This window comes from Mycobacterium palustre, assembly GCF_002101785.1.
Classification (GTDB): domain Bacteria; phylum Actinomycetota; class Actinomycetes; order Mycobacteriales; family Mycobacteriaceae; genus Mycobacterium; species Mycobacterium palustre.
This window is the reverse complement of record NZ_LQPJ01000101.1, coordinates 1-95896: the sequence shown is the minus strand read 5'-3', so window position 1 is coordinate 95896 and position 95896 is coordinate 1. Positions and strand designations below refer to the sequence as shown.

The 95896-nt window shown below is 68.8% G+C and carries 101 protein-coding genes, 5 tRNA genes and 8 pseudogenes; 61 read left to right on the top strand and 53 right to left on the bottom strand.

Features of this window, described 5'->3' with window-relative positions:
- The 4 genes and pseudogenes from AWC19_RS13755 to AWC19_RS13740 form a co-directional block, all read left to right on the top strand.
- Window positions 1-514: pseudogene (locus AWC19_RS13755) on the top strand (hypothetical protein); the annotation flags it as partial.
- A complete protein-coding gene (locus tag AWC19_RS13750) occupies window positions 511-879 on the top strand; it encodes a hypothetical protein (protein WP_085078612.1) in 369 nt (122 codons plus the stop codon). The pseudogene AWC19_RS13755 and the gene AWC19_RS13750, both read left to right, overlap by 4 nt.
- Before the next feature lie 6 nt (window positions 880-885).
- Window positions 886-1122: a helix-turn-helix transcriptional regulator gene (locus tag AWC19_RS13745; RefSeq protein WP_085078611.1), complete on the top strand. Its 237-nt coding sequence runs from the start codon at window positions 886-888 to the stop codon at window positions 1120-1122.
- Window positions 1122-2282 (top strand): annotated as a pseudogene (locus AWC19_RS13740) (site-specific integrase); the annotation flags it as partial. The gene AWC19_RS13745 and the pseudogene AWC19_RS13740, both read left to right, overlap by 1 nt.
- Before the next feature lie 38 nt (window positions 2283-2320).
- On the opposite strand, the gene AWC19_RS13735 reads toward AWC19_RS13740, so the two are convergent.
- From AWC19_RS13735 to AWC19_RS13725, 3 genes are all read right to left on the bottom strand, one after another.
- Window positions 2321-2394, bottom strand: a tRNA-Phe gene (locus AWC19_RS13735).
- A 25-nt stretch (window positions 2395-2419) separates the two neighbouring features.
- A tRNA-Asp gene (locus AWC19_RS13730) sits at window positions 2420-2496 on the bottom strand.
- 33 nt (window positions 2497-2529) lie between these two features.
- Window positions 2530-2602: transfer RNA gene (locus tag AWC19_RS13725), tRNA-Glu, on the bottom strand.
- 156 nt (window positions 2603-2758) lie between these two features.
- Here AWC19_RS13725 and AWC19_RS13720 point away from each other — a divergent pair.
- Window positions 2759-2831 (top strand) — tRNA-Lys (locus AWC19_RS13720).
- Between the two features lie 61 nt (window positions 2832-2892).
- Window positions 2893-3693 (top strand): TIGR04255 family protein, encoded by an 801-nt coding sequence (locus tag AWC19_RS13715; protein WP_142281159.1) that lies wholly within the window; start codon window positions 2893-2895, stop codon window positions 3691-3693.
- On the opposite strand, the gene AWC19_RS13710 is transcribed toward AWC19_RS13715, so the two are convergent.
- Window positions 3683-4591 (bottom strand): class I SAM-dependent methyltransferase, encoded by a 909-nt coding sequence (locus AWC19_RS13710; protein WP_085078609.1) that lies wholly within the window; start codon window positions 4589-4591, stop codon window positions 3683-3685. The two genes, AWC19_RS13715 and AWC19_RS13710, sit on opposite strands and share 11 nt — an antisense overlap.
- An 89-nt stretch (window positions 4592-4680) precedes the next feature.
- On the opposite strand from AWC19_RS13710, the pseudogene AWC19_RS13705 reads away from it, so the two are divergent.
- The 3 genes and pseudogenes from AWC19_RS13705 (at window position 4681) to AWC19_RS13695 (ending at window position 5810) form a co-directional block, all read left to right on the top strand.
- Window positions 4681-5153 (top strand): annotated as a pseudogene (locus AWC19_RS13705) (nucleoside deaminase).
- 46 nt (window positions 5154-5199) lie between these two features.
- Window positions 5200-5568, top strand: a complete 369-nt coding sequence (locus AWC19_RS13700) for an ArsR/SmtB family transcription factor (RefSeq protein WP_085078608.1) — start codon at window positions 5200-5202, stop codon at window positions 5566-5568.
- Window positions 5569-5606: 38 nt separating this feature from the next.
- Complete coding sequence (locus tag AWC19_RS13695) at window positions 5607-5810, top strand: zinc transporter Slc39a7 (protein WP_085078607.1); 204 nt, start codon at window positions 5607-5609, stop codon at window positions 5808-5810.
- 22 nt (window positions 5811-5832) lie between these two features.
- Here AWC19_RS13695 and AWC19_RS13690 read toward each other — a convergent pair whose 3' ends face one another.
- Entirely contained in the window at window positions 5833-6873 is a 1041-nt protein-coding gene (locus AWC19_RS13690; RefSeq protein ID WP_085078606.1) for an oxygenase MpaB family protein, read from the bottom strand.
- A 67-nt stretch (window positions 6874-6940) separates the two neighbouring features.
- Between AWC19_RS13690 and AWC19_RS13685 the strand changes: the two genes are divergently transcribed.
- The 5 genes from AWC19_RS13685 (at window position 6941) to phoU (ending at window position 12905) form a co-directional block, all read left to right on the top strand.
- A complete protein-coding gene (locus AWC19_RS13685) occupies window positions 6941-7552 on the top strand; it encodes a TetR/AcrR family transcriptional regulator (protein WP_085078605.1) in 612 nt (203 codons plus the stop codon).
- A gap of 163 nt (window positions 7553-7715) precedes the next feature.
- Window positions 7716-8732 (top strand): acyl-ACP desaturase, encoded by a 1017-nt coding sequence (locus tag AWC19_RS13680; protein WP_085078604.1) that lies wholly within the window; start codon window positions 7716-7718, stop codon window positions 8730-8732.
- Between the two features lie 9 nt (window positions 8733-8741).
- Window positions 8742-9875 (top strand): tRNA dihydrouridine synthase DusB, encoded by a 1134-nt coding sequence (gene dusB, locus AWC19_RS13675; protein ID WP_085078603.1) that lies wholly within the window; start codon window positions 8742-8744, stop codon window positions 9873-9875.
- Window positions 9876-10103: 228 nt separating this feature from the next.
- The gene (locus AWC19_RS13670) at window positions 10104-12179 is read left to right on the top strand and encodes an LCP family protein (RefSeq protein WP_085078602.1); all 2076 of its coding nucleotides are present in this window, start codon (window positions 10104-10106) and stop codon (window positions 12177-12179) included.
- Window positions 12180-12236: 57 nt separating this feature from the next.
- Window positions 12237-12905 (top strand): phosphate signaling complex protein PhoU, encoded by a 669-nt coding sequence (phoU, locus tag AWC19_RS13665; RefSeq protein ID WP_085078601.1) that lies wholly within the window; start codon window positions 12237-12239, stop codon window positions 12903-12905.
- Window positions 12906-12974: 69 nt separating this feature from the next.
- Here the strand turns inward: phoU and pstB are convergent.
- The 6 genes and pseudogenes from pstB to AWC19_RS29150 all read right to left on the bottom strand — a co-directional run bounded on the left by pstB (window position 12975) and on the right by AWC19_RS29150 (window position 18766).
- Window positions 12975-13753, bottom strand: a pseudogene (gene pstB, locus AWC19_RS13660) (phosphate ABC transporter ATP-binding protein PstB).
- A gap of 12 nt (window positions 13754-13765) precedes the next feature.
- A complete protein-coding gene (gene pstA / locus AWC19_RS13655; RefSeq protein WP_085078600.1) occupies window positions 13766-14680 on the bottom strand; it encodes a phosphate ABC transporter permease PstA in 915 nt (304 codons plus the stop codon).
- A complete protein-coding gene (gene pstC / locus AWC19_RS13650; protein WP_211284922.1) occupies window positions 14677-15723 on the bottom strand; it encodes a phosphate ABC transporter permease subunit PstC in 1047 nt (348 codons plus the stop codon). The genes pstA and pstC overlap by 4 nt, the downstream gene beginning before the upstream one ends.
- A 44-nt stretch (window positions 15724-15767) precedes the next feature.
- A complete protein-coding gene (gene pstS, locus AWC19_RS13645; protein ID WP_085078598.1) occupies window positions 15768-16892 on the bottom strand; it encodes a phosphate ABC transporter substrate-binding protein PstS in 1125 nt (374 codons plus the stop codon).
- A 144-nt stretch (window positions 16893-17036) separates the two neighbouring features.
- Window positions 17037-17966 carry a mycothiol synthase gene (gene mshD, locus AWC19_RS29155; RefSeq protein ID WP_142281158.1) on the bottom strand — a complete coding sequence of 310 codons (930 nt, stop codon included), beginning with the start codon at window positions 17964-17966 and terminating at the stop codon, window positions 17037-17039.
- Window positions 17963-18766, bottom strand: a complete 804-nt coding sequence (locus AWC19_RS29150) for a winged helix-turn-helix transcriptional regulator (protein WP_142281157.1) — start codon at window positions 18764-18766, stop codon at window positions 17963-17965. Before AWC19_RS29150 ends, mshD begins: the two co-directional genes overlap by 4 nt.
- Before the next feature lie 166 nt (window positions 18767-18932).
- Here AWC19_RS29150 and lmeA point away from each other — a divergent pair, with 166 nt between their 5' ends.
- The 9 genes from lmeA (at window position 18933) to AWC19_RS13600 (ending at window position 27002) form a co-directional block, all read left to right on the top strand.
- The gene (lmeA, locus tag AWC19_RS13635; RefSeq protein ID WP_085078619.1) at window positions 18933-19742 is read left to right on the top strand and encodes a mannan chain length control protein LmeA; all 810 of its coding nucleotides are present in this window, start codon (window positions 18933-18935) and stop codon (window positions 19740-19742) included.
- 109 nt (window positions 19743-19851) lie between these two features.
- Window positions 19852-20283: a thioredoxin family protein gene (locus AWC19_RS13630; RefSeq protein ID WP_085078618.1), complete on the top strand. Its 432-nt coding sequence runs from the start codon at window positions 19852-19854 to the stop codon at window positions 20281-20283.
- A 29-nt stretch (window positions 20284-20312) separates the two neighbouring features.
- Window positions 20313-20402: an Ms5788A family Cys-rich leader peptide gene (locus tag AWC19_RS31605; RefSeq protein WP_369807262.1), complete on the top strand. Its 90-nt coding sequence runs from the start codon at window positions 20313-20315 to the stop codon at window positions 20400-20402.
- A 102-nt stretch (window positions 20403-20504) separates the two neighbouring features.
- The gene (locus AWC19_RS13625; RefSeq protein WP_085078597.1) at window positions 20505-20969 is read left to right on the top strand and encodes a DUF4395 domain-containing protein; all 465 of its coding nucleotides are present in this window, start codon (window positions 20505-20507) and stop codon (window positions 20967-20969) included.
- A gap of 36 nt (window positions 20970-21005) precedes the next feature.
- On the top strand, window positions 21006-21839 hold the full coding sequence (locus tag AWC19_RS13620; RefSeq protein ID WP_085078596.1) for a sulfurtransferase: 834 nt from the start codon (window positions 21006-21008) through the stop codon (window positions 21837-21839).
- A gap of 1 nt (window position 21840) precedes the next feature.
- Window positions 21841-22143, top strand: a complete 303-nt coding sequence (locus tag AWC19_RS13615) for a DUF1416 domain-containing protein (protein WP_085078595.1) — start codon at window positions 21841-21843, stop codon at window positions 22141-22143.
- 155 nt (window positions 22144-22298) lie between these two features.
- Window positions 22299-22964 carry a heme-binding beta-barrel domain-containing protein gene (locus AWC19_RS13610; protein WP_085078594.1) on the top strand — a complete coding sequence of 222 codons (666 nt, stop codon included), beginning with the start codon at window positions 22299-22301 and terminating at the stop codon, window positions 22962-22964.
- A gap of 87 nt (window positions 22965-23051) precedes the next feature.
- Window positions 23052-25385, top strand: coding sequence for a RyR domain-containing protein (locus AWC19_RS13605; RefSeq protein ID WP_085078593.1), 2334 nt, complete (start codon window positions 23052-23054; stop codon window positions 25383-25385).
- 117 nt (window positions 25386-25502) lie between these two features.
- Complete coding sequence (locus AWC19_RS13600; RefSeq protein ID WP_085078592.1) at window positions 25503-27002, top strand: sensor domain-containing protein; 1500 nt, start codon at window positions 25503-25505, stop codon at window positions 27000-27002.
- 238 nt (window positions 27003-27240) lie between these two features.
- Here AWC19_RS13600 and AWC19_RS13595 read toward each other — a convergent pair whose 3' ends face one another.
- Window positions 27241-28113, bottom strand: a complete 873-nt coding sequence (locus AWC19_RS13595; RefSeq protein ID WP_142281161.1) for an aminodeoxychorismate lyase — start codon at window positions 28111-28113, stop codon at window positions 27241-27243.
- A gap of 84 nt (window positions 28114-28197) precedes the next feature.
- On the opposite strand from AWC19_RS13595, the gene ygfZ reads away from it, so the two are divergent.
- Together ygfZ and AWC19_RS13585 are read left to right on the top strand one after the other, a co-directional pair.
- Window positions 28198-29289 carry a CAF17-like 4Fe-4S cluster assembly/insertion protein YgfZ gene (gene ygfZ / locus AWC19_RS13590; RefSeq protein ID WP_085078590.1) on the top strand — a complete coding sequence of 364 codons (1092 nt, stop codon included), beginning with the start codon at window positions 28198-28200 and terminating at the stop codon, window positions 29287-29289.
- Window positions 29290-29436: 147 nt separating this feature from the next.
- Complete coding sequence (locus AWC19_RS13585; protein WP_085078589.1) at window positions 29437-29622, top strand: DUF3073 domain-containing protein; 186 nt, start codon at window positions 29437-29439, stop codon at window positions 29620-29622.
- 64 nt (window positions 29623-29686) lie between these two features.
- Here AWC19_RS13585 and purM read toward each other — a convergent pair whose 3' ends face one another.
- The 6 genes from purM to AWC19_RS13555 form a co-directional block, all read right to left on the bottom strand.
- The gene (purM, locus tag AWC19_RS13580; RefSeq protein ID WP_085078588.1) at window positions 29687-30781 is read right to left on the bottom strand and encodes a phosphoribosylformylglycinamidine cyclo-ligase; all 1095 of its coding nucleotides are present in this window, start codon (window positions 30779-30781) and stop codon (window positions 29687-29689) included.
- Window positions 30782-30852: 71 nt separating this feature from the next.
- Window positions 30853-32388 carry an amidophosphoribosyltransferase gene (purF, locus tag AWC19_RS13575; protein ID WP_085078587.1) on the bottom strand — a complete coding sequence of 512 codons (1536 nt, stop codon included), beginning with the start codon at window positions 32386-32388 and terminating at the stop codon, window positions 30853-30855.
- A 133-nt stretch (window positions 32389-32521) separates the two neighbouring features.
- Window positions 32522-32917 (bottom strand): sterol carrier family protein, encoded by a 396-nt coding sequence (locus AWC19_RS13570; RefSeq protein WP_085078586.1) that lies wholly within the window; start codon window positions 32915-32917, stop codon window positions 32522-32524.
- Between the two features lie 9 nt (window positions 32918-32926).
- Window positions 32927-33514, bottom strand: a complete 588-nt coding sequence (locus tag AWC19_RS13565; protein WP_085078585.1) for an Rv0804 family intramembrane glutamic endopeptidase — start codon at window positions 33512-33514, stop codon at window positions 32927-32929.
- Window positions 33515-33546: 32 nt separating this feature from the next.
- A complete protein-coding gene (purL, locus tag AWC19_RS13560; protein ID WP_085078584.1) occupies window positions 33547-35832 on the bottom strand; it encodes a phosphoribosylformylglycinamidine synthase subunit PurL in 2286 nt (761 codons plus the stop codon).
- A 17-nt stretch (window positions 35833-35849) separates the two neighbouring features.
- Complete coding sequence (locus AWC19_RS13555) at window positions 35850-36638, bottom strand: helix-turn-helix domain-containing protein (RefSeq protein ID WP_085078583.1); 789 nt, start codon at window positions 36636-36638, stop codon at window positions 35850-35852.
- A gap of 125 nt (window positions 36639-36763) precedes the next feature.
- Here AWC19_RS13555 and AWC19_RS13550 point away from each other — a divergent pair, with 125 nt between their 5' ends.
- Complete coding sequence (locus AWC19_RS13550; RefSeq protein WP_085078582.1) at window positions 36764-37159, top strand: nuclear transport factor 2 family protein; 396 nt, start codon at window positions 36764-36766, stop codon at window positions 37157-37159.
- Between the two features lie 8 nt (window positions 37160-37167).
- On the opposite strand, the gene AWC19_RS13545 is transcribed toward AWC19_RS13550, so the two are convergent.
- Both AWC19_RS13545 and AWC19_RS13540 read right to left on the bottom strand, forming a co-directional pair.
- Window positions 37168-37515, bottom strand: a complete 348-nt coding sequence (locus tag AWC19_RS13545) for a VOC family protein (protein ID WP_085078581.1) — start codon at window positions 37513-37515, stop codon at window positions 37168-37170.
- A gap of 14 nt (window positions 37516-37529) precedes the next feature.
- Window positions 37530-38786, bottom strand: a complete 1257-nt coding sequence (locus AWC19_RS13540; protein ID WP_142281155.1) for a M18 family aminopeptidase — start codon at window positions 38784-38786, stop codon at window positions 37530-37532.
- A 109-nt stretch (window positions 38787-38895) separates the two neighbouring features.
- Between AWC19_RS13540 and AWC19_RS13535 the strand changes: the two genes are divergently transcribed.
- The 3 genes and pseudogenes from AWC19_RS13535 to AWC19_RS13525 form a co-directional block, all read left to right on the top strand.
- Window positions 38896-39915 carry a Dyp-type peroxidase gene (locus AWC19_RS13535; protein ID WP_085078579.1) on the top strand — a complete coding sequence of 340 codons (1020 nt, stop codon included), beginning with the start codon at window positions 38896-38898 and terminating at the stop codon, window positions 39913-39915.
- Window positions 39912-40709 (top strand): family 1 encapsulin nanocompartment shell protein, encoded by a 798-nt coding sequence (locus AWC19_RS13530; RefSeq protein WP_085078578.1) that lies wholly within the window; start codon window positions 39912-39914, stop codon window positions 40707-40709. Before AWC19_RS13535 ends, AWC19_RS13530 begins: the two co-directional genes overlap by 4 nt.
- Before the next feature lie 13 nt (window positions 40710-40722).
- Window positions 40723-41235 (top strand): annotated as a pseudogene (locus tag AWC19_RS13525) (SDR family NAD(P)-dependent oxidoreductase); the annotation flags it as partial.
- Here AWC19_RS13525 and AWC19_RS13520 read toward each other — a convergent pair.
- On the bottom strand, window positions 41189-42880 hold the full coding sequence (locus AWC19_RS13520) for an MOSC and FAD-binding oxidoreductase domain-containing protein (RefSeq protein WP_085078576.1): 1692 nt from the start codon (window positions 42878-42880) through the stop codon (window positions 41189-41191). The pseudogene AWC19_RS13525 and the gene AWC19_RS13520 overlap by 47 nt on opposite strands.
- 149 nt (window positions 42881-43029) lie before the next feature.
- Here AWC19_RS13520 and AWC19_RS13515 point away from each other — a divergent pair, with 149 nt between their 5' ends.
- The 9 genes and pseudogenes from AWC19_RS13515 to AWC19_RS13475 all read left to right on the top strand — a co-directional run bounded on the left by AWC19_RS13515 (window position 43030) and on the right by AWC19_RS13475 (window position 49399).
- Window positions 43030-43902 (top strand): alpha/beta fold hydrolase, encoded by an 873-nt coding sequence (locus AWC19_RS13515; protein WP_085078575.1) that lies wholly within the window; start codon window positions 43030-43032, stop codon window positions 43900-43902.
- Window positions 43903-43979: 77 nt separating this feature from the next.
- Window positions 43980-44663 (top strand): TetR/AcrR family transcriptional regulator, encoded by a 684-nt coding sequence (locus AWC19_RS30605; RefSeq protein ID WP_245848956.1) that lies wholly within the window; start codon window positions 43980-43982, stop codon window positions 44661-44663.
- Window positions 44664-44696: 33 nt separating this feature from the next.
- Window positions 44697-45350 carry a TetR/AcrR family transcriptional regulator gene (locus AWC19_RS30600; protein WP_245848954.1) on the top strand — a complete coding sequence of 218 codons (654 nt, stop codon included), beginning with the start codon at window positions 44697-44699 and terminating at the stop codon, window positions 45348-45350.
- A gap of 198 nt (window positions 45351-45548) precedes the next feature.
- A pseudogene (locus AWC19_RS13505) lies at window positions 45549-46126 on the top strand (zinc-binding dehydrogenase); the annotation flags it as partial.
- Between the two features lie 55 nt (window positions 46127-46181).
- Window positions 46182-47063 (top strand): DUF427 domain-containing protein, encoded by an 882-nt coding sequence (locus AWC19_RS13500; protein ID WP_085078574.1) that lies wholly within the window; start codon window positions 46182-46184, stop codon window positions 47061-47063.
- Window positions 47060-47542 carry a VOC family protein gene (locus AWC19_RS13495; RefSeq protein WP_142281154.1) on the top strand — a complete coding sequence of 161 codons (483 nt, stop codon included), beginning with the start codon at window positions 47060-47062 and terminating at the stop codon, window positions 47540-47542. The genes AWC19_RS13500 and AWC19_RS13495 overlap by 4 nt, the downstream gene beginning before the upstream one ends.
- Window positions 47543-47575: 33 nt before the next feature.
- Entirely contained in the window at window positions 47576-48268 is a 693-nt protein-coding gene (locus AWC19_RS13485; RefSeq protein WP_085078573.1) for a haloacid dehalogenase type II, read from the top strand.
- A gap of 83 nt (window positions 48269-48351) precedes the next feature.
- A pseudogene (locus AWC19_RS31395) lies at window positions 48352-48929 on the top strand (FAD-dependent oxidoreductase).
- Between the two features lie 14 nt (window positions 48930-48943).
- Complete coding sequence (locus AWC19_RS13475; protein ID WP_085078572.1) at window positions 48944-49399, top strand: cupin domain-containing protein; 456 nt, start codon at window positions 48944-48946, stop codon at window positions 49397-49399.
- Between the two features lie 6 nt (window positions 49400-49405).
- Here AWC19_RS13475 and AWC19_RS13470 read toward each other — a convergent pair whose 3' ends face one another.
- Both AWC19_RS13470 and AWC19_RS13465 read right to left on the bottom strand, forming a co-directional pair.
- Window positions 49406-49810, bottom strand: a complete 405-nt coding sequence (locus AWC19_RS13470; protein ID WP_211284921.1) for a VOC family protein — start codon at window positions 49808-49810, stop codon at window positions 49406-49408.
- Window positions 49807-50403, bottom strand: coding sequence for a TetR/AcrR family transcriptional regulator (locus tag AWC19_RS13465; protein WP_211284920.1), 597 nt, complete (start codon window positions 50401-50403; stop codon window positions 49807-49809). The genes AWC19_RS13470 and AWC19_RS13465 overlap by 4 nt, the downstream gene beginning before the upstream one ends.
- Before the next feature lie 58 nt (window positions 50404-50461).
- Between AWC19_RS13465 and AWC19_RS13460 the strand changes: the two genes are divergently transcribed.
- From AWC19_RS13460 to AWC19_RS30595, 3 genes and pseudogenes are all read left to right on the top strand, one after another.
- A complete protein-coding gene (locus AWC19_RS13460) occupies window positions 50462-50863 on the top strand; it encodes a nitroreductase/quinone reductase family protein (RefSeq protein WP_085078569.1) in 402 nt (133 codons plus the stop codon).
- 95 nt (window positions 50864-50958) lie between these two features.
- Window positions 50959-51429 carry a YbjN domain-containing protein gene (locus AWC19_RS13455; RefSeq protein ID WP_085078568.1) on the top strand — a complete coding sequence of 157 codons (471 nt, stop codon included), beginning with the start codon at window positions 50959-50961 and terminating at the stop codon, window positions 51427-51429.
- A gap of 171 nt (window positions 51430-51600) precedes the next feature.
- Window positions 51601-51717: pseudogene (locus AWC19_RS30595) on the top strand (glycerol acyltransferase); the annotation flags it as partial.
- Window positions 51718-51815: 98 nt separating this feature from the next.
- Here AWC19_RS30595 and purQ read toward each other — a convergent pair.
- From purQ to AWC19_RS13435, 3 genes are read right to left on the bottom strand one after another with little or no spacing between them, the layout of a single operon-like run.
- Complete coding sequence (gene purQ, locus AWC19_RS13445; protein ID WP_085078566.1) at window positions 51816-52490, bottom strand: phosphoribosylformylglycinamidine synthase subunit PurQ; 675 nt, start codon at window positions 52488-52490, stop codon at window positions 51816-51818.
- The gene (gene purS, locus AWC19_RS13440) at window positions 52487-52726 is read right to left on the bottom strand and encodes a phosphoribosylformylglycinamidine synthase subunit PurS (RefSeq protein ID WP_085078565.1); all 240 of its coding nucleotides are present in this window, start codon (window positions 52724-52726) and stop codon (window positions 52487-52489) included. Before purS ends, purQ begins: the two co-directional genes overlap by 4 nt.
- A gap of 57 nt (window positions 52727-52783) precedes the next feature.
- Window positions 52784-53512 carry an ATPase gene (locus tag AWC19_RS13435; protein WP_211284918.1) on the bottom strand — a complete coding sequence of 243 codons (729 nt, stop codon included), beginning with the start codon at window positions 53510-53512 and terminating at the stop codon, window positions 52784-52786.
- Here AWC19_RS13435 and AWC19_RS13430 point away from each other — a divergent pair.
- The gene (locus AWC19_RS13430) at window positions 53489-54127 is read left to right on the top strand and encodes an MBL fold metallo-hydrolase (RefSeq protein WP_085078564.1); all 639 of its coding nucleotides are present in this window, start codon (window positions 53489-53491) and stop codon (window positions 54125-54127) included. The genes AWC19_RS13435 and AWC19_RS13430 overlap by 24 nt on opposite strands.
- 15 nt (window positions 54128-54142) lie before the next feature.
- On the opposite strand, the gene AWC19_RS13425 is transcribed toward AWC19_RS13430, so the two are convergent.
- Together AWC19_RS13425 and AWC19_RS13420 are read right to left on the bottom strand one after the other, a co-directional pair.
- A complete protein-coding gene (locus AWC19_RS13425; RefSeq protein WP_085078563.1) occupies window positions 54143-55810 on the bottom strand; it encodes an FAD-binding dehydrogenase in 1668 nt (555 codons plus the stop codon).
- Window positions 55811-55859: 49 nt separating this feature from the next.
- Window positions 55860-56564, bottom strand: coding sequence for a DUF2334 domain-containing protein (locus AWC19_RS13420; RefSeq protein WP_085078562.1), 705 nt, complete (start codon window positions 56562-56564; stop codon window positions 55860-55862).
- A 182-nt stretch (window positions 56565-56746) separates the two neighbouring features.
- On the opposite strand from AWC19_RS13420, the gene AWC19_RS13415 reads away from it, so the two are divergent.
- Window positions 56747-58363: a DHA2 family efflux MFS transporter permease subunit gene (locus AWC19_RS13415; RefSeq protein ID WP_245848950.1), complete on the top strand. Its 1617-nt coding sequence runs from the start codon at window positions 56747-56749 to the stop codon at window positions 58361-58363.
- Here AWC19_RS13415 and AWC19_RS13410 read toward each other — a convergent pair.
- A complete protein-coding gene (locus AWC19_RS13410) occupies window positions 58360-58923 on the bottom strand; it encodes a TetR/AcrR family transcriptional regulator (RefSeq protein ID WP_085078616.1) in 564 nt (187 codons plus the stop codon). The two genes, AWC19_RS13415 and AWC19_RS13410, sit on opposite strands and share 4 nt — an antisense overlap.
- A 95-nt stretch (window positions 58924-59018) precedes the next feature.
- Here AWC19_RS13410 and AWC19_RS13405 point away from each other — a divergent pair, with 95 nt between their 5' ends.
- Window positions 59019-59465: a DoxX family protein gene (locus tag AWC19_RS13405; RefSeq protein WP_085078615.1), complete on the top strand. Its 447-nt coding sequence runs from the start codon at window positions 59019-59021 to the stop codon at window positions 59463-59465.
- On the opposite strand, the gene AWC19_RS13400 is transcribed toward AWC19_RS13405, so the two are convergent.
- Entirely contained in the window at window positions 59394-61544 is a 2151-nt protein-coding gene (locus tag AWC19_RS13400) for a S9 family peptidase (RefSeq protein WP_085078560.1), read from the bottom strand. The two genes, AWC19_RS13405 and AWC19_RS13400, sit on opposite strands and share 72 nt — an antisense overlap.
- Entirely contained in the window at window positions 61541-62434 is an 894-nt protein-coding gene (locus AWC19_RS13395) for a phosphoribosylaminoimidazolesuccinocarboxamide synthase (RefSeq protein WP_085078559.1), read from the bottom strand. Before AWC19_RS13395 ends, AWC19_RS13400 begins: the two co-directional genes overlap by 4 nt.
- A 63-nt stretch (window positions 62435-62497) precedes the next feature.
- On the opposite strand from AWC19_RS13395, the gene AWC19_RS13390 reads away from it, so the two are divergent.
- On the top strand, window positions 62498-63127 hold the full coding sequence (locus AWC19_RS13390; RefSeq protein WP_085078558.1) for a hypothetical protein: 630 nt from the start codon (window positions 62498-62500) through the stop codon (window positions 63125-63127).
- Here the strand turns inward: AWC19_RS13390 and AWC19_RS13385 are convergent.
- Genes AWC19_RS13385 through purB form a run of 3 tightly spaced genes read right to left on the bottom strand, consistent with a single transcriptional unit; the run spans window position 63092 to window position 66755 of the window.
- Entirely contained in the window at window positions 63092-64096 is a 1005-nt protein-coding gene (locus AWC19_RS13385) for a tellurite resistance/C4-dicarboxylate transporter family protein (RefSeq protein WP_085078557.1), read from the bottom strand. The genes AWC19_RS13390 and AWC19_RS13385 overlap by 36 nt on opposite strands.
- Window positions 64093-65340, bottom strand: a complete 1248-nt coding sequence (locus AWC19_RS13380) for a cytochrome P450 (RefSeq protein WP_085078556.1) — start codon at window positions 65338-65340, stop codon at window positions 64093-64095. The genes AWC19_RS13385 and AWC19_RS13380 overlap by 4 nt, the downstream gene beginning before the upstream one ends.
- Window positions 65337-66755, bottom strand: a complete 1419-nt coding sequence (gene purB / locus AWC19_RS13375) for an adenylosuccinate lyase (RefSeq protein WP_085078614.1) — start codon at window positions 66753-66755, stop codon at window positions 65337-65339. Before purB ends, AWC19_RS13380 begins: the two co-directional genes overlap by 4 nt.
- Before the next feature lie 68 nt (window positions 66756-66823).
- Between purB and AWC19_RS13370 the strand changes: the two genes are divergently transcribed.
- Window positions 66824-67567 carry a DUF429 domain-containing protein gene (locus AWC19_RS13370; protein WP_085078555.1) on the top strand — a complete coding sequence of 248 codons (744 nt, stop codon included), beginning with the start codon at window positions 66824-66826 and terminating at the stop codon, window positions 67565-67567.
- Between the two features lie 4 nt (window positions 67568-67571).
- Here AWC19_RS13370 and AWC19_RS13365 read toward each other — a convergent pair whose 3' ends face one another.
- On the bottom strand, window positions 67572-68189 hold the full coding sequence (locus AWC19_RS13365; RefSeq protein ID WP_085078554.1) for a TetR/AcrR family transcriptional regulator: 618 nt from the start codon (window positions 68187-68189) through the stop codon (window positions 67572-67574).
- A 73-nt stretch (window positions 68190-68262) separates the two neighbouring features.
- On the opposite strand from AWC19_RS13365, the gene AWC19_RS13360 reads away from it, so the two are divergent.
- Together AWC19_RS13360 and AWC19_RS13355 are read left to right on the top strand one after the other, a co-directional pair.
- Window positions 68263-69180 carry an alpha/beta hydrolase gene (locus AWC19_RS13360; RefSeq protein ID WP_085078553.1) on the top strand — a complete coding sequence of 306 codons (918 nt, stop codon included), beginning with the start codon at window positions 68263-68265 and terminating at the stop codon, window positions 69178-69180.
- Between the two features lie 70 nt (window positions 69181-69250).
- Window positions 69251-70834, top strand: coding sequence for a gamma-glutamyltransferase family protein (locus AWC19_RS13355; RefSeq protein WP_085078552.1), 1584 nt, complete (start codon window positions 69251-69253; stop codon window positions 70832-70834).
- Here AWC19_RS13355 and purD read toward each other — a convergent pair.
- The 7 genes from purD to AWC19_RS13325 form a co-directional block, all read right to left on the bottom strand.
- On the bottom strand, window positions 70831-72099 hold the full coding sequence (gene purD, locus AWC19_RS13350; protein ID WP_085078551.1) for a phosphoribosylamine--glycine ligase: 1269 nt from the start codon (window positions 72097-72099) through the stop codon (window positions 70831-70833). The two genes, AWC19_RS13355 and purD, sit on opposite strands and share 4 nt — an antisense overlap.
- Before the next feature lie 24 nt (window positions 72100-72123).
- On the bottom strand, window positions 72124-72297 hold the full coding sequence (locus AWC19_RS29650) for a hypothetical protein (protein WP_158090866.1): 174 nt from the start codon (window positions 72295-72297) through the stop codon (window positions 72124-72126).
- 128 nt (window positions 72298-72425) lie between these two features.
- Complete coding sequence (locus AWC19_RS13345; protein ID WP_085078550.1) at window positions 72426-72959, bottom strand: forkhead-associated protein; 534 nt, start codon at window positions 72957-72959, stop codon at window positions 72426-72428.
- A gap of 119 nt (window positions 72960-73078) precedes the next feature.
- Complete coding sequence (locus tag AWC19_RS13340) at window positions 73079-73516, bottom strand: carboxymuconolactone decarboxylase family protein (RefSeq protein WP_085078549.1); 438 nt, start codon at window positions 73514-73516, stop codon at window positions 73079-73081.
- Window positions 73516-74373 (bottom strand): NAD(P)-dependent oxidoreductase, encoded by an 858-nt coding sequence (locus tag AWC19_RS13335; protein WP_085078548.1) that lies wholly within the window; start codon window positions 74371-74373, stop codon window positions 73516-73518. The genes AWC19_RS13340 and AWC19_RS13335 overlap by 1 nt, the downstream gene beginning before the upstream one ends.
- On the bottom strand, window positions 74370-75119 hold the full coding sequence (locus AWC19_RS13330) for an SDR family oxidoreductase (protein ID WP_085078547.1): 750 nt from the start codon (window positions 75117-75119) through the stop codon (window positions 74370-74372). Before AWC19_RS13330 ends, AWC19_RS13335 begins: the two co-directional genes overlap by 4 nt.
- Window positions 75120-75136: 17 nt before the next feature.
- The gene (locus AWC19_RS13325) at window positions 75137-76618 is read right to left on the bottom strand and encodes an aldehyde dehydrogenase (RefSeq protein ID WP_085078546.1); all 1482 of its coding nucleotides are present in this window, start codon (window positions 76616-76618) and stop codon (window positions 75137-75139) included.
- 204 nt (window positions 76619-76822) lie between these two features.
- Here AWC19_RS13325 and AWC19_RS13320 point away from each other — a divergent pair, with 204 nt between their 5' ends.
- From AWC19_RS13320 to AWC19_RS13275, 9 genes are all read left to right on the top strand, one after another.
- Window positions 76823-77452 carry a TetR/AcrR family transcriptional regulator gene (locus tag AWC19_RS13320; protein WP_085078545.1) on the top strand — a complete coding sequence of 210 codons (630 nt, stop codon included), beginning with the start codon at window positions 76823-76825 and terminating at the stop codon, window positions 77450-77452.
- Window positions 77449-78675, top strand: coding sequence for a cytochrome P450 (locus tag AWC19_RS13315; protein ID WP_085078544.1), 1227 nt, complete (start codon window positions 77449-77451; stop codon window positions 78673-78675). Before AWC19_RS13320 ends, AWC19_RS13315 begins: the two co-directional genes overlap by 4 nt.
- Window positions 78676-79503, top strand: a complete 828-nt coding sequence (locus tag AWC19_RS13310; RefSeq protein ID WP_085078543.1) for an SDR family oxidoreductase — start codon at window positions 78676-78678, stop codon at window positions 79501-79503.
- On the top strand, window positions 79500-80855 hold the full coding sequence (locus tag AWC19_RS13305; RefSeq protein ID WP_085078542.1) for a cytochrome P450: 1356 nt from the start codon (window positions 79500-79502) through the stop codon (window positions 80853-80855). Before AWC19_RS13310 ends, AWC19_RS13305 begins: the two co-directional genes overlap by 4 nt.
- A gap of 8 nt (window positions 80856-80863) precedes the next feature.
- Window positions 80864-81073, top strand: coding sequence for a ferredoxin (locus tag AWC19_RS13300; protein WP_085078541.1), 210 nt, complete (start codon window positions 80864-80866; stop codon window positions 81071-81073).
- On the top strand, window positions 81073-81618 hold the full coding sequence (locus AWC19_RS13295) for a nuclear transport factor 2-like protein (protein WP_085078540.1): 546 nt from the start codon (window positions 81073-81075) through the stop codon (window positions 81616-81618). The genes AWC19_RS13300 and AWC19_RS13295 overlap by 1 nt, the downstream gene beginning before the upstream one ends.
- 160 nt (window positions 81619-81778) lie before the next feature.
- Window positions 81779-82906 carry an NDMA-dependent alcohol dehydrogenase gene (locus tag AWC19_RS13290; protein WP_085078539.1) on the top strand — a complete coding sequence of 376 codons (1128 nt, stop codon included), beginning with the start codon at window positions 81779-81781 and terminating at the stop codon, window positions 82904-82906.
- 384 nt (window positions 82907-83290) lie between these two features.
- Window positions 83291-83719 carry a ketosteroid isomerase family protein gene (locus AWC19_RS13280; RefSeq protein ID WP_085078537.1) on the top strand — a complete coding sequence of 143 codons (429 nt, stop codon included), beginning with the start codon at window positions 83291-83293 and terminating at the stop codon, window positions 83717-83719.
- Between the two features lie 109 nt (window positions 83720-83828).
- A complete protein-coding gene (locus AWC19_RS13275; protein WP_085078536.1) occupies window positions 83829-84236 on the top strand; it encodes an HIT family protein in 408 nt (135 codons plus the stop codon).
- Here the strand turns inward: AWC19_RS13275 and AWC19_RS13270 are convergent.
- Window positions 84233-85660, bottom strand: a complete 1428-nt coding sequence (locus tag AWC19_RS13270) for a sensor histidine kinase (RefSeq protein ID WP_085078535.1) — start codon at window positions 85658-85660, stop codon at window positions 84233-84235. The two genes, AWC19_RS13275 and AWC19_RS13270, sit on opposite strands and share 4 nt — an antisense overlap.
- 26 nt (window positions 85661-85686) lie before the next feature.
- Window positions 85687-86406, bottom strand: coding sequence for a two-component system response regulator PhoP (phoP, locus tag AWC19_RS13265; RefSeq protein ID WP_085078534.1), 720 nt, complete (start codon window positions 86404-86406; stop codon window positions 85687-85689).
- A gap of 161 nt (window positions 86407-86567) precedes the next feature.
- On the opposite strand from phoP, the gene AWC19_RS13260 reads away from it, so the two are divergent.
- Window positions 86568-87296, top strand: a complete 729-nt coding sequence (locus AWC19_RS13260) for a hypothetical protein (protein ID WP_085078533.1) — start codon at window positions 86568-86570, stop codon at window positions 87294-87296.
- A 241-nt stretch (window positions 87297-87537) separates the two neighbouring features.
- Here AWC19_RS13260 and AWC19_RS13255 read toward each other — a convergent pair.
- Window positions 87538-87613, bottom strand: a tRNA-Thr gene (locus AWC19_RS13255).
- 589 nt (window positions 87614-88202) lie between these two features.
- On the bottom strand, window positions 88203-88433 hold the full coding sequence (locus tag AWC19_RS13250; RefSeq protein ID WP_085078532.1) for a deoxyribodipyrimidine photolyase: 231 nt from the start codon (window positions 88431-88433) through the stop codon (window positions 88203-88205).
- Window positions 88434-88595: 162 nt separating this feature from the next.
- Between AWC19_RS13250 and AWC19_RS13245 the strand changes: the two genes are divergently transcribed.
- Window positions 88596-89354: a DUF4383 domain-containing protein gene (locus tag AWC19_RS13245; protein ID WP_085078531.1), complete on the top strand. Its 759-nt coding sequence runs from the start codon at window positions 88596-88598 to the stop codon at window positions 89352-89354.
- A 2-nt stretch (window positions 89355-89356) separates the two neighbouring features.
- Here AWC19_RS13245 and AWC19_RS13240 read toward each other — a convergent pair whose 3' ends face one another.
- From AWC19_RS13240 to AWC19_RS31190, 5 genes are all read right to left on the bottom strand, one after another.
- A complete protein-coding gene (locus AWC19_RS13240; protein ID WP_085078530.1) occupies window positions 89357-90100 on the bottom strand; it encodes a DUF732 domain-containing protein in 744 nt (247 codons plus the stop codon).
- 66 nt (window positions 90101-90166) lie between these two features.
- A complete protein-coding gene (locus AWC19_RS13235; protein WP_085078529.1) occupies window positions 90167-91504 on the bottom strand; it encodes a PE domain-containing protein in 1338 nt (445 codons plus the stop codon).
- A gap of 32 nt (window positions 91505-91536) precedes the next feature.
- Entirely contained in the window at window positions 91537-91776 is a 240-nt protein-coding gene (locus tag AWC19_RS13230; RefSeq protein ID WP_211284917.1) for a hypothetical protein, read from the bottom strand.
- A 32-nt stretch (window positions 91777-91808) separates the two neighbouring features.
- Window positions 91809-92195: a DUF4267 domain-containing protein gene (locus AWC19_RS13225; protein WP_085078528.1), complete on the bottom strand. Its 387-nt coding sequence runs from the start codon at window positions 92193-92195 to the stop codon at window positions 91809-91811.
- Window positions 92192-92323 (bottom strand): hypothetical protein, encoded by a 132-nt coding sequence (locus tag AWC19_RS31190; protein WP_264072626.1) that lies wholly within the window; start codon window positions 92321-92323, stop codon window positions 92192-92194. Before AWC19_RS31190 ends, AWC19_RS13225 begins: the two co-directional genes overlap by 4 nt.
- 102 nt (window positions 92324-92425) lie before the next feature.
- On the opposite strand from AWC19_RS31190, the gene AWC19_RS13220 reads away from it, so the two are divergent.
- Both AWC19_RS13220 and AWC19_RS13215 read left to right on the top strand, forming a co-directional pair.
- Window positions 92426-93016, top strand: a complete 591-nt coding sequence (locus tag AWC19_RS13220) for a TetR/AcrR family transcriptional regulator (protein WP_085078527.1) — start codon at window positions 92426-92428, stop codon at window positions 93014-93016.
- A 73-nt stretch (window positions 93017-93089) separates the two neighbouring features.
- The gene (locus AWC19_RS13215) at window positions 93090-94022 is read left to right on the top strand and encodes a lytic transglycosylase domain-containing protein (RefSeq protein ID WP_085078526.1); all 933 of its coding nucleotides are present in this window, start codon (window positions 93090-93092) and stop codon (window positions 94020-94022) included.
- A gap of 5 nt (window positions 94023-94027) precedes the next feature.
- Here the strand turns inward: AWC19_RS13215 and AWC19_RS13210 are convergent, their stop codons facing one another.
- Window positions 94028-94801: an enoyl-CoA hydratase gene (locus AWC19_RS13210; protein ID WP_085078525.1), complete on the bottom strand. Its 774-nt coding sequence runs from the start codon at window positions 94799-94801 to the stop codon at window positions 94028-94030.
- Between the two features lie 70 nt (window positions 94802-94871).
- Window positions 94872-95780: an MAP_0585 family protein gene (locus AWC19_RS29125; RefSeq protein ID WP_211284916.1), complete on the bottom strand. Its 909-nt coding sequence runs from the start codon at window positions 95778-95780 to the stop codon at window positions 94872-94874.
- Between the last annotated feature and the right edge of the window lie 116 nt (window positions 95781-95896).

Genomic DNA, 95896 nt, shown 5'->3' with positions numbered 1-95896 from the left:
CAGAAAATCCCAACGCACCGCGAAGGGGGGGCCAAAACTAGCCGTCACACTGGGGCCACTTCAAGTTGACATTGCCATGGTGGTGCTGCTCGTCGACGAACTGGCCGGCGTGACCGCCTACATGAGCGATCCCGCCCTTCGTAAGCAAGCCGGGGCCTCGCTGTCGCGGATCTTGACCAAGGGCCGCGCCCTCGGAGTGGTGGTTGCGGCGTTCCTGCAAGACCCGCGCAAAGAAGTCCTGCCGATGCGGGGTTTGTTCACCCAAACCATCGCGCTGCGGCTGCGCTCACGCGAGGAAGTCGCCATGGTCCTCGGCGACGGCCTGGCCGACGCGGCACCAGCGCACCGCATCAGCCCTGATGCCCCTGGCACTGGGTACGTGATCGCCGAGGACGGCTCGGTAATGAGGGTACGGGCCGACTTCTGGAGCGACGCCCAAATCCGCGCTGTTGCAGCCCGATACCAGCCGGCGAAGCGAAACACTCAGAGCGGTGAAGGGTTTCACAAGCGATGACCAACGGCGAATCAGTTTTTGCAGACGTATTTGGCCCGCTCGAAGATGTGCAGCTGCGCCGCCGCAGGCAGGACTTACTGCGGCGTGCGGCCCTGATTGTCGAGTTCGGCTGGAATCCGTTCCGCTATCAGTGGTCCGTCGGCGAGGTCTTGGGCACCGCCCTGGTGCTGGACGACTGTGACGAACTGCTGCGCTTCGACGAAACCGTGCACTCGGCACTGTCTCGGTGGGCGTTCGACCTGTGGGGAATCGGCGGCGGACAGGCAGACGTGGATACCGGATGCCTGCGGACTCGCGCTTGGTTCGAGTGCATCCACGCCGAACTGGCCGACAAGCCATCCTCACCCACAACCAGGAAGGAGTGACCGTCGATGGTTATTCACGGCGTCCGGGAAACGCTCGTGGCATCTGGCCAATTCCCGGAACTGCTGACGGCCGAACAAGTTTCGGCGCTGCTGGGGGTATCCGTGGCGACGCTGAACCGGTGGGCGGCAGTCCGTGAACAAACCGGGCGGCAGATCGGCCCACCCTGCTACTCGCTGTCCGAACGGGTGCGCCGCTGGGATTCCGCCGAGGTCCGCAAATGGCTCAAGCAGGTTCGACGCTGATGGCTGGTAACACTCCGCGCGGCATCCGCAAACGGCTCAACACTGCCGGAGCCGCCCGCTACCAAGTCCGCTACCTGGTCCGCGACTCCGCCTCAGCATCCGGGTGGATCGAAACCTCCGCCACCTTCGCCACCCTGCGAGAAGCCAAGGCGTTCAAGGCAGAACGCGACAACGAAGCCGCACTCGGCGCTCGCCGATTCGACCCACGGCTCGGCCGCGTACCTCTCGCCAGGATTTGGGAACAATACAGCGCCTCGAAAAAACCGGCAGTATCGGCGAAAACATGGAGCGGCTACCGCCAACATTGGCACCTGCGCATCGCACCGCGGTTCGGCCACATCCCCGTTGACGAGATCACTCGCGCCCACGTGCAACAGTTCGCAGCCACCCTCACCGTGGGCCCGTGGGCCAAGGTTTCCACGCTGCGGCTGCTGCGCTCCATCCTCGAAGTAGCCCGCAACGACGGCCGCATTCATACCAACCCCGCTCACGGCGTCTCAGCAGGGCGTATCCCCGAACGGGAACGCCACCGCTACCTGACCGCTCCCGAAGTCGCCGCCCTGGCCGCAGCCTGCAAAGACCAGGGCGATGTCGTGATCATCCTGGCTTACACCGGCCTGCGCTGGTCCGAGCTCGTCGGCCTGCGCGTCGGTGATATCGACCTGGCCGCACGCCGGCTCCACGTACGCCGAGCCGCGCCGGAAGTCGAAGGCCGCATCATCATCGGCCCACCCAAGACCCGCGCCGCCAAGCGCACCGTTCCCCTCCCCCAGGTCGTCATTGACGTACTTGCGCCGCGCATCGCCGACCGCCAACCCTGGGAGCCGGCCATCACGTCACCCAACGGCGCAATGCTCAGGTCCAACAACTGGCGCCGGCACGCCCACTGGTCCGAAGCCCTGCGCAAGACCAGGCTCGCACCGCTGACGATTCACGACCTACGACACACCTACGCCAGCCTGGCCCGCAAATCCGGCGCCGACCTGCGCTACGTGCAGAAAACAATGGGCCACTCCACACCCACCGTCACCGCCAACATTTACAGCGACCTCTACGCAGACGAACTCGACCACGTCGCAACCAACCTCGACCGACTTACAGCCGAAACGAGCGATTCAACGCACGAGACCGGACGAGAACCGGACACACCCAACCAACCACCGAGTGCAGGCACGGTGTCCACGCAGGTCAAAGGCTGTGGCCAGGGCCGGGATCGAACCGGCGACCTTCCGCTTTTCAGGCGGACGCTCATACCGACTGAGCTACCTGGCCGGAAGGCATGGCTGCCTCGCCGTGCTGGCGACCCTGACGGGACTCGAACCCGCGACCTCCGCCGTGACAGGGCGGCGCGCTAACCAACTGCGCCACAGGGCCTCGCTACTGCTCCGCGACACCCGCGTCGCAGAGTACCCCCTACGGGATTCGAACCCGCGCTACCGCCTTGAAAGGGCGGCGTCCTAGGCCGCTAGACGAAGGGGGCCAGATCCGAATCTCTTCGGGGGACTCGCAACGTGGGTACCGTTGGGAGCCACGTCAGCTTAGGTTACCGCGGCCCAAATCCTCAAACGAGCGCCAAACGAGTGACGTTCGAGCGACGTTCGGGCGACGATTGGGACGCAGTATTCTGAGTCTTCGCGCCCCTATAGCTCAGTTGGTAGAGCTACGGACTTTTAATCCGCAGGTCCTAGGTTCGAGTCCTAGTGGGGGCACCGGCAGCGGCGTGGGGATGGCCCTGTTTCGCCGCACGGCGGCTTGGCTATGCTTCGCAAGATGACTGTCGAAGCGGCCTCCTCCCCGAACGCTCCCGTCGCCCTGGTGACCATGGAAATCCGTCACCCGGCAACGGATTCCCTCGCCGATTCCTCGAGCGCAGAGCTCAGGCGCGCGCTTGCCGACCTCCTGCCGATCGAGCGCCAGGCGCAGGACGTCGCCTGGGCCATGGGCGCCGGCGGCAGCCCGGCGCCGGCCGCCGAGCGGTTCGTCCGGTACGTCAACCGCGACAACACCATCGCCGCCTCGATGAAGACCCAAGCGGTCGTCCTGGAAACGACCGCCTACTCGAGTTTCGAGACCCTGCTCGAGGTTGTGATGCGGGTCATAGAGGCGCGTTCCCGGGTCTCCGAGATCGTCGGCGTGGAGCGCCTCGGCCTGCGCTATGTCCTCGAGGTCCGGGTCCCCGTCGGCGTCGACGGCCGTATCGAGTGGGGCAACTGGATCGCCGAACCCCTTCTCGGGCCCCAGCGCATCGCGCCGGCCGGCCTGACCCTGACGGAGTGGCAGGGCGCCGCGGTCTACCGCGAAGCGCAACCCGGCAAGTCGATGATCGTGCGCTACGGTCCGGGCATGGGCCAGGCGCTCGACGCGAGCTACCACCTGCGCCGCACGCTGCCGGCACAGCAGGGACCGTTCTTCCTGCTCGATATCGACAGCTTCTGGACGCCGACCGGGGCGATCCCCGAGTTCGACCGCAACGAGGTCGCGGCGACCTTCCAGGACCTGTACGAGCCCGCCCGCACGGTGTTCCAGGAGATGCTCACCAGCCGCCTGAAGGACGACCTGCTCAGCCGGTAGGCGTCCCGAGCACGGCGCTGCTGTACGTCACGTCGGCGAACGCCTGGGCGACGTCGTCGTCGGGGTAGACGAAGCCGTTGGCGGCGTGCAGCTCCTTGACAGTCTGCGACGAGGTCCGCCAGCCGCGCTGGGTCAGATAGTCGAGGATGTGGCTGCGCTGACCGTGGTAGACGAGGTCGTTGAAATCGATCTCGAATCCCAGTTCGCTCATCCGGTCATGGTGGGCGCGCCACCGCTCGTCGGCGAAAACCGCGGTGTCGGGCACGAATTCGAACGCCAGCCGGCTGCCCGGGGCGCTCAGGGCGGTGAGGTTGTCGAACAGCGCGTCCTGGGCGGCGTCGGGCAAATACACCAGCAGGCCTTCGGCGCTCCACGCCGCCGGCGCGTGCGGATCGAACCCCGCGTCGCGCAGCGCGGCGGCCCAGTCGTCGCGCAGGTCGACGGCGACGGTGCGCCGCTCGGCGGTCGGTTCGGCACCGAGGTCGCGCAGCGTCAGCGTCTTGAACTCGATCACCTCCGGCATGTCCACCTCGTAGACGACGGTGCCCGCCGGCCACGGGAGGCGGTACGCGCGCGCGTCGAGTCCCGACGCGAGGATGACCGCCTGGCCGACGCCGCTGCGGGTCGCCTCCACGAAGAACTGGTCGTAGAACCGGGTGCGGCAACCCATCCCCCGGGCCATGCGCTGGGGATCGAACTCGGAATTCCCGCCGACCGGGATCTCGCCGTTCACCAACCGCACGTAGACGTCGATGCCTACGGCGCGCACCAACGGCGCAGCGTAGGGGTCGTCGATCAGCCTCTCCTCGGTGGCCAGCGCCCGTTGGGCGGCGACCATCGTCGCCGTCGCCCCGACGCTCGTCGCCAGATCCCAACGATCATTATCGGTGCGCGCCATGATGCTTCCATTCCCGAGCGGCGAAAATATAGACAATCTAGTTACTATCACAGGTCCCGTGAGCGCCGGTCCGGACTACCCTGTGACCCGTGACCGACTTCGCCCAGCGCACGATAGACCTGGCCCGACAGAACGTCGTCGAAGGCGGCCGGCCCTTGGCGGCGGTGATCGTTTAGGACGGCCAGGTCGTCGCCGAAAGCGCCAACAAGGTGGCCCAGACCAACGACCCGACCGCCCACGCGGAGATCCTGGCCATCCGGGACGCCTGCACGAAGCTGGGCGCCGAGCACCTGGTCGACGCCACCATCTACGTCCTGGCCCACCCCTGCCCGATGTGCCTGGGCTCGCTGTACTACTGCTCGCCCCGCGAGGTCGCCTTCCTCACCACGCGCGAGTCCTACGAGCAGTACTACCTCGACGACCGCAGGTACTTCGAGGTCTCGACCTTCTACGACGAATTCGGCAAGCGGTGGGACCAGCGCCGGCTGCCGATGGGCTACCACCCCGAGAGGCCGAGCGCAACGGCGGCCGGCGCAGGTCGACGGAGGTCGCGCCGGCCTGACCGGACCGGCATTGCGGCACGGCCGCCACTTCACTACTATCTGCGTATGCATGCAGATAGTAGTGCAGGGCGGTTGCCGGACGACCAGGCCAGCCTGGTGGTCGAGGTGTTTCGGATGCTGGCCGACGCGACCCGCGTGCAGGTGCTCTGGTCGCTGACACATCGCGAGATGTCGGTCAACGAGCTCGCCGAGCATGTCGGCAAGCCCGCGCCGTCGGTTTCGCAGCACCTCGCGAAGCTGCGGATGGCGCGCCTGGTCCGTACCCGCCGGGAGGGAACCACCATCTTCTACAGCCTGGAGAACGACCACGTGCGCCAGCTCGTCATCGACGCGGTCTGCAACGCCGAGCACGCCGGGCCCGGGGTGCCACGCCATCACCGCGACCGGGGCGCCCTGCGCGCGGTCGACGGATAGTCAGGCCGCACAAGGTATTTCGCAATAGGAGAGGAACCATGACCGAACAACACGCCCATGAGGAACCGCACGCCCACGAGCACCAGCACGCCGCGGTGACCCACACACATGCGCACACCGCCCACGAGCACGACCACGTCACCCACGAGCACCCACACACCCACGACGACGGCACCCAGCACACCCATCAGCACGTGCACCAGTCCGAGCTGCAGGATCAGCACAGCCACGCGCACGCATAACGGCCGGTAGTCGGCCGGCGAGCTAGGACACGTTGGGGCAGTAGTGCTTTGGGTTGTCGCGCTCGTCCAAGGGGGGCAGGTTCCGGGCCGGGGTGTGCACCAGCGGCGTGTCGGCCGGGATTCGGCCGGTGGCCCGGTCCCAGCCGGCGCGCGCCCGCGGGTGTTTGCGGAAACGCGGTGGCACGAAGGCGAAAACGAGCCGGACGAGGTCGCCGAATCGCCGGTGCAGCCATTCGTCGCGCCGCGACCACCCGTAGCCCATCAGCTCGCGCACCGGCGGATCGTAGAGTCCGACGGTCACCCACACGAAGAACGGGGCCAGCAACTTGCGCTGCGCGGCCCATAGCCAGTCCGGAAGCCATTGGGCGAACGGCGGTTTGGCGAGCTCGGTCAGGTCAAGCACCGCGCGCGCGGCGTAATTGTCTTCTAATACGTTGCGGCACATGTGGTCCCAGTAGACCTGAAATTCCTCCCAGGACGCCGGCACCGGCCGCATGCTCATGCCGTACATGCGGTACCACTCGACGTGTTCGTCGAAGAGCTGGCGCTTCTGCGCTTCGGTCAGCCCGCCGCAAAACCGCTCGGCCACATGGATGGTCCCGACGAAGAAGGTGGCGTGCGCCCAGTAGAAAACGTCCGGATTGAGCGCGTGGTAGCGGCGGCCCTGATCGTCGACGCCCTTGATGGCGGTGTGATAGTCGCGCACCTCGGCGCCGGTGACCGGGGCGCGGTCGCCGTCGAAAACGACGCCGCCGATGGGGTACAGCGAGCGCAGCAGACGGGGCCAGCGCTCCCGGAAGAACGTCGAATGGTCGATGACCGCCGCGCCCAGTTGCGGATGCATGTTCTGCATGGATCCCGCCCACGGCCCCTGCAACATGCCGCGCCAGTCCCCGAAGTACCGCCACGTCAGCGAATCGGGGCCGAGCGGTGCGGGCGGCGCCTCGTAGCCCAGCGGCGACACGGGGCAACCGCTGGCGACCCCGTCGCGGGACGCGGCCGTCGACTCGGCGACGGTGCCGCCGCTGGTCCGGGGGCGGGACTCAGACGTATGTTGGGTCACTATTAGATCCTGTTAGATATCGGCAAATCTGACTACATGCGTTGTCACTTTCCAGCTTAGGAGCCACGTGCAGACCGGTCAACGACGGGGACGTTGGACCGGCGTGCCCCTAGAGAGCCGCCTCGCCCTGCGCCGCGACAACCTCATCACCGCCGGGGTGCAGCTGCTGGGCAGCGACGCCGGTCCGGCGCTGACCGTCCGGGCGGTGTGCCGCAAGGCCGCCCTCACGGAACGCTACTTCTACGAAAGCTTCTCCGACCGTGACGAATTCGTGCGGGCCGTCTACGACGATGTCTGCACACGGGCGATGGATACCCTGACGTCGGCGAAAACCCCACGCGAAGCCGTCGAGCAATTCGTCGAGCTGATGGTCGACGACCCCGTCCGCGGGCGCGTACTGCTTTTGGCGCCGGCGGTGGAACCGGCCCTGACCCAATCGGGCGCGGAGTGGATGCCCAACTTCATCGACCTGCTGCAACGGAAGCTGTCGAGGATCGGCGACCCCGCCCTGCAGAAGATGATCGCGACCAGCCTGGTCGGCGCGCTGAGCAGCCTATTCACCGCCTACCTCAACGGCCGGCTCGGGGCGACCCGCAAGCAGTTCATCGACTATTGCGTCAACATGCTGTTCACGACCGCGGCGCCGTACGTCCCCGGTGACCAGGCGAAATCCGGCTAACGGTTTTCCGCGGCGGCACATCGGTTAGCCCCAGGGGTGGGGTTTCCCCACCGCTCGATGGCTTGTCAAACCGGGACATACCGGGCGGCGGGCGAAACTTGATGCTACCGAGGGACACAGATATATTGAGTGCTACCCGCAGACACAGATAACTGGAGGGCCTATGTCAGCCCAGCTGACCGACCTACAGCTGTTGCACGAACTCGAGCCGGTCGTCGAGAAGTACCTGAACCGGCACATCAGCATGCACAAGAATTGGAATCCGCACGACTACATCCCGTGGTCGGACGGCAAAAACTTCTATGCGCTCGGCGGGCAGGACTGGGACCCCGAGCAGAGCAAGCTGTCCGACGTCGCGCAGGTCGCGATGGTGCAGAACCTGGTCACCGAGGACAACCTGCCGTCCTACCACCGCGAGATCGCGATGAACTTCGGCATGGACGGCGCCTGGGGTCAGTGGGTCAACCGCTGGACCGCCGAGGAAAACCGGCACGGCATGGCGCTGCGCGACTACCTGGTGGTGACGCGGGCCGTCGACCCGGTGGAGCTGGAGTTGCTTCGCCTCGAGGTGGTCAACCGCGGCTTCAGCCCGGGACAGAACCACCAGGGCGAGTACTTCGCCGAGCGCCTCACCGACTCCGTCATCTACGTGACGTTCCAGGAGCTGGCGACCCGCGTGTCGCACCGCAACACCGGCAAGGCGTGCAACGAGCCGGTCGCCGATCAGCTGATGGCCAAGATCTCGGCCGACGAGAACCTGCACATGATCTTCTACCGGGACGTCAGCGAGGCCGCGTTCGAGATCGCGCCCGACCAGGCGATGAAGTCGCTGCACCTGGTGCTGCGCCACTTCAAGATGCCCGGCTTTTTGGTTCCCGAATTCCGCCGCAAGGCCGTGGTCATCGCCGTCGGCGGTGTCTACGACATCCGCATCCACCTCGAAGAGGTCGTCAAGCCGGTGCTGAAGAAGTGGCGGATCCTCGAGCGCACCGACTTCACCGGCGAGGCCGCCTGGATGCAGGAGGACCTGGGCAACCTGATGGTCGAGCTCGAGGCCGAGTGCGACCGGTTCGACGCCTCCAAGCAGCGCTACCTCGAGCGCGAAGCCCGCACGGGCAAGAAGGTCACCGCCCTGGAGTTGCACAAGACCGCGGGCAAGCTGGCCATGAGCCGTCGGTAGGCGCGCCTTTTGCGTATCGGTCCGATCGAGCTCGCCAGCCCGGTGGTGCTGGCCCCGATGGCCGGCGTGACCAACGTGGCCTTCCGGACGCTGTGCCGCGAGCTGGAGCGGTCGAAGGTCGGCACCGTCAGCGGGCTCTACGTCTGCGAGATGGTCACCGCGCGTGCGCTCGTCGAGCGGCACCCGGTCACCATGCACATGACGACGTTCGCCCCCGACGAGTCGCCGCGCTCGCTGCAGCTCTACACCGTCGACCCGGACACCACCTATGCGGCGGCGCGGATGATCGCGGACGAGGGCTTGGCCGACCACATCGACATGAATTTCGGCTGCCCGGTGCCCAAGGTCACCCGGCGCGGTGGCGGCGCGGCGCTGCCGTTCAAGCGGCGGCTGTTCGGCCGGATCGTCGCCGCGGCGGTGCGGGCCACCGAGCGGGCCGGCATCCCGGTGACCGTCAAGTTCCGCATCGGCATCGACGACGAGCACCACACGCACCTCGACGCGGGCCGCATCGCCGAAGCCGAGGGCGCCGCGGCCGTGGCGCTGCACGCCCGCACGGCGGCGCAACGCTACTCCGGCACCGCCGACTGGGAACAGATCGCGCGGCTCAAGCAGCAGGTGCGCACCATCCCGGTGCTCGGCAACGGCGACATCTACGACGCCAGCGACGCGCTGGCGATGATGGCCAGCACCGGCTGCGACGGCGTCGTCATCGGGCGTGGCTGCCTGGGCCGGCCGTGGCTGTTCGCCGAGCTCTCGGCCGCGTTCACCGGCACCCCGGCGCCGACGCCGCCCACACTCGGTGAGGTCGCCGGCATCGTCCGGCGGCACGGCCGGTTGCTGGCCGCGCATTTCGGCGAGGACAAGGGCATGCGCGACATCCGCAAGCACATCGCCTGGTACCTGCACGGCTTTCCCGCCGGATCCGAGTTGCGGCGGGCGCTGGCCCTGGTGAAAACCCTCGACGAGCTGGACGCCCTGCTCGACAGGCTGGACGGCGCGGTCCCCTTCCCGGAGGCGGCGACCGGCCCGCGGGGCCGGCAGGGCTCGCCGGCGCGCGTGGCCCTGCCCGAGGGCTGGCTGACCGACCCCGACGACTGCACGGTGCCGGCCGGGGCCGACATCATGCATTCGGGTGGCTGAACCTCGACTCGCGCGAAATCGCGTCGGCGCCCAGAACTCAGTACGATGTGGGCCTTGCTGCATTGCGCTTTCGTGGGGGTAGGTTCGATCCCGCTGCGAGGGCGCGACGACACCGCACGACCCGCGGCTAGCCGCGGGCTGCAGCGCTGATACCCCGCGGCGCTGCACTGACCTGTACGCACGGACGTCCCTTTCGTCCGCGTCAGAAGCTTCGGAGGCCGGTAGGACATGAGTGACGGCGGCCCAGACGCCACTCTCGACCATCGGCGCACCCCACAGCAGGGGCTGGGCGCCGCCCCGTGGGAGCGGTTCTCGCAACCGCCGGGCGCGGTGCACCGCTGGCAGTCCGAGCAGCCGCTGCTCGAGCCGGCCGAACCGGTCGCGCACGCCGAGCCCCACGACGGCGGAAACGAAGGCGGCGGCTGTCACACCGACGGCGGGCTGACCGTCGCGGAGCTGCTCGCCAAGGTCGGAGCCCCGATCCCCGACCGGCCCAGCCACCGTCGGGCCGCACCCGACCCGGAGCCGGACGACGTGCCCGCCGATCTGCAAGAGACGCAGGTCATCGACACCCCGGCGTACTCGTTCGACGTCGCGCCCGAGCTTCCCGACCTCAACGCCGACAACTATCCCGCCGGCGACGACGCCGAGCCGGACGACGCCGAGCCGGACGCCGCGGCTCCTCGGCAGCCCAAGCCCCGCGACCCCGAAGCCAAACACCGCCGGCGCCCGATTCTGCTGGCCGCGCGCTCGGCGGCCGCGCTGGTTGCCGTGCTCGCCCTGGTCCTGACCGGTGGGGCGTGGCAATGGAGCACCTCGAAAAACAACCGCCTCAACATGATCAGCGCGCTCGACCCGCAGTCGGGCGACATCCGCGACCCCAATGGGCAGTACGGCGACGAGGACTTCTTGATCGTCGGCATCGACTCGCGCGCCGGCGACAACGCCAACATGGGCGCCGGCGACACCGATGACGCCGACGGCGCGCGGTCGGACACCGTGATGCTGGTCAACATCCCGGCGAACCGCAAACGCGTTGTGGCCGTGTCATTCCCGCGCGACCTGGCGATCACCCCGATGCAGTGCGAGGCCTGGAACCCGAGCACCGGCAAGTACGGGCCCATCTACGACGAGAAGAAGGGGACGATGGGCCCCAAGATGGTCTACACCGAGACCAAGCTGAATTCGGCCTTCGCCTTCGGTGGCCCCAAGTGTCTGGTGAAGGTGATCCAGAAGCTGTCGGGGTTGAGCATCAACCGGTTCATCGCCGTCGACTTCGCCGGGTTCGCACGGATGGTCGACGCCCTGGGCGGCGTCGAGGTGTGCAGCAGCACCCCGCTGCATGACTACGAGCTGGGCACGGTGCTGGAAAAGGCGGGCCGTCAGGTCATCGACGGCCCGACCGCGCTGAACTACGTCCGCGCCCGACAGGTCACCACCGAAACCAACGGCGACTACGGCCGGATCAAGCGCCAGCAGTTGTTCCTGTCGTCGCTGCTGCGTTCGTTGATCTCCGAGGACACGCTGTTCGACCTGAACAAGCTCAACAACGTCGTCAACATGGTGATCGCCGACACCTACGTCGACAACGTCAAGACCAAGGACCTGGTGCAGCTCGGCCAGTCGCTGCAGGGCATGGCCGCCGGGCACATGACGTTCGTGACCGTCCCGACGGGCGCGACCGACGCCAACGGTGACGAGCCGCCGCGGATGGCCGACATGCGGGCGCTGTTCGACGCCATCATCAACGACGACCCACTGCCCGAGGAAAACGACCAGAACGCAAAGAATCTGGGCGCTACGCCGACCGCGGGCCCGACGTCGGGGACGCCGAAGGCGCCCACCACCAAGAAGGCGCCGCCACCCAGCCCGGCCCCCGAGGCCCAGCACCAGCAGGTCACCACGACGTCGCCGGGCGAGGTCACGGTCCGGGTGTCCAACGCGACCACGCAGAGCGGTCTGGCCGCCACGGCGACCAGCCAACTCAAACAGGACGGCTTCAACGTGATGACGCCGGACGACTACCCCAGTTCGGTGAGCACGACCACGGTGCTGTTCTCTCCCGGCAACGAGCAGGCCGCCGCCACGGTGGCGTCGTCGTTCGCCAATGCGAAGGTGCAGCGGGTGTCCGGCTACGGGCAGGTCGTCCAGGTGGTGCTCGGCCCGGACTTCCATTCCGTCACCGCTCCCGCTCCGAGCGGCTCGTCGATCAGCATGCAGATCGAGCGGGGTTCTGGCAACGCGCCCACCAAGCTGCCCGACGACCTGACGGTGACCAACGCGGCCGACACCAGCTGCGAGTAAAGATTTTTCGTGGCACGGCGGCCTGCCTTTTCGGCGTCGAGAACGTAGGCTTGCCCCATGCGGACCGCCTATCATGAGCAGCTCTCGGAGCTATCCGAGCGGCTTGGCGAGATGTGCGGGCTGGCCGGGATCGCGATGGAGCGGGCCACCCAGGCCCTGCTGCAGGCCGATCTCGTGCTGGCCGAACAGGTGATCTCGGACCACGAGAAGATCGCGCGGCTGAGCGCGCAAGCCGAGGAAAGCGCCTTCGTGCTGCTGGCGCTGCAGGCGCCGGTCGCCGGTGATCTCCGGTCGATCGTCAGCGCCATCCAGATGGTCGCCGACATCGACCGGATGGGCGCGCTGGCCCTGCATGTCGCCAAGATCGCCCGCCGGCGGCACCCCCAGCACGCGCTCCCCGAAGAGGTCAACGGCTACTTCGCCGAAATGGGCCGGGTTGCAGTGGAATTGGGCAACAGCGCGCAAGAGGTTGTGTTGTCCCGCGACCCGGAAAAGGCCGCCCGCATCCGCGAAGAAGACGACGCGATGGACGACCTGCATCGGCACCTGTTCTCGGTGCTGATGGACCGGGAATGGAAGCACGGTGTGGCCGCCGCCGTCGACGTGACGTTGCTGGGCCGCTTTTACGAGCGCTTCGCCGACCACGCCGTCGAGGTGGCCAGGCGCGTCATTTTCCAGGCGACCGGGCACCTGCCCGACGACGACACCCGGGCCGTCTCGAACTAAAGCTGCCTAGGCCGCTAGCCGGTTGCCCGACTCGCCACTGCGCGGCTGCGCGGGCTGCATCGTCGGGTATCAGCCGAAGCGGCCGGAGATGTAGTCCTCGGTCGCCTTCTCGGTCGGGTTGGAGAAGATTTTCTCGGTGTCGTCGATCTCGACCAACCGGCCCGGCTTGCCGACCGCCTCGAGGTTGAAAAACGCCGTCAGATCGCTGACGCGGGCGGCCTGCTGCATGTTGTGGGTGACGCGATGACGATGGTGTAGTCCTGCTTGAGCTCGCTGATCAGTTCTTCGATGGCCATCGTCGAGATCGGGTCCAGCGCCGAGCACGGCTCGTCCATCAGCAGCACGTCGGGTTGCACGGCGATGGCCCGGGCGATGCACAGGCGCTGCTGCTGACCGCCGGACAGCCCGCCGCCGGGCTTGTCCAATCGATCCTTGACCTCGTCCCACAGGTTCGCGCCCCGCAGCGAGTATTCGGCCGTCTCGTCCAGCAGCTTGCGGTTGCGCACCCCCTGCAACTTCAGCCCCGCGACCACATTGTCGCGAATTGACATGGCGGGGAACGGGTTTGGACGCTGGAACACCATCCCGATCGCCCGGCGCACGCCCACCGGGTCGATGCCGGGACCGTAGATGTCCTGGTCGTCGAGCAGGACGCTGCCCTCGACGCGGGCCCCGGGGATCACCTCGTGCATCCGGTTCAGCGTCCGCAGGACCGTCGTCTTCCCGCAGCCCGAGGGGCCGATAAACGCCGTCACGCTGCGCGGCAGAACCGACAGCGTCACATCCGCGACGGCTTTGAACGACCCGTAGTAGATGTTGACGGCTTTAAGGTCCAACCGTTTGGCCACCAGTGCTCCTACCTACAACTTCTTGGGGGCATAGATTTTCGCGATCACCCGTGCCCCGACGTTGATGACGGCGATCACCAGGATCAGGGTTAGCGCCGCCCCCCACAACCGATCCGTCGGCACGGGGTGGACGCCGGCGCCCGCCGCTGTCTCGTGGTACATCATGCCAGGCAGCGACCCCATGAACCCGCGGAAGATGTCGAAGTTCATCGACTGCGCATAGCCGACGAGGATCAGCAGCGGGGCCGTCTCTCCCAGCACCCTGGCCACCGCGAGCATGATTCCGGTGACGATGCCGGACAGCCCCGCCGGGAGCACGACGCTGGCGATGGTTCTCCACTTCGGAATCCCCAGCGCGTAGCTGGCCTCGCGCAGGTCGGCCGGAACGGTCCGCAGCATCTCCTCGGTGGCCCGCACGATCACCGGCAGCATCAGCAGCACCAGGGCCAGCGACACCGCGAACTCCGAGCGCGGAAATCCCAGCGTCGCGACCCACAGCGCGTAGATGAACAACGCCGCGACGATCGAGGGCACCCCGGACAGGATGTCCACCATGAAGCTGGCCAGCCGGCCCAGCGGGGTGCCGCCGCCGTATTCGACGAGGTAAATCCCCACCATCAGGCCGATCGGAATCGAGATCAGCGCGCACACCAGCCCCTGCAGCACCGTGCCGACGATCGCGTGGTAGGCGCCGCCGCCGGCCACGAACGCCGTCATGCCCGCCTGGGAATGCGACCACCACGTGGTGGAGGCAATCGCCTTGTACCCCTTGGCAATCACCGAGCACAGCACCCACAGCAGCGGCGTCACGGCGATCACCATGGACAGCGTCACCAGCACGGTCGCCACGTTGTCGGCGACGCGGCGGCGCCGGCCCAGCCCCGAGAACGTCCGCGCCTTGAGCGGACGGTCCAGCATCGAGGTCACCGGCGCACCCCCCTGCCGCGTGCCTTGGCGACGGCGGCGCGAGCCACCGCGTCGGCCATGAAGGTGAGCACGAAGAGGACCAACCCGGCGGCGACGTAGGCGCCGGCCTGGTACGGGTCGTCGAATTCGGCTGCGGCGGCCGCGATCTTGGTGGCGAAGGTGGAGCCGCCGTCGAACAGCGACCAGCCGAACGCCGCTTGGGTGCCGCGCAGGATGATCAGCAGCGCGACCGTCTCGCCCAGGGCCCGGCCCAGCCCCAGCACGGCGCCGCTGAGGTAACCCGATCGCCCGAACGGCAGCACCGTCGTCCTGATCACTTCCCACCGGGTGGCGCCCAGGGCCAGCGCCGCCTCGATTTCGTCGTGCGGGGTCTGCATGAACACCTCGCGGGTGACCGCGGTGATGATCGGCAGGATCATGACCGCCAGGACGAGACCGCCCGTGAAGATGGTGCCGCCCCCGGCCACAGACGCGTTGCCGGGCGCGAACAGGAAGCACCAGCCCAGGGCGTGATTGAGCCAGGTGGCGACGGGCCGCAGCTGCGGTGCCAGCACATACAGGCCCCAGACGCCGTAGACGATCGAGGGAACCGCGGCCAGCAGATCCACCGCGTACGCGAGCGGCCCGGCGAGCCGCCGCGGGGCGTACTGCGTGATGAACAGTGCGACGCCCAGCGCGACGGGCACGGCCAGGATAAGCGCGAACACCGACACGAAGACCGTCACCTGGAGGAGGTCGAGGATTCCGAAGCGCATGGCGGAGGTGTCGGAGGTGACCCAGCTGCCGCCGTAGCTGAAAAAGTTCTCCCGATTGCGCTGCAGGGCCGGTATCGCCCGCCACAGCAGGAATCCGCCGATGGCGGCGATCAGGGCGACGATCAGGACGCCCGAGCCCTGCGCCAGCCGGCGAAATACCCGGTCCCCCAGCCGGGGCCGCGCATTGCCCCACGGGCTGATCGGCACCACCGGCGATTCCGGATACGGCGCGGCAACCACCGCACCCGAACCCGCAGCGGATGGGTCCGGCATTGAAGACAATGTCACTGTGATCGCTTCACAGTTCTGCCGTCGCTCCTCGTAAACATCGGTTACTGCAGGGCTTTGATCGCGGTAACCAAACGCTCCTTGACTTTATCGGGGAGCGGGACGTATCCGGCCGAGGTGAGGCCGGCCTGCCCGTCGGTGGCGGCGACGGCGAGGAACGATTTGACGGCCGCCGAGGTGTCCGCGTCGTAGCCCTTCGAGCACGCGATCGCGTAGCCGGCCAGCACCAGCGGGTAGGCGCCCGGCCGGCTGGACGAGTAGATCGGGTTCAGGTCCAGCACCAGGTCGTTGCCGTCGGCCACGAAGCCGGCGGCCTGGACGGCGCCGCCGGCCGTGTCGTTGGTCAGAGGAACCGCGCCGCTTCCGGCGTCGAGCAGGGCGTACGGCAGGCCGGCCTGGTCGGCGAAGCCTTTCTCGACATAACCGATGGCGCCCGGCGTGCTCCGCACGGCGTTGATAACGCCCGCCGACTTCGCCGCGCCCTCGCCGACGCCGCCCTGAAACTCCGTGCCCACCCCGCGCGTCCAGCTCTGCGGCGCGGCGGCGGTCAGGTACTTCTGCACGTTGTCGGTGGTCCCCGACGAATCCGACCGGTAGATCGGCACCACCTTGGTGTTCGGCAGCGGCACCCCGGGGTTGAGCGCGGCCAGGATCGGGTCGTTCCAGGCGGTGATCCTGCCGCTGAACAGCTTGGCGAGGGCGTCGCTGCTGACGACGAGCCGCTGGACGCCCGGCACGTTGTAGACCAATGCGATCGGGCCGAACGTCAGCGGCAGGTCCCACGCCGGGTTTCCGTCGCAGCGTTTGGCGGCCGGGCCGATCTGGTCGGCCACCAGCGGCGAATCCGTTCCCGCGAAGTCGACGTGCCCGGCGATGAACTGCTCGCGCCCGGCGCCCGACCCGGTCGGGTTGTACGACACGCTCTTGCCCGGGCAGTCCTGGCCCCAGGCGCGGTTGAACAACGCGATCGCGTTCTGCTGAGCCGTCGAGCCTTCCGCGGTCAGGTTCTTCTTGCCGCCGCAGCCGGCCGTTCCGGCGGATCCCGCGATGGCCGGCGCCGCGGCGCCGCGAGGGTTGTTGTCGCTGCCGCACGCGGTCACCGTTGCCGCGCAGATCGACAGCGCCAGCGTCGCCGCCGTCAGTGCCCTGCGCTTTCCGTCGAGCCTCACCAATCTCGCTTTCTGACACAATCAGGGCGCAGAAAAGGCGCCGCCGGCCAGCTCCTCAGGGGAGGTTGCCAAGGCGGAGCGAAAGTATGCACCCACGCGCCCCACAGAAATGTGCGGACATGAATGCAGGGTGAACGGTCGGCCTCAGTCCGATTGAGCCGCGGCGTAGGCCGTGTCGACGCTGTGGGTGGAAAAGCCCAACCGCTCGTAGGTTCGCACGGCGGCCACATTGTCCGACTCGACGTAGAGCATCACGACGGGATCGTCCGCGTCGGCCAGGCGCCGCGCCAGCGAGCCGATCCCGATGGCGGTCAGCGCCTGGCCCAGGCCGCGGCGCTGTGCCGCGGGGTCGACGCCGACGACGTAGACCTCGCCCAGGCCGGGCCGGTCAAGGTGCACCTTGGTCCAGTGGAAGCCCAGCAGCCTGCCCGCGTCGGCGGTGCCCGGCGCCCCGAACGCCAGGAACAAGCCGTCCGGGTCGAACCACGGCTCCTCGCGCCGCTCGGACAGGTCGGCCTCGGTCCACCCGCCCTGTTCGGGGTGGTAGGCGAACGCCGCGTTGTTGACCCGCAGCAGCTCGGCGTCGTCGGCCGCGCCCTGATAGGTACGGACCTGCACGCCCGGCACCTCGGGCACGGCGTCGGGGACGCCGCGCAGCGAACGCCGCATCTGGACCAGTTCGCGCGCCACCACCAGGCCCAGGGCCGAGGCCGTCGCCCGGGCCGGATCCAGCGTGCCGTGCGCCCAGAACCGGTTGTGCCCGTTGGTCTTAGCCAGGGCCGCGCGCGCCATCGCGGCGCCGATGCCGCGCCGGCGGGCCCGCGGGTGCACGACCAACTCCGCCATCGGTGCCTCGCCGTCGCGCGGTGAACTGAGGTTGAGGTAGCCGGCGATCCAGTCGCCGGGCCCGGGATCGCGGGCCACCAGGTGGCCGGTTCGGTCGTGGCCCAGCTCGCGCAACACCTGCTCGCCCACCGGCGCCACTCCGTCGAATTGCGTTGCCGCTGCGATCAATTCACGTACTTGCCGCTGCTCGTCGGCGGTCAGCGTCGCGCGCCAGGCCGGCGCGGTCACTGACTGCGCAGCGGGTCGACCAACGGGTCGGACAGACGCCGGGCGTCGGGTTCGGCATCGTCGACGGCTTCCGCCTCGTCGGGCTCGGCGGCCGGCGCGCGGCCACGCGCCGGCCGCACGGCCTTGTAGCCCACGTTGCGCACGGTGCCGATCAACGCCTCGTATTCGGGACCGAGCTTGGCCCGCAGGCGACGCACGTGCACGTCGACGGTGCGGGTGCCGCCGAAGAAGTCGTAGCCCCACACCTCGTGCAGCAGTTGCGCGCGGGTGAACACCCGGCCCGCATGCTGGGCGAGGTATTTCAGCAGCTCGAACTCCTTGTAGGTGAGGTCGAGCGGGCGGCCCCGCAGCCGGGCGGTGTAGGTGCCCTCGTCGATCACCAGCTCGCCCAGGCTCACCTTGCCCGCGCTCTCCTGGTCGGCGAGGCCGCCGCGCCGTCCGACCACCAGCCGCAGCCTGGCGTCGATCTCGGCCGGCCCGGTCGTGGGCAGCAGGATCTCGTCGAGACCCCAATCGGCGCTGACCGCCACCAGCCCACCTTCGCTCACCACGGCGAGGACCGGCACCGACCGGCCGGCGGTGCTCAGCAGCCGGCACAGACCGCGCGCGGAGGACAGGTCGGTGCGCGCGTCGACCAAAACGGCGTCCGCCGTCCCGGCCTCGAGCAACGAGGATGGTTCTGGGGGAGCCGTCCGGACGGTGTGGGGAAGCAGCGACAACGACGGCAGGACCGGATCCGGGTGCAGCTCCGAGGTCAGCAGTAGTAACTCCAAAGCCCCTCCAGCTCGTGGGAAAGGCATCTCCCAATGGATCAACGCCACGACGCGTTAGTTGCCAGGTCATCTAACGATAACGTGCCACCTGGTTTTTTGGTGGCTTGAGCCCGGCGGTGTGAACCGGGCCACCCGGCCGTCCCGTGGCAGCGGCCTGGGCGGTCCCGGCGAGGCGGTGCGCCACAATGAGCGCATGCGCAGGGTGCTGATCGGTGTGGCGGCCGCGGCCGTCGCCGCCGCCGTGATCGTCGTCGGCGCCGTCGGCGTCGACTACGGGACCAGCATCTACGCCGAATACCGGCTGTCGTCCAACGTGCGCAAAGCGGCGACCCTGGGCACGGATCCGTTCGTCGCGATCCTGGCGTTTCCGTTCATCCCGCAGGCGCTGCGCCACCGCTACAACCAGCTGGAGATCAAGGCCAACCAGGTCGATCACGCGATGGTCGGCAAGGCCACGCTCGAGGCCACCATGTACTCGGTCGACCTGACGTACGCGTCCTGGCTGATCAGGCCCGATGCCAAGGTGCCGGTGGGCAAGCTGGAGAGCCGCATCATCATCGACTCGATTCACCTGGGCCGGTACCTGGGCATCTCCGACCTGATGGTCGAGGCACCCCAACGGGAAACCAACACCGCCACCGGGGGCGTCACCGCCTCGGGCATCTCCGACAGCCATGGGCTGGTGTTTAGCGGCACGCCGCCGAAATCGGCCGGCTTCGACCACCGGGTCAGCGTGTCGGTAGACCTGTCCATCGCGCCCGACGACCAGGCGACGCTGGTGCTGACCCCCACCGGAATCCTCACCGGGCCCGACACCGCCAACCAGGCGGTTCCCGACGACAAGCGCGGCGCGGTGCTGCATGCGTTCAGCGCCAGGCTGCCCAACCAGAGGCTCCCGTTCGGGGTCGCGCCGACCTCCGAGGGGGCTCGCGGCTCCGACGTCATCATCGAAGGCGTCACCCGGGAAGTAACGGTCACCCTCGACGGGTTCAAGCAGTCATGACGACCCGCGCCAACGACGATGCAGTGGGAGTGCCCCCGGCCGCGCAGCGGCGAGGGCGAAGAAGCGATGAGGTGGGGGCACCTCCCGCTTGGGGGGGAGAGTGGCGCAATTGACCACGATCGGCGTGATCGTCGGGGCGCTTGTCGCGGCCTCGCTTGCGGGATGGTTGTTGACGCGCCGTTCGGGAACCGTCCGGGAAGTCCGCGCGTCGGGCGCGGGCGCCGCCGGCCCCGACGTCGCGGATCTGGGCCTGTCCACCACCGGGCCGACCGTCGTGCATTTCAGCGCGCCGTGGTGCGGCCCGTGCGACCGGGTTCGTCGGGTGGTCGACCAGGTCTGCCGGGACCTGGGCCCTCCGGGATCTCCGGTGGCCCACGTCGAGATCGACCTCGACGCCAATCCGGGCGCGGCCCGCCGCTTTTCGGTGCTGTCGCTGCCCACCACGTTGATCTTCGACGGCGACGGCCGGCAGCGATACCGGACCTCCGGGGTCCCCAGGGCCGCCGACTTGCGGTCGGCGCTCGAACCGCTGTTGGCTTGAGCGCCGCGTCATTGGGTAAGCTTGCCGACGTGTCAACCCGCCTCGAGCCCACGCTCACCAAGCGTCGCGCAGTCGATCTGTGCCGCATCGCGGGTTGTTGTTGTTGCTGTAGCTGCTGAGCAGCCGCGCCCGCGCGCACTCGGAGCAGCTTCGGAGCCCCGCCCAGGCCCCCGGCGTGCCTCCACCGTTTTCCGCGCCACCAGATTTTTAGGAGTAGTACCGTGCCGAGCAGCGACACCGCCCCACAGCGCGACCAGGTCGACGTTCGCGGTCCCAGGTTCGCCGCCTGGGTCACGACCGCGGTCCTGGTGCTCACGCTTCTCGCCTCGGCCGCCAGCCCGCTGGCGGCCGCGCTCATTCTCGCGGCACAGGCCGTCGTCTTCGCGATCGGCGCCGCCGCCGGGCCGCGCCGCCACCCCTACGGGCGCCTGTTCGCCGCCCTGGTGGCGCCCCGACTGGGGCCGGTCACCGAGCGGGAGCCGGTCGCGCCGCTGAAGTTCGCGCAACTGGTCGGATTGATCTTCGCGGTCGTCGGCGTCGTCGGATTCGCCGCCGGCTCCGCCGCGATCGGCCTGGTCGCCACGGCGTTCGCGCTGGTGGCCGCCTTCTTGAACGCGGCCTTCGGCATCTGCCTGGGCTGCCACCTCTACCCGCTGGTCGCGCGCTTCCGGCCCACTACCGCCTAACCCCGTCGTCCAAAGCAATCGAAAGGAATCCCCACCATGGCACGCTCCGACGTCCTGGTCTCCGCGGACTGGGCTGAGAGCAATCTCGACGCCGCAGGTGTCGTCTTCGTGGAAGTCGACGAGGACACCAGCGCTTACGACACCGGCCACATCCCGGGCGCGATCAAGCTTGACTGGCGCACCGACCTGCAAGACCCGGTCAAGCGTGACTTCGTCGACGCGCAGCAGTTCTCCAAGCTGCTGTCCGACCGCGGCATCTCCAACGACGACACCGTCATCCTCTACGGCGGCAACAACAACTGGTTCGCCGCCTACGCCTACTGGTACTTCAAGCTGTACGGCCACGAGAAGGTCAAGCTGCTCGACGGCGGCCGCAAGAAGTGGGAGCTCGACAGGCGGCCGCTGTCCACCGAACCCGTCAGCCGGCCCACGACCTCCTACACCGCGGGGTCGCCCGACAACACCATCCGCGCGTTCCGCGACGAGGTGATCGCGGCCATCAACGTCAAGAACCTGGTCGATGTGCGCTCCCCTGACGAGTTCTCGGGGAAGATCCTCGCGCCGGCGCACCTGCCGCAGGAGCAGAGCCAGCGGCCGGGCCACATTCCCGGCGCGATCAACGTCCCGTGGAGCAAGGCCGCCAACGAGGACGGCACCTTCAAGTCCGACGAGGAACTGGCCAAGCTGTACGCCGACGCCGGCCTGGACGGAACGAAGGAAACCATCGCCTACTGCCGGATCGGGGAGCGCTCGTCGCACACCTGGTTCGTGCTGCGGGAATTACTCGGCCACAAAAACGTCAAGAACTACGACGGCAGTTGGACGGAATACGGCTCCCTGGTGGGTGCCCCGATCGAGTTGGGAAGCTGATATGTGCTCTGGACCGAAGCAAGGACTGACGTTGCCCGCCAGCGTCGATCTGGAGAAGGAAACGGTGATCACCGGCCGCGTCGTGGACCGCGACGGCCAGGCGGTGGGCGGCGCGTTCGTCCGCCTGCTGGACGCGTCGGACGAATTCACCGCCGAGGTTGTCGCCTCGGCCACCGGTGACTTCCGGTTCTTCGCCGCCCCCGGCTCCTGGACGCTGCGCGCGCTGTCCCCGGTCGGCAACGGCGACGCCGTGGTGACGCCGTCCGGAGCGGGCATCCACGAGGTCGACGTCAAGATCGCCTGACGGCGACGGCCGCCGACCGGGATGTCACCGGGGCGCCGCGGAACGAATAGACTCGGTTCCGTGGTGCTCTTCTTCGAGATCATGCTGGTCATAGCGGTCGTGGTCATCTCATGGTTTGCGCTGTACACGCTGTACCGGCTCATCACTGACGAGTCGTGACCTCCCAGGACCCCGACGCACCGGTGGGTTCGGCGGGCTCCGGCGACCGAGCGGTGGCTGCCGCCGCCGAACGCGCCAAGCTCACCGCCTCCCGCAACATCCCCGCCTTCGACGACCTGCCGCTTCCGGCCGACACCGCGAACCTGCGCGAGGGCGCCAACCTCAACGACGCGCTGCTGGCGTTGCTGCCCCTGGTGGGCGTGTGGCGCGGGGAAGGCGAGGGCCGCGGGCCCGACGGCGACTACCGGTTCGGCCAGCAGATCGTGGTCTCGCACGACGGCGGGGACTACCTGAATTGGGAAGCCCGGTCCTGGCGGCTCGACGAAACCGGCGAATACCAGGAACCCGGCCTGCGCGAGACGGGATTCTGGCGGTTCGTCCGGGATCCCTACGACCCGAGCGAATCCCAGGCCATCGAGTTGTTACTGGCGCATTCGGCCGGCTACGTCGAGTTGTTCTACGGGCGCCCGCGCACCCAGTCGTCGTGGGAGCTCGTGACCGATGCGCTGGCCCGCAGCCGGTCGGGCCTGCTGGTCGGCGGCGCCAAGCGGCTCTACGGCATCGTCGAGGGCGGCGACTTGGCCTATGTCGAGGAAAGGGTGGATGCCGACGGCGGCCTGATTCCGCACCTGTCGGCGCGGCTGTCCCGGTTCGCCGGATAGCCACCTGCTCGACCTCCCGCCGAGATAATCTCGGTCGCTAGCGATCACCGCGACCGTGGGCGGGCCCGGGTGTAAGGAGGTCGGCCGATGCGCACACCCCGGCAGATAGCCCGCTGGGTCGTGTCTGCGATCGGTTTGCTGCTGGTCGCCTATCTGGCCGTGTTGGCGCTGGTGCCCTCGATCATCGACGCGTTGCCGCCCTGGCTGGCGTGGTTCGGCCGCCCGGGATCGATGCCGACCCTGGCGGTCGTCATCGCCGTGCTCATCGCCGCGTGCGTGCTGACCTTCCGCTCCGGCGGCAGCCACCGCCTGGTCGGGGTGTCGTTCACCGTGATCGCCGCGCTGGTGACGATGAGCGCCGTGCTCGGGCTGGCCTCGTACTGGGGCTGCCACGACGCCAACCACCCGGCCTTCTTCACCCCGCTGATGGCGACGGCGCAGCTGGTCAAGGGCAGCACCAGCGACTTTTCGGTGGGCGGGCGGACCTGCCCGAACCCAACCCCGGTCGGGCTGGAGCTGGCCCGCATCGTCGCCTTGGCGGCGATCTTCACCGGCCTGGGCGGCGTCGTCGTCGGGGTGTTCCGGTCGCAGGTGGACCGGCTGCGTGCCAACCTGGCCGACCACGTCACCGCGATCGTGGGCGTCGACGACGACAGCCAGTCGATGATCAGCGCGGTCGCGCGAACGCTGGACCGGCGCAGCACGCTGGTCGTCATCACCGGCGCCGGCGACGACCGCGTCCAGCGGGCCCGCAGGCAAGGCGCCCGGGTGGTGCTGGTGGACTTCAACACCCCCTCGACGCTGGTGTCGCTGCGGCTGTGGCGCCACCTCGGCCGGCTCTACCTGATGGCGCGCGACCCGGCGGTCAACCTGATGTGGCTGGACCTGATCAGCCGTCGCCTCGCCGAACTGGACCACAAGCAGCGGCTGCCGCTGATCGTCCGCATCGACGACCCCTGGCTGGCAAAGGCTTGGCGCGCACAGCAATTCGGCGGATCCGACACCCGGTGGGCCGCCGATGTCGTCGGCAAGTACGAGGTGACCGCGGGCAGGCTGCTCGACGGCATCGTCGCGACGGGCCGCATCAAACGCGTGTTCATTTGCGGCACTTCGCAATTGACGTTGGCCCTGTGCGCGGACCTGACCCGCCGGGCGTTGGAACGCGACTTTTATACTCCGCCCGGCGCGGCGCCCTTGCCCGCGCTCACGCTCGTCGCGCGGGACGCCGACGAATACGTGCGCGATCACGAGTTCTACCGCCAGCAAGCCGGATTCGTGTCCGAGGGACCCACCATCGACGCGGTGACCGAGGCACCGACCGTGCCGACCATGCTCCGCTTGATCGGCGACACCGAATCCGAAAGCAGCGCAGTGATTTTAGTGGAAACCCTGGCCGCGACGATCGGCACCAGGCTGGCCGCCCGTTTCCCCGACATGCCGGTCTACGCGTCGGACCTCAACACCAGCGTCGCCGACGACGCCGTCCAGGTGGTCGGCCGGCTGCAGTCCTACTCGCTGGTCCTGGACAGCCGCGGGGGCCAGATCCAGGACGCCTGGGAACGGGCGGCCCGCCTGATCCACGAGCGCTACGTCGCCACGCTGGACCCCTCGGGGCCCCGCTCCCCCGCGGCGATGCCGTGGGACGAGCTCAGCGAGTTCTACCGCGGTTCCAACCGTCGCCAGGTTCGCAACGCGCTGTGGATGGTCGAACAGATCGCGGGGCACACGTGGAACACCTGGGGCAGCCCGCCGGCGCAGCTTTCCGGCCGCGAGATGGCCGATTCTCCACCGCTGCAACAACTTGCCCTGATGGGGTTCGATCGCCACTCGGCGCTGAGCATGGCGAAGGCGGAACACGAGGACTGGTGCCGGTACTACCGGCGCAACGGCTGGAAGTACGGCCCCAAACGCGACGACGCCCGAAAGGTCCACGACAAGCTGGTGGACTGGACGGTGGTGGAGAGCAAGCCCGAACTGCTCGACGCGGCGGTGCGCAGCCTTGCCGCCACCCTGTGGAGCCTGCGCCAGCTCGGCTATCGCTCGCGCCCGCTGTGGCAGACCTTTACCCGAGTGGGGTCGGTGACCGCCGAACAACGAAGCGAGCCCTGGACCTGGCAGTCGGACTCGGGGCACACCATGCGCGCCGACGCCGGGGACTGGGCCGTGCAGGAGGACGGGAAGACGTGGTCGGTGCGCGACGACATCTTCCGAAGCACCTACGAGCCGGACGGCGACGGCCGTTGGCGCAGAAAGGGAACGGTTCAGGCCCGGCCGGCGCAACCCGGTGAAACGGTCAACACCCTGGAGGGCCCCGCCGCGGCGGCGGACGGCGACTGGGTGGTGCGGGGATCCAGCGGCGAGCAGTGGCCCGTTCCGGGCGACGAGTTCGCGCGCCGCTACGCGCAATTCCATCCGCAATAGCGCCCAATAGCGCCAAGGAATACCCACCCCGACCCGGGCAACACTGATACGTTATCGGCGCAGCCGGGCGTCGGATAGGCCCGGCGCGAGCTCCGCCCCACCCTAGGAGAGACCGCGATGGCGCTGTTCATCAGCTACTCGAGCCAGGACAGGTCCAAGGTCGACGCTCTCACGTCCGCCCTTCGGCGCGCCCAGCAACAGGTGTGGTTCGACCAGGAGCTCGGTGGCGGCGACTCGTGGTGGAACAAGATCCTCGAGCAGATTCGCTCCTGCGACGTGTTCATCGTCGCGCTGTCCGGCAACTGGCTCCAGTCCAAGCCGAGCCAGTCCGAGCTGCGGTACGCGCAGGCCCTCAACCGGCCGATCCTCCCGGTCCGGATCGGCGAGATCGACAGCATGCGGGTCAATCCCCTTGCGGCGTTGCAGATCATCGACTACCGGGAGCCCACGGTCGACGCCGGCATTCAACTGGTCACCGCGGTGCACCAGCTGCAGTCCAAGCCGCATCCGCTGCCCGACCCGCTCCCCGAGGAGCCGCCGGTGCCGTTCGGCTACATCACGCGGCTGGGCAACACCCTCGCCGAGAAGGAATTGAGCCCCCAGCAACAGCTGCAGCTGTTGGTCGAACTCCGGCAAGGCCTCGACGAGGACGGCGACGACCCCAGCGCCCGCAGCGACATCGCCCAGCTGCTGCGCATGCTGCGGCTGCGCCACGACGTGACCTACCGGACCCGAAGCGAGATCGACAACGTCCTCGCCGAGATCGATGCGACCGAATCGGGTTCCGCCGCAGGCGGTGCCACCGCCCAGGCGCCCACGACCCCGACGCCGCAGGCCGCCGGCGCGGGGCCCGCCCGGCCGCCGTCGGCCGTCGCCGGGGCCGGCGCGGCCACGGGCGGCGGGGGCAACAAGCGGTTGATCCTCCTCGGCGCGGCCGCCGTGGCGGTGATCGCCGTCGTCGCGGTGGTGGTGGTGCTGGTCACCCAGGGCGGCAAGACCAAACAGGCCGCTCAGCCCGTGTCGATCCCTAACAACGCCGATTCCGTGCCCAATGCCGCGAATCTGAGCTCCTATCTGCTCGGTCCGCCCGACATCGGCGCCCTCGTGGGCGATCCGAACATGGTCGTCTCGGATAAAACCGACGCGATGCGCAATCCCAGGTGGACGCTGTCCAACGCGGGCTGCCTGGGTGCCTACGAGCCCATCGCGGATGCCGCCTACAAGGGCACCGGCTACGCCGCGGTGGCCGGCCAGGCCGTCCACACCGCCGGCGAAGACCCGGCGCACCGCGTCTTCGAAGCCGTGGTGGCGTTCCCGTCGGCCGACAAGGCCAGCGCGTTCGTGCAGGCGTCCGCCGACAAGTGGCGGGCCTGCGCCGGGCAGCCGGTCACGCTGACCTTCAACGGCAAGAGCACCGGGTGGAGGTTCGCGGACGTCGCGGGCAGCCCGCCGCGGATCGCGCAGGCCCGGACGCAGACGGAGGGCAACCGAGGCTGCCACCATGTGCTGCACGCGTCCTCCAACGTCGTGATCGACGTGCTGGTGTGCGGAACGGATGCCCAACCCGGTCAGGCCGGGCGGATCGCCGAGCAGATCGCCGGCAAGGTAGGGCAATAACACGCTTTAGAAATGGGGCGGCCCCCGAGCGATTCTCCGATTGGACAGATCGGAACTCGGGGGCCGGGTGGCTACCGGGAATTCGCCAGCGTGCATGTCGCCGGCTCTTCCGAGCCAATGCAGCTAGCGGGTAGCCACCTCACATGTCCATGAAGCTATCAATTTCGCGGACCACCTCCTTCCTTGTGTACGGCCGACCGTACCTGCCATCGCCCGCGCCGACAACAGAATTCAGCGCTCAGCGATCGCTGAGGATCGCGGCGTCGACCAGTTCGGCGAATTCGGCGGCGATCGGGGATGGCGGCAGCCGCCGCCCGTCCAGGGTATGCACGCGGGCCGCCAGGGTCATGCTCGAAATCAACCAAATGCCTTGGGCCGCTTGCAGGTCCGCCATGCGCAGCGCGCGGTAGTCGCAGTCGTAGCCCTTGGCCCGGGCCACTTCGAAGAGCGCCTGCTGGGTGGTGCCCCGCAGGATGGGATACCAGGGCGGCGGCGTCAGCAGGCAGGGATGGCCCTCCGATTCACCGCCGGGGTCGGCGGCGATCACCACCGTCGAGCGCGGGCCTTCCAGGATGTAGCCGTCGGAGCTGAGGAAGATGACGTCGCCGGCGCCCTGGCGGGCCGCGTGGCGCAGGGCTGCCATGTTGACCGCATACGACAGCGTCTTGGCCCCGGCGAGCAGCCACGGCATGGCGTCGGCGCCCTTGGCCGGCAGCCCGCGGTCCAAGGTGATCGCGGCGAGCCCGTCGCGGCGAACCTCGCTCACCCGTCCGGGCACGGGGTTGACCATCACGTAGGCGGTCGGCGCGGAACCACCCTCCCGGCCCCGGCTGTAGATCAGACGCATCGCGCCTTCGTCGGCGGTGCCCTCGACCCAGCGCCGGGTGGCCTCGTCGATGGCGCGCCGCCAGCTCGGGAGGTCCGGCGCGGGCAGATCCATCGATTTGGCCGAGTGCGTCAGGCGCTGCAGATGCGACTCGACCAGGCAGGCCCGGCCGTCGCGGATCAGCAGTGTCTCGAAGATGCCGTCGCCGCGCACCGCCGCCAAATCGTCGGCGTGCAGCAGCGGCGCGCTGGGCGGATGCGTCTGGCCGTCGAGCGTGACGAGCACACCGGGCCGACCTGCCATGGACGACACGATAGCGGCCAATGTGCGGCTGGCCGCACGCTCGCGGGGGCTACGTAGAGTTGACCTGTGAACCCCGTCCCCGTGCCCGCTCCCGACCCCGGACCCGACGCCGGCGTGGTCTGGCACTACGGCGATCCGCTGGGCGAGCAGCGTGCCGCCGAAACCGACGCCGTCGTGGTCGACCGCTCCCACCGGGCGGTGCTCACCCTGACCGGCAAAGACCGGCAGAGCTGGTTGCACACCATCTCCACCCAGCACGTCAGCGAGCTTTCCGAGGGCGCGAGCACCCAAAACCTCAGCCTCGACGGCCAGGGCCGGGTCGAGGACCACTGGATCCAGACCGAGCTGGGCGGCGCGACCTACCTCGACACCGAGCCGTGGCGGGGCGAACCGCTGCTGGAATACCTGCGCAAAATGGTGTTTTGGTCGGAGGTCACCCCCGCCAGCGCCGACTTCGCGGTGCTGTCGCTGTTGGGCCCGCGGCTGGCCGACCGGGCGGTGCTCGACGCGCTCGGCGTGGACGCGCTGCCCGCCGAGGCCGGCGCGGTGCCGATCACCGGGGGCGGGTTCGTCCGGCGGATGCCCGGCACCGGGGTCGAACTGGACCTGCTGGTGCCGCGCGGCGACGCGGCCGTCTGGCGCACCCGGTTGGCCGGGGCCGGCGTGCGGCCCGCCGGGGTGTGGGCCTACGAGGCCCACCGGGTTGCCGCGCTGCGTCCCCGGCTCGGCGTCGACACCGACGCGCGCACCATCCCGCACGAGGTCGGCTGGATCGGCGGCCCCGGCGAGGGGGCCGTGCACCTGGACAAGGGCTGCTACCGCGGGCAAGAGACGGTCGCCCGGGTGCACAACCTGGGCAAACCGCCGCGGATGCTGGTGCTGCTGCACCTCGACGGCTCGGTGGAACGGCCGTCGACCGGTGACGCGGTGCTCGCGGGCGGCCGCGCCGTGGGACGGCTGGGGACCGTCGTCGACCACGTGGATCTCGGGCCGGTGGCGCTGGGGCTGGTCAAGCGGGGGCTGCCGGCGGACACCCCCCTGGTGACCGGTCCGGAAGCCGCCGTCGCCGCGGTGCTCGACCCCGATTCGCTGCCCAGCTCAGAACACGTCGGAGCGGGACGGCTCGCCGTTGAACGGTTGCGGGGTGGTGCGAAATAATCGGCGATAAGCTCCGCCACAGCGGGCAGGGGTCGCCGACGCTTGACCGTGAGGCACGGTAAACTGATCGGCAGGACGATAACGACACCAGAGATCGGAGCCGCCTACTCGTTAGGCCGCTCCGTTATTGCGCGAGGGGGTTCCCCCATGGGCCGCGGCCGGGCTAAGGCAAAGCAGACCAAGGTTGCACGAGAACTCAAATACAGTTCCCCGCAGACCGACTTGAAGCGGCTTCAGCGCGAACTGTCGGGAACGAGCACCGACGAACCCACCGACTTCAACGACGGCGTCCCGGACGATTCCTGGGATGAAGCCGACGACTGGCGTCGCTAAACCAACCCCCCCTGTGCCGGTGCGTTTCGCATCGGCACCGCTGTAATCCAAGCCAGGTTGCCCGTCAAAACCTCGGGTGCTGCCCGACCAATTTGACCCGCGGGCCATCTTTGTCGCCCTTGCAGACGGTGCCCAGCACCCAGCAGTCCAGGTGCCGCGCCGTCAGGATGGCCTGGGCGCGGTCGCTGTCTTCGGCGGCGACGATGGCGATCATGCCGACCCCCATGTTGAACGTCTTTTCCATCTCCTCACGCGTCACCCGGCCGCGCTGGGCGATCATGGCGAACACGGGGGCGGGCGTCCAGGTGCCGCGGTCGACCTCGGCGACCAGCCCGGGCGGGATGACCCGCTGCAGGTTGCCGGCCAGCCCGCCGCCCGTGACGTGACAGAACGTGCGGACATGGGTTTCGGCGATCAGCGCCAGGCAGTCCTTGGCGTAAATGCGGGTGGGCTCGAGCAGCTCTTCGCCCAGGGTTCGCCCGAACTCCTCGACATAGCCGGCGAGGTTCATCCGGTCGATCTCGAGCAGGACGGCGCGCGCCAGCGAGTAGCCGTTGGAATGCAGGCCCGACGAGCCCATCGCGATGATGACGTCGCCGGGCTTGACGCGGTCGGCGCCCAGCACGTTGTCGGCCTCCACCACGCCGACGCCGGTGGCCGAGATGTCGTAGTGGTCCGGTTCCATCAGCCCCGGGTGCTCCGCGGTCTCGCCGCCGAGCAGCGCGCAGCCGGCGCGCGCACAGCCCTCGGCGATGCCGCCGACGATCGCGCTCAGCCGTTCCGGCACGGTGCGGCCGACGGCGATGTAGTCCTGCAAAAACAACGGCTCGGCGCCGCAGACCACCAGGTCGTCGACCACCATCGCGACCAGGTCGAGCCCGACGGTGTCATGCTTGTCCATCGCCTGCGCGACCGCCAGCTTGGTGCCGACCCCGTCGGTGGAGGCCGCCAGCACCGGCTCGCGGTAGCCGCCGCGCAGCGCGAAGAGCCCGGCGAACCCGCCCAGCCCGCCGCGCACCTCCGGCCTGCTGGCCTTGGTCGCCAATGGCTTGAACAAGGCGACGGCGCGGTCACCGGCCTCGATGTCAACGCCGGCCGACGCGTAGGTGATGCCCTGGCTGCCCGGGTCGCGTCCGGGGCTTTTTCCGGGATCCGTCATCGCGATAAAGGCTACCGGGCGGCGCTCACCGTCGGTATCGAACGTCTTTGAAGCGCTGCGGGCGGATGTCGTCAGTGCGCGACGGGCACTTCATCGGGCGTCAGATCGTCGAGGCCCGCGCCGCGCGCGGCATTGGCGAGCATGTGCTCGATGACGTTCTTGCCCAGCGCGGTTTCGCCTGGCAGCTCGATCGGATACTTGCCGTCGAAGCACGCGGTGCACAGCCGCGACGCGGGTTGCTCGGAGGCCGCGACCAAGCCCCGCAGCGAGATGTACCCCAAGGTGTCGGCGCCGATCGCGTGCCGGACCGCCTCGAGCATTTCCTCTTTGTCCTCGACGGCGTTGGCGATCAGCTCCGCGGGCGAGGGAAAGTCGATGCCGTAGAAGCACGGCCACTTCACCGGCGGTGAGGCGATGCGCACGTGCACCTCGACGGCGCCCGCCTCCCGCAGCATCCGCAACAGCGCGCGCTGGGTGTTGCCCCGCACGATGGAGTCGTCGACGACGATGAGCCGTTTGCCGCGGATCACCTCGCGCAGCGGGTTGAGCTTGAGCCGGATGCCGAGCTGGCGGATGGTCTGCGACGGCTGGATGAAGGTGCGTCCGACGTACGCGTTTTTCATCAGACCCTGCCCGTACGGGATGCCGGACCCCTGGGCGTATCCGACGGCCGCGGGGGTGCCGGATTCGGGGACCCCGATCACCAGGTCGGCCTCGACCGGACATTCGCGAGCCAGCCGGCGGCCGATTTCCACCCGGGTGGCGTGCACGGACCGGCCCGCGATCGTGCTGTCCGGCCGCGCCAGGTAGACGTATTCGAAGACGCAGCCCTTGGGCTCGGGGTTGGCGAAACGCGTCGAGCGCACGCCGTCGGCGTCGATGGCCAGCAATTCGCCCGGCTCGATGTCGCGGACGAAGGAGGCGCCGACGATGTCGAGCGCGGCGGTCTCGGAGGCGACCACCCAGCCGCGGTCCAGCCGCCCAAGCGACAGCGGGCGCACCCCGTGCGGGTCGCGACACGCGTAGAGGGTGTTTTCGTCCATGAACGTCAGGCAGAACGCCCCGCGCACGGTCGGCAGCAGCTCCAGGGCCGCCTGCTCGAGGGTGGCGTCGGCCGCGCCGTGCGCCAGCAGCGCCCCCAGGATGTCGGAGTCCGTCGTCGCCGGGGCCGGGCACCGCGTGCCGATCAGCCCCGCTTCGCGGGCGCGGGCGGCGAGCTCGGCGGTGTTGACCAGATTTCCGTTGTGGCCCAACGCAACCCCGGTGCCGGCCGCGGTGTTGCGGAACACCGGCTGGGCGTTCTCCCACGTGGTGTCGCCGGTGGTGGAGTAGCGGCAGTGCCCGATGGCGACGTGGCCATGCATGGCGGCCAAAGTCTGCTCGTCGAAAACCTGGCTGACCAGCCCAAGGTCCTTGAAGACCAGCACCTGGGATCCGTCGGCGACGGCCATGCCCGCGGCTTCCTGCCCGCGGTGCTGCAGCGCGTACAGCCCGTAATAAGTGAGTTTGGCGACTTCCTCGCCGGGGGCCCAGACCCCGAAGACGCCGCATTCTTCACGAGGGGAGTTCAGGTCCTGGTCGGATTCCTGTGATCCAGCGACGGTCACGGTTCGGCGGCTCCCTGGCGAACGATTGGTGACGCTACGAAGTCTACGGGCACGGCGGCGCCGGCGCCGAATCCCGCGGGCGTGTTGACCCCAGAAAATATCGGTCGGCCAACCCTAAAGCTGCAGTTCAGAGTTACATTTCGCTCACATCGAACAGGGGCAACCAGTGGCCTATTTCACCTGCCCGGGAGCCCGACAGCGTCAACGCGCCGGCGGCCTGGGCCTCGTCGAGGCCAAGCAGCCCGGTGGCGAGCAACAGCCAGGTGCGCGCGTCGGTCTCCACCACGTTGGGCGGGGTGCCGCGGGTATGCCGGGGCCCGGCAATGCACTGCACCGCCGCGAACGGCGGGATCCGGACCTCGACGCTGGCGCCGGGCGCGGCGTCGGCCAGCGTGCGCGCGGTGAGCCGGACCGCGGTCGCTACGGCGTCGCGGCCGGGCGCCGGGTGCGATTCGTCGCGCAACCAGGGCGCGACGGCCGACACCGCCTCGCGGGTCCGTGCCGGATCGAGTCTGTGACGGGCGGGCATACCTTACTTTTACGCCGGGCGCCGCAGCGTCACTGCGGCGATCGCGCCGGCCTCGTTGATCGCCAGGTGCGCCAGCATCGGCGCTGCGAGGCTGCCGGATCGGTCGGCCAGCCAACCGAACAGCCAGCCCGCCACGCCGGTGGCGAGCACGGTGGCGAGCACCGGGTCGCCCGTCGCGCGCGCGTCCACGATGTGGGACAGTCCAAAAGCGCTGGCCTGCAACAGTCTTCCGCCGCGCGGGCCGAACGCGCGGGAACCGGCGGCCGCCAGCGCGGCGCGGAAGGCGGCCTCCTCGGACCACACCGTTCCGATGGGTATCCGCAGCAGCAGCCACCCCGGCACGGACGTCGGCGGTTCCCGGACGGCCATCGACGACCGCACCGCCGGCAGCGAGGTGGTCGCGGCGATCGCGCCGGCCGCCACCGCCCCGGCCGCCATCCCCGTGCGCAGGCCCGGCCATAGCCGCGGCGGCCGCAGACCCAAGGGGACGCGGGTGAGAAGCACCAGCGCCGCGCTCATGCCGGCCTGCACCGTGACCCGCCAGGCACCGGGCAACCGCGGGCCGACCACGCTCCAGCCGACCAGGGCGGCCGCCATTGACAAGGCCAACGACGAAGCGCGCCGCCGGGCTATCCGAAGAATCGCGGCAGCACCGCCTCGGACGTCTCGCGCAATTCCGCCAGCGGCACCGTGAACAGCCCCTGGACCTCCACCGCGTCGGAGGCCTGATCGACGACGCCGATGCGGATCGCGGGCAACCCCCGCGCCTCGCACATCGAACGGAAGCGGCTCTCCTCGGTGCGGGGCACCGCCACCAGCGCTCGGCCCGCCGACTCGGAAAACAGCATCACGAACGGATCGGCACCCTCGGGAAGCACGATGCGGCAACCGGTTTCGCCCGCGAGCGCCGATTCCACCACCGCCTGGGCGAGGCCGCCTTCGGACAGGTCGTGCGCCGCGGACACCAGCCCGTCGCGCGACGCCGCGGCCAGCACCTCGGCCAGCAGCTTCTCGCGCGCCAGGTCCACGGCGGGCGGCAGCCCGCCCAGGTGGTCGGCGGTCACCTGCGCCCACACCGACCCGTCGAATTCGTCGCGCGTATCGCCCAGCAACAGCAGCGTTTCGCCCGGCTCGGTGCCCAGGGCGGTGGGGATGCGCCGGCCCACGTCCTCGATGACGCCGAGCACGCCGACCACCGGGGTGGGCATGATCGCCTCTGAGCCGGTCTGGTTGTAGAAGCTCACGTTGCCGCCGGTGACCGGAATCCCAAGCGCCGCACAGCCATCCGCCAGGCCGCGCACCGCCTGCGAAAATTGCCACATCACGCCCGGGTCTTCGGGAGAACCGAAGTTGAGGCAGTTGGTCACCGCGACCGGGGTCGCGCCGGTGACCGCGACATTGCGGTAGGCCTCGGCGAGCGCGAGCTGGGCACCGGTGTAGGGATCCAGCAGCGTGTAGCGCCCCGAGGCGTCGGTGGAAATCGCGATGCCGCGGCCGGTGGACTCGTCGACGCGCAGCACGCCGCCGTCGGCGTGTTCGGCCAGCACCGTGTTGCCGCGCACGTAGCGGTCGTATTGCTCGGTGATGAACGCGCGGCTGCACAGGTGCGGGCTGCCCAGCAGCGCAAGCAAAGTCGCGCGCAGCTCGTCGCCCGTGGCCGGCCGCGGCAGGCTCGTCGACCGGTCGGCGTTCAAGGCGTCCTGAAAGTCGGGCCGGGCGACCGGCCGCTGGTAGACGGGGCCATCGTGGGCCACCGTGCGCGGCGGCACGTCGACGACCGTCTCACCGCGCCAGGTGATCTGCAGCCGGTCGCCGTCGGTGACCTCGCCGATGACGGTGGCCAGCACCTCCCATTTGCGGCACACCGCCATGAAGGCGTCGACGTTTTCGGGGGCGACCACCGCGCACATGCGCTCCTGCGACTCGCTGCAGAGCACCTCGGCCGGGGTCATCTCTTTGGTCCGCAACGGGACGGCGTCGAGCTGCACCGCCATCCCTCCGTCTCCGGACGACGCCAATTCGGATGTGGCGCAAGCCAATCCGGCGCCGCCGAGGTCCTGGATGCCGATCACCAGGCCACCCGCGTAGAGCTCGAGGCAGCACTCGATGAGGACCTTTTCCATGAAGGGGTCGCCGACCTGGACCGAGGGCAGCTTCTTGCGGGAACCGGTGGAATCGAAGGTGTCCGACGCCAGCACCGACACCCCGCCGATCCCGTCGAGCCCGGTGCGGGCGCCGAACAGGATGATCTTGTTGCCGGTGCCGGAGGCGAACGCCAAATGCAGGTCCTCCTTGCGCAATACGCCGACGCACAGGGCATTTACCAACGGGTTTCCGGCGTAGCAGGCATCGAACACCGTCTCGCCGCCGATGTTGGGCAGCCCAAGCGAATTGCCGTAGCCGCCGATGCCGCGGACGACGCCGTCGACCACGCGGCGGGTGTCCGGGGCGTCGGCGGCGCCGAACCGAAGCTGATCCATCACCGCGACCGGCCGGGCGCCCATGGCCATGATGTCGCGGACGATGCCGCCGACGCCGGTGGCCGCACCCTGGTAGGGCTCGACGTAGGACGGGTGGTTGTGTGACTCCACCTTGAAGGTGACCGCCCAACCGTCGCCGATGTCGACGACGCCGGCGTTCTCGCCGATCCCGGCCAGCATGCCGGCGCGCATGTCGTCGGTGGTGGTTTCGCCGAAGTAGCGCAGGTGCACCTTGGACGACTTGTACGAACAGTGCTCACTCCACATCACCGAGTACATCGCCAGCTCGGTATCGGTGGGCCTGCGGCCCAGGATCTCGCGGATCCGCTGGTACTCGTCGTCCTTGAGGCCGAGTTCCTGAAACGGCTGCGGTTGGTCGGGGGTGGCCGCGGCGTGGTCGACGGTGTCGATTACCTGGGTGCGCGCGGTTGTCACGGGAACAGTCTAGAGAGCTACTCCCCGCGGAGCAGGTCCGCGCTCTCGGCGTCGGCGGGGTAGAACAGTTCGACGGCCAATTCGGAGAGGGTCACGTCGAGCGGGGTCCCGAACGTCGTCAGCGTCGTGAACATCGACAGCCGTCGGCCACCGCCGACGTCGAGGACGAACGGGATGAGCAGCGACGCGCCGTCCGGTGCCGCGCCGCGCGCCGTGGCCGCCGCCGCGACCCCCGGGTAGCCCCGCACCTCCTCCTCGAGCGCCACCAATCCCGGGTCACCGGTGAGCGCGGTCGTGCGCCGCAGCTGGTGCAGCAGGTAGCCCGCCCAGTCCGCGAAATTGAGCGTCCGCCCGGCGAGGCCGTCGGGGTGGAGGCACAACCGGTAGACGTTGACCGGCGGGCCGAGCAGCTCGTCGGGTAGCCCGGTGGTCAGCGCGGAGGCTGCGCGGTTGGTGCCCACGACGTTCCAGCACCGGTCGATCACGATGCCCGGGTACGGGTCGTGCGCATCGAGGAGTCGTTGCACGGCATCGCGGGCCGGTGACAGCGCGGCGTCCTCGAGCGGGCGCGATTGGTACCGCGGCGCAAAGCCGGCGGCGAGCAGCAACGTGTTGCGTTCGCGCAGCGGAATTTCGAGTCCCTCGGCAAGGGCGAGCACCATCTCCGGGCTGGGGCGGGAGCGTCCCGTCTCGATGAAGCTCAGATGCCGCGCCGACACGCCGACGCTCAGCGACAGATCGAGCTGACTCACCCGTCGCCGGGTCCGCCACTCGCGCAACAAGGCACCCACCGCAGCGTGGCTCACCAGGCAACGGTAACCACGCCCGCTTACCGATGGCGATGACCTCGGAGGTAATTGTGCGGCCGCAGGGCTCGGGGACACGCTGGCTGCGACGCGCTCGATCGAAGCGCCCGACCCAAGGAGGAACGATGACCGACGTCCAATCCGCCCCGAAGTTCAGCGCCAAGGCGTTCGCGGACTTTTGGGCCGCGCCGACGATATCAGGCGGCTTCGACATCCTGTCCGACGACATCGTCGGCTACTGGCCGGGCGACCCCGAGCCGGTCCGGGGGATCGAGCCATACACGGCCAAGATCGCCGAAATTCTCCACGCCGCACCGGATTTGACGCTTGACGTCGTCGACAGCGCCACCGTGCCCGGCGCGGCCGCGGGCGAGGAGCTGGTGTTTTTACACTACGTTGGACGCGGCACGGGACCGAACGGGCCGTTCCGGATCCGCGGGCTCGACCGGGTTCGCACCCGCGACGGGATCGTCGTGGAGAACGTGATCCGTTACGACCCGCTTTTCCTCGCCGAGGGCTGAGGCGCGAGCTACTGTCCCACCACGCAGAAGACGTTGCCCTCGGGGTCGGCCAGCACCACCCAGCGGAAGTTGTCGCCGAAGCTGTGCCGGCCGACCTCGCTGGCCCCGGCAGCCGTCAGCCGCCCCACCTCGCCATCGACATCGGCGGCACTGAAATCGAGGTGCACGCGGTTCTTTCCGGGGGTCGGATCGGGCACCTTCTGGAATCCGAGCTTGGGTCCCGCGGCCAACGTCACCGCGGTGAATTCGTCGGCGAGCAACTCCTGCGTCGTCCCGCCGAACTGCTCGGCCCACCACCCGGCCAGCGCCGCCGGGTCGCTGCAGTCGAACGTGACCATTTCCACGTTTAGCGTCATGGCCGGATCGTAGGTCAGCGGGGCGACAGAAACGCTTGCAGCGCCGCCGAATAGGCGGATACGTCGTGGGCGCCCATCAGCTCGCGCGCGGAGTGCATGGCAAGCTGCGGGGCGCCGACGTCGACGGTGGGAATGCCGGTGCGCGCGGAGACCAGTGGGCCGATCGTCGAGCCGCACGGCAGGTCGGCGCGGTGCTCGTAGCGCTGCAACCCGACGCGGGCCTGGCGGCAGGCGAGCTCGAACGCCGCGGCGGTGCGCCCGTCGGTGGCGTAGCGCAGATTCGGGTGCACCTTGAGGACCGGCCCGGCGTTGACGTCGATCGGGTGGCCGGGCTCGTGCCGCTCGGGGTAGTTGGGGTGGGTGGCGTGGGCCATGTCGGCCGAGGCCAGCAGCGACGCGGGCAACCGGCGCAAAAAGTCTTGCCGGTCGCCGCCGGCCGCCAGCACGATCCGCTCCAGCACGGTGCTCAGGAGGTCCGACTGGGCGCCGTGGTCGGACGACGACCCGACCTCCTCGTGATCGAAAAGCGCCAGCACGGGCAGAAAGCCGCGCGGTTCGGCGGAGAGCAAGGCCTCGAGGCCCGCGTAGCAGCTGGCCTGATTGTCCAGCCGCGGGGCACTCAGCAGGCTGGCGTCGGCGCCGACCAGCGTCGACGGCGTCAGGTCGTGCGTCATCAGGTCGGCGGCCAGCACGTCGCCCGGCGCCACCCCGGCGCGCTCGGCGACATGGTCGACAAGGTGACCCGGTCGGTCGGCGACGCCCCAGACCGCGTTGAGGTGTCGCTGGGGGTCCAGCGTCAGCGACTTGCGGTCGTCGGCCAGGTGGATGGCCAACTGCGGCACCCGCAGGATCGGGTCGTCGATGCGGACGAGCCGGTGCGCGATGCCGGCGCCGTCCCGCACCGACAGCCGCCCGCTGATGCCGAGATCGCGGTCCAGCCACGAGTTGAGCCAGGCTCCCCCGTACGGCTCCAACGCGACCACCCGCCAACCGGCGACCGACCGGTCCGGGTGTTGCTTGACCCTCAGGTTGGGGCTGTCGGTGTGCGCGCCGACGATGCGGAACGGCGCCTGCGGCCCGTCGGAGCTCCAGGCGACCAGGGAGCCGGCGCGCACGACGAAGTAGCGGCCCGGCGCCTCGGGCCAGCGCTCGGCCTCGCCGAGTTCGGTGAAACCGGCGGCGCCCAGCCGCGCGGCCACCGTGGCGCAGACGTGAAACGGCGACGGCGACGCGTCGATGAATTCGCAGAGGCCTGCGGCGCTAGCCGACATGTCCAACATCATGGCTTCCGGCGCTCGCCGTCGCCACGCTAGGTCCGATTGCGCGGCTCCTTGCTCGCGCCGCTTCCGGCGCTCGCCGTCGCCACGCTAGGGTCGGCAGGTGCCCGCGGTTCAACCCCAACCCATCCGGGAGCCGTTGACGCCCGCCGCGATCTTCCTCGTCGTCACCATCGACGAGGGCGGCGAGGCGACCGTGCACGATGCGCTGCCCGACATATCGGGACTGGTCCGCTCGATCGGATTCCGCGAGCCACCGAAACGGTTGTCGGCGATCGCCTCGATCGGCTCGCAGGCCTGGGACCGATTATTTTCCGGACCGCGTCCCGCCGAGCTGCATCCGTTCATCGAGCTGCACGGCCCCCGGCACACCGCCCCCGCCACACCGGGTGACCTGTTGTTCCACATCCGGGCCGAAAGCCTCGACGTGTGTTTCGAATTGGCCGACCGGATCCTGCGGTCGATGGAGGGCGCGGTCAGCGTCGTCGACGAGGTGCACGGGTTTCGCTACTTCGACAACCGCGATCTGCTGGGCTTTGTCGACGGCACCGAAAACCCCGACGGGCCATTGGCCGTGAGCGCCACCACGATTGGCGACGAGGACCCCAATTTCGCGGGCTCGTGCTATGTCCACGCCCAGAAGTACGTGCACGACATGTCGTCCTGGAACTCGCTGTCGGTCGCCGAGCAAGAGCTGGTGATCGGGCGCACCAAGCTGGAAAACCTCGAACTCGACGACGACGTCAAGCCGGACAACTCGCACATCGCGCTCAACGTGATCACCGACGACGATGGGACCGAACTCAAGATCGTGCGGCACAACATGCCTTTCGGTGAGCTCGGCAAGGGCGAGTACGGAACGTATTTCATCGGATACTCGCGCACGCCGCGGGTCACCGAGCGGATGCTGGAGAACATGTTCCTCGGCGATCCGCCCGGCAACACCGACCGCATCCTCGAGTTCTCCACGGCGGTCACCGGCGGGCTGTTCTTCTCGCCCACCGTCGATTTTCTCGATGACCCACCGCCACTTCCCGGAGGCGCGCAACCCGCGCGGCCAGCCACCCCCGCTTCTGACGACGGCTCACTGGCGATCGGCAGCCTGAAAGGAATTGCACGATGAACAACCTCTACCGCGACCTAGCACCGGTCACCGAAGCCGCCTGGAGCGAAATCGAATTGGAGGCGACCCGCACGTTCAAGCGCCATATCGCCGGGCGCCGGGTGGTCGACGTCAGCGAGCCGGGCGGACCGGCAACCGCGGCGATCAGCACCGGTCGGCTGCAGGACGTCGAGGCGCCGACCGACGGCGTGGTGGCGCACCTGCGGGAGAGCAAACCCCTTGTGCGACTGCGTGTTCCGTTCACCCTGTCGCGTACCGAAATCGACAACGTCGAGCGCGGCGCCAACGACTCCGACTGGGACCCGATCAAAACCGCGGCCAAGAAGCTGGCGTTCGTCGAGGACCGCACCATCTTCGAGGGCTACGCCGCTGCGTCGATCGAGGGCATCCGCACCTGCAGCTCCAACCCCGCGCTGACGTTGCCGGAGGACCCGCGCGACATGCCCGACGCCATCTCGCACGCGCTGACCGGGCTGCGGCTGGCCGGTGTGGACGGGCCGTACTCGGTGCTGCTGGCCGCCGACGTCTACACCAAGGTCAGCGAGACCACCGAACACGGATATCCCATCCGCGAGCACCTGAACCGGTTGGTCGACGGTGACATCATCTGGGCTCCGGCCATCGACGGCGCCTTCGTGCTCACCACCCGCGGCGGCGACTTCGACCTGCAGCTGGGCACCGACGTCGCCATCGGCTACCTCAGCCACGACGCCGACACCGTGCAGCTGTATCTGCAGGAGACGCTGACGTTTTTGTGCTACACCGCCGAGGCGTCGGTCTGCCTGGCCCCGTAGGAATACAGGGGTTGGGCGCGCGGTCGCAGTGCAACTCGCCGCGCTCGGCGCCGAGGTTGTGGTGCACGGCCGCAGCGCGGAACGGGGCGCCGAGACGGTGCAGGAGATCCAAAACGCAAGAGGGCGAGCACGTTTCGTGGCGGCCGACCTTTCCGACGCTGACGACGTCCGGCGGCTGGCCGCCGCGGCGGGTCCAGTCGACATCCTGATCAACAACGCCGGTGTCTACAAGTTCGGCGCGACCACAGACACCGACGACGCGTTGTTCGACGAACACGTCAACATCAACCTGCGGGCGCCCTACATCTTGGTGCCGCAGCTGGTTCCGGGCATGGCCGAGCGAGGCAACGGCGCCGTCGTGAACATCAGCACGGTAGCCGCCGGCGTGCCAGCGCGGGCGGGCGGGATATACGGGGCCAGCAAGGCTGGGCGCCGTTGTGCGGGCGACCGGCGAGCAACTGGCACTGGGCGCGTAGCGGTCAAAGGTCGAGGACGACGTCGCTGCACGGGGCGGCCGAGCAGATGAGCACCTCGCCATCCCCGGGCGGCTCCAGCGGCGGTTGGACGTAACTCGTCGCCCCGGCGACGATGCCGGTGACGCAGACGTGGCAGACGCCGCTTCGGCACGAGAACCGGGTCGGCACGTCGCACGCCTCGGCGAGCTCGAGGATGCTTCCGTAATCGGTCGACCAGTTGACCGTCAACCCGCTGCGCGAGAAGGTGATCGACGGTCCGGTGCCCGGTATCCCGGCGGGCGGGTGTGGCGGCTTGCGTGGAGCCTGGCCGACGACGCCGGGGTTGATCGGCGGCAAGGCGCCGAACAATTCGCTGTGAATGCTAGAGGGGTCGAGCCCCGCGGCCGTGAGGGCACCTTGCATGTCGCTCATGAATTGTGTTGGCCCGCAAAGGTATGCCACCGCGTCCACGGGTATGCCCAACGCTGCGATCTTCGACCGATCCAGGCGGCCTTGCGTTTCGGTGTAGAAGGTGAGCTGCTGCGCGTGGGGCAGCGCCGCGAGCAATGCCGTGACTTCGGCTGCGAAGGCTTGCGTTTCGCGGTTGCGGGTGGTGTGCAGCCACCAGATTTCGCGATCGCTGTGCACCCCCGAAAGCTTATGCAACATCGCCAGGACCGGCGTGATGCCGATGCCCCCCGAGATCAGCACCACCGGGCCGTCACCGTCGGCGAGGACGAACTCGCCGCGCGGGGCCGCGACCTCGACGACGGATCCCACCGCGATGTGGGCATGCAACCAGCGGCTCACCATGCCGTGATCTTCGCGTTTGACGCTGATGCGGTAATACCCGCCGGCAGGCTCGCCCGACAGGGAGTAGCTGCGCAGCGGCGCCGGATCACCGGCACCGGGGACGCGCAGCGTCAAGTATTGGCCAGGAAGCGCCGGCGGCAGCACGCCGTGGTCGTCGGCTTCCAGACGAATTGACAGCACCTGCGGGCTCTCGTGGCGTATCTCGGTGACCCGCAGGGGACGGAATCCGCGCCAGCCGCGCTCCTGTCCGACCGGCGGTTCGGGTGCGGCCAGCATGTCGCGAAACGACTGCTGCCAGCCGGGGCTCAGCGCCGGCACGTCGACGACGGTGCGGAGCTGCTCGAGATTGCGGTTGGGCAGATACAACAGGGCGTCGACGTCGGCGACACTGAGCTGGTGCCTGCCGCGGCGGGTCCGCACGATGTCGTCGCCGGCCCGGACGTGACCCTCGGTGATGACACGGAAGTAGAAGCCCGGACGGTGCTCGGAGACAAGCAGATTGGGCATCCGCGGCTCGTTGAGGCGCATGCCGACCCGAAAGCAGGTCACGCGGGGCTGGGTCACCTCGAACTCGGCTTCGCCGATCCGATAGCGGTCGCCGACACAGACCTCGTCGTCGGCGAGCCCGGCGATCGTGAAGTTTTCGCCGAAGTGGCCGGGCGCCAGGTCGTCGCGACCCAGATACGTCTTCCAGAAATCGTACGACTCCGTCTGGTAGACCATGACGGCGCGTTGCTCGCCCCCATGGCCGGCGAGGTCGCCCTGGCCGTCACCGTCGAGGTTGAGGCGACGCGCCATCACGGACCCGTCGACCGGGGTCTTCCATATGCCCGTGTAGACGGTCTTGCCCCGCCACTGCACGCTCTTGGGCAGGCCCACGTTTATCGAGACGAGCTTGGCCACTGTGCCTCCGCCCGCAGCGTCGTAAAAATGGGTTAGCCAGCCCAGACTAGGACTGGCGAATACGGCGGTCAACTCCTGCGGGGACGGTCTTGCGACTGACGCATTTCGGCGCATACTGGGATGCACATCCCAGAACCAGGGGGCATACCATGCCGGCCGTTCATCATCGCTACACCACCGTCGATGGCCATCGGCTGTTCTTCCGCGAAGCGGGCCGCACCGACGCGCCCGCGCTGGTGCTGCTGCACGGGTTTCCCACCAGCTCTTACATGTTCCGGAACCTGGTGCCGAACCTGGCCGACCTCTATCACGTGATCGCGCCGGACCACTTGGGCTTCGGCCTCTCCGACGCGCCGCCCGTCGAGAAGTTCGACTACACATTCGACGCGCTTACCGACCTGACCGCCGCACTGCTGCGCACGCTCGAAATCGACCGGTACGCCATCTACGTACACGACTATGGCGCTCCGATCGGCTGGCGGCTGGCGCTGCGCGACCCGTCGGCAATAACCGCGATCATCACCCAAAACGGCAACGGCTACGACGCGGGCTTCGTCGAGAGCTTTTGGAAGGTCGTGTGGGCGTATCAAACTCGGCAGACACCCGACACCGAGGCCGCGGTACGTCAATTCCTCACGCTGGACGCCACACGATGGCAATACCTCACCGGGGTCGCCGACCAGACGCTGGTCGCCCCCGAGTGCTGGCATCACGACTACGCGCTGATATCGCGTCCGGGCAACGACGAGGTGCAGCTGAAGCTGTTCCGGGACTACGCCAGCAACGCGCCGCTATACCCGAGCCTGCACGAATACTTTCGCGCCACCCGGGTGCCGCTCCTGGCGGTGTGGGGTCGCGGTGACGAGATCTTCGGGCCGGCCGGGGCCGAAGCGTTCGCCGGTGACCTACCCGCAGCCGAGGTCCATCTGCTTGACGGCGGTCACTTCCTGCTCGAGTCCGCTCTGGACGATGTCACCGAGCTCATCCGCAACTTTCTCGCCGGGGCCCACTCACTCGCCTGATTCGATGCCGCTGGTAAGCGCTGGCGAGTGGGCCGGATATCCCAGAAATCGGAATGCCCCGGGGTTAATCTGACGCGATGGCCCAGCTTTCGGCGCAAGATCAAAAACGGTTGACCCCCAAGGGGCGTGCCACCCGTGAGCGGATCGTCCAGTCGGCGGCGCAGCTGATCGTCACCGATGGCCTAGCGGCGTTCAGCATGGACAACGTTCGCAGAACCGCGTCGGTAAGCGGCTCGCAGCTTGCCCATTATTTCGCCGACAAGGGCGCGTTGGTCCGCGCGGTCATCGCGCGTCAGATCGGCGTGGTGCTCGAGTTTCACCGCCAACCGAGGCTTGGCGGGCTGGCGTCGTTTGACGACTTCGAGCGCTGGATCGACCTCAACATGCGCTATCTCAGGCGCGTTGGATATTTCGGGACCCCGACCTATCACGCCCTCGCCGCTCAGCTGGCCAAGACCGACGAGGCGACGCGCGACGCGCTCGCGGCGGGCTACCGCGACTGGGTCGACCTTCTGCAGCAGGCGATCCAGCGAATGAAGGACGCCGGGATTGTGGTCGCGGATGCCAACCCACGGCAGCTGGCTCTGGCCATTGTCGGCGCTCACCAGGGAGGCGGCACACTGGCCTTCACCTACCGGGCGGAATGGCCGCACGCAGACGCGGTCCGTTTCGCGGTCAACTACCTGCGCATCTTCGCCACCGATCCGGCCGAACGCGCTCCGCGTCCACCGCGCCGCCCGCGCGGCCGGGCGCGGCGGTGAAAGCCCGCTGACTCACCTGCCCGAGGCGGCAACGTGTCCGAACAGCGCTCATCGCGGTTTACCCACAAGGGACTGGCGACTCGTGGGCGCATCGTCGACGTCGCCGCCCGGCTCATGTTCGAGCTCGGCATCGCCAACACCAGCATCGGGCGGGTGCGCCGCGCCGCCGGAGTGGGCGGATCGCAGATGTCCCACTACTTCCGTGACAAGCGCGACCTGACCCGCCGCGTCGTCGCCGCGCGCCGCCACGATCTACGGACCTTCCACACTCAACCGGGGCTGGGTGCGCTCGACAGCTTCGAGGCGCTTCAGGCGTGGGCGGACGCCTGCGTGTCCGACGTCGACGCCGTATACCGCGTCGGCGGCTGCGTCTACGGTTCCTTGGCCGGCGAGCTGATCGAGGCCGACGACGAGATACACGCCGATCTCTCCGCCGGCTACGACGAGTGGATCGAGTTGTTTCGGGCCGGGCTCACGGCGATGCGTCGACGCGGCGACCTGCGCGCGGAGGCCGACCCGCGGCACCTGGCGGTGTCGCTGATCACCGCGCATCAGGGCGGCGCAATGATCACCTACGCCACCAACGACCCCGAACCGCTGCGGGTCGCCGTCAACGCTGCCGTCGAATACGTGCGCTCCTTTGCATCCGGGGCGGCCCTGGACACGAGCGGATGCATTGGCCCATAATATTGGGTTAGTTGGCCCAATCGGTGTGCTCGGCTCCTGTCGCCCTCCGCGCTTTGCAGATCGATATCCCAAGGCCTACAGACGATTTGGGAGGGGCCGCACGTGTCCGCCGCCAGTCCACCCCAGCTGCCCAGCGGGCCCGCCGTGGTGCGCGAACAACCCGCCGGGGACACCATGCGCGCCATCGTCCTGAACGGCTTCGGCGGCCTCGACCTGAAGCCCGGGCAGACGTTGGTGCTGCGCGGCGCGACGTCATCGCTGGGCCAGGCTGCGCTCAAAATGGCCGCCGCCGCCGGCGCGCGCGTCGTCGCGACCACGCGCAGCCGTGAGCGCGTGGCCATGCTCGAGAAGCTGGGGGCGTCGCGGGTGGAGCTGGAGAGGCGCGACCTGGCCACCCACATCGCCGGGGCCAAAACGATCGATGCAGTCCTGGACCTGATCGGCAACAGCACGATCCTGGACTCGCTCGACATGCTGCGCCGCGGCGGGACGGCCTGCCTGGCGGGGTGGCTCGGAGGACTCGACCCCATCGGCGATTTCAACCCGCTGCTCCGCATGGCCAGCGGCGTGAACTGGAACTTCTTCGGCAGCTTTGTGTTTGGGACGCCCGGCTTCCCCCTGTCCGACGTACCCCTACAAGACGTCGCGCGGCAGGTCGCCGAGGGCAAACTGCAAGCAAAGCCATCTCGCGTCTTCTCGTTCGACCAGATTCATGATGCGCACCGAGGATGGAGGCGGGCGAAGCCGGCGGCAAGATGGTCGTCGTGATCGACTGACATCCACTCAAAAGCTTTGTGTACGAACAAATCCGCTAAAGGGGAGGACACCGAGATGGGGCTAGCCTGGCAACAAGGCCCACTGGCGACCGGATCGGTGGGGCACTTCCTCACAGAGCAGCCGCTGCCGCCGCGACTGCTGTACGCCGAGCCGCTGCGACGGCGCATGCGGGTGTGCTTCGCGGACCGATGGATCGCCGACAGCGAGGACGTGATCCTGCTTCACGAGCCGGGCCGCTATCCCGTCGCCTACTTCCCCCGCGACGACATCGAAGAAGGAATCCTGACGCCAGAAGGGCGGGTCACCCAGCACCCTGACCTCGGCGACACCGCGTGGTTCGCCGCCAAAGTCGCGGGGCGAGAAGCGAACCACAGCGCCTGGCAGCACACCGCCCTGCCACCCCACGCTGCCGCGCTGGAGGGCCGATTGGCGTTCGCTTGGCGCGCCATGGACGCCTTCTACGAAGAGAACGAGCGCATCGTCGGGCACGCAGCCGACGCCTACCACCGCATCGACATCCGCTCTACCTCACGACATCTGGTGGTTCGGGACGGTGAGCGCGTGATCGCCGATACCAAGCACCCATTGGCGCTCTACGAATCGGGATTTGCGCCCCGTTGGTATGTGCCCCGCGAGAACATCGATGCATCCGCGCTCAAACTCGTTGAGCTACAGACCTTTTGCCCATACAAGGGGATTTGCTCGTATTACGATGTCGGCAGCCACAAGCGCGCCGCGTGGTCCTACCTCAACGCCTGGCCCGAGGTGGGCCGGGTAACCAATCTGGTGTCCTTCGAACCGGACAAGATCGACGTATACCTCGACGGCACGAAGCTATACCTCGAGCCCGGCCAGACCGTGATCCCGCACGGCGTCGACCGAGGGCTCGACACCGACGAGGTGCTCCGGAAAACACCCCTGGGAGCGATCCGATGAAGACGCTGTTGGAGGTCGTGATCCTTCCCGTCACAGATCCCGACTCGTCTCTGCGCTTCTACCGCGACCAGGTCGGCTTCAACCTCGACGTCGACTACGCACCGACGCCCGAATTCCGCGTCATCCAGCTGACTCCCGGGGGTTCGGCGACTTCGATTCAGTTCGGCGTCGGCCTGACCGAAGCGCCCCCGGGATCGGTGCGGGGCCTGTACCTGGTTGTTCCCGACATCGGGCGCTACCGCGCTGAGCTGATCGAACGGGGGGTGGCCGTCGGCGACATCCGCCACAAGGACGCCGAAGGGGGCTGGCGCGGTGGATTTTTGCCGGGCCCCGATCCCGGCCGCGGCGATTACGCCAGTTTCGCGGACCTACGCGACCCCGACGGCAACTCCAACCACGGCGGCCGTCGCCGCGCTCTGGTGGCCGGTCGCCGGGATGGCGCTGATCTGCCTGTGCCTGATCGTGTACCTGCGCCCTGACGTGCCCACGCTGAAGAAGGTCGAGCGATAACCATGCCGACGGCCGCGCCACCCGTAGTCGTTTTCGACGTCAACGAAACGCTGCTCGACATCGATTCCCTGGCACCGCTTTTCGGCGAGTGGTTCGGTGACGAGCGGGTGCTTCGCGAGTGGTTCGCCCAGCTCGTCATGTACTCGATGACGGCCACCCTGGCGGAAAGCTATGTGAATTTCTCGGCCCTGGCCCAGGGTGTGCTGCGCATGTTGGGTGACATCCATCACGTGGGCATCGGCGACGAAGACCTGCGCCGCCTCAAGGCGGCCTTCCTGACGATGCCGCCGCACCCCGACGCGCCCGAAGGGCTAGCCGCACTGCGCGACAACGGCTTTCGCCTCGTCACCCTGACCAATTCGCCGCCCAACCCCGACGGAGCGACGGCGCTGGAAAGCGCGGGATTGGCCGGGCTTTTCGAGCATCGATTGAGCGTCGATGCCTGCCGCGCGTTTAAGCCGGCCCCGGCGGTGTATCGCTACGCGTGCCAGACGCTCGGGGTAGCTCCCGCCGACTGCATGATGGTGGCAGCGCACGTCTGGGACACCGTCGGCGCCCAAAACGTCGGCTTCAGCGGTGCGCTGGTCACTCGGCCGGGCAATCCGCCGCTGCCCGTCGACGGACTCCCGCAACCCGACCTCGTCGTGAGTGACCTCCGCCAGCTGGCCGAGCGCCTCATCGAGCTAAGGGGATGAGTTCGAGGACAACGCCAGATGTCGCCCTGTCAGGCCGACTCTCGCATGGACAATGAGGGCCGCGGCCGCAAGGATCGTCAACGGTGACAGCAGAAGAAGGCGAATACGACGTCGCGGTGCTCGGCGCCGGGCCGGTCGGACAAAACGCCGCCGAGCGCACCCGGGCGGCTGGGCTGAGCGTCGCGGTGGTCGAGCGCGAACTCGTCGGCGGCGAATGCTCCTACTGGGCGTGCGTACCACGTCCGACGGCGAGAGGCAGGCGTTGGGCGCGCGTCACGCGGTCGTCGTCTGCACCGGAAGCCGGCCCATGCTCCCCGACCTGCCCGGCGTCGCGGAGGCCCGACCGGCTCGACGTCGACGACACGTGCCGGGTGCGGGCCGTCGACGTGGAAATCGGCGACGTCGTCATGGGAGTTAAGCTCTACGCCGACGGGTACACGGGCCGGGCGCGCATGGTGGTCGACGTCGACCGGGGCCACCTGCTCGGCCTGACCCTGGTCGGCCCCGGCGTCACCGAGGTGCTGCACTCGGCGACCATCGCCGTCGCCGGCCAGGTGCCGATCGATCGGCTGTGGCACGCCGTACCGTGCTTTTCGCGATCAGCGAGGTGTGGCTGCGACTGCTGGAGGCCTACCGGGATTCGTCCCCGCGGGGCGATTGACGACAGGAGAACCCATGGCGACATCAGAGGGATTTCACCCCGACTTCGACCGCGCCGCGACCGAAGTCGGGCGCAACCGCGTGCACCACGTCAAGGCGTCCGACATCAGCTCCGACACCGCGCAATCGGAGGGGTTGCGGCGTTTCGCCGCGCTGAGCGGCTCGTCGGTCGGGGCGGAGAAGCTGTGGATGGGAGAGACACACGCGGCGCCGGGAGCCGCCTCGTCGAACCATCACCACGGCGAATCGGAAACCGCGATCTATGTCCGAAGCGGCAACCCGGAGTTCGTCTTTCACGACGGCACCCAAGAGGTGCGCATCTCCACCGCGCCGGGCGATTACGTTTTCATCCCCCCGTATCTGCCGCACCGGGAGGAAAATCCCGATCCCAGCACGCCGGCCGAGGTGGTCATCGCGCGCAGCACCCAGGAGGCCATCGTGGTGAACCTGCCGGCGCTGTATCCGCTCTAAAGGCGTTCAGTAGACGGCGATTTCGACGAGATTGCCGTCGATGTCACGACAGTAGTGAGACGTCATCGCTCCCAAGGCGCCGGTCTTGGTCACCGGACCGGAGAGGATCTCCACCCCGCAGTGGGCCAGGTGGGCGCGCACGTCGTCGGGGCTGCTGCGGGTGACGAAGCACAGGTCCGCCGAACCGGCCGCCTCCACCGAACCGGTGACCCACTCCGGATCGCCGGCCAGCGCCCCGACCGGTCGCAGGTTGAGCTTTTGATCCCCGAAGCGCAGCGCAATCCTGTTCGTGGGCCCGAACGTGTCGCGCCGCATGCCCAAAACCCGCTCGTACCACGACGCGGTGGCCTCGACGTCGTTGCAATTCAGGACGACGTGATCGATCCGTTCCACCGCGAATCGCACCCTCATCCCTCCTGGCTGTTCTGCAGCTGCGTCGTCAGCGCGGTCGCCAGGTCGTCGGCGGCCCGCGAGTCGAGCGGCTGGTGGCCGAAAATCATTCGGTACCAGAGTAATCCGAACGCCTGGTCGACTGCCGCTTGGGTGGGCCGGAGTCCGTGGAGCTGGCCGCGGGCCCGCGCCCGGTCGAGGATGTGGGCCAACTCGTGGCGCCGGGCGGCGGTGAACGCCGCCAGCCGTTCCATGGTGGCGCCGTCGGCCAGGGCCTCGCGCAGCACGCCCAGGAGCAGGCGGCGGTTTTCGGGGGCGGCGGCGAACGTGGAGCGCAAAAACTGCCGCAGGTCGGTGTGCAGATCGCCGCTGTCGGGGGTCGGCGCGACCCGCCGCGCGCGGTCGATCATCGCGTCGAGCAGCACCTCGCTTTTCGTCGGCCACCAGCGGTAGATCGTCTGCTTGCCGACGCCCGCCCGTTCGGCGATGGCGCCCACCGTGATGGGCGGGGAGTCGGCGGCGGCGAGCAGCTCGGCGGCCGCGTCCAGGATCGCCCGGCGCGCCGCGTCGTTGCGCCGGCTTCCGGTGTGGGGCCTGCGCTGGGTCGCCGTCACAACCTGAAGGTTAGCGTCCCCATTGACGAGACCGCTAGTCTCGACAATGCTGGTGGGCATGACCGCGCACCCGTCCACCCGCAAGCGTCGCCGCGTCGGCTTCTTCCACCGCCATATCGCCAACCCGGTGACCCGCCGGCTGCCCACGCAAGTGTTGCTCGAGACGACCGGCCGGGTCAGCGGGCGGCCGCGACGCACCCCGATCGGCGGGCGCCTCGACGGCGACGTGTTCTGGCTGGTGTCCGACCACGGCGAGGCTTCCGACTACGTTCGAAACATCAAGGCCGACAATATGGTTCGGCTTCGCATCCGCGGCCGCTGGCGCACCGGGACCGCGTTGCTGTTGCCTGACGACGACCCACGGGCCCGGTTGGCCAAACTGCCGCGCCTCAACAGCGCGATGGTGCGCGCGCTGGGCACCGACTTGCTGACGATCCGGATCGACCTGGATCGAAAGTGAGGCGCCGCTCGCTCAGCTGATTCTCACCGATTTCTTGGCTCGCGACGCGCTCGGCTCCAAGCATCCGCAAAGCCGCCGGCCGCACCATCGACCTCATGACGAGTGAGTCGCTTTGCGCCGACCTGATCGAACGCTACCTGCGCACGCGCGGCAGCCGCTATTTCCGCGGCCAGCACGACGGCGAATTCTTCTACGTCGCCAACACCCGTCCGCGCCGGCTGCACGTCCACCTCGAGGCCTGCCCCGCGCACGGCGACGTGCTGATCGTTCGCGTGATGCCGTCCTGCTTCTTTCCCGCCACCGACCGGCCGTGGCTGACGCACTTCGCCGACATCTGGAACTCACAGAACCGCGAGGTCGTCGCGATCGTGCACAACTCGACCGATCCGCAGCGCATCGGCATGATCGCGCGCCGGTCGCACTGGATAAGGGACGGCGTGTCTTTCGAGGATTTCGCGTCGTTCGTCGACGGCGCCATCGCCGACGCAATCGAACTCTTCGCTCAGTTGGCTCCGGTCGTCGAGTTGCCCTCGGCGCCACAGCCGTTGCTGCGCGACGCCGGCTGACACGTCAGCCGGGCCGGGGCTCGCTCTGACGAGGACTGTTTCCGGCATCACCCCCGGGTTGCTCTCCCCCGCGGCAACCGCTGAGGTTTGAGGCGGACGTCACAGCGGCTAGCAGCACCACATGCGCGACGACGACCGGCAAAGCACCGAAAACCGGCCCGACTCAACATCCTGCCGCTGCCGGCCAAGGTCGTCACCGAGGTGCTCGAGCCAATCGACATCACCGACCAGTTCGGCGCCGACGCCGACGTCGCCGAGGTCGATGCCCACGTGCGCGCGGTGATGCAGGCCGTCTGGAGTTATGTCGACCAGCTCGGCATCGCACGAGCCGACCGGCGCGCTCACCGCCGCCTTCACCGAATACATTGCGCGGCAGTGGTTTCCGCTCAGACGGCCAGCACCGCGTCCAGCGCCGAGTAGAACAGGCCCAGCCCGTCGTCGGACGGGCCCGTCAGCGCCTCGATGGCATGCTCGGGGTGCGGCATCAACCCCACGACGCGGCCGTCGGCCGAGCTGATGCCGGCGATGTCGCGCAGCGAGCCGTTGGGGTTGTCGTGATAGCGGAACACCACCCGGCCCTCGCCCTCCAGCTCGTCGAGCACGTTGTCAGGAGCGACGTAGCGCCCCTCGCCGGACTTCAGCGGCACCAGCAGGTCGGCGTCGGGCTCGAAGCGCGACGTCCAGGCGGTCGAGTTCGACGTCACCCGCAGCCACACGTCGCGGCAGACGAAATGCAACCCCGCGTTGCGGGTCAGCGCGCCGGGCAGCAGGCCGGCCTCGCAGAGCACCTGAAAACCGTTGCAAATCCCCAACACCGGCATGCCCCGCCCCGCGGCCGCGACCACCTCCGCCATCACCGGGGCGAACCGCGCGATGGCGCCGGCGCGCAGGTAATCACCGTAGGAGAAGCCGCCGGGAACCACCACGGCGTCGACCGCCTTGAGGTCGGCGTCGGCGTGCCACAGGGCGACCGCCTCGGCGCCGATGCGCCGCGCCGCGCGGGCCGCATCGACGTCGTCGAGCGTGCCCGGAAAGGTGATGACGCCGATCCGTGCGGTCACTGCGCCTCCCGGCTGATCGTCCAGTCCTCGATCACGGTGTTCGCCAACAACGACTCCGCGATCTCGGCCAGCGTGGCGTCGTCGACGGTGTCGTCGACCTCCAACTCAAAACGCTTGCCCTGGCGCACATCCGAGATCCCCGGGTGCCCCAGGCGGCCCAGCGCGCCGACAATCGCCTGGCCCTGCGGGTCCAAAATCTCCGCTTTAGGCATCACGTGCACGACCACCCGGCTCACCGGCGCTCCTCCTGAAGGGTTTGGGCTCGCCACCCAACTCTACCGGCGGCGCGCCGGTCACGGGCACGAGGCGATATAGGCGTCGCACAGCGGGGCGGCCAGGGCGTTGAGCACCGGGTCGTCCGTCAGCACCGGCCAGGGCACCTGCGGCGGCCCCGATTCCCACAGGGTGAGCTCGCTGATCGTGCTGCTCGCCGGGTGCGCGACCAGGTAGGTGTGCACGACGACGGGCCCGCTGATCACCGCGGCCATCCGGACCGGTTCGTCGGTGGTGATCGACGGCGACTCCTCCGGCGCGCCGCGCTGGCAGGCGCGCAGCGCTGCGACGGCGTTGGCGAACACCGACGTCGCCATGGCGCCGCCGCGGGCCGTGTCGCCGCGCCAATGCAGGATCAATGCCTGCAGCTGCCACTGCCCGTCCGGGTGGGTGACCGTCGCCCGGGCCGCGACCGCCGAATTCCGGGCGTCCTGCGCCGGCGCGGACCCGCACACGTCCTCGAACCGAAAACGGGGGCTTTCCGCCCCCGTTGTCTGCACCGCCACGCCCGCCAGGGCGGGCCAGTTGTACGCCGAGTCCAGCGGCACCGCACGCGGCCGAATCCACGCCGTGTTCGGGATCTGGTCGCACACCGCCGGGCAGGTTTCCGGCTCCGCGTGGGCCGGCACCGTGACGACGAGAGCGACCGCGAGGCCGCTTACAACCAGAATCGTCGCCAGATTCACCCGCATCGGCATCACCTCCGTCGGGGCACAATCGTAGACATGCAACTGACGCATTTCGGCCATTCGTGCCTACTGGCGGAGTTCGACAACACCCGTCTGCTGTTCGATCCCGGCACCTTTGCGCACGGCTTCGAGGGGATCACCGGCCTGACGGCCATCGTAATCACCCACCAGCATCCCGACCACGTCGACGTCGGGCGGTTGCCGGCGCTGCTCGAAGGCAACCCCGGCGCGGCGCTGTACGCCGATTCGCAGACCGCCGAGCAATTGGGTGAACCGTGCCGGGCGGTGCACGTCGGCGACTCGCTGCAAATCGGTGAGGTGACCGTTCGGGCCGTCGGCGGCCGGCACGCGGTGATCCACCCGGAAATCCCTGTGATAGAGAACATTTCGTATCTCGTCGGCGACGGTGGGCACGCCGCCAGGCTGATGCACCCCGGCGACGCGCTGTTCGTGCCCGACGAGCCGGTGGACGTGCTGGCCGCGCCGGCGGCCGCCCCGTGGATGAAGATCGCCGAGGCCGTCGATTACCTGCGCGCCGTGGCGCCGGCCCGCGCGGTTCCCATCCACCAGGGCATCGTCGCCCCGGACGCCAGGGGCATCTACTACGGCCGGCTCAGCGAGATGACCAGCACCGACTTCCAGGTCTTACCGGAGGAAACCGGGGTCACCTTCTAGCGCGAGCAATCGGAGCTAGGTGATGTCGTCCGCGGCGCCGCGGCCCGCGGCACGCCCGGAGAAGATGCAGCCGCCGAGGAAGGTGCCCTCCAGCGCCCGGTAGCCGTGCACGCCGCCGCCGCCGAACCCGGCCGCCTCGCCGGCGGCGTACAGCCCGGTGAGCGGGGTGCCGTCGCCGGTGAGCACGCGGCCGGCCAGGTCGGTCTCGATGCCGCCCAACGTCTTTCGGGTCAGAATGTGCAGCTTGACCGCTATCAGCGGGCCGGCCTTCGGGTCGGTCAGCCGGTGCGGCGCCACCACCCGGCCCAGCCGGTCCCCCAGATAGTTGCGGGCCGCCCGGATCGCGGTGATCTGGCCGTCCTTGCTGAACCTGTTGGCCACCTCGCGATCGCGGGCGGTGACCTCGGCCTCCACCGTGGCGTAGTCCAGCGGCTCGACGTCGGGCAGCTTGTTCATCGCGGTCACCAACTCGCGCAACGAATCCGCGCTGACGAAGTCCACGCCCCGGTCGACGAACGCCTGCACCGGTCCCGGTGGGCCGGAGCGGGCCCGGGAGCGGATCAGCTCCCGAACGCTCTGCCCGGTCAGGTCGGGATTCTGCTCCTGACCGGAAAGCGCGAACTCCTTCTCAATGATCTTGGCGTTCAACACAAACCAGGTGTAGTCGAACCCGGACTTGGTGATGTACTCCAGCGTGCCCAACGTGTCGAATCCGGGATACAACGGCACCGGCAACCGCTTGCCGGACGCGTCCAGCCACAGCGACGACGGCCCGGGAATGATCCGGATGCCGTGCAGCGGCCAGACCGGGTCGTAGTTCGTGATGCCCTCGGTGTAGTGCCACATCCGGTCGGGGTTGATCACCCGCGCGCCGGCCTGCTGCGAAATCGCGATCATGCGGCCGTCGACGTGGGCGGGCACCCCGCTGAGCAGCTGTTCGGGGACGCGGCCCATCCGCTGCGGCCAATTCTTTCGCACCAGGTCGTGGTTGCCGCCGATGCCGCCGCTGGCCACGATCACCGCCGAGGCCCGGAACTCGAACTGACCCACCGCCTTTCGTGACGACGCGACACCGCGCGGCGCGGCCGACGGCTCGAGCACGGTGCCCCGAACGCCGGTCACCGCGTCGCGCTCGACTATCAACTCGTCGACCTGATGGCGGTGCGCGAAGCGCACGGTCGAGCGGTCGCGCAGCCGGCGGGCGAAGATCTCGACCAACGCGGGCCCGGTGCCCCAGGTGATGTGGAAGCGAGGCACCGAGTTGCCGTGCCCCTGGGCGTCGTAGCCGCCGCGCTCGGCCCAACCGACGAGCGGGAAGAGCTTCAGCCCGCGGTCACGCAGCCAGCTCCGCTTCTCACCCGCCGCGAAATCGACGTAGGCATGGGCCCATTGGCGCGGCCAGTAGTCTTCCGGCCGGTCGAAGGCCGCGGTGCCGAGCCAGTCCTGCAGCGCCAGCTCGTGGCTGTCGCGGATGCCCAGGCGGCGCTGTTCCGGGCTGTCGACGAAGAACAGCCCGCCGAACGACCAAAATGCCTGCCCGCCCAGGTTGGCGCTGTTCTCCTGGTCGAGGATGAGCACCCGCAGGCCGCGTTCCACCAGCTCGCAGGCGGCCACCAGGCCCGACAGCCCGGCACCGACGATGATCACGTCGGCGGGAAACGCCGCGGCCGAAGAATCGCTCATGTCGGAACAGGGTAGTGCCCCGCCCCGAGGCCCCCTCGGACGCTGGGGGTCAGGCGGCGTCGAGCGCGGCCCTGTCGGGCCGCCAGTGGTACAGCGTCGGCGCGCAGCCGTGCATCGCCGCGAGGTCGACGGCGTCCAGCATCGCCTGCAGCGGGCCCGGTTTGCGCAACTGGCGAGCGGCCACCGCGACGCGCACGACGCCACCTCGGCGCGCGATCCGCTCGGCCGACAGCACGACCATGCGGCACCACCACGGCTCGGTCAAAAAGCCTTCCCCGATGCCGAGCACCCGGGCGCGAACGGTCTGGTGACGGACCAGGTCGGTCACCCCGTGCAGGTCGGCCAGCAGCCGAAAGCCATTCTGCGGCAACGCCTTTACAACCCCCGGTGACACCACCCAACCCGGCGCCGCAAACAGCCGGGTGCGCAGCCCGAGGTGTTCGAGCACGCGGTCGGCGGCCATCAGCCGCAGGTTCGCCTCGTGGGCGCGCAGGATGGCGAATTCGCCGCGGCGCTTCTTGGTGGCGGGGTCGTCGTAACCGTGCAACACGATGGCGTCGCCGCCGGCGCGCCGGGCGGTCAGCCACTCGACGGTGTGCGGGTCGCGGTCGAGCCGGTAGTCGCCGGACAGGCGCGGGGCCACCAGCAACGACACGGGCACCTTACGGGCATCCATTTGTGCGCAGAACGCCTCGACGTCGGCAAGGGTGCGCTCACCGATCCCGGAGACCGAGACGATCAATTTTCCAGACACACCCGCAGTGTGACGATTCCAGGTGTCGGGACGGTGAAGGACACGCAGACGGCAGGCGTATATCGGCCCCGGTCAGGCGTGCGAAACGGCACATCGGGCGACTCGATCGCCACCGCGGCCACGGCCGCGACACCGGGCTGGCCAGCAAACCGACCGCCGTCGGCGCCGGCGAACGATTCGATATGCTAAGCAACGCTATGGAGAAGGCCCGTTCAGCAGCGGCCGACACCCCGCCGGCCATCGCCCCCACCGCGCAGCCGGAAGCGCGCGTGTATCCGGAAAAGCTGGACGCCGCCCTCCTGCGGGTCTCCGGCGTGTGCCTGCTGGCCACCGTGATGGCGATCCTGGACATCACCGTCGTCGCCGTCGCGCAACGCACGTTCATCGCCCAATTCGGCTCCACCCAGGCCGTCGTCGGGTGGACCATGACCGGCTACACGCTGGCGTTGGCGGCCGTCATCCCGCTGACGGGCTGGGCCGCCGACCGTTTCGGCACCAAACGGCTGTTCATGGGATCGGTGGCGGCCTTCGCGCTGGGCTCGCTGCTGTGCGCGGTGGCGTCGAGCATCGTTCAGCTGGTCGCGTTTCGGGTAGTGCAGGGCATCGGCGGCGGGATGTTGATGCCGCTGGGGTTCATGATCATGACCCGCGAGGCGGGTCCCGGGCGCCTCGGCCGCCTGATGTCGATCCTCAGCATTCCGATGCTGCTCGCGCCGATCGGCGGGCCGATCCTCGGCGGCTGGCTGATCGACACGTCCAGTTGGAGATGGATCTTTTTGATCAACCTGCCGATCGGGGTCGTGACGCTGGTTCTGGCGGCGATCGTGTATCCGAAAGATCACCCCGCGCGGTCGGAGACCTTCGACGTCGTGGGTGGGCTGCTGCTGTCGCCCGGGCTGGCGACGTTCCTGTTCGCGGTGTCGTCCGTCCCCCGCTGCGGGACGGTGGCCGATCGTCGCGTTTTGATACCGGCGGTCGTCGGGCTGGCGTTGATCGCCGCGTTCGTCGTGCACGCAGGGCGCCGCGCCGATCACCCCCTCATCGATCTGCGGCTTTTCCAGAACAAGGTGATCACCCACGCCAACGTGACGATGGTGCTGTTCGCCACCGCATTCTTCGGCGCGGGCCTGCTGCTCCCCAGCTACTTCCAGCAGGTGTTGCACCAGACGCCGATGCAGGCCGGCGTGCACATGATCCCGCAGGGACTCGGCGCGATGCTGACCATGCGGCTGACGGGACCGCTGGTGGACCGGCAAGGACCGGGCAAGATCGTCCTGGTCGGCATCGCGCTGATCATTGCGGGCCTGGGCGCCTTTGCATTCGGTGTGGCCACGCACGCCCACTACCTGCCCACGCTCTCGGTGGCCTTGGCCATCATGGGCCTGGGCATGGGCTGCACCATGATGCCGCTGTCCGTGGCGTCGGTGCAGGCGCTGGCGCCGCATCAAATCGCGCGCGGCACAACGCTGATGAGCGTCAGCCATCAAGTGGGCGGTTCCATGGGAACCGCCCTGATGTCGATGATCCTGACCAACCAGTTCAACCGGAGCGAAAACATCGTCGCGGCAAACAAACTCGCGGCACTTCAACAGCGGGCGGCCGCCACCGGGGTGCCGGTCGACCCGTCCGCGATACCCCCGCAGGCAATCGCCCCCGGCTTCTCCGACGGCCTATTGCACGACCTTTCCCACGCCTACACAACGGTGTTCGTCGCCGCGGTCGTGCTGGTAACGTTCACCGTCGTCCCGGCGCTGTTTTTGCCGAAGAAGCCGGCGAGCCAAACCGCCGGCGTCGATTAGCCGTCGAACAGCATCGTCGCGATCCGCATCACGGTGTCCATCGGGTCGGCCCGCCGGACCCGATCGTTGACCGCGTCGTTGAGCCACAGCATCGAAAACCCGTGCACCAGTGACCATGCCGCCAGCTGAGCCGCGGCCGGGTCGGCCCGCGCGTTGGCGTCCCGCAACGTCGCGACGCCGCGGGAAAGTTCCGCCCCGGCGGCGGCCTCCGCGGCGGCGAGCTCGGCGTCCGCGGCGTCGAGCAGCGACCTGTCGAACATCACCCGGTAGTGGCCGGGATGCTCGAGGGCGAACCGGACGTAGGCCAGCGCGGCGTCGGTGAAGTTTCCGCGGGCCCCGGCCAGCGCGTCGGCCAGCAACCGGAATCCCTGCGTGGCCAACGCGGTAAACAGCCCCCGCCGATCGGTGAAGTGGTGCGCGGGCGCGGCGTGTGACACCCCCGCGCCGCGGGCCAACTCGCGCAACGACACCCCGTCCGCGCCGCGCTCGGCCACCAGTCGCGCGGCCTCGGTGAGGATCACCGCGCGCAGGTCGCCGTGGTGGTAGCTGGGCCGGTTCACAGCCGCCAGCATACCGGCGCATCTTGACAGTGCCTAGATCGTGGCCTACGTTCGGATGCGCGCACAACTTGTCACTGTCTAGATTGGAATTGGAAATGGCTCCCCTGATCGCGCTGGTCGTGGCGACCCTCGCCGCTCGCAGCATCGGCTGGATCGGCGTTGTTTACGTGAACAGCTGGCCCGCGGCGCTGGCCGTCGGGTTGGCGGCGATGTTCGTGCTGACCGGGTTTTCGCACTTCGCCCCGCCGCTGCGGCGGGACCTCATCGCGATCGTGCCGCCGCGACTGCCCGCGCCCGGCGTCCTGGTCAGCGTCACCGGCCTGCTCGAGCTGCTGGGGGCGGCGGGCCTGTTGGTCCCGACGACCCGGGCGGCGGCGGCCATCTGCCTGGGGGTGCTGATGGTGGCGATGTTTCCGGCCAACGTTTATGCCGCCCGGATGCCCGATCCGCCCAAGTCGATGACGACACGGCTACCCCTGCGGACGGCCATCCAGATCGTGTTCCTGGCCGCGGCCGTAGCGGTCGCGGTCGGCGGCAGCTAGCAGCCACGCATACTGGAAAGCCGTTTCCTTCCACGACTTGTAGCGGCCGCTGACGCCACCATGCCCGGCGTTCATTTGGGTTTTCAGCAGGATTTCGGTGCCGTCGGTGTCGGCATGCCGCAACGCCGCCACCCATTTGGCCGGCTCCACGTAGTAGACCCGGGTGTCGTTGAGCGAGGTCATCGCCAGGATGGCCGGATATCGTTTGTCGCTGACGTTCTCATAGGGCGAATACGACTTCATGTACCAGTAGACCTCGCTGTCGCTCAACGGGTTTCCCCATTCGTCCCATTCGGTGACGGTCAGCGGCAGGGAGGGGTCGAGGATGGTGGTCAGGGGGTCGACGAAGGGCACCTGCGCGAGGATGCCGGCGAACAGCTCCGGCGCCAGGTTGGCCACCGCACCGACCAGCAGGCCGCCCGCGCTTCCGCCGAGCGCCACCAGCTGCCGCGGAGTGGTCAGGCCGGAGTCCACCAAATGCCGTGCCACCGCGACGAAATCGGTGAAGGTGTTCTTCTTCTGCAGCAGTTTGCCGTGCTCGTACCACAGTCGGCCCATTTCGCCGCCGCCGCGGACGTGGGCGATCACGAATGCCATCCCGCGGTCCAGCAATGACAGCCGCGCGATGGAAAAGCTTGGGTCGGTGCAGATCTCGTAGGCGCCGTAGCCATACAGCAGTGCGGGAGCGGGGAACTCGATGTCGGCGCGGTGGACGATCGAGACCGGCACACGGGTGCCGTCGTCCGCCAGCGCCCAGTCGCGGCGTTCGACGTAGTCGCTGGGGCGGTACCCGCCGAGGACGGGCTGCTCGCGCAGCAAGGTCCGCTCACCGGTGCGAAAGTCGATGTCATAGATCTGCGCCGGGGTGACCAGCGAACCCGCCCTGATGCGCAGCTTCGGCGATTCCCAGTTCGGGTTGCCGGCCAATCCGGCCCACATCAGCTCGGAATCGAACGAGATTTCGTCGGGCTCACCGTAGCCGCCATCGGAATCGATGGGCCACAACTGGATTCGGGGCAGCGCCGCCCGGCGGTAGGTGACCACCAGATGCCCGGCGAAGGCGTCGACGCCGTCGAGCCGGACGTCGTCACGGTGGGCGATCAGGGTGCGTTGCCGCGTCGGGTCGCTGACCGGCGCCTCGCTGAGGGTGAAGTTCACCGCACCGTCGTTGTGCAGGATCAGGAATCGGTCCTGCCCGTCGACCACCGCGTGCTCGACGGAGTACTCGACGCCTTCGCGTCGTGGCAGCACGACGGTGAACTGCGCCTGCGGATCGGCCGACTCGGCGTAGCGGATCTCGGTGGTGATCGACGAGCCCGCGGCGATGATCACGTACTTCTCGCTGCGGGTCAGCCCCGCTCCCAGCCAAAACCGTTCGTCGGGTTCGTGATACACCAGCTCCGCCGGCGCCGGCGAGCCGAGCCGATAACGCCACACCTTGTCGGGGCGGTGGGCCGGGTCCAGGGTCAGGTAGTAGACCGTGCGATTGTCGGCCGCCCAGGTCACACCCGCGGCGATGTCGGCGATCTCGTCGTCGAGCAGCTCACCCGTCCGTAAGTCCTTGAACCGCAACGTGTAGCGTTCGTCGCCGACGGTGTCGACGGAGTAGGCCAGCAGGTTACCGTCCAAGCTGACCGTCGCGGCGCCCAGCGCGAAGAATTCGTGACCCTCGGCCTCGGCGTTCGAGTCGAGCAACACCTGCTCGCCCGGGATCTCGGTGTTCTCGTCCAAAAGCGGCGGGTCCCAGTCGTCGGGATCGGTTATCGGGCAACGGCATTGGACGCGATACTGCTTCCCTTCGAACGTGCGCGCGTAGTACCACCAGTCGCCTTGGCGCGTCGGCACCGACAGGTCCGTTTCCTTGGTGCGCGATTTGATCTCGTCGAAGATCTTCTGCCGCAACGGTTCCAGATGGGCCGTCATCCGGTCGGCGTAGTCGTTCTCGGCCTCGAGGTAGGCGATGACGTCGGGGTCGGCCTTGTCCCGCAGCCATTCGTACGGGTCGACGAAGACGTCGCCGTGGTGCTCGCGCCGGCTGTCGACGCGCTTGGCGGTGGGCGGTCCGAGTGTCTCGGTCATGCGCCCGGGCCGATCCAGTCGTCGAAGCTCAGACCGGAAATGCGTTCGTAGGCATTGATATAGCGGTCGCGGGTGGCCTCGATGATGTCGCCGGGCAGCGGCGGCGGGGGCTGCGAGCCGTGCCGGTCCCAGCCGGACTCAGGGCTCGTCAGCCAGTTGCGGACGAACTGCTTGTCGAAACTGGTCTGGACCTCGCCGGGCCGGTAACCGTCCGCGGGCCAGTACCGCGACGAATCCGGGGTGAAGATCTCGTCGGCCAGCAGCAGGTTGCCGTCGCGGTCGGTGCCGAATTCGAACTTTGTGTCCGCGATGATGATTCCCCTCTTCAATGCGTGATCGGCGGCCTGGACGTAGATCTGCAGGGTACGGTCGCGCAGCTGGTTGGCCCGCACCGCGCCCACCATCTCGATCACCCGGGCGAACGGGATGTTCTCGTCGTGGTCGCCGAGCGCGGCCTTGGTCGCTGGGGTGAACAGCGGGGTGGTGAACCTGCTGGCCTCGACCAGGCCGGGCGGCAGCGGGATGCCGCAGACCTTGCCGGTGGCCTGGTAATCGAGCAGCCCCGAGCCGGTCAGGTAACCGCGCGCCACGCATTCCACGGGGACCATCTCGAGGCGGCGCACCACCAGCGCGCGGCCCAGCACCTCGTCGGGGATGCGCGGGTCGTCCGGGGGCCCCGCCAGGTGATTGGGCGCCTCGACCAGGCCGAAGAAAAACACGCTCATCGCGGTCAGGATCCGGCCCTTGTCCGGGATGGTGCTGTTTAGCACATAGTCGTACGCCGAGATCCGGTCGGTCGCGACCAGCAGCAGGTGCTCGTCGTCGACGCGGTAGATCTCCCGGACCTTGCCGCTCGCCAGATGCTGGTAGTCGGACAGTGCAGGGCGCATCGGGCCAGCCTATCGGGCGCCGTAAAACTTACGCGGCGCCGGGAGCTGTGCTGGTATTGCGCTATGACGTCGCCGACTTCGCGAATTCTGCCCTACGCCACGACACCAGGACGGCTGGCCGTCCAGCTCTTCAGCGATTTCGCCATCGTGGTATGGACGGCGATCTGGCTGCTGGTCGGCACGGCCGTGTACGACGCCATCTCGGCCATCGCCGACGCGGGCCGGCAGGTCGAAAACGGAGCGAACGGAATCGCCGGCAATCTGGCGTCGGCAGGCCGTGGCGCGCAACATATTCCGGTGGTCGGCGATGCGGTCAGCAAGCCACTCACATCGGCCAGCGTGGCAGCCCTCGACATCGCGGGGGCGGGCCACAGCCTCGACACCACGGCCAGCTGGCTCGCGGTGCTGCTGGCGCTGAGCGTGGTCGCAGTCCCGCTTTTGATCGTCGACCTGCCCTGGCTTTTCCTGCGGCTGCGGTTTTTCCGGCGCAAGTGGGCCGTCACGGGCCTGGCTGCGACCGCGGCCGGCGAGCAGCTGCTGGCGTTGCGCGCGTTGACCAACCGGCCGCCGCGCAGGCTGGCGGCGATCAGCGCGGATCCGGTCGGCGCATGGCGCCGCGAGGACGCCGTCACCATCCGGGCGCTGGCCGCGCTGGAGCTACGGTCGGCCGGCGTCGCCATGCGGGCGGGCTGACGCCGCCGCGCGCGACAACCGTTGCAGCCCGGCGACGACGACGATCAGCCACGCGGCGAACGCGTCCCAGAAGAACACGAGCGAGACGGTGATCAGCCAGCCGTGACCGATCTCGACGGCCATGGCGTAGCTGGCGGCCGCGTACATGCCCAGGGGGAACACCAACGCCCACCACACGCCGGCGAACCGCAGCAGATCGGGCCCCTGCCGGATCCGGTGCAGGCCGAAGTAGATCAGCGGCGGGATCCAAAGGGTGGCCGCCACCCAGGTCACGACGGTCACCCCGAGCACCGGCCCGCCCACCGCGGCCGGGGCCGCGGCGTGGATGCTGTCGCCGGCCAACGTCGCAATCGCCAGGCCTCCCATCAAGATCCAGCTATCGGGTTCGAAGCCGTCGAGGTCCTGGCGTTCGGTGACGGCGCGCCACAGGATCAACCACGTCATCAGGGCGTAGATGCACACGGCGGCGACCCAGACCGGCACGGCGACCCAGAGCCACCGGTGCTGGTGCCGCGCGACCGTCGCCGCCACGATCGCCAGCCCGGAGGTGCCCACGCTGGCCAGCTCCCACGCCCCGTGCGCGCGGTCCCGCAGCGCCGCCCAGGGGTGGGCGGCCATGTTGCGCGCGGTGAGCACGATCAACACCAGCCACGCCGCGAACGCCACCGCGCCGAGTACGTTCAGCGTGATGCGTTGGGACGCCAGGCGGCTGTCGAGCACCGCGCAGGCGGCCACGAACGTGAACAGCCGCAGCGTCACGTCGGGATCGCGCAGATCCCACGACGCGACCGCCCGGGTGACGAGCGTGAGGGCCACCAGGCCCAGCAGCCCGGCGGTGGCCAGAACGCCAAATGTGTCGCTGAGGGCGCGGTAATGGTGATCGCGCGCGACGATCGACAGGACGCCGGTGGCCATCACCGCGGCGAACGCGTCGGGTGACGGCTCGGCGTCGGCGAGCCGGATCCTCACTGGTCCTCGAGCAGCTCCACGACGAGGTGCCGGATGCCGGTATGCCGGTTGCTGCGGGTCCATTCGGGCGGCTGGACCACCCGCACGGCCGCGAAGCGGGTCAGCAGTTCCTCGAACAGCACCCGCAACTCCAGCCGGGCCAGGTTGGCGCCCAGGCAATAGTGCACGCCCTGACCAAAGCCCAAGTGGGGGTTGGGCTTTCGGGTGATGTCGAATTCGTCGGCGCGGTCGAACACGGTCTCGTCGCGGTTGGCCGAGCCCTCCCAGATCTGGACCTTCTGCCCGGCCCGCACCGGCCGGCCGCCGAGGGTGACGTCGCGGGTGGCGGTGCGCCGCTTCGACGGCGACGGCGACGTCCAGCGCACCATCTCCTCCACGGCGGTGGGCAGGATGTCGAAGTCGGCTCGCAGCGTTTGTAATTGCTCGGGGTGCTCGGCGAGCGCCAGCAGGCCGCTGGCGACGGCGTTGCGGGTCGTCTCGGCGCCGGCGCTGAACAACAGGCTGAAGAACAGGTACAGCTCGAGGTCGGACAGCGCGGGCGCGTCGGCGTCGTCGACGGTGGCGTTGGCGACGACCGACAGCATGTCGTCGGTGGGGTTGGCGCGCTTCGAGGCGATCAGCTCCTGGCCGTAGGCGTACATCCGCGACCCGGCCTCTTCCACCGAAAGCTGCGACAGCGACGCTCTGCGCGAACCGCCGAAGTCGAACTGCGGCTCGATGGCCTCGAACAGCCAATGCCGTTCGGACTCCGGCACTCCCAGCAGGATGCAGATCATCTGCATGGGCAGCTCGGCGGCGATGTCGACCAGAAAGTCGAACGGTTCGCCCGGCGCCACCGCGTCCAGCAGCCGGCGCGCCCGGGCCCGCAGGTCGTCCTCGACGCGGCGGATCATCCGCGGCGTCAGCCCGGAGCTGACGAGCCGGCGGACCTGCGAATGCCGCGGGTCGTCCATCATGTTGAGCACCTGGCCCGCGATCGCCAGATCCTGCAGCAGGGTGCCGCCGAACGCTCGCTCGCCGCCGGTCACCGACGAGAACGTCGCCGGATCCTTCAGCACCGCAAGCGTTTCCGCGTAGGTGGCCACCGACCAGAAACCCTCGCCGTCGGGGGTGTTGTCCGTCGGATCGTGCCAGTACACCGGCGCCTCGCGCCGATGGACGGCGAACAGGTCGTGCGGAAAACCGTTGGCGAAGTTGTCCAGATCGGTGAAGTCGATGCGCGCCAGCGCGCCGGCGAGCGTCACAGGATTGCCCCCGGCGTGTACTTGGCCGCGTCCGGATAGCGGCTCACCAACGCGTCCACCGCCGCGGCCACCTCATCCACCTGGTCGGCGGCGGCGCCGGTGAACGCATTCTTATCGGCCAGCGCGGCGTCCAGGGCCGCGCGGTCCAGCGGCAGCCGCTCGTCGGCGGCCAACCGGTCCAGCAGGTCGGGCTCGGCGCCGCGCTCCCGCATGGCCAGCGCGGTGGCCACCGCGTGCTCGCGGATCACGTGGTGGGCGGCCTCGCGGCCCATGCCGGCGCGCACCGCGGCGATGAGCACCTTGGTGGTGGCCAGAAACGGCAGGTAGCGGTCCAGTTCGCGGGCGATCACCGCCGGGTAGGCGCCGAACTCGTCGAGCACCGTCAGGAACGTCTCGATCTGCCCGTCGATGGCAAAGAAGCTGTCGGGCAACGCGACTCGGCGCACCACCGAGCAGAACACGTCGCCCTCGTTCCACTGCGCACCGGCCAACTCGGCCGCCATCGACGCGTAGCCGCGCAACACCACCTGCAGCCCGTTGACCCGTTCGCAGCTGCGGGTGTTCATCTTGTGCGGCATCGCCGACGACCCGACCTGCCCCTCGACGAAACCCTCGGTGACCAGCTCGTGGCCGGCCATCAGCCGGATGGTGTGGGCCATCGACGACGGTCCGGCGCCGAGTTGCACCAGCGCCGAGATCACGTCGTGGTCCAGCGAGCGCGGGTAGACCTGCCCGACGCTCGTCAAAACCGTTGCGAAGCCCAAGAACTCGGAAACACGCCGCTCAAGCTCGGCAAGCTTGACCGCGTCCCCGTCCAGCAGGTCGAGCATGTCCTGCGCGGTGCCCATCGGGCCCTTGATGCCGCGCAGCGGATAGCGGTCGATCAGCTCGCGCAGCCTGGTCAGCGCGAGCATCGTCTCCTGCGCCGCGGAGGCGAACCGCTTGCCCAACGTGGTGGCCTGCGCGGCCACGTTGTGGCTGCGCCCGGCCATCACCAGATCGCGATAGGCCACCGCCCGCTCGGCCAGGCGCGCCACCACCGCGACGGCGTGGGAGAACACCACTTCCAGCGACCGCCGGATCTGCAGCTGCTCCACGTTCTCGGTGAGGTCGCGGCTGGTCATGCCCTTGTGCACGTGTTCGTGGCCGGCCAGCGCGTTGAACTCCTCGATGCGGGCCTTGACGTCGTGGCGCAGCACCCGTTCGCGGTCGGCGATCGAGGCCAGGTCGACGTCGTCGAGCACCCGCTCGTAGTCGGCGATCGCCTCCTGCGGAACATCCACCCCGAGCTCGGCCTGGGCCCGCAGCACCGCCAGCCACAGCCGGCGTTCCGCGACGACCTTCGCCTGCGGTGACCAGATCGCGACCATCTCCGGGCTGGCGTACCGGGCGGCCAGCACGTTGGGAATGCTCACAAACACACAGCTTACGGTTTGCCCGCCGCGGTCTCCTCATCGCCGAGCGCGCGCCCTAGCCTGTTCCGATGTACTTCGTCGGCGTCGATTTGGCCTGGGGCGGCCGCAAGCCGACCGGCGTCGCCGTGCTCGACGCCAACGGCCGCCTGGTGCGCCTCGGTGCGGTGGGCGACGACGCGGCGGTGCTGGCGGCGTTGACGCCCTACGTGCGGGGCGATTGCCTGGTCGCGTTCGACGCGCCGCTCGTGGTCACCAACCCGACGGGCCAGCGGCCGGCCGAGGCGGCGCTGAACCGCGATTTTCGCCGGTTCGAAGCCGGCGCCCACCCGGCCAACACCGCCAAACCGGAGTTCGCCGACGTCCCACGCGCGGCGCGGCTGGCCCGGGCGCTGGGCCTGGACATGGACCCGTACTCGTCGGCCCCCCGCCGGGCGATCGAGGTCTACCCGCACCCCGCGACCGTGGTGCTGTTCGCGCTGGCGCGGACGCTGAAGTACAAGGCCAAACCGGGCCGCGACGTGGCCCGCCTCAAATCAGAGCTGCTGGTGCTGATGGACGGCATCGAAAAGCTCGCGCAGGCGCCGGTGCCGTTGGACGTCGCCGTCGAGGACTGGGCGCGACTGCGCCGGCAGGTAATCGCCGCGCAGCGCAAGAGCGAGCTGCGCCGCGCCGAAGATCCCGTCGACGCCGTGGTCTGTGCCTATGTCGCGCTGTACGCGCAGCGCCGCCCCGCCGACGTCACGATCTACGGCGATTTCGCCACCGGGTACGTCGTGACGCCGTCGCTGCCGCCCGAAATGGCCCGCCCGTAACCGGTCAGATCTGGACGGGGCGCGGGTCGATGGGTGCCAGCACGTCGATGATGTCGACCACCGTCCCCATGGCCGCGGCCCGCGCGTCGCTCCCCTCGACCAGCGCCGAGACCACGGCGCCGTCGACCGCGCAGACCAGCGTGCGCACCAGCTCGATGTGGACGGACCGGCCGGATCGCTCGATGGCCTCGGCGACGGCCTCGGCGCGCTGCCGCAGGCTGCGGCGCATGGTTTCGCGCAGCGCGGGCAGGCGCGTGCAGGCGATGTGCCGCTCGTAGCGGGAGATCAGCTGCTCGACGAGCGAGGGATCGAAAAGATCCCCCACCAACAGGTCCACCAAGACCTCGGCGGTGGTCTCGGGTCCGCGACGCCGCCGGGACAGCTCGTTGACCCGGGCCCGCAGCTGCGCGATCTCGATCATCCCGATGTGCTCGACGGCGCGGGCGATCAAGTCGTCGAGGGACGAGAAGTAATAGGTGGTGGACGCCAACGGCAGGCCGGCCCGCCGGGCGACCGCCCGGTGACGCACCGCCTCGAACCCGCCTTCGGCAAGCAGCTCGGCGGCTGCGCTCACCAGCGCATACCGTCGACGTTCCCCCTTGGGAGTGACTGCTGCGGTCACGAGTAGCCATCGTGCCAGTCAAAGTGGTACTGCATTGCCATTTCGGCCAAACGGCTCGTCAAACACACATGGCATGATGGCCCGCATGCCCGACCTGAGCCGCCGCGCCCTGCTCGGTCTCGGCGCCTCCGCGGCCCTCGGCGCCGCCGGCGCCTACGCCCTCGACACCGCGCTCCAGCCGCGAACGTCGCGCGCCGCGCCCGCGCCGGTGGCCGGCACCCAGGCGCCGCTCGCGCCGGCGCCGACGACACCGCTCGAGCCGGCGCCGCCCGCGCAGGCGGCGCCCACCATGGTTACGGGATCCTTCGTCTCGGCGGCCCGCGGCGGCGTCGCGACCAACTGGGCGATCGCCCGGCCGCCCGGCCAGACCAAGGCGCTGCGTCCGGTGATCGCGCTGCACGGCAAGGGCAGCGACGCGTCCACCGTGATGGCCGGCGGGGTCGAGCAGGGGCTGGCCCAGGCCGTCGACGCCGGGCTGCCGCCCTTCGCGGTCGTCGCCGTCGACGGCGGCGGCAGCTACTGGCACAAGCGGGCGTCCGGCGAGGACTCCGGCGCGATGGTGGTCGACGAGCTGATCCCGATGCTGGGGGGCCAGGGCCTGGACACCTCGCGGCTGGCCTTCCTGGGCTGGTCGATGGGCGGCTATGGCGCGTTGCTGATCGGCGGCCGGCTCGGACCCGCGCGCACCGCCGCGATCTGCGCGGTGAGCCCGGCGCTGTGGCTGTCGTCCGGGGCGGCCGCGCCCGGTGCCTTCGACGGGCCCGACGACTTCGCCGCGAACTCGGTGTTCGGGATGCCGGCGCTGGCGTCGATCCCGATCAGGGTGGATTGCGGCGACAGCGACCCGTTCTACGCGGCGACCAAACAATTCATCGCGCAGTTGCCCAACCCGCCCGCGGGCGGCTTCTCGCCCGGCGGGCACAACGGCGAGTTTTGGAGCTCGCAGCTTCCGGCCGAGCTGACGTGGATGGCGCCGCTGCTGACGGCCTGACGCCCGCGCGAGCGTGACGCCACGGCCAGAGAAGCACGCCGACAACCGCCGCAGCGTTACGCTCGCGGACGTGAGCGCACCTTTCGGTTGGGACTTCCCCTACGCCTGGCGGCGCAAGCCGCTGCTGGCCGCCAACGCGGTGTGCACGTCGCAGCCGCTCGCCGCGCAGGCGGGCCTGCGGATGCTGGCCGAGGGGGGCAACGCGGTGGACGCGGCGATCGCCACCGCCATCACGCTCACCGTCGTCGAACCGGTGTCCAACGGCATCGGCTCCGACGCCTTTGCCATCGTGTGGGATGGCGCGCGGCTGCACGGGCTCAACGCCTCCGGCCGCGCGCCGGCGGGGTGGACACCGGAGTACTTCGGCGGCAAGGCCGTTCCCGCGCTCGGCTGGAACTCGGTGACGGTGCCCGGGGCGGTCTCGGCGTGGGCCGAGCTGCACGCCAAGTTCGGGAAGTTGCCGTTCGCCACGCTGTTCGAACCCGCAATCACCTACGGCCGCAAGGGCTTTCTGGTTTCACCGACCGTCGCGGAGCAATGGGCGGCGCAGGTGCCGCTGTTTCGAAACCAGCCCGGTTTCGCCGAGGCGTTCCTGCCCGCCGGTCGGGCGCCCAAGCCCGGTGAGCTGTTTCGCTTTCCCGATCACGCGGCCACGCTGGAGCAGATCGCGGCAACCCGCGGCGAGGCGTTCTACCGCGGCGAACTGGCCGCCAAACTCGAGGCGCACGCGCTGGCCAACGGCGGCGTCATGCGGGCGAGCGACCTCGCCGCGCACCGCGCCGACTGGGTGGACACGATCGACGCCGACTACCGCGGGTATACGGTGCACGAGATACCGCCCAACGGCCAGGGCATCGTGGCGCTCATCGCCCTGGGAATCCTCGAGCACTTCGACATGTCTTCGCTGCCCGCCGATTCGGCCGATAGCGTGCACCTGCAGATCGAGGCGGTGAAGCTGGCGTTCGCCGACGCGCAGGCCTATGTAGCCGACATCGATCACATGGCGCTAACTCCGAAACGCCTGCTGGACAAGGACTATTTGCGGCAGCGCGCAACCTTGATCGACCGCAATCGGGCCAAGCCGGCGTTCGCGGGCACCCCCGACGCGGGCACTGTCTACTTGACCGCGGCCGACGCCGCGGGCGTGATGGTGTCGATGATCCAGTCGAACTACATGGGTTTCGGTTCGGGTGTGGTGGTGCCGGGCACCGGAATTTCGCTACAAAACAGGGGAGCGAATTTCGAAGCGGCGGAAGGCCATCCGAACCGCGTCGGTCCCAGCAAACGCCCCTACCACACGATCATCCCGGGCTTTGTCACCAAGGACGGTGAGCCGGTGATGAGCTTCGGGGTGATGGGCGGATTCATGCAGCCCCAGGGTCACGTGCAGGTGATGGTGCGCATCGCCGACCACGGCCAAAATCCGCAGGCCGCGTGCGACGGGCCGCGGTTCCGGTGGCTGCAGGGCACGCAGGTCTGTTGCGAGCGCGGGTTCCCGCGGTCAACGCTCGACGAGCTGCGGCGGCGCGGACACGAGCTGACCACCGTGGACGACTACAGCCAGTTCGGCAGCTGCCAGGCCATCTGGCGCCTCGACGACGGGTACCTCGCGGTGAGCGACCCGCGCCGCGACGGCCAAGCGGCCGGTTTTTAGACGCTGATCTTGCCCTCGGCCGCCGCGAGCGCGATGTCGCCGCGAAAGTGGCTGCCGGCCAGCTTGATCGAGCCTAGGAGTTCGTATGCCTTGGCGCGGGCGGCGGACAGGTCGGGGCCCGTGCCCACCACCGAGAGCACCCGCCCACCCGACGAGACGACGGCGCCGTCGTCGCGTCGCGCCGTCCCGGCGTGCAGCACGCCCTCGGCTTCGGAGCCCACGACGACGTCGCCGACGCGGGGACGCCCGGGATAGTTTTCGGCGGCCAGCACCACCGTCACCGCGGCGCCGTCGCGCCAGCGCGGCTCGCCGAAGTCGGCCAGGGCCCCGGTGCCCGCGGCATACAGCAGCTGGCCGAGCGGTGAGTCCAGCAGCGCGAGCACGGCCTGCGTCTCGGGATCACCGAAGCGACAGTTGAATTCGACCACCGCCGGCCCGTTCTTGGTGATGGCGAGCCCGACATACAGCAATCCGGAGAACGGGCTCCCCCGCCGAACCAGCTCGGCCGCAACGGGTTCGGCGACCCGACTGACCATGTGCCGGTACACGTCGTCGGGAAGCCAGGGCAGCGGCGCATAGGCGCCCATGCCGCCGGTGTTGGGTCCGCTGTCACCGTCGCCGACGCGTTTGAAGTCCTGCGCCGGCAGCAGCGGCACGACGGTGGGGCCGTCGACGACGCAGAACAGCGACACCTCGGGGCCGTCGAGGAAAGACTCCAGCAGCACCGGGTGGCCGGCGTCGAGCAGGCTGGCGGCGTGGGCGCGCGCCGCGTCGCGATCCGGTGTCACCACGACGCCCTTGCCGGCCGCCAGGCGGTCGTCTTTGACCACCCACGCCGGATCGCCGGCCGGCGGCCCGAACCGGTCCAGGGCGGCATCCAAATGGGCTGGGTTGTCGACGATTTCGCTGAAGGCGGTCCGCACCCCCGCCGCCGCCATGACCTCTTTGGCGAACGCCTTGGAGCCTTCGATGCGGGCCGCGTCCTTGCTGGGGCCGAAGCACACGATGCCAGCGGCGCGGACGGCGTCGGCCACCCCCAGCACGAGCGGCACCTCGGGGCCGATGACCACCATGTCGGCGCGCACCTCGCGAGCCAGCGCGACGACGTCGTCGCCGGAGGTAATGTCCACATCGTGTTGCTCGGCCAGCCGGGCGGTGCCGGCGTTGCCCGGCGCGATGGCAAGCGCGGTGACCTGCGGATCCTTGCTCAGCGCCAGCAGCAGCGCATGTTCACGGGCACCGGAACCGATGACGAGGACGCGCACGACACGTCAGACTAGCCCAGGCGCTCAGACAATTCGCTCCAGCAGGCTTTTGAGTTCCTTCTGCTGCCCGGCGGCGAGGCGCGCGAGGCGCTTTTCGAACTCCGCCGACAGCACGGCGAGGCCGTCGATGTCGATCTCGGCGCCGAGGAGCTGGCCCGGCTCGACGCCCTCACCAAACCGACTCTCGCGTTTCCCCACAACATGCTCCAGATGGCGCCGGGCAGATCAACGGCGGCGCGACGGTCAACGGGGTCTCCGCGCCGCCCTCCGAATACGTGATGCCCCGAGGTGGCCGGCCGTCCTGAGGCGGCCACCCGGGCTGAAAGTCACGCCACGGATTCGTCGAATGACTCGGCGGGAGGCCGCTCGTGGTCGCCGTCGTTGGCGTTGATCGTCGGCACCCCGCGGCCGAGGGCCTCGATCAGGCCCTTGATTTTGACGGCCTCGTCCTCGGTCGGTATCTCACCCGCCTCGAGGTCGTCGAGCAGTTCCGCGCGCAGTCCGGCCCCGTTGGCGGTCTCCTTCGCCGAGAGTTTGGCGTGCAGGCGGGCTACGTAGAGTTGCTGACCCAGTGTGGCGCCGGGCGCAGCCGCGGCCCGTTCCATCAGATCGTCGTAGCACTGACGAGCTTCGCTCAGGGCTACGACCACGCGGGGCGTCAGCCTGCTGCGAGTTGCCGCGTCAGTCAGGGTCTTCCGCAACTTGCGCAGGCCGGTGAGGATCACCTCGACCCGGGGCCGGAATTCGTCGTCGTCGTCATCGGGCAACGCGCCGATGGCCGTGACGTACATGTGCATGGCCGCCTCGGCCATGCCGACGATGATCGGGGCTTCCCCCTCGTCCGGGTTGTCCTGGGCCATGCTTTCCTCATCTCTCTATGGTCCGGCCGGCCTGACGCGGAACATTGCGGTTGAGGATATGCATGCCATGCCCGGCGTGTACACGTCAAGTACTGCGGGACGGAAGCGCGTATCAGGTGTTAATCAAAAGTTTTGCCCGTGTGCATCTTGACCGCGGCGTCGGCGTTGGCCTTCTTGTCCTCTCCGGCGCCCTTGGCCGCGGCCTTCTTGCGCTTGGCCACCACGGTGTCGACCGCACCGTTGAGGGCCGAGCCCAGGGGGAAACCGAGATAGTGCGTGAGGAAGACGGCCATCTCCTTGAGTTCGGTCTCGGTGAGTTCGCCGTTGAGCAGGGCCGCGTTGATCTGAATCTCGGCCAGGTCGCGGTTGCCGATCGCGGTCACCGCCGTCAGCGTCATGATGCGCTTGTCGCGCATGGACAACCCGGGCCGCGTCCAGATGCTGCCGAAAAGGTGATCGACGGTGAGATCGAAGTAGGGGTCGCCCTCGATGTTGGGCATCGCCCAGCCGTAGACCTCGTTCATCTTCTCGAGGCCCTTGCGGCGCGATTCGTCCATTACGCCTCTTTCTGTGTGTGCGGTACGCCCAGGCCGGCCGCCAGCCGCTGCAGCGCCAGCTCGGCGAGCGGCAGGTCGACGGATACCGCCTCGCCCAGGCCCAGCGCCAGGCTGAGATCCTTCTCACCCAGCCCGCGGGTGTGCAGGAACGGCTGGTACAAAAAGTGGCCCGGCTCAAGGTCTTTCATGTCGTCGCGCACCATTATCGCTCCCGGGCCGCCGGTGAGCGCGTCGGTATGCCGGACCACTCGGCCCAGCGCCTGCAGGTCGAGCCCGGCCGCCTCGGCCAGCTGCATCGCCTCGCACGCCGCGGCGTAGGAGGTGAAGGTCAACATGTTGCGGGCCAGCTTCATTCGCGTCCCCGCGCCCGGCGCTCCGGCGTGGATGACCATGGAGGCCCACTGCTTGAACGCCGGCTTGACCCGCTCGTAAACCTCGCGCTCGGCGCCCACCATGACGGCGAGCTCCCCCTTGTCGGCCGCGCCCCCGCCGCCGCTGACCGGGGCGTCCACCACGTGGATGCCTTGGGGTTTCAGCTCGGCGGCCAGCTCGACGGCGGTCGTGTCGCTGATGGTCGAGTGGATCGCGACGATGGTGCCGGGCTTGGCGTGGCCCGCGAGCTCGCCGACGACCTCGCGCACCTGAGTGTCGTCGAGCACGGTGACGCTGATCAGGTCGGCGGCGGCGACGTCGGCGACGGTGTCGGCCAGCGTCGCACCGGCCTCGGCCAGCGGCGTCATCGCCTCGGCCCGGACGTCGTAGACGACGACCCCGCCGGGCCAGTCGACCAGCCGTTTGGCCATCGGCGCGCCCATCTTGCCGAGGCCGATGTATCCGAGAAGCCCGAGATCTGTCATGACCGGATTATCTGCCCGCCGTCGACGTTAAAGATCTGCCCGGTGATCCAGGACGCCTCGTCGGACAGCAAGAACAGGCACATCCCGACGAGATCCTGCGGAGTTCCCATGCGCGACAACGGAAGACCCTTGACGATGTCGTCGACCATCTCCGCCGGCGTGGTGGTGCGGCTGGCCTCGGTGTCGATGGGGCCCGGGGCGATCGCGTTGATCCGGATCTTCTGCCCGCCCAGTTCGCGGGACAGCTGCTGGGTCAGGCCGTTGATGCCGACCTTGGCCAGTCCGTAGAAGTTCGAGTACAGCCACGCCGCGGTCGAGGACTGGTTGACGATCGCGCCGCCGCCGCGCTTGGCCATCTTCTTGTAGACCGCGCGGGTGCACCACAGCGCGCCGTCGAGGTTCACGCTCATGAACCTCTTGTAGTAGTCCGGGTCGACGGTGAGCAAAAAGTCCAGCTTCATGCCGCCGAAGATCGCGGCATTGTTGACGAGGTAGTCGATGCCGCCGAACTCGGCCAGTGTGCGGTCGGCCATCGCCTTGGCCGACGCCGGGTCGGACACGTCGACCGGAACGCTGATGGCGGTGCCGCCGTCGGCGACGATCTGCTTGGCCACGCCCTCGGCCGCCTCGGCCTTGATGTCGGCGACGACCACCGCGGCGCCCTCACGGGCCAGCGCCTCGGCGTACGCCTGCCCGATGCCGCCCCCGGACCCGGTGACGATGGCCACCTTGTTGTCGAATCGCATGTCTTCCTTTCGGCGCGCTATGAATTCACAGCCGTGGCAATGAGTTTGGCTTCCAGGTACTCCTCGAAGCCGAGTAAACCCATCTCCCGGCCGTTTCCGGACTGCTTGTAGCCGCCGAACGGAGCGTCGGCGGAGTACCAGACGCCGCCGTTGACGTTGACGGTGCCGACCCGCAGCCGCGAGGCGAAGCTGGCGGCCCGCTCCGGGTCGGCGCTGAACACGGTGCCCGACAGGCCATACGGGGAGTCGTTGGCGATGCGCAGCGCGTCGTCGTCGCCGTCGTGGGCGATCACGGTGAGCACCGGCCCGAAGATCTCCTCGCGCGCGGGCCGCGCGTCGTTGGTCAGCCCGGCGATCACGGTGGGCTCGATGAAGAAACCCGCCGCCCGGTCCGCCGGGCGGCCGCCACCACACGCGAACGTTCCGCCCTCGGCGATCGCGAGGTCCAGGTAGCCCTGCACGCGGTCGCGCTGGCGCGCCGAAATCACCGGACCGCAAACGGTTCCCGGATCGTTCGGGTCTCCGGGCTTGATCGACCCCATGGTGCCCGCCGCGATGGCGACGGCCTCGTCGTACTTCGCGCGCGGCACCACCAGCCGGGTGGTGATCGCGCAACCCTGCCCGGCGTGCATGGACGCGGTGAACGCCGACATCGAGCACGCCCCCGCCAGGTCGGCGTCGTCGAGCACCACGAACGCCGACTTGCCCCCCAGCTCCAAAAAGACCTTCTTGATGGTGGAAGCGGCGTCGGCCATCACGCTGCGCCCGGTCGCAGTGGAGCCGGTGAACGAAACCATGTCCACCCGAGGGTCTTTGGCCAACAGCGCCCCGACGCCGTGGTCGCTGGAGGTGACGATGTTGACCACCCCGGGCGGGAAGTCGGTGTGCTCGGCGATGAGCTCGCCGAGCACCGCCGCGCACCAGGGCGTGTCCGGCGCGGGCTTGAGCACCACGGTGTTTCCCGCGGCCAGCGCGGGCCCGAGCTTGGCCAGGTTGATCTGGTGCGGAAAGTTCCACGGGGTGATGGCTCCCACGACGCCCATGGCCTCCCGCGCCAGCGTGCGCCGGGTGGGAATTCCCATCGGCGACGCCTCGCCGAGATCGGTGTTCCAGGCGTAGGACTCGGCGGTGTCGGCCGAGAAGCTCAAATCGGCGACCGGGCCCTCCAATTGGGCGGCGGCGGTGAGCATCCGGGGCGCGCCGACCTCGGCGATGGTGATTTCGCGCAATTGTTCCGTGTGCGCCTGCATCGCGTCACGCAGCTGCCGCACGCATCGCACCCGCAGCTCGGTGTTGCGGGACCAGTCGGTGTCGTCGAAGGCCCGCCGCGCGGCCTCGATGGCGCGGCTCATGTCGGCGGCGTCGGCGTCGGCGGCCACTCCGAGCACTTCCTCGGTGGCCGGGTTGACCGTCGGGAAGGTGCCCGCGCTCCCCGGCGACATCTTGCCGTCGATGAACAGCGCGCTGGCACCGTCGGCCAACAGGGTTCGCTGGGTCATTTCGCTCCCGCCTTTGGGCTGAGATGATCAACAGCCGAGTGGACAGCTGTCCGATATCGCCGCTTCGCACGATAGTCGCCGGCTCCTCGGGGGTGCAAGAGCCGATATCCGAGGCGGCCGTTCCTGCGCGGCGAATGCGCCGCTCAGCTGCGACTTTCCGAGACGGCCTTGCTTCGGGTCGCCGCCGTCCGTTAGCGTGGACACGTGTCCAGCGATGCACTCGCTACGGTCGCATCCGAGGCCGAGCACCAGACCGGGGCAACCCTGCGCAACCGCCGCCAGGAGGAAACGTTCCGCAAGGTCCTGGCCGCCGGCATCGAAACCCTGCGCGAGAAGTCCTACGCCGACCTGACGGTGCGCGCCGTCGCGGCCCGCGCCAAGGTGGCCCCGGCCACCGCCTACACCTACTTCTCCTCGAAGAACCACCTGATCGCCGAGGTGTACCTCGACCTGGTGCGCCAGGTCCCCTACTTCACCGACGTGAACGACCCGATGCGGGTCCGGGTCGAGCGGACGCTGCGCCACCTGGCGCTGGTGGTCGCCGACGAGCCCGAGGTCGGCGCGGCGTGCACGACGGCGTTGCTGTCCGGCGGCGCCGACCCCGCGGTGCGCGCCGCCCGCGACCGGATCGGCGCGGAAATCCACCGCCGCATCGCCTCGGCCATCGGGCCCGGCGCCACCCCCGCCACCGTGTCCGCGCTCGAAATGGCCTTCTTCGGCGCGCTGGTGCAAGCGGGCAGCGGTCAGTTCACCTACCGCGAAATCGCCGACCGGATCGCCTTTGTGGTGAACCTCATCCTGGCCGGCGCCGATCAGACAGGGGGCGATCGATGACCGTGCGCGTCGGCGACCACGAGCTGGTGCTGGACCCCTACGACTACGACTTCCACGAGGACCCCTATCCCTGCTACAAGCGGCTGCGCGACGAAGCCCCGCTGTATCGCAACGACGAGCTGAAGTTCTGGGCGCTGTCGCGGCACCGGGACGTGCTGCATGGCTTTCGCAACAGCACAACGCTTTCCAATAAGTACGGTGTCTCGTTGGACCCGGCGTCGCGCGGCCCGCACGCGTCGAAGACGATGAGCTTTTTGGCCATGGACGACCCCGCACACCTGCGGCTGCGGACGCTGGTGTCAAAGGGGTTCACGCCCAGGCGGATTCGCGAACTGGAACCGCGCGTCACCGAGATCGCCACGCAGCACCTCGACACGATGCTGGAGAAGGCCCGGTCTTCGGCGGGCGGGACGGTTGACTACGTCGACGAGTTCGCCGGCAAGCTGCCCATGGACGTCATCTCCGAGTTGATGGGTGTCCCGGAGCCGGACCGAGTCCAGGTCCGGGCCTGGGCGGACGGGGTGATGCACCGCGAGGAGGGGGTCACCGACGTGCCGCCGGAGGCGGTCGAGGCCTCCATCAACCTGATCGTCTACTACCAACAGATGGTGGCCGAGCGGCGCAAGAAGCCGACGGATGACCTGACGTCGGCGCTGCTGGAAGCCGAGATCGACGGCGACCGCCTCACCGACGACGAAGTGCTCGGCTTCATGTTTCTGATGGTGATCGCCGGCAACGAGACCACCACCAAACTCCTTGCCAACGCCGCATATTGGGGCCACAAGAACCCGGATCAACTGGGCTCGGTCTATACCGACCTGTCGCGGGTCCCGCTGTGGGTCGAGGAGACGCTGCGCTACGACACGTCCAGCCAGATCCTCGCCCGCACCGTGGTCGGAGAGCTTACCCTCTACGACACCACGATTCCCGAGGGCGATGTCCTGCTGTTGCTGCCCGGCTCCGGCCACCGCGACGAGCGGGTCTTCGATAACCCTGACGACTACCTGATCGGGCGCGAAATCGGGCCCAAACTCTTGAGTTTCGGTAGCGGCGCACATTTCTGCCTGGGCGCGCATCTCGCGCGGATGGAGGCCCGGGTCGCGCTCACCGAGTTGTTCAAGCGAATCCGCGGATATCAAGTGGATGAGGCCAACGCCGTCCGCGTCCACTCGAGCAATGTCCGCGGATTCGCTCATTTACCCATGAGCGTGGAGGTCCGCTGAATGCCCCGCTTTGACCCCCTTCCCGAACGCCGGCCGGCGATCGTCGCCGGTGCCTCGTCCGGCATCGGGGAGGCCACCGCCATCGAACTGGCGGCGCGCGGCTTCCCGGTCGCCCTGGGCGCCCGCCGGGTCGAAAGGCTCGACGAAATCGTCGGCAAGATCAACGCCGAAGGCGGCGAGGCGGTCGGGTTCCACCTCGACGTCACCGACCCGAACTCGGTGAAATCCTTTGTCGCGCAGTCGGTCGAAGCGCTGGGCGACATCGAGGTGCTGGTGGCCGGCGCGGGCGACACCTACTTCGGCAAGCTCGCCGAGATCAGCACCGACGAGTTCGACTCGCAGCTGCAGATCCACCTCGTCGGCGCGAACCGGCTGGCCGGCGCGGTGCTGCCCGGAATGCTCGAGCGGCAACGCGGCGACCTGATCTTCGTCGGCTCCGACGTCGCGCTGCGCCAGCGCCCGCACATGGGGGCGTACGGGGCCGCCAAGGCCGGGCTCGTCGCGATGGTCACCAACCTGCAGATGGAGCTCGAGGGCACCGGCGTGCGCGCGTCGATCGTGCATCCCGGGCCCACCAAGACGGGGATGGGCTGGAGCTTGCCCGCCGACAAGATCGGCCCCGCGCTCGAGGACTGGGCCAAATGGGGCCAGGCGCGCCACGACTACTTCCTGCGCGCGTCGGATTTGGCCCGCGCCATCGCGTTCGTCGCCGAGACGCCACGCGGGGGCTTCGTCGCGAACATGGAGCTGCAGCCCGAAGCCCCGTTGGCCGACAAGAAGGATCGCCACAAGCTCGCACTGGGCAAAGAGGGGATGCCAGGACAATGACTACCACCGCCATCGTGCCGCGGGTATCCGGCGGCGAAGAAGAGCACGGACATCTCGAGGAATTCCGCACCGACCCAATAGGTTTGATGAAGCGCCTGCGGGACGAGTGCGGCGACGTCGGCTGGTTTCAGCTGGTCGACAAACACGTCATCCTGCTGTCCGGCGCGCGAGCCAACGAATTCTTCTTCCGCTCCGCCGACGAAGACCTTGATCAGGCCGAGGCGTACCCGTTCATGACGCCGATCTTCGGCAAGGGCGTGGTGTTCGACGCCAGCCCGGAGCGGCGCAAAGAAATGCTGCACAACTCGGCGCTGCGCGGCGAGCAGATGAAGGGCCACGCCGCCACCATCGAGGGCGAGGTCAAGAAGATGATCGCCGACTGGGGCGACGAAGGCGAAATAGAGCTGCTCGACTTCTTCGCCGAACTGACCATCTACACCTCGACAGCGTGCCTGATCGGGTTGAAGTTTCGTGAGCAGCTCGACCACCGATTCGCCGAGTACTACCACATGCTCGAGCGCGGCACCGACCCGCTGTGTTACGTCGACCCGTACCTTCCGATCGAGAGCTTCCGGCTCCGCGACGAGGCGCGGGTCAAGCTGGTGGCTCTGGTCCAGGAGATCATGGATCAGCGAATCGCCAACCCTCCCAAGGACAAGAGCGACCGCGACATGCTCGACGTGCTGGTGTCGATCAAGGACGAGGACGGCAGGCCGCGCTTTTCCGCCGACGAGGTCACGGGGATGTTCATTTCGCTGATGTTCGCCGGGCACCACACCAGCTCGGGGACTTCGGCGTGGACGCTGATCGAGCTGATCCGCCATCCCGAGGTGTACGCCGACGTGCTGGCCGAACTGGACGAGCTCTACGCCGACGGCCGGGAGGTGAGTTTCCATGCGCTGCGGTCGATTCCGAAGCTGGACAACGTGGTCAAGGAGACGCTGCGCCTGCATCCGCCGCTGATCATTTTGATGCGGGTGGCCCAGGGCGAGTTCGAGGTCGAGGGGTTTCCCATCCACAAGGGCGACTACGTCGCCGCGTCCCCGGCGATCAGCAACCGGATCCCCGAGGACTTTCCCGATCCGGACGCCTTCAAGCCCGACCGGTACAACAAGCCCGAGCAGGCCGACATCGTCAACCGGTGGACCTGGATTCCGTTCGGCGCGGGCCGGCACCGCTGCGTCGGCGCCGCTTTCGCCCAGATGCAGATCAAGGCCATCTTCTCGGTTCTGTTGCGCGAGTACGAGTTCGAGATGGCGCAGCCCGCCGACACCTACCACAACGACCACTCGAAGATGGTGGTGCAGCTGGCGCGCCCCGCCAAAGCCCGCTACCGCAGGCGCACCGCGTAGGGACCGACATGGCATTTCGCATCGAAGTCGACCTGGATTTGTGTCAGGGCCACGCCATGTGCGAACTCGAGGCGCCAGATTACTTCCGGGTTCCCAAGCGGGGCAAGGTCGAGATCGTCGACCCCGAACCATCGGAGGACGCCCGAAACGACGTCGAGCGCGCGGTCCAGATGTGCCCCACCCAAGCGCTGTTCATCAGACAGAAAGAAGGCCACTGATGGCGTCACACTCCCGCGAGGCACTCGAGGCATGGGTCGACCGCTGGCTGCGGGCCAATAAGGACTGCGAAAAAGCCGGTGACTGGCGGCCGCTGGCCGACTTTTACGCCGAGGACGCCACCTACGGCTGGAACATCGGCCCCAAAGAGGACGTGATGTGCGTGGGCGTCGACGAGATCCGCGATGTCGCGCTCGGCCTGGAGATGGAGGGCCTGGAGAATTGGATCTACGAGTACCAGAAGGTGCTCATCGACGAGAAGCAGGGCGAGATCGTCGGCTTCTGGAAGCAGATCGTCAACAAGGCCGACGGCACCCGGGACGAGATCTACGGCATCGGCGGCAGCTGGTTCCGCTTGAATGGCGACGGGCTCATCGAATGGCAGCGTGACTTCTTCGACTTTGGTCACGTCTCGAAGATGTTCGCCAAGCTCATCGAGTCCGGCGATCTGAGCGCGGGCATGCAGAAGCGCATCGAGCGCAGCCTCGCCGGAGAGAAGCTGCCCGGCTATTACCCGATCGGCGAGGCGCCGGTGCCGATCTGGTGACGCGGCCTCCCGACCGGTTGGTGGTCCCCCGCTTGCCCACGGCCTGGTGACGCACGTCATAATGGCCTGACGAACGAGAACAGGTTCTAAAAATGCCGTCGGTGCCTTGACCGGCCGTCATGCCGGTGTTTCGGTCAGACCTTGCTAATGGAGGTTGTAAATGAAGACAAAAGGCGCGCTGATCTGGGAGTTCAACCAGCCGTGGTCGATCGAGGAGATCGAGATCGGTGACCCGCAGGCGCACGAGGTCAAGATCCAGATGGAAGCGGCGGGCATGTGCCACTCCGACCACCACCTGGTCACCGGCGGCATCCCGATGGCAGGCTTCCCGGTCCTCGGCGGCCACGAGGGCGCCGGCATCGTCACCGAGGTGGGCCCCGGCGTGGAGGACATCGCCCCCGGCGACCACGTGGTGTTGTCGTTCATCCCGTCGTGTGGGATGTGCGCGACGTGTCAGGCCGGGCTGCGCAACCTGTGTGATCTGGGCGCGGGGCTGCTGGGCGGGGCCGCGGTGTCCGACGGCACCTTCCGCATCCAGGCCCGGGGCCAAAACGTCTACCCGATGACGCTGCTGGGCACCTTCTCGCCGTACATGGTCGTGCACCGCAGCTCGGTGGTGAAGATCGACCCGTCGGTCCCGTTCGAGGTGGCCGCGCTGGTCGGCTGCGGCGTCACCACCGGCTACGGTTCGGCGGTGCGCACCGCCGACATCCGGCCGGGTCAGGACGTCGCCATCGTCGGCGTCGGGGGGGTCGGCATGGCGGCGCTGCAGGGCGCGGTCGCCTCCGGTGCGCGCTACGTGTTCGCGATCGACCCGATCGAGTGGAAGCGTGACCAGGCGCTGAAATTCGGCGCCACACACGTCTACCCCGACATCAACGCCGCGCTGGCCGGCATCGCCGAGGTCACCTACGGCCTGATGGCCCACAAGGTAGTGGTCACCGTCGGCGAGCTGCACGGCGCCGACGTCGACGCCTACCTCAACATCACCGCCAAGGGCGGCACCTGCGTGCTGACGGCCATCGGCAGCCTGTTGGACACCAACGTGACGCTGAACCTGGCGATGCTGACCCTGATGCAAAAGAACCTGCAGGGCACCATCTTCGGCGGCGGCAACCCCCAGTACGACATCCCGCAGCTGCTGTCGATGTACAAGGCCGGCAAGCTCAACCTGGACGACATGATCACCCGCCAGTACCGGCTGGAGCAGATCAACGACGGCTACCAGGATATGCTGGACGGCAAGAACATTCGCGGTGTCATCCGCTACACCGACGCCGATCGGTAACCGGCCGTAGGTGGGCCGGTGAGCGCCGGCTTCGGCAAATCTGTTGGTGCCGAGACGAATCGGCGCCGCGGCGGTGCGCAACCGGGTGGTCATGTCGCCGATGCCGACGATGTATGGCACACCCGAAGGGCCGCCCTCGCGAAGCACCCGCGACCACTTCGCCGCGCGCGCCGGGGGCGGGGCGGGGCTGATCGCGTTGGGCGCCAAAGACATTCCTCCGAAGTGGCCAACCCGCGCAAGACCGAGCATATGGATCGCCCGGACCGACTCGGCGTCACCGTGCACGTGCGGGCCGTCGTCGAGCGGTTCACTCGCGAAGCCGTGATGTTCACGCCCGCCGAGGCGCGCGCGCCGCGTGCGCGATCTACAGACAGGAGAAGAAAGATGACCGAAACCGCGCAGTCTCAAGCCTCCCCCGCCCTGAGCGCGTCGCAGAACTCGTGGCGCTGCGTGCAGGCCCACGACCGCGAGGGCTGGCTCGCGCTGATGGCCGACGACGTCGTCATCGAGGACCCGATCGGCAAGTCCGTCACCAACCCCGACGGCGAAGGTGTCAAGGGCAAGGAGGCCGTGGCGGGGTTCTATGACAACAACATCGCGGCCAACCAGCTGACCATCACCTGCGAGGAGACGTTCCCGTCGAGTTCGCCCGACGAAATCGCCCATATCTTGGTCTTGCGCAGCAGGTTTGAGGGCGGCATCACCAGCGAGGTGCGCGGCGTGTTCACCTACAAGGTCAACGACGCCGGGCTGATCACCAACATGCGCGGCTACTGGAACCTCGAGGGCATGAAATTCGGCAAGGAGGAGTGAGCGACTCCAGCGCGAGTCGCTCACTCGAGGCCCCCAGCCCCTCCCGCAACGACGGTGTCGACGGCGACCGCGGCCGTGGCGGCGATGTCGGCGCACATATGCTGGGGCCATGGCGTCGATCTTCACCAAGATCATCAACCGTGAACTTCCCGGCCGCTTCGTCTACGAGGACGACGACATCGTCGCGTTCCTGACGATCGAGCCGATGACCCAGGGGCACACGCTTGTGGTGCCGCGCGCCGAGATCGATCAGTGGCAGGACGTCGACGGCGCGGTCTTCGCCCGCGTCATGGAGGTCAGCCAGCTGATCGGCAAGGCCGTATGCAAGGCGTTCCGGACCGAACGGGCCGGGCTGATCATCGCCGGGCTGGAGGTGCCCCACCTGCACGTGCACGTCTTCCCGACCCGCAGCCTGAGCGACTTTGGTTTCGCCAACGTCGACCGCAACCCGTCACCAGACTCGCTGGACCAGGCGCAGGCCAAGATCAAGGCCGCGCTGGCACAACTGACCGGCTAGACGGTCGCGGGCACGTCGCTCACGCGGGGCAGCGTCACGCGGAAACAGCAGCCCTCGCCGGGCGCGGTCGTCACGCTGACCGCGCCGCCGTGCGCGCGCACCAGCGAGTCGACGATGGACAGCCCCAGCCCGGTGCCGCCACTGGCCCGCGCCCGCGACGAGTCGGTGCGATAGAACCGCTCGAACACCCGCGACGCATCCTGCTGGCTCATCCCCGGACCCTTGTCGACCACCTCGAGCACCGCGTCGTCGCCCTCGGTGCCGACCCGCACGATGACGTCGGCGCTCGGCGGGGTGTGCTGCAGGGCGTTGGCCAATAGGTTGCTTAGCACCTGCCGGATCCGTGGCTCGTCGCCGAGGACCTCCGGGGTCCCGGGGCCGTCGAAAACCTCCATGGTGGTGGTGCGGTTGGGGTCGGTCGCCTGGGCGTCGTGGACGGCGTCGCTGGCGAGCGCCAGCAGGTCCACCCGATTGTTTTCGAGCGGGCGCTGGACATCGAGGCGGGCCAGCAGCAGCAGGTCGTCGACCAGCAGGCCCATCCGGCTGGCCTCGCTTTCGATCCGGCTCAGCAGCATGGCGACGTCGCGCGCGGCGCCCTGCCGGTACAGCTCGGCGAAGCCGCGGATGGTGGTCAGTGGCGTGCGCAGCTCGTGGCTGGCGTCGGTGATAAACCGGCGCATCCGCTCCTCGGAACCGCGGGCCTTCTCGGCCGACAGCTCCGAGGAGGCCAACGCCTGCTGGATCTGGGTCAGCATCCCGTTGAGCGCCAACGAAAGCCGGCCCACCTCGGTGCGGGGATCACGCTCGGGAACGCGGCGATCCAGCTGGCCGGCGGCGATCGCGGCGGCGGTCTGCTCGACCTCGGTGAGCGGCCGCAGGCTGCGATGCACCACCACGAAGCTGGCGATGCCGACCACCACCAGCACCGCCACCCCGATGCCGATCTGCAGCCACATCAGGGAGCTGACGGTGTGCTGGACGTCCGAGAGGTCGATCGCGACCGTGGTCAGGCCGTGTGGCCCGCGCACCGAAACCGCCCGCCACTCGATGTTGGACCCGTTGACCGAGGGCAACGTCGTCGGGTTGGGGCCCACGTCGTTGTTGGGCGGCAGGGCCGGTTCGGCGTTGCGGTCGTTGATCGCGGTGAATGGCGTGCCGTCGGTGCCGATGCCGCGCACGTAGAACTTCGACGGCGGCCGGCCCGGGTCCGGGCCCTCGTAGGGGTTTGCTAATTGTCGCCGCGGCGCCTGCGCCCAGCCGCGCGAGGCTTCCAGCAGCGTCTGGTCGATGCGGCTGACCAGGACCTGCCGCAGGATCGAGGTGACGGCGAAGCCCGAGACCACCAGGCCGCAGGCCACCAACACCAGGGTGGCCGCCACCAGCCCCACCCGTAGCGGCATTCCTCGTCGAACCTGTGTTGCCATCTCCGTACCCTGCCGAAAGCGCCTGCTCAGCGCGGCTCCCGCAGCACGTAGCCGACCCCGCGCAGCGTGTGCAACAGCCGCTTTTCGCCGGTGTCGATCTTGCGCCGCAGATACGACACGTAGGACTCGACGACGTTGACGTCGCCGCCGAAGTCGTAACGCCAGACGTGGTCGAGGATTTTCGGTTTGCTCAACACGGTGCCCGCGTTGATCACGAAGTAGCGCAGCAACGTGAACTCGGTGGGCGACAACGAGACCGGTTCGCCGGCCTTCCACACCTCGTGGGTTTCTTCGTCGAGCTCGATGTCGGCGAATTTCAGCCGGGCATTGCGGGGCTCCACTCCGCCCTTGCCGGCGCGGCGCAGGATCACGCGCAGCCGGGCGACGACCTCTTCCAGGCTGAACGGTTTGGTCACGTAGTCGTCGCCGCCGAGCGTCAGGCCGGCGATCTTGTCCTGCAGGGAGTCGCGGGCCGTCAGGAACAACGCCGGGGCGTCGATGCCGTCGGCGCGCAGCCGGCGCAGCACGCCGAAGCCGTCCATGCCGGGCATCATCACGTCGAGGATGACCGCGTCGGGCCGGGCGTCGCGGGCGCGGTCGAGGGCCTGGGCGCCATTGGTGGCGGTGTGGACCTCAAACCCCTGGAACTTGAGGCTGACGGAGAGCAGTTCGACGATGTTGGCCTCGTCGTCCACGACGAGGACACGAGCCTCCGGTTTGGTCTCGCTCGGGGTGGCGGCGGTCATGCGGTCTGTCCTTTGTTTGAACCAGTTGGGAGACGCCTTCCCAATTATTGTGGGGTCCCTGAAAGCTAGGTGGTAGTCGTCTGCTAACAGTCTGCCAGCCATCATCGCATCCGCTTGGAATGGTCCCGGTCACAGGGCGCGTCGCGAATAGACTCGCTGACATGGATTTCGCCAAGGGCCTCGTCGCGCTCGCGACGGCTCCCGCACGGATCGGGCTCGCCGCCGCCGACGCGAGCCTAAGCGTCGCCTCGGCGGCGGTGGGGGTCGCCAAGCGCGCCGTCGGGGAGGTCGAGGCGGGATCCGGTTCGAACGCGGTCGCCTCGATGCTGGGAATCGACGAGGCGATCGTGCGCGCCAACCGGCTGGCCCGGCTGATGGACGACGACGCCCCGCTCGGGCGCGCCGTGGCACCCGACGGGCCGTTGGACCGCCTGCTGCGCCCGGGCGGGGTGGTCGACCTATTGACGTCGGAGGGCGGTTTGCTGGACCGCCTGACCGCGGAGGGCGGCGGGTTGCAGCGCGCGCTGCAGCCCGGCGGGCTGGCCGATCGGCTGCTGGACGAGGACGGGTTGATCGAGCGGCTCTTGGCGGAGGACGGGCTGGCCGACCGGCTGCTCGCGGAGGGCGGGCTGATCGACAAGCTGACCGCGAAGAACGGTCCGCTGGACCAGCTGGCCGACGTCGCCGACACCCTGGCCCGGCTGACGCCCGGAATGGAAGCGCTGGAGCCCGCGATCGCCACCCTGCAGGACGCGGTCCTGGGGTTGACCATGGTGGTCAACCCGCTGAGCAACATCGCCGATCGCATCCCGCTTCCGGGTCGCCGCCCCGGCCGGCGTCCGTCGTCGCGCACCGTGCGCTCCACGCGCATCATCGAAAGCGAGGAGTGACCGGTTAGCTGCTCAGTGGTGGAGCACTCGCCTGGGTAGTCGCGGACGTGGTGGCCTTGGTAGGACGTGCGAGCCCAGACTCCGGTCTCGAGCCAGGCCTCTAACAGCAACCGGCGGCGACTGTCTGACTGCTGGCATGCATTGATACAGAGAACTTTTGGCCGGCGGCCGTCGAAGTCGACGCCGCAGCCGCGACGGCTCCGTACCACCACACGACGCTATCCGTCAGCGCCGACAGGAATGGAGCCGCGTGAGAGACTCGAACTCTCGACATCCGCTTTACAAGAGCGACGCTCTACCAACTGAGCTAACGCGGCCGGGGGCGGCTCGAAGAGCCACGACGATTCTACGATGGAGTGATTTCGTCGCAGCTCCGCGCCCACTAGAGCGGCGCAGGTCCGAGCCGCCGCGGTCGTGTCCTCTTGTCACGCCGGAAGGAAGCTCGCGGAGGCTCCGCCCATAGCGGGCGGCAACGCTGGGGAGCGTTTGGGGCATGGGTGCCACACGGGCGGCGATCCTTTTTCCTTGAAAAACAGCATCGTTCGAGTAGCGCGCTGCCGCAAATGCTGTCACCGTTGTACCCAGGCGGCAGAGCGCCGTGGTGGTTCTACAAGTAAGGAATCGCAACGTTGAAGACGAGAGTGATGGCCGCCGTCGGGGCCGCAGCGGCGGCTTTGGCCGCCGCCGTCATGTGGACCGCACCATCGGCATCGGCTACCACCCCCTTTTGCGATGGGCTCGCTCCCCGCGACGCGCGCGAGTGCAACTGCGGCTTCGACTTCGCCCCGGGCAGTCAAGAGCTTCATGATTGCCTGTATGGAAATGCGGCAGCGCCCAGCCCGAAACCAGGCTCCAACTGATAAAAAGCGCGTCGAAAGACTTGCGTCCCAACGCGTTTGAGGGCGGTTACGACTTTTTCGATGGAATGACGATGACGACGATCAGCGTCAGGATCGAAAAGAACAGCCCAAGAATGCCCCAGAAGATGGCACTGCGGCCCTTCATACCGGCGATTACGGCGCACACGATGGCGGCGATGATGCTTCCGATCGCGACGAAGATGCCTTTGATCCCCCTGAGGATGAAGCCTGCGGCCTCGGGCTGTTGTGTCGCCGCAAGGACAACGCTGTGCAACATGGTGCCTCCATCTTGAACCACACAGTCTCGGCGTCCGCCGAGCTCACTCCTTATACCCAAGCGCGCAACAAACCAAGCCGGCGCCGCCGAACCCTGGTGTAGTGCGGGCCCTATTGGGTAGCCGATGTCGCAAGACTTGCTGCTCAGACAGGAGGTCGCGCGATGCCGGTTACGGCGGGGCACGTTCCCGGGTTGACGTCGAGATTGCGCAGGGTTCGCACGGACCCGGGGCATTTCCGCAGCGGGCGTCGGTGGCTGCTGGCCGAGGGCGTCCTGGTGAGCGCGTTCGGCATCGCCGGGCTGATCTCGTCGGCCTTGCAGCCCCACGCGGGCCCGACCGGAGCGCCGGTGCTCGGCTTTGCGACGACTCCGACGCACAGCGCAGTGCTGCTGGCGTTGGGGCTGGTCGCCATCGCGGCGGTCGGCAATCGCCGCGCCGCGGTGACCGTCACCGCGCTGAGCGTGGTCGCCTACATGATGCTGCTGTTTTTCAGTAGTGTCGCTTCGGCGCGCGCCAAGCCGACACCCTTGGGCTTCCACCCCGCCGATATCCTGCTGCACGGCGTGCTGGCGGTGGTCAACCTCGCGCTGCTGATGTGGCTCATTCCCGACGAGTTGGGCGACGAGGCCTGGGTGCCGCGACGCCGGCGACGCCGCGATTACGATCGACGCCGCCCCCCGGCCCGGGAAGCGGTCAGCGAGCCGGACGCTCAACCAAGCCCAACCGACGACCCCGTCGCGCATGACGGGCCAAGCCGGCCCCCGCCACCCGTAGGCGATCCCCCGCCCGAAAACCCCGGTCCCGCAGCATATTCCAGTAATCCCGGCCGGTCGACGAATCCGGTGCTGTCACGCGGTGCCGGTGCCGTGGCCGCGCTCGCGGCGGTCATCGTCATCGTCATCTGGATGCGCCGCCGGTGACGCTACTGGTGGCCCAGTGCGCCCGGTAGGCGGTCGCGGATGTCCTGCAGTTCGCCTTCGATGCGTTGCAGATCGCCCTGCACGTTTTGCAGGTCGGAAAGAGTGCTCTCGTAGCCGGGCGGTTGCCCGGCCGGTCGCGCGGCTGTCGTCTCGTACTGAGGGCAGTAGGAGACGATGGCGCCGGCGGTGAAGTTGGCGCTCTGATCGGCGTCCCATATGGTCGATTGCTGCACGAAGCGCACGGCGTCCGCGAAATCGGTTTGGCGCGTGAGGAATTCGCAGACCGCGTGGCCGTGCCCCGCCACGTATTCCTGGCTGGGAACCGGCACCCCGTCGTGCTTCAACGCGGCGACGAACGCCACGTCGACGACGTCCACCGGTGGGGCGGGCGGCTTCGGGGCGGCCGGGCTGGGACTCGCCGTCGACGGTGGGACCACCGTCGGCTGCGCCGCCGGTTCAAAGTGCCGCCACGTGATCGTCACCACCAACGCGGCGACGACGGCCAGCAGCGACAGCGGCAGCAGCGCGAGTGGGCCGAAGCGGAGCAGCGCCCGCCCGCGACGGCGAGGCGTGGCGACAGCCGTGTTTTTACCCGCGGCGCTTTCGGGCGCGGGCAGGTGCCCCAGGCGCTCGTCGAGCAGCGCGTCGGCCTGTCCGTACGACGGCTGACCACCCCGCTCGCGGATCGATCGACGCGCGGCGGCGATGCGCCGCAGTTCGGCGTCGATCGCCTCCCGGTCGCGCATATCAGCAGTCTGATGCCGCGACGACGTTGTCACAAGTCTTGGACTAGCGCCGCCGCCGGCCAGCCGTCAGATCAGGCCGGACAGTTCGGTGGAAAGGCCTGTCAGGCTGGTGTTTTCGACGGCGTGCAGCAGGTCGCGGGTGACCGCCAGGGGGAAGCGCACCGCCGCCGCCGCGACGTCGCCGACACCACCTTGGACGGCATTGACGATCGTCGCCGGATCGCCGGTGCCCAGCGCCGCCCAACTGTTCCAGGCCGCGAATTGCGGCGCGGTGATCAGGTCGCGCACGTCGACGAACAGCTTGGTCGGCAGCGTCGCGGGCCCGACGGGTACGCCGTCCCAGCTGACCATCGTCCAGCCGCCCTGCGGGCTGCCCTGCACCACCACCGTCCCGGTGTTGGGCAGCGGATGGGTGAGCATCAGCAGCGGATCGGGGTTGTTGACGTTCATCAGAGTGCCGACCTCGATCGCGAACTCGCTCGAAAACGCCACGTCGGTGATGTGACCGTTGTTAGCCGTCACCGGGTTCGCCAAGGCGCCGCCGTACATGGTGTGCAGCGCGTTGGTGAAGCCCTGATCGAACACCACGCCGTTGAGGTGGGCGGAGCCCGGGCCCAGCATCGGCACGAGGGGGAACCCGAGCGTCCACGCGACCGGGGCCACCAGATAGAGCAGGCCCTGGGGGCTGATCTGGGGCGCGCCATCGAAGATGCCGGCGTTGATCTCGTTGAGCCCGGCCAGGATCTGCGGGTTCAGCATGCCGGCCAGCGTCGCGGTCTGTTGTGCCCTGATCAACTGCGACGCGAAGACCCCGGCAAACGGGCCCTGTCCCTGCAGCGTCGTGCCGATGGCCACCGCCTGCTGCTGGCCCAGCGGGGTCAGCGGCAACCCGGGCACGGCCGTGTCAATCAGGTTGGCGGCGTTGCCGATCGACTGGCCGTGCCGGACGAATTCGACCACGATCGACTGCCCGTCGCCGCCGGTGGGCGGGTTGAAGATCGGGTCGAGCGCGCGCCCGAGCGGGCTGTCGCTTAAAACCTCGCCGATCGCGCGAATCGGGGCGGCGGCGAAGGCCTGAATCTCATGGGTGATTAGCGACTCCAAGCCGGCCAAAGAAGCGGCGCCGGTCGCCTCGGCGCCGGCGTAGGCCGCCGCCGCCGCGGCCAAGTTGCGCACGAAGTCCTCGTAATAGGTCGCCGCCCGCGCGGCGGCCGCCTGGTACTCCTGGGCGTGGGCGCCGAACAGCGCCGCGACGGCCGCCGATACCTCGTCGGCGCCCGCGGCGGCCAGCTCGGTCGTCGGGATGGCCGCGGCGAGATTGCCCGCCGTCACCGCCGAACCGATCTCGGCCACGTCCGCCGCTGCGGTCTCCAACAGGTCCGGCGCTACGAGCACAACTGACATCTTCTCCTGCGCTGAACCTTTTGGAGACGGATTCAAGCAGTTCGCGCGATCAGTTCACGGCCGCACGACGGTTGCGCGGCGCGGCCGATCGGCGCGGCCGAGACCGCACGTGGTCGCGGGCCCTGCTCATCACGTTCGAGGGTGCGCACGTCGCGTGCGGACGGCGAGTCGAATATGAGCCCGCGCACGACCTCGATGTGGCCGGGCAGCCCCTTGGCCACCCGGGCGCGGCCCTGCTTGGTGATGCCGACGACCGTGGCGCTGGTCGTCAAGCGACGCCCCGAGCGCGGGCCGGACCGGTGGGTTACCGGGAGACGAGCAGGAGCGCGGTCGTGACAAGCATGACGCCCGCGGTGCCGCCGTGGACTCCCCAGGCGACCGATTTGGATCCGCCGTTGCGCAGCACGATGGCGGCGTCGGCGACCGGAACAATGGTGGCGGCCAACATGATCCAGCCGACCAGGTGGGTCGCGCCCGCGGCCATCAGGATGATGACGAAAAGACCTGCGGCGATGTCGCGCACACCCTTGACGCTCAGATATGCGCCCGCACCCGGCGGGTGTAGATCGGGGAGCACTCCGTAGCCGGCGGCGGCGACTCGCGGCGCGACGAGGAAGCGTCCGCCGATGAAGATAATGCCCGCCGCGAGGAGTCCGGCGAGGACGTAGCCGATGGTCGTAGTGAATGTCATGTCGAACACTCCTGGCTGTCGCTAGCGAATCGGTGAAAACGGGCGCAGAACACGTCGGCGCCGTAGACCACCGCGGTACCCAGCACCGCCATCCGCGCGGAGGCGCGGGTGATGTCGTCCAAAGCCACGTCGCGAATTCCCGTCGTTTCGTAGGTGTTAGCAACGCTAACCCCTCCGCCGCACCGGCGTCAATAGCATTGCTAGTTTTGATAGCCGTGATACGTTCGGGTATGTCGATTGAAGACCGCCGTGAGCGCGAACGGGCCGCCCGTCGACGGCTGATCGTCGAAACCGCGCGCCGGCTGGCCGAGACCGAAGGCTGGGACGCCGTGACGACCCGGCGGCTGTCCACCGAGATCGAGTACAGCCAGCCGGTGTTGTACAAGCACTTCGCCGGCATGGAACAGATCGCCGACGCCGTCGCCCTCGACGGGTTCGCCGAACTCGCCGAGGCAATCCGGGCCGCCCACTCCGACGCCGCCGAAGCCGGCGACACCCTGAACCGGATCGCCCAGTCCTACCTGGACTTCGCCCGCGACAATCCGGCGCTCTACGACGCGATGTTTACTCGCGCGACCACCCTGCGCTTCGCCGCCCAGGACACACCGCCTCAACTGACGGCGGCCTTCGCCGCCTTGCGGCAAGGGGTCGGGATGGTCGCGCGCGAACAGGACGCCGACACCCTCACCGAGGTGTTCTGGGCCGCGCTGCACGGGCTGGTCACCCTCGGCCGTACCGGGCGACTGCGCCCCGCACACGATTCGGACCGTGTTCGGCTGCTCGTCGACGAGCTCACCGGCAGGCGAGGAAGCAGGCCCTAGGCCGGTGCGTTGCCGTACTCCATCATTGAAGCCAACGAAAAGTCGCGTCGATCGAAAAAGCCGGGTTATCGAAGTGAACCGTAGCCGTGTGGTCCCCACCCTGATCCTGGGCGCGGTGCTGCTCGCCGTCGCCGGCTGCACCCAGTCGACGGCGGCCGCCAAGCCGGCGGCGACCACGAAGCCGGCCGCGTCGCTCCCGGCCCCGCCTCCCGCGGCGCCGACCCCGCCCCGCGGGGCGCAACCTCAGCTGGCAACGGACCCCGCCCAGCTGGCCGACGACCTCGTCGCCGACGAGCGCGCGCTGCGTGACCCGTCGACTCCCGACCCCGCCCTGGCCGCGGCGGCGCACCGCGAGCAGGCGGCCTATCGAGCGATCGGGCACCATCCCGAATGGGACGCGACGGTGCGGCCGCGCATCCCGGCGCCGCTGATCGACTTCTACGACCGCAACGTCGACGCGCGCCGGCAGCTGAACGCGATGGCACAGGCCAAAGACACGCTGCCCGCATGGCGCATCGACCCACCGGTGCCGGCCGACGAGCTGATGGGCGACTACCACGCGGCGGAGGCTGAGTCCGGCGTCGCCTGGAACTACCTGGCCGCGATCAACCTGGTGGAAACGCACTTCGGCAGCATCGTCGGCGTGAGCACCGCCGGCGCCGACGGCCCGATGCAGTTCCTGCCGTCGACGTTCGCGTCCTACGGCCAGGGCGGCGACATCCATTCGCCGCGCGACAGCATCCTGGCGGCGGGCCGCTACCTGGCCGCGAATGGCTTTGCGGGCGACCCCGATCACGCCCTTTACCAATACAATCACTCGCGCAATTACGTGCAGGCCGTCGACCAGTACGCCGCGGTGCTCGCCGGTGATCCGGCCGCGTTCCCCGACTACTACCGGTGGGACGTGTACTACTACACGACCGCGGGCGACGTGCTGCTGCCGATCGGCTACGCCGCGTCGTCGCCCATCCCGGTCGGCGACTACCTGGCGAGCCACCCGCAATAGCGGGGTCAGCCGTCCTTCCGGGCCAGAAACGCCCGCATGTGCCGCTGGGGCTCGCCGGTCAGAAACGCCAGCCCGAACTGCTCGACGCTGTCTTCGATCGCCCCGTGCACCGTCATGTCGAACCACTTGTTGAGGAGCCGCTTTTGTTGACGCACGGCGTTCGGGCCGAAGCCGGCGAGCCTGGCCGCGAGCTCGGCGATGCGAGCGTCGAGCGCGTCCGGGGCCACCACCTCGTGCACCAAGCCCCAGGTGACCGCGGTGTCGGCGTCGATGGTTTCGCCCGTCAACAGCATCCAGGCCGCGTGCGAGGCCCCGATCAGCGCGGGCATCAGGGCCGCATGGATGACCGAGGGGATGCCGACGGCCACCTCGGGCATGCCAAAGCGGGCGCCGGACTCGGCGATCCGCAGGTCGCAGCACATCGCGATTTCCAGGCCGCCGCCCAGGCAGTAACCGGCTAGCCGGGCGACGACCGGGACGGGGCATTGGCGAATCGTCTCGCACAGGCCCGCGAGCCTGCGGATGAACGCCTCGGCGGTGGAGCGATCGAGGGTGACCATCTCGTTGATGTCGGCGCCGCCGATGAACGCCTTGTCCCCGGCGCCGCGCAGCACGACGACACGGGCGTCGTCGTCGCCGCCGGCGCCGCGAACCGCCGCGGTGAGCTGCTCGATCGCGCCGGTGCCGACGATGTTGAGCGGTTTGGAGTTGATCAACTCCACGGTGACGACGCCGCCGTCGCGGCCCAGCCGAACGAACCGTTCTTGCCTCGCGTCCATGCGTTCATCCTGACCCCGGGTGAGGAAAGCCGCCCCAGCGGCTGCCGGGGCGGCTTTCACGAAGGGTCAATCAGTACAGCGGAACCCAGACACCGAAGAACCAGTACCCCCAGCCCCCGTACTGCCAGTTGAAGACCGGGAAGACGGTGAAGGTGTCGTAGTTGAAGGGACCGTAGTCGTACCGGGCGCGATCCCAGTTGCGGTCCGGCGGCCCGGCCCAGGGGCGGTTCCAGCCACCGGGGGGCGGCGGGCCGTCCCAACCTCCAGGAGGCGGCGGGCCATACCAGCCGGGCGGCGCGTGGTGCGGCGGCGGGCCGTCGTTCCAGCCGAATCCATGCTCCCGCGGCGGAGGTGGCGCACCGCGGTCGGCGAGGACGAACTCGACCTTCGCGCCCCCGGGGCCGGGGGTGGTGGGTCCGCCTATTTGCGCGCTGGCAGTGACCACGTCGCGGCGCGGAACGTACGCCGGGTGCGGCGGCTGTGTGCTCGGCGCACTGAGGGCCGGGCGCGCCCCGGGACTGGACGGCGGCGTGGTCCGACCGCTCGCCGGCCCGGTCGTCTGCGCGCTCGGCGGCGTGGTCTGCGCGCCGGGCTGCGTGGTCTCGGTGCGGGGCGGTTCGCTGCCCCGAGTCCACGACGGGTGGGTGCTCTGGGTGGCCGGCGGCTGCGTGCTCTCGGTGGCCGGCGGCTGGGTGCTGTGGGTGGCCGGCGGCTGCGTGCTCTGCGTGGCCGGGGGCTGCGGGCTCTGGGGGGCCGGCGCGTGGGTCTGCGGAGCGGTTTGCGGGGCCTGCGACGCGCCGCCCGGCGCGCCGCCGGAACCTCCCGGGTTGCCGCCGCCGCCACCGCCGCCGCCGTGGCAGTTGGGGCAGGGCGGCGGGGGGTCCAGCGGAGCGGAGTTGGCTAAGCCGGGGTTCAGCATCGCGGAGAAGCCCAGGGCCGCCGCGAGCGTCGCCGCGCTCGCGACACGTTTGATAGACATTGCTGCGTTCCTTCTGGGGTATCGATCGCCCGCGCTAGGTGTACTCGGCCAGGACGTTGGTAGCAGGCGTGTCGGCTTGATGTGAGGAGAACCCCCGGGTGGGGTGTGGCGTGTCG

Excerpts from the sequence above, each read along its gene's own strand:
- AWC19_RS13750 (WP_085078612.1), top strand. The coding sequence starts at position 511 with ATGACCAACGGCGAATCAGTTTTTGCAGACGTATTTGGCCCGCTCGAA.
- AWC19_RS13745 (WP_085078611.1), top strand. The coding sequence starts at position 886 with ATGGTTATTCACGGCGTCCGGGAAACGCTCGTGGCATCTGGCCAATTC.
- AWC19_RS13715 (WP_142281159.1), top strand. The coding sequence starts at position 2,893 with ATGACTGTCGAAGCGGCCTCCTCCCCGAACGCTCCCGTCGCCCTGGTG.
- AWC19_RS13710 (WP_085078609.1), bottom strand. The coding sequence starts at position 4,591 with ATGGCGCGCACCGATAATGATCGTTGGGATCTGGCGACGAGCGTCGGG.
- AWC19_RS13700 (WP_085078608.1), top strand. The coding sequence starts at position 5,200 with ATGCATGCAGATAGTAGTGCAGGGCGGTTGCCGGACGACCAGGCCAGC.
- AWC19_RS13695 (WP_085078607.1), top strand. The coding sequence starts at position 5,607 with ATGACCGAACAACACGCCCATGAGGAACCGCACGCCCACGAGCACCAG.
- AWC19_RS13680 (WP_085078604.1), top strand. The coding sequence starts at position 7,716 with ATGTCAGCCCAGCTGACCGACCTACAGCTGTTGCACGAACTCGAGCCG.
- AWC19_RS13670 (WP_085078602.1), top strand. The coding sequence starts at position 10,104 with ATGAGTGACGGCGGCCCAGACGCCACTCTCGACCATCGGCGCACCCCA.
- phoU (WP_085078601.1), top strand. The coding sequence starts at position 12,237 with ATGCGGACCGCCTATCATGAGCAGCTCTCGGAGCTATCCGAGCGGCTT.
- AWC19_RS29150 (WP_142281157.1), bottom strand. The coding sequence starts at position 18,766 with ATGCCTTTCCCACGAGCTGGAGGGGCTTTGGAGTTACTACTGCTGACC.
- lmeA (WP_085078619.1), top strand. The coding sequence starts at position 18,933 with ATGCGCAGGGTGCTGATCGGTGTGGCGGCCGCGGCCGTCGCCGCCGCC.
- AWC19_RS13620 (WP_085078596.1), top strand. The coding sequence starts at position 21,006 with ATGGCACGCTCCGACGTCCTGGTCTCCGCGGACTGGGCTGAGAGCAAT.
- AWC19_RS13615 (WP_085078595.1), top strand. The coding sequence starts at position 21,841 with ATGTGCTCTGGACCGAAGCAAGGACTGACGTTGCCCGCCAGCGTCGAT.
- AWC19_RS13605 (WP_085078593.1), top strand. The coding sequence starts at position 23,052 with ATGCGCACACCCCGGCAGATAGCCCGCTGGGTCGTGTCTGCGATCGGT.
- AWC19_RS13600 (WP_085078592.1), top strand. The coding sequence starts at position 25,503 with ATGGCGCTGTTCATCAGCTACTCGAGCCAGGACAGGTCCAAGGTCGAC.
- AWC19_RS13585 (WP_085078589.1), top strand. The coding sequence starts at position 29,437 with ATGGGCCGCGGCCGGGCTAAGGCAAAGCAGACCAAGGTTGCACGAGAA.
- purM (WP_085078588.1), bottom strand. The coding sequence starts at position 30,781 with ATGACGGATCCCGGAAAAAGCCCCGGACGCGACCCGGGCAGCCAGGGC.
- AWC19_RS13570 (WP_085078586.1), bottom strand. The coding sequence starts at position 32,917 with ATGCCCGCCCGTCACAGACTCGATCCGGCACGGACCCGCGAGGCGGTG.
- AWC19_RS13565 (WP_085078585.1), bottom strand. The coding sequence starts at position 33,514 with ATGGCGGCCGCCCTGGTCGGCTGGAGCGTGGTCGGCCCGCGGTTGCCC.
- AWC19_RS13550 (WP_085078582.1), top strand. The coding sequence starts at position 36,764 with ATGACCGACGTCCAATCCGCCCCGAAGTTCAGCGCCAAGGCGTTCGCG.
- AWC19_RS13545 (WP_085078581.1), bottom strand. The coding sequence starts at position 37,515 with ATGACGCTAAACGTGGAAATGGTCACGTTCGACTGCAGCGACCCGGCG.
- AWC19_RS13540 (WP_142281155.1), bottom strand. The coding sequence starts at position 38,786 with ATGTCGGCTAGCGCCGCAGGCCTCTGCGAATTCATCGACGCGTCGCCG.
- AWC19_RS13530 (WP_085078578.1), top strand. The coding sequence starts at position 39,912 with ATGAACAACCTCTACCGCGACCTAGCACCGGTCACCGAAGCCGCCTGG.
- AWC19_RS13515 (WP_085078575.1), top strand. The coding sequence starts at position 43,030 with ATGCCGGCCGTTCATCATCGCTACACCACCGTCGATGGCCATCGGCTG.
- AWC19_RS30605 (WP_245848956.1), top strand. The coding sequence starts at position 43,980 with ATGGCCCAGCTTTCGGCGCAAGATCAAAAACGGTTGACCCCCAAGGGG.
- AWC19_RS13500 (WP_085078574.1), top strand. The coding sequence starts at position 46,182 with ATGGGGCTAGCCTGGCAACAAGGCCCACTGGCGACCGGATCGGTGGGG.
- AWC19_RS13495 (WP_142281154.1), top strand. The coding sequence starts at position 47,060 with ATGAAGACGCTGTTGGAGGTCGTGATCCTTCCCGTCACAGATCCCGAC.
- AWC19_RS13485 (WP_085078573.1), top strand. The coding sequence starts at position 47,576 with ATGCCGACGGCCGCGCCACCCGTAGTCGTTTTCGACGTCAACGAAACG.
- AWC19_RS13475 (WP_085078572.1), top strand. The coding sequence starts at position 48,944 with ATGGCGACATCAGAGGGATTTCACCCCGACTTCGACCGCGCCGCGACC.
- AWC19_RS13470 (WP_211284921.1), bottom strand. The coding sequence starts at position 49,810 with ATGAGGGTGCGATTCGCGGTGGAACGGATCGATCACGTCGTCCTGAAT.
- AWC19_RS13460 (WP_085078569.1), top strand. The coding sequence starts at position 50,462 with ATGACCGCGCACCCGTCCACCCGCAAGCGTCGCCGCGTCGGCTTCTTC.
- AWC19_RS13455 (WP_085078568.1), top strand. The coding sequence starts at position 50,959 with ATGACGAGTGAGTCGCTTTGCGCCGACCTGATCGAACGCTACCTGCGC.
- AWC19_RS13430 (WP_085078564.1), top strand. The coding sequence starts at position 53,489 with ATGCAACTGACGCATTTCGGCCATTCGTGCCTACTGGCGGAGTTCGAC.
- AWC19_RS13435 (WP_211284918.1), bottom strand. The coding sequence starts at position 53,512 with ATGGCCGAAATGCGTCAGTTGCATGTCTACGATTGTGCCCCGACGGAG.
- AWC19_RS13425 (WP_085078563.1), bottom strand. The coding sequence starts at position 55,810 with ATGAGCGATTCTTCGGCCGCGGCGTTTCCCGCCGACGTGATCATCGTC.
- AWC19_RS13415 (WP_245848950.1), top strand. The coding sequence starts at position 56,747 with ATGCTAAGCAACGCTATGGAGAAGGCCCGTTCAGCAGCGGCCGACACC.
- AWC19_RS13405 (WP_085078615.1), top strand. The coding sequence starts at position 59,019 with ATGGCTCCCCTGATCGCGCTGGTCGTGGCGACCCTCGCCGCTCGCAGC.
- AWC19_RS13400 (WP_085078560.1), bottom strand. The coding sequence starts at position 61,544 with ATGACCGAGACACTCGGACCGCCCACCGCCAAGCGCGTCGACAGCCGG.
- AWC19_RS13395 (WP_085078559.1), bottom strand. The coding sequence starts at position 62,434 with ATGCGCCCTGCACTGTCCGACTACCAGCATCTGGCGAGCGGCAAGGTC.
- AWC19_RS13390 (WP_085078558.1), top strand. The coding sequence starts at position 62,498 with ATGACGTCGCCGACTTCGCGAATTCTGCCCTACGCCACGACACCAGGA.
- AWC19_RS13370 (WP_085078555.1), top strand. The coding sequence starts at position 66,824 with ATGTACTTCGTCGGCGTCGATTTGGCCTGGGGCGGCCGCAAGCCGACC.
- AWC19_RS13360 (WP_085078553.1), top strand. The coding sequence starts at position 68,263 with ATGATGGCCCGCATGCCCGACCTGAGCCGCCGCGCCCTGCTCGGTCTC.
- AWC19_RS13345 (WP_085078550.1), bottom strand. The coding sequence starts at position 72,959 with ATGGCCCAGGACAACCCGGACGAGGGGGAAGCCCCGATCATCGTCGGC.
- AWC19_RS13340 (WP_085078549.1), bottom strand. The coding sequence starts at position 73,516 with ATGGACGAATCGCGCCGCAAGGGCCTCGAGAAGATGAACGAGGTCTAC.
- AWC19_RS13335 (WP_085078548.1), bottom strand. The coding sequence starts at position 74,373 with ATGACAGATCTCGGGCTTCTCGGATACATCGGCCTCGGCAAGATGGGC.
- AWC19_RS13330 (WP_085078547.1), bottom strand. The coding sequence starts at position 75,119 with ATGCGATTCGACAACAAGGTGGCCATCGTCACCGGGTCCGGGGGCGGC.
- AWC19_RS13325 (WP_085078546.1), bottom strand. The coding sequence starts at position 76,618 with ATGACCCAGCGAACCCTGTTGGCCGACGGTGCCAGCGCGCTGTTCATC.
- AWC19_RS13315 (WP_085078544.1), top strand. The coding sequence starts at position 77,449 with ATGACCGTGCGCGTCGGCGACCACGAGCTGGTGCTGGACCCCTACGAC.
- AWC19_RS13310 (WP_085078543.1), top strand. The coding sequence starts at position 78,676 with ATGCCCCGCTTTGACCCCCTTCCCGAACGCCGGCCGGCGATCGTCGCC.
- AWC19_RS13305 (WP_085078542.1), top strand. The coding sequence starts at position 79,500 with ATGACTACCACCGCCATCGTGCCGCGGGTATCCGGCGGCGAAGAAGAG.
- AWC19_RS13300 (WP_085078541.1), top strand. The coding sequence starts at position 80,864 with ATGGCATTTCGCATCGAAGTCGACCTGGATTTGTGTCAGGGCCACGCC.
- AWC19_RS13295 (WP_085078540.1), top strand. The coding sequence starts at position 81,073 with ATGGCGTCACACTCCCGCGAGGCACTCGAGGCATGGGTCGACCGCTGG.
- AWC19_RS13290 (WP_085078539.1), top strand. The coding sequence starts at position 81,779 with ATGAAGACAAAAGGCGCGCTGATCTGGGAGTTCAACCAGCCGTGGTCG.
- AWC19_RS13280 (WP_085078537.1), top strand. The coding sequence starts at position 83,291 with ATGACCGAAACCGCGCAGTCTCAAGCCTCCCCCGCCCTGAGCGCGTCG.
- AWC19_RS13275 (WP_085078536.1), top strand. The coding sequence starts at position 83,829 with ATGGCGTCGATCTTCACCAAGATCATCAACCGTGAACTTCCCGGCCGC.
- AWC19_RS13270 (WP_085078535.1), bottom strand. The coding sequence starts at position 85,660 with ATGGCAACACAGGTTCGACGAGGAATGCCGCTACGGGTGGGGCTGGTG.
- phoP (WP_085078534.1), bottom strand. The coding sequence starts at position 86,406 with ATGACCGCCGCCACCCCGAGCGAGACCAAACCGGAGGCTCGTGTCCTC.
- AWC19_RS13260 (WP_085078533.1), top strand. The coding sequence starts at position 86,568 with ATGGATTTCGCCAAGGGCCTCGTCGCGCTCGCGACGGCTCCCGCACGG.
- AWC19_RS13250 (WP_085078532.1), bottom strand. The coding sequence starts at position 88,433 with ATGTTGCACAGCGTTGTCCTTGCGGCGACACAACAGCCCGAGGCCGCA.
- AWC19_RS13245 (WP_085078531.1), top strand. The coding sequence starts at position 88,596 with ATGCCGGTTACGGCGGGGCACGTTCCCGGGTTGACGTCGAGATTGCGC.
- AWC19_RS13240 (WP_085078530.1), bottom strand. The coding sequence starts at position 90,100 with ATGCGCGACCGGGAGGCGATCGACGCCGAACTGCGGCGCATCGCCGCC.
- AWC19_RS13235 (WP_085078529.1), bottom strand. The coding sequence starts at position 91,504 with ATGTCAGTTGTGCTCGTAGCGCCGGACCTGTTGGAGACCGCAGCGGCG.
- AWC19_RS13225 (WP_085078528.1), bottom strand. The coding sequence starts at position 92,195 with ATGACATTCACTACGACCATCGGCTACGTCCTCGCCGGACTCCTCGCG.
- AWC19_RS13220 (WP_085078527.1), top strand. The coding sequence starts at position 92,426 with ATGTCGATTGAAGACCGCCGTGAGCGCGAACGGGCCGCCCGTCGACGG.
- AWC19_RS13210 (WP_085078525.1), bottom strand. The coding sequence starts at position 94,801 with ATGGACGCGAGGCAAGAACGGTTCGTTCGGCTGGGCCGCGACGGCGGC.
- AWC19_RS29125 (WP_211284916.1), bottom strand. The coding sequence starts at position 95,780 with ATGTCTATCAAACGTGTCGCGAGCGCGGCGACGCTCGCGGCGGCCCTG.